We start from the raw sequence: 115343 nt of genomic DNA, 5'->3' as shown, positions 1-115343 counted from the left end.
GGATGAGGGTGGCCCGCTAGCCCTCACCCTCCCACCGCTTTGCGGCGGGCCCCTCCCTCTCCCGTAAACGGGAGAGGGAGGCCGCTGCCGAAGGCCATCTGCAAACCCTGGACGCAGCCTCCACCGTCTGCGACAATGGCCGCATGTCCCTCAACATCCTCGTCCTCTACGGCTCCTACCGCCGTGGCCGCATGGGCATCCGCCTTGCCGACTATCTCATCGACGGATTCCAGCAACTCGGCCACAAAGCGGAACTGATCGACGCCATGCAGGTCGGTTTGCCGCTGCTCGACCAGCGCTACAGCGACTATCCGCCCGGCGAAGCGCCCACTGCCATGGCGGCGCTCGCCGACCGCCTCACTGCCGCCGACGCCTTCGTCTTCGTCGCGGGCGAATATAATCGCGGCGTCCAACCAGGCCTCAAGAACCTCGTCGATCATTATCTCAAGGAGTTCGACAAGCGCCCGGCAGGCATCGCCAGCTATTCGGCTGGCCGCTATGCCGGGGTGAACAGCCACGCTGCATGGACGGTGACGCTCTCCGCCATGGGCATGGCGGTCATTCCCGAACGCCTGAGCGTCGGCCAGATCGGCCAAACGCTTGACGAGCAGGGCCAGCCGCAAGGTGACGGCGGCGCGGCGCTCGCGCGCGGATTCAACGGCTTTGCCGACAGTCTCATTTGGTGGGCAGAGGCGGCGAAGGCGGCTCGCTGACCGCTTCTGCCGGTTCGCCTGCCGAGATGACGGCTGCGGCGACCAGATCGCCGGTGACGTTCAGAGTGGTGCGGCACATATCGAGCAACCGATCGACGCCCAACACCAATGCGATCCCCTCTGGCGGCACGCCCACCATGCCCAGGATCAACGCGATCACGGGCAGTGATCCGGCTGGCACACCCGCCGTTCCTACCCCGCCCAATATGCACACCAGCATGACCATCAACTGCTGGGCCAAGTCCAGTTCGATGCCGAAGAACTGGGCGAGGAACAAGACGGTGATCCCCTCGAACATGGCCGTGCCGTTCTGGTTTGCCGTCGCACCGATCGTAAGAACGAACCGCGCGATCCGGCGGGGCAGGCGCAGTTGTTCCTCGGCCACGCGAATCGCGGTGGGCAGCGTCGCGTTGGACGATGCTGTGGCGAAGGCCATCACCATCGCCTCCTGCGCCCCTGCGAAAAAGGCGATCGGCGATCGTCGTGCGAAAATGGCGAGCAGCAGCGAATAGACGACGACCATTTGAAACAGCAGTGCCAGCACGACGACGCCGACATAGGCGGACAGCCGTTCCAGCAATTCCCATCCGAATTGCGCCGCCAGGTTGAACATGAAGCATGTGATGGCGACGGGCGCCAGCCGAATGACCAATCCCATTAGCCGCATGGTGACTTCGAACAACCCCTCCATCGCCGATAGCAGCAAGCGGCTCTGTTCCGTTCGAACCAGCACCAGGCCTATGCCGAAGAAAAGGGCAAAGACCATCACCGCCAATATGTCGTTGTTCGCCATCGCCTTGACGATGTTGTCCGGCACCATGGCGATCAGGGCGTCCATCCCGTGAGGTGCTTCTCCGCCCCGGGCCAGGATGGCGCGGGCGCCCGCGCCGGCATCGTCCAGCATCGCTCGCGCCTGAACAGGATCGACCCCGTCGCCAGGGCGCAGGATGTTGACGGCGGCCAGGCTGATGACGACGGCGATGCTCGATACCAGCAGCGTGTAGAGCAGGGTCTTGATCCCCACCCGGCGCAGCGTGCGCATCTCGCCCATCTCGGCGATGCCTACGATCAGAGCGGACACCAGCAGCGGGATCACCAGCATGAACAGCAGTCGCAGGAACAGTTGGCCAATCGGCCCAGTGACATAGGTGGTGACTTGATCGACCCAGGCCGCTTCAGGCGCGCTGGCATGGACGATCAGTCCCAGGATCAGTCCGATCAGGAATCCGGCCAGCATCTGCCACTGAAGTGACAGGGCTCGTCTGCCCGCTATCGTCATCTCATGCTTGCCAGGATGCGCATGCACCAAGAACCGTTGACGCAGCGTAATGTTGCAGGCTGCGCAGCCCTGCGGCGATGTGCCGGGCGATAAGTCGTCCTGTTGCCATAGGTCGGGGATGAGGCTCCCCGTGGCTCAATCCGTCAGTTGCGCGGCCTTCCAAGGCTCATCGCCGATGGTCCTCTTCTACCATGTCCGGCGCCAGCTCCAGCCCGGCACGACCGTGCGCCGGTGTATGGGCTGGCGCCTTGGGATGCGGAACATAGTCCGGCTCCTCGACTTCCAGCATGCCTTCCCATTTGGTGATGACCGACGTTGCGATGGCGTTGCCCAGCACGTTGGTCGCGGTGCGGCCCATGTCCATGAAGTGGTCCACCGCCAGGATGAAGGCGATTCCCTCGACCGGAAGGTCGAACTGTCCCAGCGTTGCCGCCACTACGACCAGCGAAGCGCGCGGGACGGCCGCGATGCCCTTGCTGGTCACCATCAGCACCAGCAGGATGGTGATCTGCGTCGCGATCGGCAGATCGATGCCATAGGCCTGTGCGATGAAGATCGTCGCGAAGGTCGAATACATCATCGACCCGTCCAGGTTGAACGAATAGCCGAGCGGCAGGACGAAGCTGTAGATGCGCCGGGGCACGCCGAAACGGTCCAGCTGCTCCAGCATCTTGGGATAGGCTGCTTCGGACGATGCGGTCGAGAAGGCGAGGAGCAGTGGCTCGCGCACATATTTGAGCAGCTTGATCATCCGCCGCCCGAGGAAGATCGCGCCCGCGCAGCACAGCAGCACCCATAGCGCCAGCAACGACAAATAGAATTCGCCGACCAGTTCGCCGAAGGTCTTGAGAACGCCCAGCCCCTCGGTCGTGATCGCGGAAGCCAGCGCGCCGAACACGGCGAGGGGCGCCACCCGCATCACATAGCTGGTCACCTGCAGCATCAATTCGACCATCGCCTCGATGACGGTGATGATCGGCTTGCCCTTCTCTCCGATCGCCGTCAGCGCGACACCGATGAACAGGGAAAAGACGACGATCTGCAGGATCGAATTTTCCGCCATCGCCCCCACCATGGAGGTGGGGAACACGTGCAGCACGAAATCCCTGAAATTGAGCGCTTCGGTGTTGACGCCCGACTCGGCGCCGGATCGAACCAAGTTCAATCCTTCGCCCGGCGCGAAGAAATTGACGAAGATAAGGCCGAGCGTCAGCGAGATCAGGCTCGCGATGATGAACCAGGCAAGAGCACGCCCGCCGATCCGCCCCAGCGCCGCGCTGTCCCCCATATGGGCGATGCCCGCGACCAGCGTGGAAAACACCAGCGGCGCAATAATCATCTTGATCAGGTGCAGGAATATGTCGGCCAACAGGTGGAAATAGCCCGCGACGTCCTTCGCCAATGCCTTGTCGCCGCCGACCCACAGATTGGCGGCGAAGCCTGTCGCCACGCCCAGGATCATGCCGGCAAGGATGAAGGCCGTCAGTCTATTCCGCATGCAGTCCCTCTTTGCCGTGCTGGCCGCACATCTAGCAAGCGCCCGCCCGGACGCCTAACCTTTTGAACGAACGGAGCCCCGCTTTCCTCGCCCAAGGCAAGGCCCTGATCTTCTCGGGGAGGGGGGATGTTCGTTTCAAGGATATAGCAGCCCCTCGCTCCATCCCTCTCCATCGCGGACGAACAAACGCCGCTCATGCAGGCGATGTTCGCGGTCTTGCCAGAACTCGATGCGCTGCGGCACGACGCGAAATCCCGACCAGTGTGGCGGGCGAGGGACCGGCCCGCCCTCGAACCGGGCGACGGCATCGGCATAGCGGCTCATGAAGACATCGCGCGAGGGCAGCGGACGTGACTGGTCCGAAGCCCATGCGCCCAGCTGGCTGTCGCGGCTGCGCGTCGCGAAATAGGCGTCGGCGGCGGCTTCTTCCACCGTTTCCACCGGCCCTTCGATCCGGATCTGCCGCCGCAGGCTTTTCCAATGGAACAGCAGGGCCGCATGCGGATTGGCAAGCAACTCCTCGGCCTTGCGCCCTTCGAAATTGGTGTAGAAGACAAAGCCGTCCGGCCCGTGCCCTTTCAGCAGCACCATCCGCACCGAAGGCCGCCCGCGCGCGTCGGCGGTCGCCACCGCCATCGCGTTGCTGTCGTTGATCTCGGCCTCGCGGGCCTCGCCATACCATTGGTCGAACAGGGTGAAGGGATCGGTCATGCCGCTGGTCTAGGGCTCGATTTGGCCGATGTCGATGGTCGCGCCGCTTGAACGATCGTGACAGTTTCGCCACATATGCTGCAAATCAGCTTTCACGAACAAGGATAGACAATCGGCAATGGCGGATCCCTACTCCACACTTGGCGTCGCGCGCGGCGCGAGCGAGGCAGAGATCAAGTCGGCCTACCGCAAGCTCGCCAAGGAGCTTCACCCCGACCGGAACCAGGATAACCCACAAGCGGCGGAGAAATTCTCGGCCGTCACCAGCGCCTACGATCTTCTGTCGGACAAGGACAAGCGCGCCCGCTTTGACCGGGGCGAAATAGACGGCGACGGCAATCCGACCGCGCCGTTCGGCTTTGGCGGCAATGGTGGCGGCTTTCGTGGCCGCCCCGGCGCGGGCGGCGGCTTCGAGTTCAGCGAGGGCGGGGACTTCGGCGATATCTTCGAAGGACTGTTCGGTGGTGGCGGCGCGCGCCAGCGCGGCGGCGGCTTTGGCGGTTTCGGCCGGGGCGCGCCGCCGCAGAAGGGCGCGAACGTCGCTTACCGGCTCGCCGTCGCCTTCGTCGACGCCGCCACGCTCGCCCCGCAGCGCATCACGCTTCAGGACGGGAAGACCATTGACCTGAAGCTCCCCGCTGGCGTCGAAAGCGGCACGCAGATGCGCCTGTCGGGCAAGGGCCAGGCAGGCCCGGCCGGGGCGGGGGACGCGATCGTCACGATCGAAATCAAACCGCATCCCTTCTTCACCCGCGATGGCGACAATGTCATTCTCGATCTTCCCATCTCGCTCGACGAGGCGGTGAAGGGCGGCAAGGTGAAGGTGCCGACCGTCGATGGCCCCGTGATGCTTGGCATCCCGGCTGGTACGACATCAGGCAAGACACTGCGTCTGCGCGGCAAGGGCTTCACGCACAAGGGCGGCGAGCGGGGTGATCAGCTCGTCCGTCTGCTCATCGACCTGCCCGGCGACGATGCGGCGCTCAAGTCCTTCGTCGAAGGCTGGCAGGACAGCCGGGCCGTTCGCGCCCATCTCGGCGTCTAGGGCGTTAGGGGAGGGATGCCGCAGCCTTCACCCTATTCGCCTGAATCGCGTCGTAAAAAGCTTGCCCATGACGCCCGTGCCCGCTTCGACCGCGGCATGGCGAAGGTCCGTCCCGGCAGCCACGCCTTCGAAATCATGAAGCGCGTGGCCGTCGGCACCTACAGCGACGGCTTCATCCATGCGGGCAACCTTGCCTATCTCTCGCTGATGACGCTGTTCCCCTTCTTCATCGTGGCGGCGGCGGTTGCCAGCATCTTCGGCCGGTCGCAGGACGGGCTCGCGGCAGTGGGCGCATTTCTCGAAACGGTGCCGCCCGGCGTCGCGAGCGTCGTCAAGCAACCGATCATCGACGTTCTCAACGCCCGCACCGGACCGCTGCTCTGGCTCGGCGGCCTCGTGGGCCTCTGGACGGTGGGCAGCCTCATCGAAACGATCCGCGACATCCTCCGCCGCGCCTATGGCACGAAAAGCACGCGCCCCTTCTGGCATTACCGCCTGACCGCCATCGGCATCACCCTGGTCAGCGTGTTTGCCGTGATGTTCGCCTTCTCGCTTCAGATCATCATCACCGGCATAGACCAGTTCCTGCACCAGATCCTGCCCTTTGCCGACCAGGCGATCCAGATCGTCAGCCTCACCCGCGTGCTGCCGATGCTGATCCTCTGCTTTGCCCTCTACTATCTCTATTTTTCCCTGACGCCGAGCGCCTACAAGGACAAACGCTTCCCCAAATGGCCCGGCGCGGTTGCCACGGCCTTATGGTGGTATGGCGTCACCATGCTGCTGCCGCCCACGCTTTCGCTGCTTGGCGGCTATGATCGCACCTATGGCAGCCTGGCCGGTGTGATGATCACGCTGATTTTTTTCTTCCTCGTCGGCCTTGGCGTGGTAATTGGCGCGGAACTCAATGCGGCGCTTGCTGAATTTCCCGAAGAGGAACTGGAGCAGGCCGCCGCAGACAGCAAAGGGAACGGGACATCAGAATGACGGGCTTGATGGCGGGGAAGCGGGGTCTCATCATGGGCCTCGCCAATGACAAGTCGCTTGCATGGGGCATTTCGAAGGCACTGCGCGCACAGGGGGCGGAGCTTGCCTTTTCCTATCAGGGCGAAGCGCTGGCAAAGCGCGTGCGTCCGCTTGCGCAGGAACTGGGATCGGATTTCCTGCTCGATTGCGACGTGTCGGACATGGCAAAGCTCGACACGGCTTTCGACGAGGTGAAGGCGCGCTGGGGCAAGCTCGACTTCGTCGTGCACGCGATCGGCTTTTCCGACAAGAATGAGTTGCGCGGCAAATATGTCGACACCAGCCTCGAAAACTTCCTGATGACGATGAACATCTCGGCCTACAGCTTCGTCGCCGTCGCGAAACGCGCGCGCGAATTGATGGCGGAGGGCGGCAGCTTGCTCACCCTTTCCTATTATGGCGCGGAAAAGGTCATCCCTCACTATAACGTCATGGGCGTTGCCAAGGCGGCGCTGGAAACCAGCGTCAAATATCTGGCGATGGATTTGGGCCCCGAAAATATCCGCGTCAACGCGATCTCGGCCGGGCCCATCAAGACATTGGCCGCCAGCGGCATCGGCGACTTCCGATACATCATGAAATGGAACGAGCTGAACAGCCCGCTCCGCCGCAACGTGACGATCGAAGATGTCGGCGGCGCTGCGCTTTATCTGCTGTCCGACCTCGCGTCGGGCGTGACGGGCGAAGTTCACCATGTCGACGCGGGCTACAACGTCATCGGCATGAAGGCCGAAGACGCCCCCGACATCGCACTCGACAAGGGCTGATCCGCGGACCAAAAGGCAGGGCATGAGCTTCAACACATTCGGCCGCGTCTTCCGCTTTTCCACCTGGGGTGAAAGCCACGGCCCAGCCATCGGCGCGGTCGTGGACGGCTGTCCTCCCGGCCTGCCATTGAGCGAAGCCGACATCCAGCCCTTCCTCGACAAGCGCAAGCCCGGCACTTCCAAATTCACGACCCAGCGCCGTGAGCCTGACGAAGTGCGCATCCTGTCGGGCGTGTTCGAAGGCCGCACCACGGGCACGCCGATCAGCCTGATGATCGAAAATACCGACCAGCGGTCAAAGGATTATTCGGATGTCGCCAAGGCGTATCGCCCCGGCCATGCCGACTATGCCTATGACGCCAAATATGGATTTCGCGACTATCGCGGCGGCGGCCGTTCGTCGGCGCGCGAGACCGCGTCCCGCGTCGCGGCTGGCGCTGTCGCCCGCCTGGTGCTGCCGGAAGTCGACATCTTCGCCTATGTCAGCGAAATCGGCGGCGACGCGATCGACTACGCCCGGTTCGACGCTGCGGAGATCGGCAACAATCCCTTCTTCTGCCCTGACCGGGAATCTGCACAGCGGTGGGAGCAACTGGTGGACGACGCGCGCAAGGACGGCTCATCCTTGGGGGCCGTGGTGGAATGCGTGGCTTCCGGCGTACCTGCGGGCTGGGGCGCGCCGCTTTATGCCAAGCTCGACAGCGAACTGGCCGCCGCCATGATGAGCATCAACGCGGTCAAGGGCGTCGAAATCGGCGATGGCTTCGCGGCAGCCCGGCTGCGCGGTGAGGAAAATGCCGATCCCATGCGGCCCGGCGAAGATGGTCCTGCCTTCCTCGCCAATCACGCGGGCGGGATCGCGGGAGGCATCTCGACCGGCCAGCCCGTCAAGCTGCGCGTCGCCTTCAAGCCGACCAGCTCGATTCTCATCCCAGTGGAAACCGTCACTCGGGAGGGTGAGGCATCGGACATCATCACCAAGGGCCGTCACGATCCCTGCGTCGGCATTCGCGGCGTGCCGGTAGTGGAAGCCATGATGGCGCTGGTGCTGGCCGATCAGAAACTGCTCCACCGCGCGCAATGTGGCAGCGTCTAACCGGCTGAACCGAGCGCATTTCCCGTTGAAAGCCATCTAAAGGCGAGACGACTCAGTAAATCTGCTTTAACATTGCACCATCGATCGCCCGCGGGAGGGCGAGCGGCAGTGCGTAAGCCTGGGGAGCGTCACCATGCAGAGCATGGCCTGACGGTCAAAACGTCCCCTCAAGCCGCGAACACGGGCCAGCCATGCAAGTGGCTGGCCCATTTCGTTTGTACCTCAAGTCAGTAAAGCTGGCTCCATCGCCCAATGCGGCGGCCACGCCAGCGATTTGACATGCCTGACGGGCAATCGTCTCCACCCCTGCTCATCGTCATGCCAGCGAAGGCTGGCATCTCGGGCCTCTACACCGAACGCCACGTCGCTCCCCACCCAATATTCGAACCCAGACCAATATGTCTCCGCTGGCCCTGTCTTCCCGCCCCGCATCCCGCCATCATGGCGTCACCAGCCAGGACAATCTTCATGACCAGCCTTCCTTTCACCCAGGTCGACGCCTTCGCCGACGCGCCTTTCACTGGCAATCCGGCCGCTGTGATGCCGCTCGGCCGCTGGCTCGACGATGCGACGCTTCAGGCGATCGCGGCGGAAAACAACCTGTCGGAAACCGCCTTCACCGTTCCCTTGCCTGATGATCCGGACGCCGATTATGCGCTGCGCTGGTTCACGCCCACGGTCGAGGTAAAGCTGTGTGGCCACGCTACCCTCGCGAGCGGCCATGTGCTGATGGGCGGCCGCACCGCGCTTCGCTTCCGCACCCGGCATGCAGGCGTCCTCACGGTGGCAAGGGATCGCGACGGCTATGCCCTCTCGCTGCCCGCCTGGCACATGGAGCCACGAGCGCTGCCTGACCTTGCCGCCGGGCTAGGCGGCGCCCCCATCGAGTCCCATTGGCGCGACGGCGGCTATAGCCTCTTCCTCTTCCCCGATGCTGCGGCGATCCGCGCGCTCCAGCCCAACTATGCGGCCCTGAAAGCGCTGGGCGACATCATGCTCATCGCGACGGCTCCGGGCGAAGACAGCGACATCATCAGCCGCGTCTTCGTGCCGGGCGGCGGCGTGGACGAGGACCCCGTGACGGGTTCAGCGCACTGCCTGCTCACTCCCTTCTGGGCAGCCCGGCTCGGGAAAACGAAGCTCAGCGCCGTTCAAGCCTCACCACGTGGCGGCAGTATGAGTTGCCAACTGAAAGACGACCGCGTCACCCTGACCGGAGCCTGCCGCACGGTAATAGAGGGGCAATTCTTGCTGTAGAGCCGCGCTGACCTCAGGCTTCGTCGTCGAGCATCGCTATGATGGGAAAGATATGCCGCACCTTGCTGCGGTGAATGGAGGCGGTCACCCGATCCTTATATTGCGTCAGGCCGATCAGGTTGCGGTCCCGGGCGCTCAGCTTGCCGATCGTCCATAAGGACCGTTCGTCGTCGTCGCGCAGTTGCACGATCACATCTGTATCGATGGACGCAGGCTTGATCCTGTCCAATATCACGCGCTCACCAGCCCGGAAGCGTGGCTCCATGGCCTCGCTGGGGATGTAGATGGCGAAATAGCGGTTGGCGTCGCCACGGCCGAACGGAGCAGGCATGTAGGCAGCCGGCTGCGTAAAGTCGCCTTCCCAGATTTCCAGGTCATTTGCGACCGATATGCTGTCGTCGTCGGGGAATAGAAGCGAAGCGGCGTAGACGGGTATCGATCGATCACCAGGCATCGCAAAGGGCAGCGGCCGTTCCTTCACCATATGGCTGTGGCTCGGGATCGAAGCCACGCTGCCCCGCGCCTCGCACATGGCGAACGGCTCGGGAAAGGCTTCCCTGAGTTTGGCGATGCTTCGGGCGGAGAGGGAATAGCCGACCGATGGCGTGGGGTAGATCCGAGTGAGCGTCGATGGTGACAAGCCTGATCGCCGCGCGACTTCGGTCGCGGAAAGGCCGGTTTCCTCGATCAGGCAACTGATCAGCCCGCGCGCTTTCTGCTGATCCCATTCATAGTCAAAAGGCATGTTGTTCCGCGCCTGCTCTGGGCACACCGGTGTGACCAGTTCGATAGAAACGGCAGCCGCGCAAACGCCCGGCCTCCTATCAATGGTTTCTAGAGGGCTTCACATTTCCGCTGCAAACCTGCCAATTGCATATTGAACATCTATACAATTTGCGCACATGAATATCTAGAAAATTCATCCAAATCCCTCCGATGCGGAGACAAAAGCTCACAAATTCGGAGTCGTTTGCGCTTCTGTTTGCGCTACCGCAAAAAGCCGTTGCGAAGAAAAGGGATTGCGCATAGGACGTTTGCGCAAGTTGCGCACACGCACGCGAAGTGCGTCTGGCGTTGTGCAGGGGGTGAAGGGGAATTTTCACCGCGCATTTAGATGCGGAAAGGCCGGGCTGGTGTCGCCCCGGGCCTTCTCCCCTGCGCCGCTTGGCTTCGCGGCTTTGCACGATGACTAGGGGAAAGACGAATGAGAACTAACTCGAAACTGCATCGGATGCTGCTTCTGTCAGCCTCGATGCCGGCGATGGCGCTCCTCGCCAACGCCAGCGGAGCCTCTGCCGCTCCTGCCGCTGTGAATGTGCCCACCGGCGCAGGTACGGCGGCTGCAGTGAACGCCGACATCGATGCAGCGATCACGACGCCTGCCAATCCCGATCTGAACGTCACGATCGCTGCTGGGGCTGACATCACCGGCGGCACCGTCGGCTATGATTTCGTCGCGGGCGGCTATGCGGCTGGCGAAGGCGACGGTGCGGTTTCGCTGACCAATGACGGCCGGGTGACAGGCATTGCCTTTGGCGGCGTCGGAAGCACGGCTGCGGCAAACAGCTTCACCGCCACCAACAATGGCGAAGTAGCAGGCAGCCTCAGCGCAACAGACTTCGGCGGCACAGTCTCGATCACGAACAATGCTGCTGTGGATGGCAACGTCGTCGGTTCGGCCTATGGTGATGTGGCGCTGGTGAATGGCCCTGCGGGCGAAGTGAGCGGCAGCCTCATTGGCTCGGCCCTGGGCACCGCGAACGTCGCGGTCACCAACAACGGTTCTGTCGATGGCGACCTGGTCGGCGCGGCAACGACCGGTTCTGTCACTTTGGCCAACAGCGGCTTGGTCGGCGGCGATGCCTTTGCCTCGACCACGGATGGCACGATCTCGATCACCAACGCCGCCGCAGGGCGCATCAGCGGCGACGTCGATGCTGCTTCGGGCACAGGCGCGATCACCGTCGGGAACAATGGCCAGGTCCTGGGTCAAACCACCGCTTCAAGCGGCAGCACGGTCTCGACCAGCACTGGACCCACGGTGACGGTCTCGGGAACGACCACGACCACGCAGTCGAGCAGCTCGAGCGAGACCATCGGCGGCGATGTCACTGGCACCTATGCAGGCATCAACGGCTCGTTGAACTTCGGCACCGGCAATGACGGCAGCGTCAGCCAGTTCTCCGCCGCCAACAGCACGGCCACCGTCAGCGGCAGTGTCTATGGCGATGTGTCGTCCACGGCGCAGGGCATAGCATCCGCCACTGCCAGCACGGACGTTGCAACCGACTCTCGCGATGGCGCGGGCACCGGCACGGTGGTCGCCACCAGCGTCGACACCACTGATTTCGCCTCCACCGGCGGCACCAGCACCGTCAACGTCAGCGGCACGGTTGCTCCTGGCGATTCCAGCCGCAATGGCGATGTGACGTCCTTCGGCAACGCTGGCAGCGTGGTGAACGTCAATGGCGGCCAGATCTCCGGCAATGTCAGCTCGACCGGCCAGGGTTTCGCCATCAATGTGACGACCAATTCGGAAAACACCGATAGCTACGATGCTGGCGTCCTGCAGGGGACCAGTTCGTCCGCGAGCACGCAGTTCACCCAGAGCCAGACCGGCGGCGCAGCTTCCGTGGCGCTTCAGGGTGCGGCCAATGTGGGCGGCAGCGTGAATGTCTCGGGTGGCGCTGCGGCATCTGCCGACATCGGCGCGGACGCGTCCGTTGGCGGCAACGTCTCTGTCAGCACCGTGCAGACGGGACCTGCCGTTTTCACGCCTGCTGATGTGGCATCCACCGCCTCCACAACGCGCACGGTAGACGCCGCTGGAGATGGCACGGCCACTTTCACCACCACCTCGACGCAAGCAGCTCCCGCTGTTGCTGGCAATGCAACGCTTAACAACGCAGGGCGAATCGATGGCGACGGCACCGTCGTTTCGGCTTTCGGCAATGCGAGCGCCAACATCACCGGATCGGTGGGTGGATCGGTCTTCGCCTCGTCCGGCACCGACCTCTTTAACAGCGAGAGCGTTGACAATTACACCGTCGCTAGCGGGATCGATACGCTGACCACCAGCAGTGACAGCAGCAGCTTCACCTCCGCAGGCGGTCAGGCTTCGGTCGTCGTGGATGCTCCCTCGCAGCAGGGCGTGCCCAGCGTTGCGGGCGATGTCTTCGCTTCGGGCCTGGGCGGCGCGTCGATCATCATCGGCGAAGGCAGCGTCATCGGCGATGGCAGCTTCGGAAACGGCAGCCTCTCCGCCAGCAGCCTTGGCTTCAGCGGTAGCGAAGAAGCCGTCACCACCTATGCGGCGGACGGCTTCACTCCCGTCAGCGTCGCGGCGACGCTCACTGGTCAGCCAGTCGGCGCGGCGGCTTCGGTCACGAACAACGGCACCGTCCTTGGCGATGTCGATGTTGAAGGCCTCACCTCTGCCTCGCTCGTCAACAATGGCTCGCTCGGTACGCTGGGCGCAGGCAATGTCTTCAGCGTTTCCGCGCTAGATCAGGGCGGCACGGCGACGATCACCGACACCAACCCGACCAATGCTGGCACGCGCACCATCGCGGCAAGCATCACGGCGGCTCCGGTCGGCGGCAACGCCAGCTTCACCAACAGCGGTATCGCGTTCGGTGACGTAGAACTGGAAGGCATCACCGGTACTGTCACGAACAACGGGATCCTGACGGGCACCACGACGCTCGGCGGGTCGGCGTTCAGCGGCACGGCCACTGTCGATGCGACCGTCAATACGACGGCCGTCACCGTCACCGCCGCTCCGGCTGCACAGACCTACACCGTCGATCAGAACGGCGTTTCGGGCGGTTTCAACGTCACCGGCGCGGTTTCGACGCAGGACGATGTTGCTTCTGCACTGTCATCGCTGGTCTCGGGCGCAGGAGTTCCGCTTGATCCGTCGCAGGTCGATCCGGCTGCATTCAACCTGACTGTCGGTGGCGAAGCTGCCGTCAAGACGGCTGACATCAACGCCACGATCAACCTCAACAACGGCTCGGTCACGCTCGGCGACATCGACGCCCAGCGCGATGACAGCGGCGCCTACCTGACCAACACCACGGTCAACCTGACCGGCGCTGGCTTCCTTGGGGCCAGCGAACTCAAGCTTGCGGGTTCTACCACCCCGGCCAACTTCACGCCGGTCGCGACCCTGCCGGAAGATGCTGAAGGCCTGTTCGGCCCGACTGCGGTTCGCGTGCTTGGCGTCAACACCGTCAACAAGACCGGTGCTGGCACCTTCGTCGTGACGGGTGCCGAATATGTCCCGGCTGAAGGCTCCACGCCTGCTGCCTGGACGATGGACGTCGGCAACCTCAACGTGCAGGCTGGCGAGCTTCAGCTGGGCACGGCTTCGGACGATGCGGTCTTCGGGATCAAGGGCAACATCAACAATGATGCGACCCTGGTCATCGGCCGTCGCGAGCCCACCGTCATCCGCACGGTCGGCAACAGCATCGTCAGTTCGGGTCCGGAAGCGATCAAGGGCATCGAAGTCTATCAGCAGGGCAACTACACCCAAAGTGCCACCGGCACGACGGTGGTGGGCGTCAATCCTTCGCTGATCCGCAACGGCCTCACCATTGCCAATGGCGGCACGGCTCCGGAAGTTCTGGGCCCGATCACTGGCGGCGTGGGCATTCCCTACTTCACCACTCCGGAAAATGCCGGTGTCTTCTCGACCCCGTCATCCGTCACGGTGGACGGGAACCTGAACCTCGCTGGCAAGGTCGCGGTGACCGTGTCGAAGGACAGCCTCTATTCCACGGGCGACGGCTACACGCTGTTCACCTACACGGGTACGGGTGATGTCACGGCAACGGCTACCTCGTCGCTGAACTCGCAGTTCGTGACCTTCGGCCTGACGCATGACACGGCTGCCAAGACCGTGTCGATCGAAGCGACCCGCAACAGCTATGCTGTTGGCGCGACCAACCGCAACGCGGCTGCTGCGGCTGTGGGTCTGGACAGCGCGCTTGCCGACGTCATCGCCCGTGTGAACACGGACGCTGCTGGCGGCAACGGCTTTGCCACCGCGACCGAGATCGCCAATGCGCAGGACATCGCGAATATCGCGGCTGGCCTCGACTGGCGCCTCAACAGCGCACAGGCGGCGCAGGTCTTCAACGAGCTTTCCTCGGCGGAGATCTACGGTTCGCTTGCTGCGGTGGATCAGAACGCCGTCTTCAACACCACGGTAAGCCGTCTCGCGGCGCGTCGCGGTTATGGAGAGGCTCTGGGCACCCAGATCTGGTTCAACCCCTCGGCCAACTTCGCCAAGACGGGCGGCACCCGCTCGGGCGCGTCGAAGATCAAGACCAACAGCTATGGTGGCGCCTTCGGTATCGACGTCGCTTATCAGGAAGACGGCGCCTTCGGCATCGGCTTCGGCTATGGTCAGCATGACGTGTCGGCCAAGGGTTCGCCGGAAGAAGCGCAGGTCCGCACCTACACCATCGGTGCCTATGCGACACAGGGCTTTGGTCCCTTCTACGGCAGCTTCCAGTTCGCTTACGGCTTCTCGAAGTTCGAAGTCGAACGCGACCTGACCTTGCTTGCCCGCACCATCGAAGGCGACTTCAAGGGCTCGCAATGGGATGCCAGCCTGGAACTGGGTTATGACTTCGCGGCTGGCAACGGTTTGGTCGTGACACCCTATGGTAAGCTGGCTCTGCGCCGCTGGTCGATGAACGGCTTCACCGAAGAAGGTGGCGCAGGCATCGGTCTGCGTGTGGATGATGCGTCGAAGACGGTCTTCTCGCCGATCATCGGTGTGAAGGCGGGTGCCCTGCTGGGCGACGTCGAAGGCGTCGCATACCGCCCCTATGCCAAGGTGCAGTACAGCTTCCAGGGCAACATCGGCAGCGACCGCACCGTCCAATATGTGGGCGGCGGCAACGCCTTCAACCTGAAGGGCGTCGACCCCGATGGTCATGGCTTGATCGAACTGGGTATCGACGCTTCTGTGAACAAGCGCGTCAACCTGTTCCTGTCCGGTGGCTACGGCTTCGGCGGGCACAACAGCCTGGCTCAGATCCGCGGCGGTATCAGCTTCGGTTTCTGATCCAACTCTCCTCATGCACTGGGCGCGTCGATTTCGGCGCGCCCTTTTTTTGGGCTCACCTGTTGAGTGCGGGACGGACCTCCAGCGTTGGAAAGATGGGCACGGATATGAAATGGGAACAATATGTCGCCGACATGCTGATCGATCGGCTCAGGCAGCATCATGTAGAGCTTTTGGCGGGCGAACAGGACAGCATATGCTTCTTCGTCGATCCGACGCCGCCATCCACGCGCCGCACCGCAGTCAGTGACTATGACAAGGGCGTGATCGATGGCGCGATCCGCGAACTTCAACATCTCATCCACGCGTCGCCGCTGCTCAAGCGCGCCATCTTCGATCGCCTGTCAGCCTTAGATGGCACTGCCGAACTGCGCCGCCATCGGCTTCCGGGATGAACCCGGATGCCTAGAGGCCTATGTCATGTGGAAACCGGAATATTGCGCCCGGGCCGATGGGGCTGTGCGTTGGAAACGGATGGCGGTGGCATCTGGCAGCTGGACGCGCCTCGATCTGCCCGGCGCTATCTGGGAATGCGAGTGAAGGTCGAAGGAAGGCGGTCGGGCTTCGACCTGCTGGACGTGCACCGCATATCGCCGATCGACCCGCCTATAAAGCAACCGCTTCGCCGATGGCGGCAACTGCTCGGCCACTTTGGCCTGATTCGACCTTCGACCACTCGCGCATCGACCTAAATTAGCCGACTTTCGGCCACCCCGTTCGGGCTGAGCTTGTCGAGGCCCCTCACTTGCCTTTCAGGCCGCAGTGCCGCTCCGGCCGTCAGAATATAGCGGCACCCGTCCCCGTCTAAACCTCAGGCCGGAAACAGCCGCATCAATCTCGCCAGCCCCTGCTTGAGCGCTGCGCGTTGTTCCTTATCCGGTGATGCTCCAATCCGCACCACCGTCAATGACTGCCCCGGCGACACCAATATATATTGCCCGCCGTGCCCCACACAGCCGAACAGGCTGCGCGGCGCGTCTCCCGGCATCAGTGCGCTCTCGTCGCTCTCCCGGTTCAGCCAGAGATGCGCGCCATAGGCGGGATTGCGGGGAGAGGGGGTCCGCATGAAATCGACCCACTTCTCCGGTACGATCTGATGTCCATTGGGGCCCCGCCCATGGTTGCGCAGCAGTTCGCCAAAACGCGCATAATCGCGCGCGGTCATGTGCAGGAAGCTGCCGCCGATCATCGTGCCCGCCGCGTCATATTCCACCGTCAGGCTCCTGATCCCTGCCGGGATCTTAAGCCGCCCGTCGATAAAGGTCTGCATCGCCTGCCGCCGCGCATCGGGATCGGGATTGCTCGTCAGCATCCGCGCCATCAGGTCGCCGAGGATCAGCGTGTTGCCGGTCGAATAGGAAAAGCGCGACCCCGGCGCATGGGCGAGCGGCTTGGCCTCGGCAAAGCCGCTCATGTCCTGTGCGCCGTCGGTGAACAGCATGCGCACCGTGTCGGCCTGCGCCAGCGGCTCATCGTCCTCTACATGGTCCAGCCCTGACGTCATGGCGAGCAGTTGCCGCAGCGTGATTCGCCCGCGCGGATCGCCCGGCTGGCCCCACGCCGCGACCGGCACAGGCGAATCGAGCGCCAGCCGTCCATCCGCGACCATCAACCCGACCAGCACCGCCGTCACGCTCTTGCCCATCGACCAGCCGAGCAGTTTCGTCTCCGGCCCGAACCCGGGCGCATAGCGTTCCGCGATAATCTCGCCCTGGTGCATGACGATCAGTGCCCGCGTCTCGCCGACATCCTCCTCGCCCTCAAACAGCGGATCGATCGCCGCGCGCAGGTCCGCTTCGCTCACCCCCGAAGGCGCCGTCACCTGATAGCCGGGCGCCGGGTCCGCCGCGCGCACCGCCAGTCCGCCAGCAAGCGCCAGCAGAGACAAAATGGCGATGCCGATGCCAACAGGCTTTACGCTTTTCCGCTCGAGCTTCATAAGCCGCGCCCTTAGCACGGCTCATCGGAAAGGGGAGCATGTCCGCACGCCCGAAATGGATTTATGCGCTCGCCGCCATTGCAGTGCTGCTCGTCCTGCTGCTGGCGTGGAACTGGAGCGGCATGCGCGCCCGCGCCGCCGTGGGCGCGGGTTATGGCGCACGGATCACCTGCTCCTGCCGTTATGTGGAGGGGCGCGGCATGGACAGCTGCAGGCATGACAAGGAACCCGGCATGACCTTCGTCACCATCTCCGACGACCCCGAATCGCGCAGCGTCGAAGCCAGCGTCCCGCTTCTCGCCTCCCGCACGGCACGCTACCGGAAGGGCTGGGGCTGCCTGCTCGACCCGCTGGACTGATCGCGCCGAGGCGCAGAGCGCGCAGAGGCAAAAAGCCCGCGCGCAGCGCATCTTAAAATCTCCGCGCCTCCGCGCCTCCGCGTGAACCCATTATTTGCCTCTCCAGCCACAACCGCTACAGCCCTCGGATGCGCCCCGACATCCCCACTCTCCTCCACGACATCTTCGGCTTCCCGGCCTTCCGGGGCGTGCAGGAACAGGTCGTCGGCCGCATCATGGCGGGCCAGCCGACGCTCGCCATCATGCCGACCGGCGCGGGCAAGTCGCTCTGCTATCAACTGCCCGCCGTCGCGCTCGATGGTTGCTGCGTAGTCATCTCCCCGCTCATCGCGCTGATGCATGACCAGCTCCGCGCGGCCCAGGCGGTCGGCATTCGCGCCGCCAGCCTCACCAGCGTCGATGCCGACTGGCGCGAGACGCAGGACCGCCTGCGCAATGGTGACCTCGACCTCCTCTACGTCGCGCCCGAACGCGCCAGCGGGGAGGGGTTCCGCAATCTCCTTCGCGCCACGAAAGTCGCCCTCTTCGCCATAGACGAAGCGCATTGCGTCTCCGAATGGGGCCATGACTTCCGCCCCGACTACCGCCTGCTGCGCCCGCTGCTCGACGAATTCCCGCAAGTCCCCCGCCTGGCGCTCACCGCGACGGCCGACCATCACACCCGCGACGACATCCTCGTCCAGCTCGGCATCCCGCGCGAAGGCCTGATCATCGCGGGCTTCGACCGGCCCAACATCCGCTATGCCGTGCATCCCCGCGACGGCTTGCCCCGTCAGCTGTCCGCGCTCATCGCCGCCACCGAAGGCCCCGGCATCGTCTATGCCCCCACCCGCGCGGCGACGGAAAAGCTGGCCGAGACGCTGACCCGCACCGGTCGCCCGACCCGCGCTTATCATGCCGGTCTCGACCCCGCCGTCCGCGCCGCCAATCAGGCCGCCTTCATCGCCAGCGAAGACATGGTCATGGTCGCGACCATCGCGTTCGGCATGGGCATCGACAAGCCCGACGTCCGCTTCGTCGCCCACGCCGCGCTGCCAAAATCGATCGAGGGATATTATCAGGAGTCCGGCCGCGCAGGCCGCGACGGCGAGCCCGCGCAAGCGCACCTCTTCTGGGGCGCCGACGACTTCGCCCGCGCCCGCCAGCGCATCGCCGAACTCGATCCCGCTCGCCAGCAGGGCGAGCGTACCCGCATCACCGCACTTGGCGGCCTTGTCGAAACAGGCACCTGCCGCCGCGCCATCCTGCTCCGCCACTTTGGCGAGCATCCGCCTGCCACATGCGGCAACTGCGACAATTGCCTCAATCCCCCCGCCAGCATCGACGCGACCGAAACCGCCCGCAAATTCCTCTCCGCCGTCTATCGCACCGGTCAGAGCTTCGGCGTCGGCCATATCGAACAGGTGCTGACCGGCGCCGTAACCGACCGCATCCGCGAACGCGGCCATGACAAAATCTCGGTCTACGGCATCGTGTCGGGAGAGGAAACCCCGCTTCTCCGCCCCGTTTCCCGCGCGCTTCTGGTAAAAGATGCTTTGCAAACTAATGAACATGGAGGCCTCGAACTCGGCCCGAGCGCTCGCCCCATCCTGCGTGGAGAAGAGGCGGTCAGCCTCGTCCTCCCGCCCCGCCGGGAGCGCCGCCGCAACGCATGCGACGGAAAGGCGGAAAACCCCGTAGGCGATCCGCTGTTCGATGCCCTGCGGGCCTGCCGCCGCGAACTCGCGCAGGAACAGGGGGTGCCTCCCTATGTGATCTTCCACGATTCCACCCTGCGCGAAATGGCCGAACAGCGCCCGTCGAGCCTCGCCGAACTCGGCCACATCAGCGGCATCGGCCAGCGCAAGCTCGACGCCTATGGCGACGCCTTCCTCGCCGCCATCCGCCCGCACCTCTAATCCTCTCTCCTTCAGCGGAAAGGCCAGGGAGTCTTGCTGCTTCAGCAGCAAGGCGTATTTGGAAGCAGAGCTTGGTTCACGCGGAGCCGCGGAGCCGCGGAGAAAAACTGGCCAGAGACCCGTCTGCCGTTCGCGCGCGGAGCTGCAGTAAAACCATCAACCCGCCTCCAGCAAGTCCATCAAGATACGAATACCCTCACCTCAATCCACCTCCGCGCCTCCGCGTCTCCGCGTGAACCCAATATCTCCGTCCCCTCTGCGCCTCCGCCTGCCAAAACCCCTTGAAACCCTCCCCCCACAAGCGCATGGCTCGCGGCAGAAGGAGTCCCCGTCCCATGTTCCGTCAGATCACCCCCAGCCTCTACGTCTCCCCCCAGATCAGCGTGGATCAGGTAGAAGAAGCCAGGGCATTGGGCGTGACCGTCATCATCAACAACCGCCCCGATGACGAGGAAGCGGGCCAGACCAACGGCGCGGAAATCGAAGCAGCGGCAAAAGCGGCTGGCCTCGCCTACGCTGCCGTTCCCGTAGCCCATGGCGGTTTCGCCCCATGGCAACTGGACGCAATGGCCGCCGCTCTCGACCAAGCAGGCGAGGGCAAGGTGCTCGCCTATTGCCGCTCCGGCACCCGCAGCACGCTCCTTTGGGCTCTGACGCGCGCCCGCGCCGGTGATCACCCCACGGTCTTGAGCGAAAAGGCGGAAGCGGCGGGCTATGATCTCGCCCCCATTCGCCAGATCATGGATGCGCTCGCCGCAGGTTGATCTTGTCCGGCCCTGCTGATCCATTCGACGCCATCGTCCTCGGCGCTGGCGGAGCAGGCCTCATGTGCGCGGCAGCGGCCGGGCAGCGCGGCAAGCGCGTCCTCGTCCTCGACCATGCCGACCAGCCGGGAAAGAAGATCCTGATCTCGGGCGGTGGGCGCTGCAACTTCACCAATATCCACACCGCGCCGGACCGCTATCTCTCCGCCAATCCCCATTTCGCCAAGTCCGCGCTGGGCCGCTACACGCCGTCCGATTTCCTAGCGCTGGTCGAACGCCATGGCATCGCCTGGCATGAAAAGACGCTTGGCCAGCTTTTCTGTGATCATTCCGCGCGGCAGATCGTCGCCATGCTGCTCGCTGAATGCGAGGCGGGCGGCGTCACCATCCGCCTCGGCCATGCGCTCGGCCCCATCACCCACGCCGATGGCCGGTTCAGCGTCACCCATGGAGGCAGGACCGTAGAGGCGCCCGCGCTGGTCATCGCCACCGGCGGCCCCTCCATCCCCAAATTGGGCGCGACCGGTTTCGCCTATGACGTTGCCCGCCAGTTCGGCCTGAAGGTGGTGGAGCCGCGCCCCGCACTCGTCCCGCTCACCCTTGGCGGCGAGGACATGCTGTTCCGCGAACTATCCGGCGTCTCGACCCCGGTGATCGCCCGCCACGGCAAGACCGCCTTTCGCGAAGCCGCGCTCCTCACCCATCGCGGCCTGTCCGGCCCGGCGATCCTGCAGATATCCTCCTATTGGCGTCATGGCGGCGAAGTCGCATTGGACTTCCTGCCCGACATGCCTGCCAACTGGCTGACGCAAGCCAAGCGAGCCAAGCCCCGTGTCTCGCTGGTCAGCCTGCTGCGCGCCTCTCTGCCCGCCCGCCTCGCCGACGCCCTTGCCGAACGCCTCGCGCTTCCCGGCGATCTTGGCAATATCGCCGACCGCAAGCTGGAAGAGGCGCAGCGCCGCCTCGCGTCCTGGTCCTTCACCCCCAACGGCACCGAAGGCTTCGCCAAGGCGGAGGTCACGGTTGGCGGCATCTCCACCGCCGAACTCTCCTCCCGCACGATGGAGGCACGCCGCGTCCCCGGCCTCTACGCGATCGGCGAAGCGGTCGATGTCACCGGCTGGTTGGGCGGCTATAATTTCCAATGGGCCTGGGCCAGCGGCTGGGCGGCGGGGCAGGCGATCGGCGAAGGCTGACCGCCCGCAACTCCAGCTCAATAATTCCACTGCACCTGCGTGCGGATCAAATCGCCGGTCGCTCGGCCGGTGCGCCGCTCGTCCGCCTCCGCCCGCTTCATCCGGGCATAGGCCAGCGTGATCTCCAGCGCCTTCCACGGCTGCCACTCCAGCCCCAGTTCGAACTCATCCGTTTCCAGTCGCGGCGCATTGGTCGATGCCTTCCACCCTCCACGATAATGCTGCCACCGGCCATAGGGCATCAGCACGCCGATTGAATCGGTAGGCAGGCGATACATCATCTGGACATAGCCGCCGTTCAGCTTCTTCGTCTCGATCGACCGGCTCACCCGATCGAACTCAGGCCCCTTGCCCCAATTCCATTCCGCCTGAATGCCGAAGGGCTGCGGATAGAGCATCGCATGGATGCCGACCCGATCATCGTCATAGGCCTGCGAGCTGATCACAGTCGTCGATCCGCTGCGCACCTCCGGCTGCACATCGTTCATCATCGCCGATCCGCCGATTTCGAACACCTGATCCTCGAACATGCCGCCCAGACCGTCCAGCTCGAACGGCCATGTTGCGAAAGCGACCTTCATCAGGCCTCGATTCTGCTCGGTCCTGTTGATCCCCTGACCGTTGAAGACGCCGAAGCCAAATGCGCCATAATTGCCGAACAGCTTCTGTCCATCATGCCCCAGCCGGTCCCAGATCTTCTGGACCGACGTCGGCGTGTAGTAGCCGACGATGCCCAGATCGCGTTCGCCCGGCACGGCGCTGTTGATCGCATCGCTGCGGTCCAGTGTCAGGCGATTGGACGACGACTGCATATTCTCCCAGCCATAGGGCACTTTGGACTGGCCCAGGCGCAGGCGGAAAGTCTTGGCCTTGTCCAGGAAGATGTCGGCATAGGCGTCGCGCAGCTGCACAAAGCCTTCCCGCCGTTCACTACCCGCCTGGTTGTTGACTGCGGCAGCGAAATCGGACTGAAGGTAGAGCGAGACCCGATCGGAAACATCGCCCTGGACGACCAGGCGCGCGCGGCGCAGCGAGAAGCTGCTCTTGTCGGAAATGGAGCTGTCATGCACCGACCGCAGGCGCGATTGGCCTGCCGGAGCCGTGTCATCCCCCGACAGGAAGGCGTTGTAACGCATCTGCGTGTAGCCGCGCAGCGACAGCCGCTCATACCAGGGCTTCGACTTCTTCTCGGGAGCCGCAGTCTGCGTCACCACCGGCTGTCCGGGCGCAGCGGCGACAGCCACCGGTGCCGACGCTGGAGCGCTCGCTGATGGGGCAGGGGACGCGGCATTGCTCGCATTCGCGCTCCCGCGCCCGCCATTGTTTGCCAGTGCGCTGGTCAGCGCCTGTATCTGCGCCTTCAGCTCGTTGATCTGGCGCTGCAACTCCTCATTGCTCTGCGCCTGCGCCACCTCCGGCATCAACGCCAGCATGCTCACTGCCAGAGCCATGCGCTTCCTGTTTGAACCTGTCACCACGAATCCCCTGTCTCAATCGAGGTGCGGCCTATGAAATTTCGATGACAAACAAGTGACAGCTATATTTCGATTGGGTGACACAATGTAATCACCCGCCCCAATCAACGTCATCCCAGCGAACGCCCGGACCTCAGGCCCCAGGTGAAGAGTCCGTCAACCGCACTCCACCGTGACGTGCTCCATCCGGGGCAGGCTGCGCACCCGCGCGCGAACCGCCGCCGCATCACCGCCGGGCGCCAGGCTGATGATCGCCGCATGGGCATGCGGCCCGATCCGCCAGACATGCAGGTCGTGAATGGTGCCGCCCTCCGCCTCCACCAGCGTCTTGATCCGCTTCATCAGCGCGGGCTCCGCGCTGTCCAGCAGGATGGCGGCAGTGTCCTTCATCAATCCCCAGGCCCAGCGGGCGATCACCACCGCGCCCAGGATGCCGACCGCCGGATCGAGCCACCACCAGCCCATATAACGCCCGGCAAGCAGTGCCGCGATCGCCAGCACCGACGTCAACGCGTCGGTCAGCACATGCACATAGGCCGCGCGGAGGTTATTATCTTCATGGCCATGCTTATGGGCATGTCCGTCCTGATGATCATGGCCGTGCCCGTGATGGCCGTGACCATGATCATGGCTATGGTCATGACCCAGCAGCAGCGCGCTGATCAGGTTGATGGCCAGGCCGACCACCGCGACCAGCGTTGCTTCCCCGAACTTCACCGGCACCGGCTCGAAGAAGCGCAGGACGGATTCGACCAGGATGAGCAGCGCGGTCACGCCCAGCAGAAGGGCGGACGCAAAGCCCGACAGGTCGCCCACCTTGCCCGTGCCGAAGGTGAAGCGGGGATTGCGGGCATGGCGCTTGGCATAGCTGTAGGCCGCCGCCGCCACCGCCAGCGCGCCGGCATGGGTCGCCATGTGGAACCCATCGGCCAGCAGGGCCATCGACCCGGTGATCCAGCCGAAAGCGATCTCGACCACCATGGTCGCCGCAGTCAGCCATACGACCCACAACGTCCGCCGCGCATTCTTGTCATGCCCTGCGCTGAGGTAGATATGGTCGAAATAATGGCTTTCCTCCTCGTCTCCATTGACGGGAGAAGGGGGGAGGGCGCTCGCTGGCGCATGGTCTCCGTGGTGATGGTTCCCGTGATGATGGTGGCCATGGTCGTGCATCGTCATTTCCCATACCGCCGGATCAGTGCCAGCATCTCCTCCGACGCAGCCTGCCGCTCCGCGTCGGTCAGGCCGGGACGAGCGACATGATCGCGCATATGCTGCTCGATCAACTCCTCCATCAGGCTCCCCACGGCGCCGCGCACCGACGCGACCAGCTGCAATGTCTCGGAACAGTCCGCGTCGCCGCCCAACTGCCGCTCGATCGCGCCCACCTGTCCTGCAATGCGCCGCACCCGCGCCAGCAGCTTGTCCCTGTTCTCGATGATATGCATAGGATACCCCCCTATACTATCTCCTCTTTTTCGTCAAACGCTGCCAATTCACCATTTGCTTCATGAATTCCCCCTTCCTAACAGAACAGCATGGCCAAAAGCTTCGACTGCGACCTCGCGATTCTGGGCGGCGGCCTTTCCGGTACTCTCACCGCTCTAGCCTTCACCCGCCTGCGCCCCGACGTGAATGTCCTCCTAATCGAAAGCGGCCAAACGCTCGGCGGAAACCATCTCTGGTCCTTCTTCGACAGCGATGTTCGGCCCGCCGATCGCTGGCTGATCGATCCCTTCGTCACCCACCGTTGGCCCCAGGGACACCAGGTCCGCTTCCCTGCCTATCAGCGGCACCTCGACACTGCCTATAACAGCATCTCCTCCGCCCAATTGCACGCCCATGCTCGCCCGTTGCTCGGGGAGCGTGTCCTCCTCAACGCCGATGCGACCAGCGTCACATCCACCTGCGTCACCTTGAGCGACGGCAGCCAGATCAAAGCCGACGCCGTCCTCGATACGCGCGGTGGCGGCGATCTGTCGGCGCTTGATTGCGGCTGGCAGAAGTTTGTCGGCCAGGTCCTCCGCCTGGCTCAACCGCACGGCTTGGAACGCCCCGTCATCATGGACGCGACCGTTCCCCAGATCGACGGCTATCGCTTCGTCTATCTGCTTCCCTTCGACCAACAGACGATATTCGTCGAAGATACCTATTACAGCAACGACGCCTCACTCGACGTCCCAGCGCTCGCCAGCCGGATTGCCAGCTATGCCCAGGATCAGAACTGGCAGGTCGAAGAAATCGTCCATCAGGAATGCGGCATCCTGCCAGTGGTGCATGGCGGCGACTTCGATCGCTTCTGGCCAGCGCAGGATGCCGTCGCTCGCGCCGGCGTCCGCGCCGCGATGTTCCACCCGATGACCGGCTATTCACTTCCCGACGCGATCTCCACCGCGCTCTGGCTCAGCGGTCAGCCGCTTGAAACGCTTGGCCCCGCGACCCGCAAACGCGCCAAGGCGCACTGGCAGGCAGGGGGCTATTACCGGCTGCTGGGCAAGATGCTTTTCCGCGCCGCCCAGCCGCATCAGCGCTGGCGCATCTTCGAACGCTTCTACCGGCTCAACCCGCATCTGATCGGCCGCTTCTATGCCGGGCAGTCCAGTTGGGTCGATCGCATCCGCATCTTGTGTGGACGCCCGCCCGTGCCCATAAGGAGCGCCATGCGCGCCTTGTTGACCCCCTCCGCCTAATGAACCGCAAAGCGATAGTCATAGGAGCGGGCTTTGGCGGCCTGGCTCTCGCGATCCGCCTTCAGTCTGCGGGTGTCGACACGACGCTCGTCGAAGCGCGGGACCGCCCCGGCGGCCGTGCCTATATGTGGGAGCGGGACGGCTTCGTCTTCGATGCCGGTCCCACGGTCGTTACTGATCCTGACTGCCTTGCCGAGCTATGGCGCTTGTCCGGCCATGACATGGCCGAGGATGTCACCCTAGTGCCCGTGACGCCCTTCTACCGGCTGAACTGGCGCGACGGCACGAACTTCGACTATTCGAACGACGAAAATGCCCTCCGCGCTCAGATCGCCAAGCTGAACCCGCAGGACGTCGCAGGCTATCAGCGCTTCCTCGACTATTCCGACGGCGTCTATGAGGAGGGCTATCGCAAGCTCGGCTCCGTCGCCTTCCTCGATTTCGCGTCGATGATCCGCGCCGCTCCGGCGCTGGCCAAGCATCAGGCATGGCGGTCGGTCTATTCGATCGTCTCTTCCTATGTGAAGGATGAGCGGCTGCGCCAGGCCTTGTCCTTCCACACGCTGCTGGTCGGCGGCAACCCGATGCAGACCAGCGCGATCTATGCGCTCATCCACAAGCTGGAAAAGGATGGCGGCGTCTGGTTCGCCAAGGGCGGCACCAATCGCCTCGTGCAGGGCATGGCGACGCATTTCGAACGGCTCGGCGGCACGCTGCGGCTGGCTGACCCGGTCGTGCGGATCGAGACCCATGGCGACCGCGCCGTCGCCGTCTCTACTGCTTCAGGCTGGCGCGGAGAGGCCGATGCGGTCGCCACCAATGGCGACCTCATGCACAGCTATCGCGATCTTCTCGGCCACCATCCCCGTGGCCAGAAGCAGGCCGACAAGCTTGGCCGAAAGCGCTGGTCGCCCAGCCTCTTCGTCCTGCATTTCGGGATCAAGGGCAGCTGGCCCGGCATCCCGCACCATATGATCCTGTTCGGTCCCCGCTATGATGGGCTTCTGACCGACATTTACGATCATGGCGTGTTACCGAAGGATTTCTCGCTCTACCTCCATCATCCGACCGTCACCGATCCGTCGATGGCGCCCGATGGTCATTCCACCTTCTACGCTCTGGCGCCCGTGCCCCACATGGGCAAGCTGCCGATCGACTGGAAGCAATTCGGCCCCGTCTATGCCGAGCGCATCCTGGACGAGATCGAGCATCGCCTGATCCCCGACATCCGCTCTCGCATCGTCACGCAATTCCATTATGCGCCGCCCGATTTCCAGAGCGACTTGTCCGCCCATCTCGGCAGCGCCTTCAGCCTTGAGCCGCTGTTGACCCAAAGCGCCTGGTTCCGCGCTCATAACCGGGATGACGTAATCCCCAACCTCTACCTCACCGGCGCGGGCACCCATCCGGGCGCAGGCATCCCCGGCGTCGTCGGGAGCGCAAAGGCGACCGCCGCGCTGATGCTGCAAGACCTGCTGTGAAGCGCCTCGCCGTCTATTGCGGCTCGGCTCTGCCTGCAGACCCGGTTTATGTAGAAGCGGCCCGCCAGGTCGGCCGTACCCTTGCCGGGCGAGGCATCGGCGTCGTTTATGGTGGCGGAAGGCTCGGCCTGATGGGTGCGGTGGCCGACGCTGCCCTCGAAGCAGGCGGGGAGGTGATCGGCGTCATCCCGGAAGCCCTCGTCAGGGCCGAAGTCGCGCATCAGGGCTGCACCGAGCTCCATGTCGTCCAGACAATGCATCAGCGCAAGGCACTCTTCACCGACCTGTCGGATGGCTTCGTCACGCTGCCTGGCGGCGTCGGCACGATGGATGAGCTATGGGAGGCGATCAGCTGGGCGCAGCTTGGCTACCATGCCAAGCCTGTCGGTCTGCTCAACGTTGCGGGCTTCTATGACCAGCTTATCGCCTTCAACCAGCATATGATCGCCACCGGATTCATCCGGCCTCAACATGCCGGCATCCTCTCCCATGCCGACACGATCGATGGACTGCTCGAAAAAATGACAGCCTATGAGGCGCATGAGCCGATCTTCGCCATGAAAGCCGACAGGCTGTAATTTTCGTCGCCCTTGCGGCAATCATCGTCGCGAGGCATGTCGGCGGCGTGACCCATCTCGATCGTCCCGCCCTCGTCGCCCATGCGCGCGACAGCATCGCCCGTGGCTCCAAATCCTTTGCCATGGCCTCCAGGCTGTTCGACCGGCAAATCCGCGAGCGGGCCTGGCTCCTCTACGCTTGGTGCCGCAAATGCGACGACATCGCCGATGGGCAGGATCATGGGGGTGTGATGACGGGAGTCGCCGATGGGCAGGTCCGTTTGGCCGCCATGCGAGCCCAGACCGATGCAGCCCTACGCGGCGAAGCTACCGGAGACCCTGCCTTCGATGGCTTTGGCTTCGTCATGCGCGAATGCGCCATTCCTGCGCGCTACGCCCATGACCTGCTCGAAGGCTTTGCCCTGGATGCGCAGGATTGGCGGCCCGTCACCGAAGCCGACATGCTGCGCTACTGCTATCATGTCGCTGGCGCGGTGGGTTGCATGATGGCTGTGCTCATGGGCGTCAGCCCTGAGGATGAAGCCACGCTGGACCGGGCCTGCGACCTTGGTTTGGCATTCCAGCTGGCCAATATCGCCCGCGACATTGCCGAGGATCAGCAGGCCGGCCGCTGCTACCTGCCCCAGCAATGGCTGGCGGAAATGGCGATCCCGCCGGGAAGCCAGATGGAGCCAGCCTTCCGCCCGCAACTCACCCTTTTGGCGGGCCGCCTCACGAACCTTGCCGCTGACTATGAAGCAAGCGCACGCCATGGCACCGGATCCTTGCCGCCGCGCGCGGCATGGGCCGTTCTGGCTGCGGCAGGCATTTATGGCGACATAGCGCGGGAAGTCGCAAGGCGTGGAGAACGCGCTTGGGACGACCGGGTGATAACGCCCAAGAGCGAGAAGCTGGGATGGGTGTGCCGGGCGGGATTTGAGATTTTCGGCCGTTCGTCCCGCTGGCCCGCATCCGCGCCTCGCCCACCGCATCTCTGGACCCGGCCTAGAGGCTGATCCACAAAAAAAAGGGCCGGCACTTTCGTACCGGACCCAAGGTGTGTTCGCAGGAGGAACATCGTGTGGCGGGCGGGCCATTCTTTGCGGCCCGCCCTTCCGAATAGGATCAGGGGTTGTAGGCGCGCTCGCCATGCTCCCCGAGGTCGAGGCCTTCCAGTTCGACGTCGCGGCTGACCCGCAGGCCGGTGACGGCTTTTGCGACGAAGATGGCGATCGCGGTGCCGATCGATGCCCAGACAATGGTCGTGACGGTGGCCAACAGCTGCGTGACGAGCTGGCTGCTCATCGAGAAGTCAGCGCCGCCCGGACCGCCCAGCGACGGCGAGTAGACGATGCCGGTGCCGATCGCGCCGATCATGCCGCCGATGCCGTGGATGCCGAAGGCGTCCAGCGAGTCGTCATAGCCGAGCTTGGGCTTGATGACCGTAACCATGTAGAAGCAGATGATCGAGGCGACCGCACCCAGCACGATGGCACCGAACGGGCCAGAATTCCCCGCGGCAGGCGTCACGGCAACCAGACCGGCGATGATGCCCGAGCAGAAGCCGAGGGCCGAACCCTTGTGACCGTTGATGCGCTCGGCGATCATCCAGAACAGGCCGCCAGCAGCCGTCGCGACGAAGGTGTTGATCATCGCCAGAGCCGCAGAGCCATTGGCTTCCAGAGCCGAACCTGCGTTGAAGCCGAACCAGCCAACCCACAGCAGGCCGGTGCCGACGCCGGTCAGCGTCAGGGAGTGAGGCGGCATCGGTTCCTTGGGAAAGCCCATGCGCTTGCCGAGGATGAGGCAGGCGACCAGCGCCGATACACCTGCGTTGATGTGCACGACAGTGCCGCCAGCGAAGTCCAGTGCGCCCATTTCGAAGAACAGGCCGCCCGTAGCCCAAACCATATGGGCGATCGGGAAATAGACGATCGTCAGCCAGACCGCTGCGAACACCATGACCGCCGAAAATTTGATGCGCTCGACAACTGAACCCAGCACCAGCGCGACGGTGATCGCGGCGAAGGTCATCTGGAAGCTGACGAACACATATTCGGGGATGACGACGCCATCGGTGAAGGTGGCAGCCGTCGAATCCGGCGTGATGCCCTTCAGGAAGGCTTTGGACAGGTCGGAAATGAAGCCGTTGCTGGGACCAGCGAAGGCGAGGCTATAGCCGTACATCACCCAGATCAGCATCGCGAGGCACGCGACCGCGCCGATCTGCGTCATGACCGACAGCATATTCTTGGTACGAACCAGGCCGCCATAGAAGAGGGCCAGGCCGGGGAGGATCATGGCCAGCACCAGCACGGTGGAGGTCATCATCCAGGCAGTATCGCCCTTGTCTGGCGTCGGCGCAGCGGCGGCCGCCGTTTGTGCCCAGGCGGGCAGCGCGGCGAAGAGGGAAAGGCCAGCCGCTCCCATCACGCCGGAGAATTTCTTGGCAAAGGTCATTATTCCCCCCTTCTTACAGCGCGGTTTCGCCGGTCTCGCCGGTGCGAATGCGCACGGCCTGACCAACATCGAGGACAAAGATCTTGCCGTCGCCGATCGCGCCGGAATTCGCGGCTGTCTGAACCGCCTCGACTACGCGCGGTGCAAGATCGTCGTCGCAAACGACCTCGATCTTGATCTTCGGAACCATGTTCGTGGAATATTCGGCGCCCCGATAGATTTCGGTTTGCCCCTTCTGGCGGCCGAAGCCCTTCACCTCGGACACCGTCATACCCGCGATGCCCAGCGAGGAGAGTGCCTCGCGGACATCGTCAAGCTTGAACGGCTTGATGATAGCCATGACAAGTTTCATGTCGCCCCCTGTTAATGGTGTGCGGCGACATACCAGCAAGAGCCGTGCCAGTTCAGAAAACTGGGCCTGATCGGGGCTTTCTCCTTAGGGAGTTCGAAAGGGCAGCAAAAAAAATGGGCAGGTGATCAACCTTGCCTAAAAAATGGGCACGCTCCGGCTACCATCCGGAACCTGCCGCGATGGCTTCCTCTTCGCCTGTTGCATTGGCGCGGCCCAGCGCCGCATTTCGATGGGGAAAACGCCCGAACCGCGCGATCACTGCATGATGTTGGCGTGCGAATTCCATGGACCGCTCATCGCCGGCCGCCTCGAACAGGTTGAGGGACAACTCCTGATCCTCCAGCGCTTCGCTATGCTGGAACGGCATGTAGAAAAATCTCCGCCCGGCGCCGCCGATTTGAATGTCATAGCCATGGGCAATCGCGCCGCGGGCTATGGTCCGGGCAAGCTCGTCCGTCTGGTAAGCTTTAGCCGTGCCCCGGAACATGTTGCGTGGCAGCTGGTCGAACAGCAGCACGGCTGCCAACGCATCGTCGGCACGCTCCAGGAACGTCTCGGCGGGCAGCGCCTGCTTCTCCCGCCACAGATGCTGGAAACGGCTCGTGCATTGCCGGTCAAGCGCCGGGTCATGCTTCCACCAGCCTTCTTCACCGACTTGATTGAACCAGAAATCGAGCAGAGCCGCCGCCCAGTCGGCGGTCACCGCGTCATGGCTGTCCGTGAGCATGTTCATACAGGAAGAAAAGATCAGGCGAGCGGCCGGTTCCGCAGCCCATGGCGTCCGGCTGTCAGGTCGCCGTGCCGCCGACCGTCAACCCGTCCATCAGTAGGGTGGGCTGCCCGACCCCGGCCGGAACACTCTGGCCCCCTTTGCCGCACATGCCGACGCCTTCATCCAGCGCCCAGTCGTTACCTATGCCGATGACTTTGGTGAGCGCCGTTGGCCCATCGCCAATCAATGTTGCACCCTTGATCGGCTCGCCGATTTTTCCATTCTCGACCTTATAGGCTTCGGTGCACGAAAAAACGAACTTGCCCGACACGATATCGACCTGTCCGCCGCCAAAGCTCTTGGCGAAGATGCCCGACTTCATGCGGGACAGCAGTTCTTCGGGATCGTCTTGGCCGCCCTTGATGAAGGTGTTCGTCATGCGCGGCATCGGCGCATGGGCGTAGCTTTCGCGGCGGCCATTGCCCGTCGGTTCGACACCCATCAGCCGCGCGTTCAGCCGATCCTGCATATAGCCTTTGAGGATGCCGTCCTCGATCAGGATATTTTCATGCGTGGGCGTGCCTTCATCGTCGATCGACAATGATCCGCGGCGATTGAGGATGGACCCGTCATCCACCACCGTGACCCCCGGCGCCGCGACACGCTCGCCGATCCGGCCGGAAAAAGCGCTGGTGCCTTTCCGGTTGAAATCGCCCTCCAGGCCATGGCCGATCGCTTCATGCACCAGTACGCCCGGCCAACCTGGACCCAGCAGCACCGTCATTTCGCCCGCAGGCGCGGCGACTGATCGCATGTTGACCCGCGCCTGTGCGAGCGCCTCGTCAATGGCCCGGTTCCAGATCGCGGGATCCATGACCTGATCATAAAGATAGCGCCCGCCAATCCCGAAGCTGCCTGTTTCGCGGCGGCCATTTTCTTCCAGGATCAGCGAGACGTTCAGCCGCACCAGCGGGCGGATATCCGTCGCGGTAAAGCCATCGGCGCGGACGATCTCCACCACTGACCAGCTTCCCGCCAGGCTGACCGACACCTGCGCAACGCGCGGATCTCGCGCTCGCGCGGCTGCGTCGATGGCCGCGCACAACGTCACCTTTTCAGCGAAGGGCACGATCTCGAGCGGATTGGCGTCGGTATAGAGGTGGCGGTTGGTCCGCTGCGGCGGCGGCGCGGGTTGGCCCCTCGCTGGGTCGAGCAGCGTCAGCGTCTCGGCCGCCCGGCGAATCGCGGCCTCGCTAATGTCATTGGCATGGGCAAAGCCCGTCATCTCGCCTGACACGCCGCGCAGGCCAAAACCCGCATCGGTCAAATAGTCGGCCGTCTTCAGCCGGCCATCGTCAAATCCGAAGCTCTCGCTTGCCCGATATTGAAGGTAAAGCTCGCCATCATCGCAATTGGCGAGCGCCTGGGCGGTCAGCCGCCGCGCGCCATCGGGATCCAGCAGGCCCGGCCGGTAAAGAAGGCCGCGCGCATCGGTGAACTGGGAAGCGATGTCCGTCATGCCGCCCGATATAGGGGCGCAGCTTCCCAAGCCCAATCAAATTCGCGATGGCGAAACCCGTTTCAGATGCTGGCGCCGGATGGGATGTCAGGCAGCCCCGCGACTTCGGGCGTGTCAGCCGGACCGCCGATCAGGACGAAGCGCCGGTCGCAATAGCCGCAATCGACATAGCCATGTTCGTCAATCTCCAGGAACACGCGGGGGTGGCCCAGAGCAGCGGGGATGTCGCCCGAACCATCGCACGCGACGCGGGGCTTGGTGACTCGAAGAATTTCAGGCGGCTGTTTCATGACGCGTTCGATTAGCAGCGGCTCCATCGCACCGCAATATCCGGCAGGGCTTTCTGGCAGCGATGGGAAATGGTGGGCGATGACGGGCTCGAACCGCCGACATTCTCGGTGTAAACGAGACGCTCTACCAACTGAGCTAATCGCCCGATGCCGCATCATGGCGATGCAGCCGGAGCGCGCTATCTAGGCCAATCCGCGCGCCGGTCAAGCCTTGATGATAGCGGCCCGTTTACCCGCACAGGAAACGGCGGCTCGCGGTGAACCATCTTGTCAGCGCTTCGGCGGTATCGTCGGTCAGCGCGATGAACACGCGGCGCCCGTCATGCGGGTCAGCCTGCCGGTGAACGATGCCCTTGTCGGTCAGCGTACGGATCCAGCGCAACGCGGTCGTCGGCGGCACGGCCGAAGCGATGCAGAGGCTAGAGACCGACACGCGCTCCTGCTCCAGACGCGCTGCCAACAGGTCGAGCAGCATGTCCCATGCAGGATCGGCGAAAAGGTCGGCAGGCAGGAAATCCTCCCGCAGCCGCCGCGCGCGCAGCATGTCCCGCACCTGCGCCGCGCCAAGCGTTGCTTCCTTGGCGGGCGCTCGCTGCTCGCCCATCGGTTCGACAGCGGGCATACCGATATAGTCGCTCGCACGATCCGATATGCGGGGGCCCAAGGCAAAGGAAGGCATGGCATGGCGCGGGCGCGCCGTCAGCGCCTCCAACGTCCGGGCGAGGCGGCTGACTTCTTCGCTCAGTTGCTGCAGGCGAACGCCTTCGCTTTCCTGGTTCACCTCATGAAGTGCCCGCTGCGGCGTAGTGCCGCCCGCCGTCAGCAGCGCGGCGGCAAGATCGGCATGATCGGGTGTACAGAGCAGCTGCGTCCGCTCACTTCGCATGCAGGCGAAGGCTAAGTCCACGGTGTCGAGACCTGCGACCAGAATGACGGCCATGTCATTCTGCACCGCCAGCGTCTCCACTTGCACCAGCAGCCGCTCGAGCATGACAGATGGATGGGTGCAGAAGAGCAGGATGACATCGCAGCCCACCTGCATGTCGAGCCGCAGCATGGCCTGGTCCAGCGCTACTATGTCTAACAACCTGAACTGTGCCGCCTGCGCGATCCCGGCGACATCGTCGAGGAAGATATCGTCGGCGAGAATGAGCAGGCCCGCACGCGTGTCTCGCACCCCATATATATCTTCACCAGCGGCAACAAAGTCAGTCCGGGATCGATCCATTTCCACCTGTTAACTCCTGTCCCTGCTTTGTTCCTAACCTACCGCAATATTTCGGCCGTGCCGCTTCTCTCTCCTCCAAATCGGAGCATGCAAGCTTGTTCCTGATGTTGATGGTGGGTTTTGCCGTTGCATTTCACAGAGTTGAGTACGGCTACCGCCAAAATGGTCCGGCTTTTCCCCGAAATGGCGGGATGACAGGCCTAAGGAAACTGCATCCGGAACGGATGATCTTTCCGCTTTTTTTGATTTCAGACTGCCGTCCGCCGGGCAAAGTCGATGTAGAGTTCGCGCAAGCGGGTCGCGATCGGCCCAGTGCTGCCATTGCCGATAATGCGCCCGTCTATACGCACGACGGATTGGCAGAGCGTGGACGCGCTGGTGATGAAAGCTTCGCGTGCTCCCACCGCTTCGGCAACTGTAAAGGGGCGATGAACGACGGTCAGTCCACTTTCCTCCGCCAGCGCGGTGATGGCAGAGCCGGTGCACCCCGCCAGCACGGCTTGCGAATATGCGCGCGTGATGATGCCTTCATCCGTCACCAGGAAGGCCGTGGACGACGCGCCTTCGGTGACGAAGCCATCTTCCACCATCCAGGCCTCTTGCGCGCCCGCTTCGGCCGCAATCTGTTTCGCCATGGCTTGGGCCAGAAGGCCCACGCTCTTGATGTCGCGCCTCGCCCAGCGGAGGTCGGGCGTTGTGACCACTGCGATTCCGCTCTGTACAGCCGGAGAGTCGAGGAAGCGCTTGGCCTGCGTGAACATCACCAGAGTGGGCTCCAGACCGGGCGAGGGCAGGAAGTCCCGGACGGAGTCCGCACCCCGCGTCAATTGTAGATAGATCAGCCCTTCCTGAAGTCCGTTGCGGGCAGCCAGTTCTTTCTGTGCGGCCTCGATCTGTCCGGCCGGAAGAGGCAGCGAAAGGCCGATTGCCGCTGCCGAGCGCTCAAGCCGTGCCAGATGCGACGCGCTGTCGATCAGCCGTCCGTCGATGACGGCCGTCACTTCATAGACTGCCTCGGCGAAAAGAAATCCGCGATCGAGTACCGAAATCCGTGTTTCGGCAAGGGGCAGAAACTGACCATTATGATAGGCGATCGACATGAAGCGGCAAAATCCTTCGGCCAACATCGGCGGGTCGCGATGTTGCCGTGGCAGGGCCGTTGGTCAAGCAATGATCATCGGGCAAGGGCCTTCACTCTCTCGCCGATACCGCGCAAATCCTCGACAAAGCGCGCCCTTTCTTGCGCTTTGCGCGCTTCATCCGGCACCCGCAGCAGGAAACTGGGATGCACCGTTACCCAGGCTTCGATGCCGCTCTCTAGCGGGATGGGTGCGCCCCGGGTTCGGCTGATCGTCACCGCCTTTCCCAAGATGGCCCGTGCCGCCGTCGCGCCCATCGCAAGCAGCACGCGCGGACGGATCAGGTCCAACTCCTGATCCAGCCACCAGCGGCAGGCGTTGATCTCCGGCGTGTCCGGCGTCTGGTGGATGCGCCGTTTGCCGCGCCTCTCATGTTTGAAATGCTTGACGGCATTGGTGACGTAGATGCTTGCCCGGTCGATCCTTGCCTCTTCCAGGGCATGGTCAAGCAACTGTCCCGCCGGGCCGACGAAGGGCCGTCCCGCAAGATCTTCCTGATCGCCCGGCTGCTCCCCAACGATGACGAGCGCAGCGTCTAACGGCCCTTCGCCGAACACAGTCTGGGTGGCATCGCGATATAGATGACAGCGCGTGCAGCCTGCCGCTTCCTCGCGCAGGGCCGCCCAGGCGGCAGCCACGTTGCTGGGGCGGGCGGGTGCTTTGGGCGGGGTGGCGATCATGGCCGCCTCCCTTGCCTGCGCTCCGGCGACCAGGCCGGGGATGAGTGCCGCCTCGGGCAGATTGCGCCAATATTTCTTAGGCATCTCCGACAGCATGGCGCGCTGCTTGAGCCTGGCTGGATTGAATATTGAGGCATAATAGCTTTTCCACATGTCCTCGACCGGGTCGCCCGCAGGGGCATCCGTCTTCGATGCGCCCGGCCCTTCGCTCAGTCTTTCGCCATCCCAGAAAATGCTGACTTCGGGCGTCAGGATGGACCAGCGCATGGATGCAAAGCGGCGCACGAAAAAGCCCGCGTTCGCGCGGACGATATGATGGTCGGGTTCAAACCAGGCGACAAAGCGCGCGCCGTCATCATCCTGCACCTCCCGGAAGCGGACGAAGGCCCGCATCTTGTGAATGTCGCGGCGAACCGCTTTGGCCAGCACCTCAACCCTGCGGACCAGAGGATCGGCCTGGTCATCCATGCGCGTGCGCTGCTCGCGGACATCCAGCAGCAGTGCATAGAGCAGGGCAAAGCGCTCCGGATCGCGGTGCAATATCGCGCTTTCCGCCAACTCCAGAAAAGCGCGCGGAACGGAAAATGCGCCGCCGACTTGATCGGCAGGCGGCGGCTTGTCGAACGCCAGCAGCGATCCTGCATCTCCTTCGACCCGCCAATCTATGTCCTGAGGCGGCACGCCCGCCAGAGCGAAACGACGGGCAGCATCGCGCCACCCGTCGAAATCGTCCGGCCCGCTCAGCAGCGCCTGAAACATGGCGAAATCAGTCGGACGATTCCGCCCGCTCCAGCTCGGCGGGCTTGCGCCGCGCAAAGGTGGCGGCAAGCTTCACTTCTTCCTCGTCCGTCAGTTCAGCCGCTGCGTCGGGGAACATCTCCTCTTCTTCTTCCTCGATATGGTGCAGATAGCGCTTCTTGAGCTTGGCAAAGGTTTCACGCCATTCCGGACTGTTGAAGGCCTGCTCCTCTAATTCTTCCAGATAATCGTCGATTTCCTTATGTTCCGCGACGCTGTGCTGCGCATCTTCGCGCAGGTCGGGGCGGGCGAGCATCGTTGCGTAAAGCGTCTCTTCTTCGGCAGCCGCATGCGCGGTCACCTCGACGCGAAACTGCTCGAACAGTTTTTCCAGCCGGTCATGATCATCCTGCGCATCAGCCATCTTCTCGAACAGCTGACGATGGGCATCATGATCCTGCTTCAATTTGTCGAAAATCGTGGCCTTGGCCATGGGCGTGCTCCTCTTGGTCTAGAGGGCACAACGACAGGCAGGACGCTTTGGGTCCGCGGGTCAGCCGAACAGGAAGCGGAAGATGATGGCGACAGGAAGCCATAGCAGGCTGCAGGCAATGCTGCTCAGCCAAACCTGCGCAACATCCCGGCGGAAGCGCAAGCCCAGACCCGACATCGACAGGCCACTTTGATCCAGCATCTCCCAACGGCGCTCCATGCCACGGGCGATCATGGCATATCCGCCGATTGCGGCGATAAGAGCGAGGTGTAGTACCAGCGAGCCGCCCATCCGGGCGACGATAGCGATCTGAATGAGGCAGAAAACAACGAGTGCAGCGGCCAGATGGCTGCTCATGCGCTTGGCATAACGGCCGCCATGAGGCCGTACTGAATCACCATTGAATGCCGTTGCCACCAGCGCTGTCCCCTCGACCTTTATTGTTCTCAAGAAATCACGAAGAGCGGCACTTATCAACAGGGAAAACGGCTGTTCAACCGAAAAGCTCCAACTGTGCCGCGGGAGGAGTGAGCTGCCGCCGCAGATCGACCTTGTCGATCAGGTGCACCGGCCTCCAATCACTCGCGATCAAAAAGGGCCGCAATTTCACGATCGAGCTGGTCAGCCGCGCAACGTCATCCAGCCGAAGTCGGCGCACCCTGCGGCTGGCCAAGATGCGATCGACCGCCTTGACGCCAAGTCCCGGCACCCGAAGCAGCAATTCGCGGGGAGCGCAGTTCACGTCCACGGGGAACATGTCCCGATGCGCCAAGGCCCAGGCGAGCTTGGGATCGATGTCGAGTGGCAGATGTCCTGTCTGCGGATCGGTTGCCTGCTCCAGATCCTGCACTGAAAAGCCATAGAAGCGCATCATCCAATCCGACTGATACAGCCGATGCTCGCGCAGAAGGGGCGGGCGTTTGAGCGGCAGCACGCTACTGGCGGAAGGGATCGGCGAGAACGCGCTATAATAGACGCGGCGCAACGCGTGCCGATCATAAAGCGAGCGCGCACGCCGGATGATGGCCCGGTCATCCGCTTCGTCGGCTCCTACGATCATCTGCGTCGACTGCCCTGCGGGCGCGAAGCGTGGTGCATGGCGATACCGTTTTTTCGCATCGGCGGTATCTTCGATCGCCGTGCGCAGCCCCTTCATCGCTCCCTCGATGCGCTCGCCATTCTTTTCGGGCGCCAGTCGCCGCAAGCCTTGCTCTGTCGGCAATTCGACATTGATCGAGAGCCGGTCGGCATAGAGCCCCGCCTGATGGGTCAGTTCCGGGTCGGCATCGGGAATGGTCTTGAGGTGAATATAGCCGCGAAAATCATGTTCCTCCCGCAAGGCGCGGGCAACGCCGACCAGCTGCTCCATAGTATAATCAGAGGACCGGATGATCCCGGAGGACAGGAAAAGCCCTTCGATATAATTACGCCGGTAGAAGCTGAGCGTCAGGTCGACCACCTCTCGCACGGTGAAGCGCGCCCGGCGAACATCGCTCGACCGGCGGTTGATGCAATAATGGCAGTCGAAGATGCAGCTATTCGTCAGCAGGATTTTCAGCAGCGATATGCATCGTCCGTCAGGCGCATAAGCATGGCATATACCCATGCCCTCGGTCGACCCGATGCCGCCTTTGGGTCCGGACGTACTATCGCGCTTCTTCGTGCCCGACGATGCACATGACGCATCATATTTTGCTGCGTCGGCGAGGATTTCCAGTTTCTGCCGGATCGAAAGAACAGCCATGCGTTCACATTATGTTCTTTGTTCGCGCATGTCCTTGATCTAGATTGATCTGGCGCACCTGTTTCTTCAGGTCTTCCAACTCGGATCGATCCTGTCGATCAACCGGACCATGGCTTGAAAGTCGGGTACGCCCGGGCCTACTGGCAACTGCACCCCGCCGATATCGCGCTGATGGACCGCAATCACCTCTTCCGGAATATCGACCGGCGTCCCTGCCGCGCCCGTGGCGACCTGGATCTCGCAAGCGCGCTGGAGCATCCAGTGCAGGAGGAAAGCCTTGGGCAGGGTATCGGCCATGACCAGCGAGCCATGGTTGCGCAGCATCATCAGCCGCCGTTCGCCCAAATTGGCGATCAGCCGCTCGCCCTCTTCCGGCCGCAGCGTGATGCCTTCGAAATCATGATAGGCGATCCGGCCCGCGAACGCTGCCGCATAGAAATTGGTCGGCCGCAGCCCTTCCCTGGTGGCGCTGACCGCCATCGCGGCAGTGGTATGCGTATGGATGACGCAATGGGCATCGGGCAGATGCCGGTGAAAGACGCTATGCTGCGTGAACCCGGCCCGATTGACCGGATAGGCACTGCCGTCCAATATGTGGCCGTCGATATCGATCTTGACGAGGTTGGACGCGGTCACTTCCGAATAGAGCAGCCCGAACGGATTGATCAGGAAAGCACCATCCTCATCAGGCACGCTCAAGGTGATGTGGTTGTAGATCAACTCCGACCAGCCCATATGGTCGAATATGCGGTAGCAGGCAGCGAGCTGCCGGCGTGCCTCCCATTCGGCGGCTGACATCCCGGCAACAGGAACGGCGGTAGCCATGGCGATCCTCCTTTATCTTCTGCCCTGACTATCCACCCCACTGGCGCTCCTGTCGAGTGAAACGGCTTCGGGGTTGAATTTGGCCGAATCTGCTGGTAGGGCGCGCCCCACACGGCGCAGGCTGCCCTGCGACGACTCATCGCTATTAGTTTCGGTAGGCCCGTCGGGAAGGGTTTTGTTTCCCGGCGAACCGCCCGTTTTCGACTGGAGTTTGACTGGCTTATGCAAATCATCGTTCGCGACAACAATGTCGACCAGGCCCTGCGCGCGCTCAAGAAGAAGCTGCAGCGTGAGGGCGTGTATCGCGAGATGAAGCTGCGCCGTCACTACGAAAAGCCCTCGGAAAAGCGCGCCCGCGAAAAGGCGGCTGCGGTTCGCCGCGCGCGCAAGCTGGAGCGGAAGCGCGCCGAGCGCGACGGCGTCCGTTAAGGCGTTCGTTTCCATGGGGCGGCGCTTTGCCGCTCCATCCTGCTGATCATCCGCACCTGCGAGGCTTAGGTCCATGTCCACGACCGCTGTTCCCCTTCGTCCCATCGCCAAGGGGTCGCTGACGCGTCTCTGGATCGGCGTTGCCGCAGTGGCGATCGCCGCCGCTGGCCTCGCCTGGGCCGGACAGCGCGGCGTGGAGCCGTCACCTGCCAGCTATCTTGCCAGCAATGCGGGTGAAGACGGCGTGATCACGACGGACTCGGGTCTCCAGTACAAGGTTCTGGAAGAGGGCACCGGTCCCAGCCCGACCGCTGCGGACGTGGCGCTGGTCGGCTACAAGGGCACGCTCCTCGACGGCACTGTCTTCGATGAAAATGCCCAGACCGCGATGCCCGTAGATGGCGTCGTGCCGGGCTTTTCCGAAGGCCTGCAGAAGATGAAGAAGGGCGGCAAGTATCGCCTGTGGATTCCGCCGCAGCTCGGCTATGGCGAGCAGGCGGCCGGTCCGATCCCGGCGAATTCCGTGCTGGTCTTCGATGTGCAGCTGCATGATTTCAAGTCGAAGGCCGACATCATGCGCATGCAGCAGATGATGCAGCAGGGCGCGGTGCCGCCGCCGCTGCCGGGCAACTGATCGATTGGAATGGAAGTCAAAAAGGGCCCGCTAGTCGGGCCCTTTTTTCATTCAGCGACGATGATCGCCTTGGCGTCATCGCTGTCATTGATCGCTTTGGACCGCTCCTCCAGGTAAACCTTGATCATCGCGATGATCGGGTCGGCCAGGAACAGGCCCAAAATGCCAAACAAGGCGCCGAATATGATCTGCGCGGCAAGAACCAGTGCGGGCGCCAGATCGGTGGCGCGCTTGGCCACCATCGGGACGATCAGATAGCCGTCCACGATCTGCACCACCAGATAAACGCCGAATGCATAGAGGCCCGCATCCACGCCCGCCGAAAAGCCGACGAGCACGATCAATACGCCTGAAATGATCGACCCAATATTCGGTAGAAAGGCAAAGAGCCCCGTCAGAATGCCGAGAAGCCCCGCCATCGGCACGCCCCCGGCAAGCAGAAGCAGCCATGTTCCCACGCCCTCGACAGCCATGCCGATCAGCCGCCCGAACATCAGGCGGCGCAACGTCCAGCCCATCTTGTCCGCGACATTGTAGAAGCTGACTCTGCTGTTCATGGGGAGCATCCAGGCGACGCCTCGTTCGTACAATCGCGGATCAACGGCGATGAAGATGGCCAGCACCAGCATCATGACCCCGCTCGTCACCGCACCCATCATCGTGCTGACGGCGGCGGTCACCCGGCCGATCGAACTGAATGCCTGCGTCGCCAGGCTCTTGAAGTCATCAGGCGTGGTGGTGACACCCAATTGCTGCATCCAGCCGCCGATGCGCGTCACCTGTGCTTCCACGATCGTGCGCATGGCTTGCGCCTGTGCCGCCAGGCTCGCTCCGGTCAGGTAGAAGGTATAGCCCATGAACAGCAGTGCGGAGAGGAGCACGATCGCCAGCCGCCAGCCGCGGCCAATCGGCAATACCCGGCCGAGCAGGCGCGTGCCTCCGTCCATCATCGTCGTCAGCACCAGCGCGCCCAGTATCAGCATGATCGGTTGTGCCAGCAAGACAACGAGTGCGACCGCCACGGCCATGGCGATCCACACGCCAGCCCGCTTTATCTCATGCTGGACAAGCGGGCTGCGCAACTCGCTTGGGCCTGGCTCCTCGATGTGGACGTTTTTCCCGCTCAATCACCAGCCCCTTTGCGAATACATTATTTCGGGGGTGCAACGCTCTCCGGGCGCAAGCTGTTCCCTGCGCGACCGCTGCGGAAACCGTGGACCCAGGTCATGGGATCCCAGCTGGAATCACCGTCCAGCGAGAAGGTGATGAACTCCGCGCGTCCGCCGATCGCTTCCCAGGGCACAGGACCGCCGAGCCCATTTTCCTCAAGCGGGGCGCGGCTGTCGGCGCTGTTGTCCCGGTTATCGCCCATCAGGAACACATGATTTCGTGGCACGCGCACCGGACCATACCAATCCAGCGCGCTGGGTCCCATGTCGATCGTCAGATAGCTTTTGCCGTTGGGCAAAGTCTCTTGCCGCACGGGCAACTGGCAATAGTCCCGCCCGTCCGCACCTGTCGTGCGCGCTCCGGGAAACTGGGTGGGGGAGCAAGGGGCATTGCCATCGATCGGGATCAGGATCGGCTTGATCGCCTTCTGCGGCACCGCGACGCCGTTCAATATCACCTGTCCGCCCCGCACCTCGATAATGTCACCCGGCAGGCCGATCACGCGCTTGATGTAATCCTCGCGCCGATTGTGCGGCGACACGATGACGATGTCGCCACGGTCGGGCAATCGGCCGAAAATCCGGCCTTTCAAGAAGGGCAGGGGGTGGAAGCTCGGCGAAACATAGGACCAGCCGTAAGGGAATTTGCTGACCACAAGCCTGTCGCCCTTTAGCAGCACAGGCATCATCGACTCGCTGGGAATGTAGAAAGGCTTGGCGACGAAGCTGTGAAAGGCCAGCACCGCCAGGATCAAAAGCCCGATGCTCTTCACCTCATGCCACCAATCGACGGAACTCCTGTCCGTCCGTACCGGCGATGCCGCCGCTGGTTCTTCTGTGGCAAGCGGGTCGTTATCGCTCATGGGGGCTGCCGTTGTGGTGGGCGTTTCGGATAGTGGCGGGATAGCCGTCACTGGGGTAGGGCCTCAATGATGACGAATGCCTGCGCCCATGGATGATCATCGGTTAGCGTCAGGTGAATGACCGGCTTGTGACCATCGGGCATCATCGCCTGCAATCGTAGAAGCGCGCCCCCGGTAAGCTCCAACGTGGGCGCGCCGCCTGCGCGATTGACGACGCCGATATCCTTCATGAACACGCCACGGTTGAAACCAGTGCCAACGGCTTTGGAGAAGGCCTCTTTCGCAGCGAACCGTTTTGCCAGCGTCCCAGCCTTGGTGAAGGGCCGCCGGTCCGCCTTGGCCCGTTCAACCTCGGTGAAGACCCGCTGTTCGAACCGCGCTCCGAACCGATCCAGCGAATTCTGGATACGCTCTATATTGCAGAGGTCAGAGCCGAGGCCGATGATCAACGCACCAAGTCCATCTGCCGCCGCATTTCTCGGATGCTGCTCTCCAGCCCGCTGAATATCGCCTCGCCGATGAGGAAGTGGCCGATGTTGAGTTCGGCGACTTGCGGAATCGCCGCCACGGGGCCGACATTGTCGAAAGTCAGACCGTGGCCGGCATGGGGTTCGATCCCGTTCTTGGCCGCCAATGCCGCAGCGTCCGCCAGGCGCCGCAACTCGTCGGCGCGCTCTGATCCCGACAGATGGGCATAGCGACCCGTGTGAAACTCAACGACTGGCGCGCCAAGGCGCATCGCCGCTTCGATCTGGGCCGGATCAGGTTCGATGAAAAGGCTGACGCGTATCCCGGCGTCGCCCAGCGCTCCGACGATCGGCCTCAGCATCTCGATCTGGCCCGCCGCGTCCAGACCGCCTTCGGTCGTCCGCTCTTCGCGCTTTTCCGGCACGATACATGCGGCATGCGGGCGATGCTTGAGCGCAATGCCCAGCATCTCCTGCGTCGCCGCCATCTCCAGGTTGAGCGGCACGGTAAGCGCCGCCATCAAAGTGGCGATGTCCTCGTCCCTTATGTGCCGACGGTCCTCGCGAAGATGGGCCGTTATGCCGTCTGCACCCGCCTTCACGGCCAGCAGCGCAGCCTTGACCGGGTCTGGATGCTCTCCCCCCCGCGCGTTCCGGATGGTGGCAACATGGTCGATGTTGACACCCAGGCGCAGGTGGGCGGGGGCTTGCTGCATGATGCCTATTGTTTCCGGCTTCCGGGCTTGATTGCGGGAATGGCCGCCAGTTCGGGCGGCACATCCTCGGCTTCATAGACCGGGAAGTTGATGCTGACGAGCGGGTAGAATGGAACGCCCAGGTCCACTTCACCTGCGGATCGATCGACCAGCGCGACTTCCGCGACCACGATACCGCCTTCGGCTTCCACGGCTTCAATCGCCTGGCGCGACGACAGGCCGGTGGTCACGACGTCCTCTACCATCAGCACCTTCTGGCCCGGCGTGATGCTGAAGCCCCGCCGCAGTTCAAACGTGCCTTCCGGCCTTTCGAGAAAGACGGCATCCTTATCAAGCGCGCGGCCTACTTCATGGCCGATGATAAGGCCGCCCATCGCCGGGGAAACGACAAGGTCGATCTCCTGCCGCATTTCACGCGGCAGCTGCTGCACGACGGCCCGGGCGAGGCGGCCTGCGCGCTCGGCGTTCATCAATACGCGCGCGCATTGCAGGTAATTGGCGCTGCGGCGGCCCGAGGACAGGATGAAATGCCCTTCCAGCAAGGCTCCTGCCGCCCTGAATTCTGCCAGTACTTCCTCGTCGGTCATCCGGTTTATCGATCCATCAGCATTTGCCCCGGCCGCTTCGGGCCGTCCGGCACATATCTTTTAACATGGGTAACCATGATCGCGCCCCTGTGCGCGAGGTGCGAGATAGGCGGACGGCCGGGGCGTTGCAACAGCGAAGAAAATCTGCTCCTGCCCGCTTGAGGCAGGAAAAAAGCATGCCTATAAGCCGCGGCAGACCGACCGGGCGGAGGGGGACGTGTATGCGCGCGCCTTCGTTGCAGCGGCGCCAAGGGGTTACGGGGTAAGAAGACGCTTATGAAAATGGTGAAATCGCTCGTTCTCGCCGGGTTGCTGGCCTTTGCGCCTGCATCGGCGTTGAACAGTCAGGCGCTGGCGCAGGATAATTCTGCCGTCGCTGCCGCTGCGGACAATGCTGCCGCCCCGGCCGAATCGGCTGGCAACGCTGCGGCCCCCGCTGCCGAAGCTGCGAAGGTAGCCGCGCCTGCCCGGATGAAGCCGACCGAAGGCATCGGCATGCCGCGTCCGGGTGAAATCACCTTGCAGGAACAGTTCAGCCCGACTGGCCACACCGCCCGTTGGTTGCATGACGTGCTGCTCCTGCCGCTCATCACGATCATCTCGGTCTTCGTCCTGCTCCTGATGATCTATGTCATGGTGCGATTCCGCCGCAGCGCCAATCCGGTGCCGTCCAAGACGTCGCATAACGCCTTGATCGAGGTGCTCTGGACCGTGGTCCCCGTCATCATCCTCCTGGTGATCGCGGTGCCCTCGATTGGCTTGCTGGCCGATCAGTACAAGCCTGCTCCCAAGGATGCGGTCACGGTGAAGGTAACTGGCTACCAGTGGTACTGGGGCTATGAATATCCCGACAACGGCATCCCCGAATTCGTCTCGAACATGCTGCCCAAGGAAAAGGCCGAGGCGAATGGCGAGCCCTATCTGCTGGCGTCCGATACCCGCTTGGTTCTTCCCGCTGGCCGCCCGATCAAGCTGATCATCACCGGCGCCGACGTGATCCATGCCTTCGCCGTGCCTTCGCTCTGGGTGAAGATGGACGCTGTGCCGGGCCGTCTCAATGAGAAGACCTTCACCATTGAGAAGCCGGGTGTCTATTACGGCCAATGTTCCGAACTGTGCGGCGCGCGTCACGCCTTCATGCCGATCGCGATCGAGGCGCTGCCTCCCGCCCAGTTCGACCAGTGGGTCCTCTCGCAGGGTGGCAAGCTGCAAGGTGCTGCCCCGGCGGCTCCCGCCGCTGCTGTTCCGGCAGCACCTGACGCCGCCCCCGCCGAAAAGCTTTGATGTAAGGGCATAACGCCATGACCACGATTACTGCAGATCATCACGGCGATCATGCTCATGATCATCATGACGCCGATCACAAGCCAGCCTTCTTCCAGCGCTGGTTCATGTCGACGAACCACAAGGACATCGGCACTCTCTACCTGATCTTCGCGATCCTCGCCGGCGTGATCGGCGGCGCGATTTCAGGCCTGATGCGGGCCGAACTGGCTCAACCGGGCATCCAGTATCTTCATACTTGGGCCCAGATGACCGATGGCCCTTCGGCCACGCTCGACCAGGCCTATCACCTCTGGAACGTGCTGATCACCGCGCACGGTCTAATCATGGTTTTCTTCATGGTTATGCCTGCAATCATCGGCGGCTTCGGCAACTGGTTCGTGCCGATCATGATCGGCGCGCCGGACATGGCCTTCCCGCGCATGAACAACATCAGTTTCTGGCTGCTGATCCCCGCCTTTGCGCTGCTGCTTGGTTCGACCTTTGTGCCCGGCGGTACGGGCAACGGTGCGGGTACGGGCTGGACCGTCTATGCTCCGCTTTCGACGAGCGGCTCTGCAGGCCCTGCCGTGGACATGGCCATCTTGTCGCTCCACATCGCGGGCGCCAGCTCCATCCTGGGCGCGGTCAACTTCATCACCACCATCCTAAACATGCGCGCGCCGGGCATGACCCTGCACAAGATGCCGCTGTTCGTATGGTCGGTGCTGGTCACCGCTTTCCTTTTGCTGCTCGCGCTGCCGGTTCTGGCTGCTGCGATCACCATGCTGCTGACCGATCGCAACTTCGGCACGACTTTCTATGATGCTGCCGGCGGTGGCGATCCGGAGCTCTACCAGCATCTGTTCTGGTTCTTCGGCCACCCCGAAGTGTACATCATGATCTTGCCGGGCTTCGGCATCATCAGTCAGATCGTTTCGACCTTCAGCCGCAAGCCGGTGTTCGGTTATCTGGGCATGGCATATGCCATGGTCGCGATCGGCGTCGTCGGGTTCGTCGTGTGGGCGCACCACATGTTCACCACCGGCATGTCGGTGAACGTGAAGATGTACTTCACTGCCGCAACCATGGTGATTGCGGTGCCTACGGGCATCAAGATATTCTCCTGGATCGCGACGATCTGGGGCGGTTCGATCAGCTACAAGACTCCGATGGTTTGGGCTTTGGGCTTCATCTTCCTGTTCACCGTGGGCGGCGTCACGGGCGTGGTCCTCGCGAATGGTGGTGTCGATGACGTGCTGCATGACACCTACTACGTCGTGGCTCATTTCCACTATGTGCTTTCGCTGGGTGCCGTCTTCGGTCTCTTCGCTGGCTTCTACTACTGGTTCCCGAAGATGTCGGGCCGCATGTACAGCGAATTCCTGGGGCACTTGCACTTCTGGGTGTTCTTCGTCGGCGTGAACCTGCTGTTCTTCCCGATGCACTTCCTTGGCCTGTCGGGCATGCCCCGCCGCTATCCTGACTATCCGGAGGCATTTGCCTACTGGAACAGCGTGGCGAGCCATGGATATGAGATCATGGCGGTGGGCGTGCTGATATTCTTCGTGAACGTCTTCTGGTCGCTTGCATTCGGTAAGAAAGCGGAAGGCAATCCATGGGGTGAAGGTGCAACGACGCTGGAATGGACGTTGCCCAGCCCGCCGCCGTTCCACCAGTTCGAAACGCTGCCGGTCATCGACTGACGGCTGGTCAGAAGGAAAGCATCCAGTAGGATGCCGGGTAGCGATAAAGATCGCAGGCCCAAAGTTAGCAGTCCCGGCGCCCCTGATGGCGCCGGGCTGCCGCATGAGGAGCATATGGCAAGTTCGCCGTTCATGACCGGGAGCGCCGCTTCCACGATGCCTGCACATTGGCGGGATTTCATCGCGTTGACCAAGCCGCGTGTAATGACCTTGGTGGTCTTCACGGGCCTGTGCGGACTCCTTGCTGCGCCGGGCCATATTCACCCCGTATTGGCCTTCACGGCTATTCTTTGCATTGCGCTCGGAGCGGGAGCGGCCGCCAGCCTCAACCAATGGTATGAGGCGGACATTGACGCCAAGATGAAGAGGACTGCGAACAGGCCGTTACCTGCCGGACGGATGGATCGCCAATCGGCGCTTCACTTCGGCGTCGGCCTCTCATTCTTTTCGGTTCTGCTGATGGGTGTGGCGACCAACTGGCTCGCGGCTTCCATTCTGGCCGTGTCGATCCTCTACTATGTTTTTATCTATACCATTTGGCTGAAGCCTCGGACCGCCCAGAACATCGTGATCGGCGGCGCTGCTGGCGCCTTTCCTCCGGTGATCGGTTGGGCGGCGGTAACGGGTGATGTGGGCGCGCTGCCGGTCGCGCTCTTCATGCTCACCTTCTTCTGGACGCCGCCGCACTTCTGGGCTCTCGCGCTGTTTGTGAAGACCGATTACTCCGCTGCCAATATTCCGATGCTGCCGGTGGTATCCGGCGAGGTCGCAACGCGTCGGCAAATCTGGTTCTACACAGCTATCATGGCGGCTGCGGCTATGGCGCCAGTTCTGCTGCGCCTTACTGGTTTGATCTACGGGCTCACGGCGCTGCTGGGGACGGGTTTGTTCGTGATATTTGCGTTTGACGTGTTTCGGCGTCGTGAAACAGACCCCAGCCGGATGGGACCCGAACGGCGGCTGTTCAAATATTCGATCCTTTACCTGTTTGCGCTGTTCGGCGCGGTCGTCGTTGATCGTTGGGTGTTCGCATGACGCCTGAAGAGGAAAAGCAGGTCCGCAGCCGACAGAAGTCGCGTGCCCTTGTGACGGGGCTACTGCTGGCCGCGCTTGTGATTCTCTTTTACGCGATCACGATTGTGAAAATCGGCGGAGGGCATTGATGGCCAGTCTGCCGCCCTCGCCATTCGATCGCGACCGGCGTAACCGGCGTACACTGGTCGTGATGGCCGGGGTGGGATTGGCTATGCTGGGACTCGGGTTCGCTTCGGTTCCACTGTACCGGATATTCTGCCAGCAGACAGGCTTTGGTGGCACGACCCAGCGAGCAGCCGCTGATGTCAAGTTGCAGCCGGTTGCCGGTCACACATTCTCAATCCGCTTCGACTCCAATGTTCAACCCGGCATGCCTTGGAAATTCTATCCTGAGCATCGCACCGATACCGTCACCGTGGGCGCGCGCGACATGGCGATCTTCATCGCGAAGAACATGTCGGACAAGCCCGTCACCGGCACGGCCAGCTTCAACGTGACGCCTACGCAGGCTGGCGCTTACTTCACGAAAATCCAGTGCTTCTGCTTTACCCAGCAAACTTTGCAGCCGGGTGAGCAGGTGCGCATGCCGGTTATTTATTATGTCGATCCGAAAATCCTGAATGATCCCGACAATAGAGACACGCAGGAAATTACGCTGAGCTACACCTTCTATCCTGTTGAGCAGGACAAGAAGCCGAGCTAAGGCAATCCACGATAACGCGAACGCGAACAGGGAAGAGTACGTCATGGCAGGCGCCAAGCAGCACGATTATCATATTCTACCGCCCAGCATCTGGCCACTATTCGGTTCTATGTCGGCGCTGGTCATGGCGATGGGCGCGATCATGTGGATGCACCCCGACGCCATGCCTGCTGGTGGCGGATGGGTATTCCTGATCGGCGTCGCGGGCGTGCTGTTCACCATGTACAGCTGGTGGGCCAATGTTATCGCGGAAGCGCATGCCGGTGACCATACGCCGGTCGTGCAGCTGCACCTGCGCTATGGCATGATCCTGTTCATCGCTTCGGAAGTCATGTTTTTCGTCGGCTGGTTCTGGGCCTTCTTCGACTTCTCGCTGTTCCCGAGCCAGCTCGCGCCGATCGAAGGGATGTTCCCGTCCAAGGGCATCGAGGTGATGAACGCGTTCGAGCTGCCCTTGCTCAATACGCTGATCCTGCTCTGCTCGGGCACGACCGTGACCTGGGCGCACCACGCGCTGATCCACGGCGACCGTGAAGGCCTTAAGAAGGGGCTGTGGTTGACCGTTATTCTTGGCCTGCTGTTCTCCTCGATCCAGGCCTATGAATATGCCCATGCCCCGTTCCCGTTCGGCGGCAGCCCCTATAGCTCGGCCTTCTACATGGCGACCGGCTTCCACGGCTTCCACGTTCTGGTCGGGACGATCTTCCTGATCGTCAATCTCGTGCGCGCCTATAAGGGCCACTTCACCCCGCGTCAGCATTTCGGCTTCGAGGCTGCGGCCTGGTACTGGCACTTCGTCGACGTGGTGTGGCTGTTCCTGTTCGTCGCCATCTATGTATGGGGCGGCTGGGGCGCTCCGATGCACGGCGGCTAAGGACTGCACCTTATTCATCAAGCGAACGGCCGGTATCACCCGGCCGTTTTCTTTTGGGCGGAAGATAATTATGCCTACCCTTATGCTTCCCTCCGGCTCCGCTCCGCCCGCTCCATCTTGCCTGCCTCGGCTTTGGGGCCAGATGTCTTCTGTGTGCGGAGTTGCTGTACGAAAAGCTCTCCCATTGGCGCTGGTCGAACAAACCATGCCGCAGGCGAGCTGCTGGCGGGTAGCCGGTCGAACACATTCGTCTCTCGCTTCGCTCTTCCTATGGGGGTTTTGGGCAAGGTCGAGGTTTTGGGAGTGTCCAACATTATGACCTCGCGCCGCATCCCTCTTTTCGCCAGCATCATCGTCGCGGGCGCCGTGCTGGTCATGATCGGTCTTGGCATCTGGCAATTGCAGCGCCGCGGCGAGAAAGAAGCGATGCTGGCCCTTGCATCGTCCAATCCAACCAAGCCGACCGTCAGCTTCCCGCAAATGGCGCCTGTTCCCGTCGAACTGCTCTTTCGGCGGTCATCCCTTCACTGCCTGACTGTCGTGGGCTGGCAGACCGAAGCGGGCCGGGCGGCCGATGGATCGGTCGGCTATCGCTATATCGCGCAATGTTCGACAGGAGCAGAGGGCCCGGGAGCGCTCGTCGCCCTGGGCGTCGCCAAGCAGCCGGACCTGAAGCCCGATTGGAGCGGCGGGCAAGTCAAAGGCTGGATATCGGAGGAGCGGGACCACCGCACATTGCTGTCACGTTTCACCGCCAACGCCTTGCCGCTGCGCCCGATGCTGATTGCCGGGAGTGCGCCGCAAGGCCTGAAGCCGATCGCTCCGCCAAGCGTCAAGGATGTCCCGAACAATCATCTGGCCTACGCGATCCAATGGTTCTTCTTCGCCGCCGTCGCGGTGATTATCTATGTGCTTGCCCTCCGCCGGCGGCCCACTCCGCCGCCCGATCCTTCGTAAAGGCTTGCTCCCGGGCCCCGGGCCCGTTACCGCGCTTCCCCATCATGCAATATGTGAGCACCAGGGGAAGCGCGCCTGCGCTGGGTTTCGAGGATGTGACGCTGGCTGGGCTGGCGTCCGATGGCGGCCTCTATGTTCCGGAAAGCTGGCCGCGCTTTTCGGAAGCGGACATAAGGGCGCTCGCTGGCCTTTCCTATGTCGAGACGGCTGTGCGCGTCATGGCGCCCTATGTCGCCGGCTCGCTCAGCGAAGACGAACTGCGCGAGCTGTGCACCGCCGCCTATGGCCGTTTCAGCCATAAGGCGGTTACGCCGTTGGTGCAGTTGGATCATCAGCATTGGCTGCTGGAACTGTTCCACGGGCCGACCCTGGCTTTCAAGGATGTCGCGCTGCAACTGCTGGGGCAGTTGTTCGAGCGGTTCCTGTCCCGCCGCGACGATCATCTGACGATTGTCGGCGCAACCTCGGGCGACACCGGCTCTGCCGCGATCGACGCCGTTGCCGGGCGTGAGAAGATCGACATCTTCATGCTGCATCCGGAAGGCCGCGTATCTGACGTGCAGCGCCGCCAGATGACCACAGTGCGCGCGCCGAACGTTCATAACATCGCGATCGAAGGCAGCTTCGACGATGCGCAGGCGCTCGTGAAGGCGATGTTCAACGATCCGGCCTTCTCGACGAAGTTCAACCTGTCGGCGGTGAACAGCATCAACTGGGCGCGGTTGATGGCCCAGGTGGTCTATTATTTCTACGCCGCCGTAAGGCTGGGGGCGCCGGAGCGGCAGGTCGCCTTTTCCGTGCCCACCGGCAATTTCGGCGATGTGTTCGCGGGCTATGTCGCGGCGCAGATGGGTCTTCCGGTTGCCAAGCTGATGGTCGCGACCAATGTGAACGACATTCTGCACCGCGCGCTGGCCGACGGTGACTATAGCCAGGGCCAGGTCGTTCAGACGTCCACGCCCAGCATGGATATCCAGATCAGTTCGAACTTCGAGCGCCTGCTGTTCGATGCCGGCGGGCGCGGCGGCTCAGCCCTGGCCGAACAGATGAAAGGGTTCGAAACGAGCCGGGCGATGCGCCTTACCAACGCGCAGAGAGCCGGAGCGGCGAAGCTGTTCTCTTCGGCGCGCGTCGATGGGGACGCGATGAACATGGCCATTCGCTGGGCCTTTGATGGCGCTGGTCAGGTCATCGACCCTCATACCGCCGTCGGCCTGGCCGCCGCGCGGGGGATGGAGGTGGAGGCAGGCGTGCCGATCGTCACGCTTGCGACGGCACATCCCGCCAAGTTCCGGGAGGCCGTGGAGCGTGCCACCGGGCTTCGTCCGCCTCTGCCTACGCGCATGGGTGACCTGTTCGCCCGTGAGGAGGCCTATGCCAAGCTGCCCGCGACCTTTGAGGCGATCACCGCCTATGTCGCGGAGCGCGCTACGCCGCGAGCATGAAGCTCGACACGCTCATAGGCGAGCCGTGGGCGGACTATGGCCTGATCGATTCGGGTCATCGCCGCAAGCTTGAGCGCTATGGTCGCTATCGCTTCATCCGGCCCGAGCCGCAGGCGATGTGGGCCCCCGCGAGTGCCGACTGGCAAGCCGATGGCGAATTCGTGCCGGGATCAGACGAAGAAGGCGGCGGCCGTTGGTTCTATGATCGGCCGGTGCCTGCCGAAGGTTGGCCGCTCAGCTGGAACGACGTGACGTTCCAGGCGAGTTGCACGCCCTTCCGGCACCTTGGCTTCTTTCCCGACATGGCGCCGGTGTGGAACTGGATGCGCGAGCAGACAGCCGGGCTGGATCAGCCGCAGATCATGAACCTGTTCGGCTATACCGGCGTCGGCACCTTGGCGATGTCGGCGACCGGGGCGCAGATGGTGCATGTCGATGCATCGAAGAAATCGGTCGCCCAGGCGCGGTCCAACGCCGCCGCGTCGGGAATGGAAGACCGCCCGGTTCGCTGGATCGTCGACGATGCCGCCAAGTTCGTGGCCCGCGAGGTCCGGCGGGGGCGGCGCTATGACGGCATATTGCTCGACCCGCCCAAATATGGCCGTGGGCCGGATGGCGAAGTCTGGAGGCTGGAAGAGGATCTGCCCCGGTTGATCGCGGATTGCCGCCGCCTGCTGGACGCCGACAGCCGGTTCCTGTTCCTGACCGTCTATGCCGTGCGCATGTCTGCTTTGGCGATCGGGGAGTTACTGAAGCAGGCCTTTGCCGACCTTCCGGGTGCGGTGGAAGCGGGCGAATTGGCGGTGCGCGAAGAGGCGAGAGGGTTGGAGCTGCCCACGGCTATTTGGGCGCGCTGGCGGCGTTAGGGGTGCGCGCTTTGGATTTAATGGCGTTCACCGTGAGAGGCTCGACTCTTTACAAGAAGGGGGCTTCGACAAGCTGAGCCCGAATGGATTAAGTGATTCGGATGGGTCGCGCTCTGCTTCAAATTGAGGCGGATGAAGGGGCCTCAGCCAAGCCCGACCAGCGGCACGATATCGACAGGGCGGCCATTGCGGCGCAGTTCGACGGTGATGCTCGGGCGGCGACTGGCAGCGTTGCCCAGTGGATCACCCTGCCGCACGCTGTCGCCCACTGCGGCGGAGAGGCGCTGCAAGCCAGTGATCAGCGTCGTCCAGCCGCCGCCATGATCAAGGATGATGATCTGGCCATAGCCTCGATAAGGCCCTGCAAAGACCACGCGTCCCGCCGTTGGGGCGACGGCAAGCGCGCCGGATTGGGTGGCGATGGTAAGACCGCGCGACCGCACGCCGCTTTCCGACAATTCCCCCATGCCCGTGACGAGTTGACCCATGACCGGTAGGCGATAGGGCGGCGGCCCTCCGGGATCGCGCTGCCGGGCGGGCGAAGATGCCATGGCGAGGTCCGGCCGTGCTGGCCGCAGCAGCGGGCCGGGGAGCGCCGCCAATTCCTCGCGCAGGTCGCCCGCAGCCTGGAGCCGGTCCATCAGGTCGACGATGTCGCGCGCGCGCTCGCCCAGCGCCAAAGCACGATCGCTCTCCAGATTGGCGTTGGAGCGGTAGTCCTTCTCCGCTAGCCGCTTTTGCGCTTCGAGCGTCCGCAAGGCGGCTTGGCCCGTGCGTAGGTCTGCCTGGCTCTGCGCCAGTGATGCGGTCGCTTGTTCGGCGGTGGCGCGCAGGGCACGGCTGCGCTCCAGCTCGGCGCGCAAGCCAGCGGTTCGTTCCTGGATGACAGGCAGGATCTGGCCGAGAACGGCGCGCATGTGGACGGCGTCATTCAGCGACCCAGGCTGGACAAGCGCAAGGGCGATCGGCCGCCGCGCCATCATCTGCAGGGCGGCCGTCAGGCGGACGACCGGCTCCTGCCGGGCGGCGAGGCGCGCCGCCTGGGCGCGTTGCATGCGGGAGATGATGGCGATGCGCGCCTGCGCTGCCTGAATATCGGCCTCAGCCTGCTGGATGCGCGCGGCCATGGCAGCGGCGCGGCGGCGTGCCTGTTCGGCCTCGTCGCGTGCGGCGGTTGCCTGTTGCTCAAGCCGCCGGGAACGGTCCCGGGCTTGTTCGGATTGGATGCGCGCGGCTTTCAGCGCCGCCTGTTCCTGGCGCAGGCTGGTCTCGCCCGTGCCGCTCAGGATGATGCCCGCTCCGGGCGTAGCAGCCAGGCGCGCTGCGGTGAAGACCACTGCGCTACCGATAACCGCTGCCAAGGCCGCTGACCTTTTCACCCCTTGCCCCCTGCCGGATCGGTTGGCGACCGGCTACATATAATTAGGCGCAAAGGGCCATCCCTGTCGAGCAGTGGCGGCATCAGCCTTCGCGATGATAGGGGTGGCCCGAAAGGATGGAACAGGCGCGCCACAATTGTTCGGCCAGCATGGCGCGGGCCATCATGTGGGGCCAGGTCATGGCGCCAAAGGCGATCAGCAGGTCGGCTCTTGCCCGGGCCTCATCATCAAAGCCATCTGCCGCGCCAATCAGGAATCGGCATTCGCGCGCCCCTTGATCACGCCAGCCCTCCAGCCGTTTGGCGAAGTCCATGGAAGTAAGCTGGCGGCCCTTTTCATCGAGCAGCACGGTGATTGTACCCGCCGGGGCAAAGGGCAGCTTGCCGCCGCGGTCAGGCAGTTCGGTGATCTTATGCGGCATGGTCAGCCGCTTCACATAGCGTTCGACCAATTCCGCTTCGGCCGAACGCCCGATCTTTCCGCGCGCGATGATGTGGAGGAGCATGGATCAGGCTCCTAACGAGTCCGCGCGCGCTTGTCGAAGGTCTGCATGCATCGGCGAAACGAAGCCGATGGCGCGCGCCTTCAGGCCGTGCCAGCCACCGGCGCGTCGACAAAGCCCCACATCCGTTCCAGATTGTAGAAGCTGCGCACTTCCGGCCGGAACAGGTGGACGATCACGTCGCCCGCATCGATCAGCACCCAGTCGGCGACCGGCAGTCCCTCGACCCGCGCCGAGCGGCCAGTGGCCTGCTTGATGCGCTCGGCCAGCTTCTGCGCCATCGACGCGACCTGGCGGGATGAACGCCCGCTGGCGATCACCATATGGTCGGCAATGCTGCTCTTGCCTTCAAGAGGGATGGAGATGGTTTCCTGCGCCTGGTCATCGTCGAGCGATTTGAGGACAAGGTCGTGCAGGGCGGCAACGCTGTCGGCATCATGGGCCGGGTCGTTGGCAGGATTAGGTCTGGTCAAAAATGCTCCATTCTAGACAATCAACCGGCGCGTGAGCGGATCGCGCACGCGTGCATGTTCATATTCGCGATGCCAGAGGGGTTTCGCCTGCCGCAGCAGGGTCGCCGATCTTGGATCAGGGCGAAAGCGCAGAAGCACAAGCGCCGGCGGTCTCCAATCCGTCCAGTCTGCACTCTGGCGCGCGGGCCGGACGAAACGCCGCAGCCAGGCCATGGCCCCAGAGCCACGGGCAACGCTATCATAGCCGGGACGGGCGATCACGGCAATGGGCATCTGTCGCGCGATACCGCGCCAGTCCTTCCACTGGCCGAACTGTGCAAGATTATCCGCGCCCATCAACCAGATGAATTGGTTGCGGGCGAAGCGCTGCCTGACCACTTTAAGCGAATCGATGGTATAGCGGGTGCCAAGCGCTTGCTCGATCGCGGTGGGGCGGATGGGTGCTCTCCGAGCGGCAGCGCGGGCATGGGCGAGCCGCGCGGGGAGAGACGCCATGCCCGCGCGCGGCTTCAGGGGATTGCCCGGTGAGACCAGCCACCAGACCTCATCCAGCCGCAATGCCTTCGCCGCGAACATCGAAATCGCGCGATGGCCGCCATGCGCCGGATTGAAGGAACCGCCCAGAAGGCCGATGCGCGCCATTCAGTTGGCCACGCAAATTATAGGCAAGGCGGAAAAGCGCAGACTACTCACTCTGCTTCCACGAGCGCCCGCGCTTTCCGAACGCCCTTTCGGCCCTCTTGCGCCAACTGCCGTTTCAACTCTTCCGGGCGGGGGGCAATCAGGAAACCGAAGCTGACGCAGCCCTCGCGGGTTTCGACTGCATGGTGCAGCCGGTGCGCCTGAACGATCCGCTTCATATAGGGAGAGCGGGAGACATGGCGATGGGCGATCCGCTGATGGACGAGGATATCGTGAAAGCCGAGATAGATAAGCCCATAGGCGGCGATCCCCGCGCCGCATGCGGTGGCCCAATCGCCCCAGCCCCATTGAACGCCGCCCAGCAGCAGCAGGATCGAAGGCAGCGCAAAGATCACGAAATAAAGGTCGTTCGCTTCCCACATCCCGGTGCGGGGACGATGGTGGCTGGCATGGAGGAACCAGCCCGGACCGTGCATCACCCAGCGATGCATGACATAGGCAAAGCCTTCCATCGCAGCGACAGTGGCGAAGAAGATCAGGAACAGCAGGAGCGCGGACATGGCGCCCTATATAAGCGCGCGGATAAAGCTGCGCGAGCCTGTAAAACTGCAAAGATGGAAAAGGCCACGGCCGCCGGGACCGTGGCCTTCCCACTGATGATCGGAAATCAGAATGAGGCGGTGATCGAACCCACCACGCCAGCCTTGCTGACGTTGCGGCCGCTGGGGCTGTAGAGCGACTTGTCGGTGTCCACATAGCTGACGCCGAAGGTCAGGTGGCTCCAGGTGTAGGTCGCGCCGATGCTCCAGTCGGTATATTCGTCGCCGATGGTCAGGTAGCTTGGGCCAAAGCTGTGGCCGAGATGCGCCGAAACGCCCAGCGGCGTATTGGGAACGCTCGCTGCCAGATCGCCCGCGACATAAAGATTGTCTTCGCGAGTCAGGCCGCCATCGACGGACAATGCGCGGGATTTGGGCGCGTAGGCGGCGCTGAGTTTCGCCGTCGCCGGGCCGAAAGTGCCCTTGATCGAGGCATAGGGCTCAACGAAGTCGGTGTTGGCGCCGCCCGAGCCGGGATAGTAGTAATAGAGTACGCCGACATCGACCGTCGCGGCCCCGAAGGTCCTGGAATAGCCTGCGATCAGGTCGAGTTCCTGGTCGCTGCCAGCGGCAACATAGTCATCGATCGAAGAGCCCCAGGTCGAGACATAAAAGCCCGATTCATGGGTAACGGTGATGCCGCCTTGCAGGGCAAAGCGCTTGTCCGTCTGCGAAATGCCACGGAAGCGATAGTCGCTGACCACGGCGGCATTGCCGGTGACGGTGAGTTCGGGCGTGGGCTCGTCCTGGGCAAGCGCCGGAACGGACAGAGCAGCGAGAGCGACGGCCGAGAGGCCGAGAATGGACTTACGCATGAGATTCCCCTTGATGGTGTTCTGCGATGGTCCCGCCTGCGTCAGGATCCCGGATTCTCTATTCCCGCGATGGGCCGGATCGGATGACCTGAACAGGTGAGGGCATGCCGCCGCATACCGCGCTGCACAAGGGATTATTGCTGTTTCTTATCTTTTAATTCTTAAATGTTGCTACTCTGCAACAAAGATCGGTGCGGGTCATGCAGGACGCGCTGGGGGTAGGGGATGGTGATGCCGTACTCGCGGAACAGCTGCCACACGCGGTTCAACACGTCTGATTTCACATTTCCAACGCCGCTTTCCGGGTCGCTGATCCAGACGAGAATGTCATGTTCGACACGGTTCTCGCCAAAGTTGGTCAGCCATACATTAGGCTTGGGATTGCGCAGGACGCGGGGGCTTTCCTGCGCGGCGCGGAGCATGAGGTCCTGGGCGAGCTTAAGGTCGCTGTCATAGCCCACGCCCACCGGAATGCGCACACGGACGTTGCGGTCGGAATAGGACCAGTTCTCCACCTCCTGCGTCATCAGATTTTCGTTCGGGATCAGATGCTCCTTGCCGTCGCGGGTGAGGACGGAGACGGCGCGGACGCCGATCTTGTTGACCCAGCCGAAACTGTCGCCAACCACGATGACGTCGCCCGGCTTGATCGAGCGGTCCATGAGCAGGATGATTCCCGCAAAGAGATTGCCGAAGGTCTTCTGCAAGCCGAAGCCCACGGCGAGGCCGAGCGCGCCGGAAAATACCGCAAAGGCAGTAAGGTCGATGCCGAGCAGGTCGATGCCGATGAAGAAGGCGGCGACTACGGCGCCGATGGCGGCGAGCTTTTGCGCGAGAAGCTTTTGCGTGGCGTCCAGCCCCTTTGCGCGCCCGATGCTCTGCGCGAACAGCCTGTTGGCGAGCCGTACCAGTGCAAAGAGGAGGACACAGATCGCTGCGGTGCTGAACAGGCCGAGCAGCGTTACACGCCGCTTGCCGAGGTCGATGCCGATGCCGTCAAGCATGTCCGCCACCGGAGCAAAGCCGCCGCTGCTGCCCGAAAGAACCGTGACGAACAACAGCAGGGCAAGCGGCACGACCGCCCAGCGGGGAATGGCAAGGCTGCGCAGAATATGCGTGGCTAGCAGGGTGACGGAAAGGGCGAGCGCGGCCCCCAGGATAAGATGGGCAAGGGCACTGATTGGCCAGAGCGCGGCGGCGAGGGCGAACAAACTGCTCGACAGCGCGTGGCGGAGGATGGGACGCAGATGGCCTGCGAGCGCATCGCCCAATGGCCGGACGCGGCGGCGCAGGCGTGGGGCCGCTATGTGCGCAATGCCGTCCGCGATCAGGAACAGGATGGCGGTGAGCGTCAGCGCGACCACAGGATGGACGATCGCCGGATTGCCCGGCAGCAACGCAAGCAGGCCGGGAAAGCCTTGGGTCATCCCCTTGCCTTGCGGAAGCGAGCGAGGCCGGCATCGAGATCGGCGATGAGGTCGGCGGGGTCTTCAAGGCCGATCTGGAGCCGGACGAGCGGGCCTTCGGCCTGCCATGTGGTGGCGGTGCGATAGCGCGCTGGATCGACCGGCAAGGCAAGGCTTTCGAAACCGCCCCAGCTATAGCCGATGCCGAAATGCGCGAGGCCGTCAATCAGGGCTGCGCGAGCGGCTTCGTCCCCGCCGTTGAGGACGAAGCTGAACAGGCCACTGGAACCGCTAAAGTCGCGGGCCCACTTCTCATGGCCAGGGCAGCTTGGCAGTGCCGGGTGGAGGACGCGGGCGACTTCGGGTTGGCCGGAGAGCCAGCGGGCGATCTGGAGCGCGCTCTCCTGGTGCTGGTTCAGCCGGACGCCCAAGGTGCGGAGGCCGCGGCTGGCGAGCCAGGCGTCGTCGGGGCTGACCATTTGGCCGAGCAGATAGGCGGTCTGGCGGAGCTTCGGGAAATGATCGGGCGTGGCAGTGACGGAGCCGAGCATGACGTCGCTGTGGCCGACTATATATTTGGTGCAGGCGAGGATGGTGATGTCGACGCCGTGGGAAAGGGCGGGGAAGAAGAAGGGTGTCGCCCAAGTGTTGTCGAGGAGGGTAACGATGCCTTTTGCCTTCGCGAGGGCGGTGATGGCGGGTATGTCCTGAACCTCGAAAGTCAGGCTGCCGGGGCTTTCTAGGAAAATGGCGCGGGTGTTTTCGTTAATGAAATGGTCAATTGAAACGGAATCGGCGAGGGGATCATAGTAGATCGTTTCGATACCGTAACTTTTCAGCATCTGTTCGCAGAAGTTGCGGGTGGGATCATAGGCGCTATCGACCATCAGCAGTTGGTCGCCCGGTTTCAGGACCGAAAGCAGAGCGCAGGCGATGGCGGCGACGCCGGAGGGGAAGAGCATCGTTCCTTCCGCGCCGGGCTCCATTTCCGTCAGCGCATCGGCGAGGCTCCAGGCGGTGGGCGTCCCCTTGCGGCCATAGAAGAGCCGCTCATGCGTGCTGCTGCGCGCGGCGCTGCGCAGATGGGCGACATCGTCATAAAGGATGGTCGAGGCGCGCCAGACCGGCGGATTGACGATCGCGCCGGGCTGACCGGGCATGCCGGTCCATTCGGGCTTGCGCCCGGCCTGCGCCAGCTGGGTGAGCGGCTTGCGGTCCTTGCTCATGCGGCTGGACCCGTCGCCTTGGGCGTGGAAGGGTCAAGCCCCCATTCCGACCAGCTGCCGTCATAAAGGGTGACGTCCGTCTTGCCGAGCAGCTCCAGCCCTGCGAGCAGGATGGCCGCCGTCACGCCGCTGCCGCAGGTCGTGATGATCGGGCGCGAAAAGTCGGTGCCCGCGTCGAGAAACAATTGCCGCAGTTGCTCCCCCTTCTTCATGCTGTTGTCGGCGTTGAAGAGCGAAGCGGAAGGGATGTTGCGTGAGCCCGGAATATGGCCCGAGGCCATGCCGGGGCGGGGCTCCTTTTCTTCGCCGGTGAAGCGGGCCGCGCCGCGTGCGTCGATCACCTGCGCGGCATGACTGTCGAGATTGGCCAGCAGATCTTCCTTGGTGCGGACCTGCCTTTCCGCGCGGCGGGCGGTGGCGTCGCCGCGCGGGATGACCGGCCAGCCGCTTTGGGTAGGGCGGCCTTCGGCGACCCACTTGGGTAGGCCGCCGTCCAGGATCGCGGCCGCGCGCCCGACGCCATAGAGGCGCATCATCCACCAGGCGCGGGCGGCGCTGTGCGTCGGGCTGTTGTCGTAGAGGATGACACGGCTGTCCGCATCGATGCCGAGCGCGCGGCAGCGCTCGGTCATGAAGGCGTCGCTCGGGAGCATGCCGGGGCGCGGATCATCGGCATCGGCGAGGCTCGGTAGATCGAGATAGGCCGCGCCGGGGATGTGGGCGGCCTCGAATTCGGCGCGCGGGTCGCGCGGCGTGCCGGGCAGGAACAGGCTGGCGTCGAGTATCTTGAGGTCGTCCTTGCCCAATTCCGCAGCGAGCCAATCGGTGGAGATGAGAATGTCCAATGCGGCCTCTTTCAGTGGTGCGTGACTGCCTTTTTAGGAGGGGGATCGGGGTGTGGGAAGGGTATTGGAGTTTTTAGCCTCGGCTATTGTTCGGGCGTCATTCCAGCGGCAGCTGGGATCTCGGGAGGGGGTGGAGTGATGGGGCCTGAGATCCCAGCCTTCGCTGGGATGACGAGCTATGTGGAGTGCGGAGGGTGTGGCCGGGTCTGAGATTCCAGCCTGCGTTGGGATGACGCTTCGAGGCAGGCTCAGCTTGCCAGTTCGAGCGCGGTGGCGCGGCTGCCGGGGGTGCGGAACTGGCGGGGGCCTTGATCGACGCGGAAGGGGGTGAGGCGGTCGGCGGGCGGGGTTTTTTCCTGGCCGACGATGAAGGCGCGGCCGGTGCGGCCCGCGCCCGTGGGGCTGGTGCCCGGCTCGTCCGACCAGCGATATTGCGCGTCGAACGCGACGAGGGGGATGAGCAGCGCGCGGTCTCCCATCTGCACGGGCGCGATCTGGTCGGGCAGGAGGCGCAACTCGCCGGCCAGGCTGTGGCTGTGCCCTGGCGCAAGCGAGACAGCCGAGTGAGCGGGCAGGCCAAGGGCTCCGGCGAAAAACTGCTGCAGCTGCGCCTGTTGATGGGCATCGGCATTGGCGATGAAGGTGCGGATGAGAATGTCGTCCGCGACGCGCTCGCCGCGATTGTGGAGCGTCAGATGGTAGCTGATGGTGGCGCCCATCAGGGACAGGCGGGCGCTGCGCACCTCAAGGCTAAGGTCTATCCACGGCCGATCGGCTGCCGCAGCGGCGGGCGTTGGGGAGGGGGCGTCAGGCCGGGGCGCGGCGGGCGGCGCAACCGGTTTTGCCTCTGCCGGACGGGGCGCAGGCGGGACCGGGACCGGGACGGGCTTTGCGGCTGCGGGCGTGGGCGGGGGAGGAGCTGGCGCGGCCTCCGGCTCTTCATAGCTTTGCTGCTCTTCTTCGGAACGACGGCGCAGGAACAGCCAGGCGGCCGCGAGCGCTGCGGCGAGGAGCGCGATGACGCCAGCGATCCAACCCCAGGAGGCAGACTCGGCGGGCGCGCCCAGCGGCGGCTCGCTGGCGGGAGCGGCGGGAATTGGGGAGGGCGCGGCTTGCGGCTCGGCGGGTTGTGCCGGAGCGGGCTGCGGCGCTGGGGCCTGCGGCGTCGATGCCTGGGGCGCGGCGCTGCTGCTTTCGGGCTCGCGCGCCGGGGCGGCGGGTTCCGCAGGCGTTGGGCGCGGCGCTGTGGTGGCGGGGCGCTGCGGTTGCGCCGGGGGCACCGGTTGAGGCTGGGGCTGTGCGACGACCGGCGGGGGTGGCGTGATGACAGGCGTGCTGGCTGGTGGCGTCACAGGCGCGCCACGGAACACGTCGAGTTCCGGACCTTGGCGACTAGGATCAGCAGGCGGCGGGGACGTTCGCGGCAGGTTGAAGACAGGATCGCTGCCCCCCTGCTCCTGCGCGAACGAAGGAGTGGCCAGCAGCAGCGGCAAGGCAGTCAAAATGGCAGGACGCATCCCCATGGCAAGCAGCCAAGGCAATGATGACGCTGAACGGGAGGTGAATGGCATGGCGGTATCAGGGTGCGGTGACATTAGGCGTGCAATGGCGTAGATGGCCGGTCATGACCGACATACCCCAAAGCATGACACCGATCCATCTGGGGCAGAGCAGCGCACTGCCTGCGAGCCCAGAGGAAGCGGTCCTCGATTATGTGGCCAATCCTCGGCCCGGCAAGCCCTATCTGGTGCGGTTCACCGCGCCGGAATTCACATCGCTTTGCCCGGTGACGGGGCAGCCGGACTTCGCTCATCTGGTGATCGACTATGCGCCCGGCGCGACGATCGTCGAATCGAAGTCGCTGAAACTGTTCCTGGGAGCGTTCCGCAACCACGCCGCTTTCCATGAGGATTGCACTGTCGGGATCGGCGAGCGGCTGTTTGCCGAAATGCAGCCTTTGTGGTTGCGGATCGGCGGATATTGGTATCCGCGCGGGGGGATTCCGATCGATGTGTTCTGGCAATCGGGCGAGCCGCCCGCCGGGCTGTGGCTGCCTGCGCAGGATGTGCCGGGGTATCGGGGGCGGGGGTAGGCACCCTCATCCAACTTCGCCTAGCCCGCCTTGCGGGCAAGGCTGCGTATCCTTCTCCCGCCAGCGGGAGAAGGAAGTCAGGTGCAAGCCCTCTCCCGCTGGCGGGAGAGGGTTGGGTGAGGGTGGGGTGAGCTATGGCGATAGGGCGTACCAATCCTCACGCGGCAGCATTGCGGCGGAATGCAACGGAGTGTGAGAAGCGACTCTGGGCTGCGTTGCGCAATCGGCAACTGGATGGTTTCAAGTTTCGGCGGCAAGCAACGGTAGGCCCCTACGTCGTTGACCTACTTTGTGCCGAACATCGCCTGATCGTCGAAGTCGATGGTGGCCAGCATAGTGAAGAGGCTGACTTGCCGCGTACGCGCTTTCTGGAGGGGCAGGGTTATTCAATGATCCGCTTCTGGAACCATGAGGTCTTCGAAAATCTGGATGGCGTGCTTGCCAGCATCCGGCAAGCGCTCCCCTATTAAACAACCGCACAACAAAGTTCGATCAACCGCTTGACCCGCGCGCGGAAAGGTTCGATCCCGCAACTATCATGGCAATGGCCGCCCGGGCCGTGCCGTTCTCAACGTGTCGGAGTTGCGAACCTGATGTCCTTTTCGAAGCTATCTTCCCTGTTGCTGGCGGCTGCGCCGCTCGCCCTTGTTCAGCCCGCTTTGGCGCAGATGCCTGCGGGACCGGCGCCGGGTATCACGACGCAGTTGCCGCGTGGCGCTGCGCCCAGCCATTATGCGATCGAGGTGGTGCCCGATGCGGCGAACCTGAAGTTCACGGGCAAGGTGACGATCGACCTCAATGTCGCGCAGGCGATGCCGGTGCTGGTGCTGAATGCCGCTGACCTTTCCATCGGCCGCGTCACGCTGACCCCGGCGAAGGGCAAGGCGATGACCGGTTCGGCCAAGGTCGACGCCAATGCGCAGACGGTGACGCTGGATTTCGGCAAGCCGGTGCAGCCGGGCGCGTACAAGCTCGACATCGCCTATGGCGGCGTCATCAACACGCAGGCGAACGGCATGTTCGCGCTGGACTACAAGGATAATGCCGGGGCGCAGAAGCGGGCGCTGTTCACTCAGTTCGAGGCGCCCGATGCGCGGCGGTTCGTGCCGAGCTTTGACGAGCCGAGCTACAAGGCGACGTTCGATCTGTCCGCGATCGTGCCGACGGGGCAGCTGGCGGTCAGCAACATGCCGGTCAAGGCGTCGCAGGATCTGGGCGGCGGCAGGACGCGGGTGACGTTCGGCACTTCGCCGAAAATGTCGTCCTATCTGCTGTTCTTCGGGCTGGGCGAACTGGAACGCGCCACGAAGATGGCGGGCGCGACGGAAGTGGGCGTCATCACCGGCAAGGGGAATACCGGCAAGGCGCAGCTGGCGCTGGATGCGTCGGCGGCGATCCTGCCCTGGTATAACGACTATTTCGGCGTGCCATTCCCGCTGCCCAAGCTCGACAATGTTGCCGGGCCGGGACAGAGCCAGTTCTTTTCCGCCATGGAGAATTGGGGCGCGATCTTCACGTTCGAGCGCGCGCTGCTGGTCGATCCCAAATTCACGTCAGAGGGCACGCGGCGGACCATCTATTCGATCGTCGCGCATGAGATGGCGCATCAATGGTTCGGCGATCTCGTCACCATGGCTTGGTGGGACGATCTATGGCTGAACGAGGGTTTTGCGAGCTGGATGGCGACCAAGGTCACCGACAAGCTGCAACCGGAATGGGAAATGCTGCTGACCCGCGTCGGCGGGCGCGAGCGGGCGATGGCGCTGGATGCGCTGGCGACGACCCATCCGGTGGTGCAGAAGATCCATACCGTAGAAGAGGTCAACCAGGCGTTCGACGACATCACCTATGAAAAGGGTGAGGCCGTCATCACCATGCTGGAAGGCTTTGCCGGTGAGGATGTGTGGCGCGCGGGCATCCGGGGCTACATGAAGGCGCACGCCTATGGGAATACGGTGACGGACGACCTGTGGAAGGCGGTCGAGGGCGCGGGGGCCAAGGGGCTGGTCGGCATCGCGCATGACTTTACCAGCCAGCCGGGCATTCCGCTGGTGAAGGTGGAGAGCGCGCAGTGCCGGGGCGGATCTACCGTGTTGGCGCTCAGCCAGGGCGAGTTCAGCCGCGACCGGAAGGACAAGGCGCCTCTCCGCTGGAACGTGCCGGTGATGGCGCAGACGATTGGCGGCGCGGCGCAGCGGCTGATCCTGAACGGCACGGCTTCGGTGACGCTGCCGGGGTGCGGGGCCTATGTGATCAATGCCGGGCAGACGGGCTATTATCGCTCGCTCTATCCGGAGGCCAATGTGAAGGCGCTGGCGGCGGGCTTTACCCGGCTGTCGTCGATGGACCAGATCGGGCTGTTGGCCGACAATTTCCAGCTGGGGCTGGGCGGTTATCAGCCGATCGGGCTGGCGCTGGACATGGTGGACGCGGTGCCCGCCAATGCGAGCCCGGCGGTGCTGGCCGAGGTGCCGGATTATCTGAGCAGCGCCTATACGATGCTGGATGGCGATCGGGTGGGCCAGGCGCGGGTCGCCGCCTATGCCTCGCGCAAGCTGGGGCCGGTGCTGAAGAGCGTCGGATTTGATGCGAAGCCCGGCGAAGGGGCGCAGGTGCCGGTGCTGCGGTCGGCGCTTGTTTCGACTTTGGGCAGCATGGGTGACAAGGCGGCGCTGGCCGAAGCGCGGCGGCGCTTTGCCGAGCCAGCGCTGATGGAAGGGCCGCTGCGCAATGTGTGGCTGCGTATCATCGCGCAGAATGCTGATGCTGCGACCTGGGACAAGCTGCGGGCGATGGCCAATGGCGCGACGAGCGCGCTCGATCGGAGCACGCTGTTTGCTTTGCTGGGCGCGGCGAAGGATGAGGGGCTGGGGCGCAAGGCGCTCGACCTCGCCATGACGGACGAACCGGGCAAGACGACGAGCGCCGCGATCATTTCGGCAGTGGGGGCGGAGCATCCGATGCTGGCGGTCGATTATGTGTTGGCGCACCGGCAGCAATATGAGGCGCTGATCGACGTGTCGGCGCGCAGCCAGGCGATCGCTCGGCTGGGCAGCGGGTCGGCTGACCCGGCAATGGCGGCGAAGCTGGACGCCTATGCGACCCAATATCTGACGCCGGAATCGCGTAAGGTGGTGGATCGGTCGATCTCCGCCATCAGGACGCGGATCGAGACGCGCGCGCGGCTGAAGCCTGCGTTGCTTGCCTGGTTTGCGAGGAGGTGAGTGGGGAGAGCTTAGCTGCTCGCTGACGCTCGCGCCCACCCCTAACCCCTCCCGCTTGCGGGAGGGGGACTTCGTGGCTCTATCGGGTGAGGTTTAGCGCCTTGGCGATATCGTTCCAGGCGACGAGCTTGAAATTCTGCGCGGCGGCGGCGTTGTGGCCGTCCTGCGCGACGAAGATGCCGCCGGGATAGGCCGGGCCGAAATCTCCGAGCATCAGGTCGATGCCGTCGGTTTCCTCCGCCCCGCCAATGGCGCCGTCGATGATGCGGAAGCGGCCGACATAGCTGTCGTCGGTCAGACGGTAGACCGCATAGGCATTGTCGCCCTGGCTGGACACGATGACATAGCCGTCCCGATCGCCGATCGGCGCGATGGCGACGCCTTCTGCGTCCATGACGATATTCTTGCCGTCGGCGGCGGCGATCTTGACGGGGGCGGTGGAGCCGGTCGCGCGGGCATCGAAGCGCCAGAGACCGACATCTTCTTCGGCCACGTAGAGGATGCCGGTGCGGTCGTCGACGGCGCAGCCTTCCGACTGGGTGCCAAGCTTCATCGTCCGCACGGTCCGGCCCGTGACACTTGCGCCGGAGGCATCGAGGGCGACCTGATGGATCGTCCCGTCCTTCAGCACGATGAAGGCGTAGACGGCGTCTGACGCGCGGTAGAGACAGACGCCATAGGCCTCGCCCTTGCCGCCATCGACCTTGCCCAGCGCGGTCAGCTTTGCCGTTGCGGGATCGAGGCTGAAGAGCGCGAGCTTGGCGTTCGCCATGTCATTGCGGTCGCTGGCGACGACGAGGATGCCGGGTTTGCCCCCGATCGTCACGCCATCGCGCAGGTCGACATTGTTGACCCGTCCCCCGTCAAGGAAGCTGCGGGTCTTGCCGTCGAGGCCATAGACATAAAGCCCCGCCTTCTTGTCGGTGCCGACGATGAGGCTCTGCGCCGGGTTCGCGGCATTGCGCCAGATCGCGGGATCGTCGGCGGCGTCCGCATTGGCCGTGCCGACAGGAGTGGTTTCCCCTCGCGCCGTCGCGGAGACGGCGGGGGAGGCATTGGCGATACGCACGGCGATGGGGGCTTCCGCCTCGCCGGTCGCGCAGGCGGCAAGGGCGAGGAGAGGCAGGGTGGAGAGAATGGTCTTTTTCATGGATCAGAAGCTCGCCGAGATGCCGAATTTCGCCGTCCAGTTATATTCCTCGAACTGGAGCAGGCGCTTGCCTCCTGCGAAATTCTGATAGGCGAAATAAGGTTCGTTGGTGACGTTGATCCACTCGGCAAAGACGCGGACGCCGGGAACGATGCGATATTTGGCGCTGAGGTCGATCTGGAAATGATCGTCGACATAGCGGTCGGTTTCCGCCGCATCGGTGATTTCATCCAGATATTTGTCACGATAGGTGCCCGCCGCGCGTAGCGAGATCGGACCCTTTTCATAGCCGATGACGACGTTCAGCGTGTTCTTGGACGAGTTCAGCAACGGGATCGAACGCGGATCGCTGATGTCGCCATCGTTGAGGACGGTGCCCTTGGCATCGGTGTAGGTGTAGTTGACGTTCAGCAGCAGGCCGTCGAGCGGGGCGGGCAGGAAGCTGAAGACCTGGGCGTAGGACAGTTCGAACCCCTTGATCTTGCCCTTGTCGCCGTTGATCGGGATCGTCAGTTCTTCATAGTCGATGCCGTTGAAGGTGCCGGGCGTGGTGATCCGCTGCGACACGACGAAATTCTTCACCGATTTCCAGAAGAAGCCGCCTGTCAGCGCGGCGTTGGTGCCGAAATACCATTCCGCCGATGCGTCGACATTCCACGCGCGGTAGGGCTTGAGGTTGGGATTGCCCGTGGTCGCTTCATCGTCTTCGTTGATGTCGAAGCGGGGCGCGAGGTCGGACAGCTTGGGCCGCACCAGGCTCTTGTAGCCGCCAAGGCGCAGGACGAGGTTGCGCACCGGTTCGTAGCGTAGCGTCAGGCTCGGCAGCCAGTCGGTATAGCTGCGCACGAAACGGTTGGGCGTGACGGTCACGGTGTCGCCATCCGACTGGGTGGTGAAGGCGTTGATGTCGTTGCGCGTCTGCTCCATGCGCACGCCGCCGATAACGCGCAGCTTGTCGCTGTCCCAGCGGCCGAGCAGGTAGGTGGCGAGGATATCTTCCTTTACGCCATAGTCGGACGATGCAGACGCCAGCGCCGTATCGACTTCGTTGAGGACGAAATTGTCGCGGTTGGCGTTGAAGAAGTTGGTTGGGCCGGTGTGGCTCGGCAGCGGCAGGATGTCCTGGATGCGGTAGGTCTGGCCGCCCAGCACGTCCGCCAGCGTGTAATCGCCATCATAGTCGTCATAGACGTCCGACTGGAGATTGTAGCTCTTCTTGCGCCAGCGCGCCTTCATCCCGGTCTGAACGGTGAAGGTGCCATTGTCAGAGGTGAAGGCACGGGAGATGTCGCCGCGCAACGCATATTCGCGATCGCGCGCGTCCGATAGGGTCGTGCGCTCCAGCTCGTTGAAGCCGTAGCTTTCCGGATCGAAGAAGGCATCGCTGTTGCCCGTGACGGCGAAGCGCGGCTTTTGCGGCTCCGAATAGTCGAAGCCGACATTGACGCCATCGTCATTGAAACGGGCGCGGAAGCGGGTGGGATCGATCGAGCCATTTTCCCGCTCGCTCGCTTCCGACCAGCTGCCCGAATAGGTGATCTTCCAAGGGCCAGTGTTGGTTTCGCCGCCAAGGGTGAGCGACTTGATCTTTTGCCGCTCGAACCGGTCCTTCATGCGGCGGCGAACTTCGATCCGGCCGTCCTCGTCGGAAAATTCGGCGCTGGTCGCGGTCGAGGAACGGGGCGCTTCGTCCATGATCAGGATCACGTCGCCGCGATATTCCTGATCGTCGAACTGGCTGTAGAGGCCGCGCGCATAGAGCTTCGTCGTGTCGGTCGCGAGCCAGTCGAGGCTGAGCGATCCGCCGATGCGCTTTCGCTGCACGTCATAGTCGCGATACTGGACTTCGGCGGCATAGGCATTGCCTTCGTCCGTCACATCCCAATCAGTGGCTTCGATATTGTCGCTTTCGAACTTGCGCTTGTAGTAGCTGAAGCCGCCCGCGATGCCGAAGCGATCGGACAGGCGCGTCGAAAAATCGAAGCTGCCCTTGGGCGTCAGCGCGTCGGCGAAGTCGTTATAGCTGCCTTCCAGCTTGACCGAATAGAGATCCTTCTTGCGATCGAAGGCGCTGGTGGTGTTGATTTCAATCGATGCGCCGATCGTGTCGGCATCCATGTCAGGTGTCAGCGACTTCTTGATTTCGATGGATTCGATGAGTTCGGAGGGGATGACGTCCAGCGCGACCTGGCGCGTGTCGCTTTCCGGTGCGGGAAGGCGGGTGCCGTTGATCGAGGCGGCGTTGAGCGCGGGGTCAAGGCCACGGACCGACACGAAGCGGCCTTCGCCCTGATCGTTCAGGATGTTGACGCCCGGAAGGCGGCGGATCGATTCGGCGACATTCTGGTCCGGGAACTGGCCGATGGCGTCGCGGGTAAGGACGCTTTCCACGCCATCGGCGGCGCGCTGGCGGGATAGGGCCGACGCCTGGTTGGCGACCTGGCCGACGACGATGATGGAACTGTCGATGTCCGAACCGATGCGGATGTCGGCATCGGCATCGCCGGTCGAGGGCACGGTGACGGTGGTGCGCACTGGGTCCGCGCCGACATAGCGTGCCTCGATCGTGTAGGTGCCGGGTGCGACGTCGGGGAAACGGTAGCTGCCGTCGCGACCGGCTTCGGCGACGCGGCCCAGCTCGACAATGCGCAACTGCGTCGATTGAAGGGCGCGGGTGCCGGTGCCGTCGAGTACGGTGCCGCTGATAGTGCCTGCCAGAGCGGCGGCAGGCGCCGTCAGGGCAAGAGCGATGGCTGCGCGGCTGGCGCCACGGAAAAAGCGGTTCATGGTGGAAATCTCCCTGTTGCCAAGGGAGATCGGCCCCCGCCGTCCCCCTTCTGGTCGAGGGGGTCAGTGAGATATTTTCCTTACACTGGCATGCCGGTTCGGTGACAGTTTGATGATGTTAGTGTGGCAATATGTTACATCGATGCCTGCCGCCGCAGCCGGGCGTAGAGGCCGCCGATGACGGCCGCGAAGAGGATGAGCGCGAGCGGCACGGCGAGTGGGTTTTCCGCCACCAGCGCGAGCGGCGCGTCGCTGTTGGTGGCCGCGACGATCCCGGCGAAGGCGACGCCGAACAGGCTTTCGCCGACGATGAAGCCCGTCGCCATCAGAACGCCCATGCGCTCGGCAAAATCGGGGCTCGGCTGACGGCGCGCCCAGCGATTGTAGAAGTGGCCGATGACCGCGCCGACCGGAATGAGCAGGGTGAGCGCCATCGGCAGGTAGATGCCCATGCCGACCGCGAGCGGCGGCAGGCGCAGCTTGCCAGCCTTGCCCAGCATTTCGTCGATGCCGACGACCACGGCGCCGATCAGCGCGCCGGTGCCGATCAGGCCCCAGTCCAGATCGCCGCCCAGCACCCCCTTTGCCAATGCGGAGATCAGCGCGGCTTGAGGCGCGGGGAGTGCGGTCGCCTTCGCCCCCGGCGCGCCTGCAAAGCCGAAGGCGCTGTTGAGGAGGTCGAGCACCGGGGGAATGACGAGCGCACCGAAGATGACGCCCAGCACCAGCGCCACCTGCTGCTTCCAGGGTGTCGCGCCAACCAGCTGGCCGGTCTTCAGGTCCTGGAGATTGTCGTTCGAAATGGTGGCGATGCCGAAGACGATCGCGGTGACGAACAGGGCGTAGGCAATGAGGGCCTGGCTCTGTTTCGGATCGCCGCCCGAGCCGTAGATGGCGGCGAGGATCAGTGAAGCGCCGAGGACGGCGAGGATCCCGACGCCGGAGATCGGGCTGTTGGACGCGCCGATCAAGCCTGCCATATAGCCGCAGACCGATGCGATGACGACGCCCGCGACCAGGATATAGGCGAGGGTCAGGATGAGGATCGGCACGGGATTGAGCGCGATCGGCCCGCCTTGCGCGAAATACCAGAGCAGCACGGCTATCGGAGCGAGCGAGGCGAGGATGGTGCCGCCGACAATGCCGATGGGCAGGTCCCGCTCGGTCAGTTCAAGCAGGCTGCCGTCTCCCGCCTTGCGCTGGCGGGCTGCCGCCATGGCGGATCGGATGCCGCTGATGATCGGACCCAATATCTTGAGCAGGGTCCAGATCGCTGCGACGCCGATCGTGCCTGCGCCAATGAAGCGCGCCTTCATGCGGAAAGTGGTGCCGACCACTTCGGCGATGTCGGCTCCGGCGGGCAGCGGCGCGGTGAGCCAGGGGACGAGGCCGACCCAGCTGATCAGCAGTCCGACGAACATCGCGACGCCGACCGACAGGCCGACCAGATGGCCGACGCCGATCAGCGCCATGGAGAAGCTGGTCGAGACCGACGTCGCGCCTGCGCCGAATTTGAAGAAGGTGGCGGCCTCTTCGGCGATCAGCTTGGTCTTGGCGGTGATGGAGAAGGCGGCGGCGGCGAGCGCGCTCATGATGATGGCGGAAAGGCCGCGCTTATTTTCTTCGAGACCCTCGCGCGAGCCTGCGCCCACTTTAAGCACTTCGGCGGCGGCGACGCCTTCGGGATAGGGGAGGTCGGACCCGGTGACGAGCGCGCGGCGGAGCGGCACGGAATACATGACGCCCAATATGCCGCCCAAGGCGATGGTGAAGGCGGACAGCCAATAGGGGAAGCCCTGCCACCAGCCGATGATGACGAGGCCCGGCAGCACGAAGATGATCGCGGACAGCGTGCCCGCCGCTGACGCGATCGTCTGGACGATGTTGTTTTCAAGGATCGTGCCGGTCGCGAACAGGCGCAGCACCGCCATGGAGATGACGGCGGCGGGGATGGAGGTCGCGAAGGTGAGGCCGATCTTCAGCCCCAGATAGACGTTCGCCGCGGTGAAAAGGAGCGTGATGAGCGCGCCCAGAATGACGCCGCGAAGGGTGAGCTCCGCCATGGGAGTAGGCGTGGGTGTGGCCTTGGCCGAATCAGTGGTCACCAGCATCATCCCCCTCTGGGTATCTTTTTCCGGTGTACGGTAATAATGTTGCTTAGCCGTGGATCAATTGGAAAGTGACAGCGGGCGCGGTGAAGGTGCTGCCGCCATCTCCATCCGGTCCAGCCAGCCATCGACCAGCCTGTTCCACCGGCTGTAGCCTCGCCCGTTCATGTGCAGGCCATCGGGTCCGAACAGCGATGCGTCGGGCAGGCCGTCATGGGCAAGCAGGCTGCTGCCGACATCGAGATAGTCGAAACCGCCCACCCGGCTGCGCGCCGCAACGGTCATGTTGACCGCGGCCATCTTCGGCCAGAGCGTCCACCGGATCGGCGAGGGTTTGAGCGAGAGATAGGCGATGCGCGCCTTGGGGTAATCAGCGCGCAACTTCTTGAGCAGCGCGAGTATGTTGCGTGCGACGGTGTCAGGCGTGGCTCCGGCCGCAAGGTCGTTCTCGCCGATATAGACGAGGACGGAGCGGGGTTCTGCCTTGGGGAAGAGCCGAGGATAGTGGCGCAGCACATCGGGCGTCGTCGCCCCGCCGAAGCCGCGATTGACGGTGCTTCTGTCGGGAAAGCTTGCCTGCGTATTCCAGAGCCTGATGCTGGAACTGCCGAGGAAGAGGACCGCGCCCGGCGCGCCGCTGTTCGCCTCATTCGCCTTTGCGAAAGCGGCGACTTCATTGGCGAAGGGGAAGGTGGGATCGGCGTTGACCCGGAGTTCGTCAGGGGCGCTCTCGGCCGGTGCCTGCGCAGCCGCGATGCCGGTCAGGCCGGGCAGCAGGGCAATGGCGGCGGCAATCCGCCACCATGCGCCCGTAAAAGGCCACGCCTTAGTGGCGATGGAGCGGGCGCAGCTGATATTTGCCGTTGGCATAGGTCCCGAACATCCCCGCGATCGCCGGATGATCCACCGGCTCCCCGCTGTCGTCCGCGAGCAGGTTCTGCTGGCTCACATAGGCGACATAGCTGGTTTCGCCATTTTCAGCGAGCAGGTGGTAGAAGGGCTGGTGCTTGTCGGGCCGGGACTGTTCCGGGATCGCCTGATACCATTCCTCGCTGTTGGCAAAGACGGGATCGATGTCGAACACGACGCCACGGAAACCGAAGTGGCGATGCTTCACGACATCGCCGATGCTGAAATGCGCATGGACAACGGGGGGCGCGCTGACATCAGCCCCGAAAATTGCAGTGGTGTCGGTCATGAACAGCAATTTAGGACGCCCGCGCGGTCTTACAAGAAAAATACGGACCTCTCCGCTTGGCAAGCCGGTCATCATTCGCTAATGGCCGCCGCTCGACCGGGTCGGCGCAGGCCGCACCTTCTGCGGAGAGGTGGCAGAGTGGTCGAATGCACCGCACTCGAAATGCGGCGTGCCGGCAACGGTACCGAGGGTTCGAATCCCTCCCTCTCCGCCACTTAATCATCCAACGGAATCCAAGATTGTCCAAGAAGTTCCGTATTAACGGGATTTTAGGCGATTCTCGTGTCCAAACGTATCCAGCGATATCCAGCCCAAGCCAACGCCATTTGGGGGCGTTTTGGGGGCATCGAATTGGGGATTTGGGGGCATGCTGACTGACGCGGCAATTCGCAAGGCGAAGCCTAAGGAAAAGGACTACAAGCTGGCCGATTCCGGGGGGTTGTACCTGTTCGTGACGAAAACCGGGCACCGTAGCTGGCGGCTCAAATACCGTTTCGCAGATAAGGAGAAGCGCTTGGTATTGGGAAGCTACCCCGATCTGTCGTTATCCGAGGCAAGGGACCTGAGGGACGACGCCAAGCGACTGTTGCGGGACGGTCGCGATCCGGTGATCGAGGCGAAGAAGCGCAAGCTCGCCAACGTGGTTCAGATGGAGAACACCTTCGAGAAGGTGGGCCGGCAATGGTACGGAGATCAAGTGGCTCGCTGGAAGCCTGTGCATGCGGCGGACGTCATCACGAGCCTAGAGCGAGATGTTTTTCCTGCCATTGGCGGGCTTCCGATAACGGATATCGACGAGCCCCTTCTTCTCGCCACGCTCAAAAAAGTTGAATCACGCGGGGCCATTGAAACAGCACATCGCTTGCTGCAGCGGTGTTCGTCGATATTCAAATACGGCAAAGGAATTGGCGCGTGCCGAGAGAACCCTGCCGTTGACATGAAAGTCAGCCTAAAATCGGTTCCTCCTGCTCGCAGGTGGCCTGCGCTGACGGACCTGGATCAACTTCAGGCACTGATTCGCGCGGTCGATTGCTCAACCTCTCATCCGATCACGCGTCTAGCATCCCGAATGATGGCGCTGACTGCTCAGCGACCAGGGATGATCCGGACTGCGCCTTGGAGCGAATTTGAAGGGATCAACTGGAATAAGCCGGATGACGTTGCCGATGGAGCGCAGTGGCGTATCTCGGCTTCACGCATCAAGCTTGTGCTTGAACTCCGTGAGGATGAGGCGTTTGAACACATTGTCCCGCTCTCCCATCAGGCGGTGGAGGTTCTGCGTGTCGCTCGTCGGCTATCGGGTCGCGGCCCCTTGGTATTCCCAGGGGCGCGAAGTGGCTTGGAGCCACTGAGTGAAAATGCGGTCGGATACTTGTACAACCGGATCGGCTACAAGGGGCGACACGTCCCGCACGGATGGCGTTCCTCCTTCTCAACCATGATGAACGGTTTGGTAGAGCGATCGCATCCAGGTTCAGATCGTCTCCTGATCGACCGGCTCATCATTGACCTGATGCTGGCACATATCCCCGCAGGGATGTCGGGCAGCGAACTAATCTACAATCGCGCAGCCTACATGGAACGGAGGAGAGAGCTAGCGCAGCAATGGGCAAACTTAATTATGGAGGGTCAGCTATCTGCCGCAGCTCTTTTGGATGGACCAAGAAGGTCAAAGTCTAATACGCGATAATGATCCGGGAAGATCAGGACGCCGATTATGTTTGCAGCCTATCTAGTTCATCTAATATGTAAGCTGGGCATCGGACTCAGCCAATTGAGGCCACACGTCACAAATTTGGGGGCATGCAACCCAAATCTATGCCTGAAGGCGGCGGAGCATCCGCTTCGCTATGTGCGGCGCAACCCTCTTATGCAGGCACATCAAATCCTCGCGGTGGCAGTTCCGGACAATCTTGCCGCTGCCACACGGGCAAGCCCAATGGCCTTTGGGCCACGCCTGGGACAACAGCCTCAGATGGTAGGTCAACGCGCTTCGCCGGTTGGCGATTCCCAGTGCGTCAGCAAAAGCTTCTTCCATCCCGGCATCACCATGAGGCCGCTCGCCGAAAGGCCATTTTCCGGTCTTCTCAAACCAGAACTGGCTGAGAAAATACTCATTGAGCGGGCCGTTGATGAAGCTGCCGATGGAGTGGTTAGAGGCGGTGGCCAGCCAATGCTCCCACACCGTGACGCAGCAATCGCCATCAAGATTGATATGGCGATCGGGGGTGCGGGGAATCCGGCTGCCCGTCTCGAAGACCTTGGGCTCAACGGAGGGATAGCGACGGCTTACCTCCATGCGGATGACAAATTCCGTGATCGGCCCACCGGGCACGGCAGCCATGCCGCTTTCGGTCACCAGAAACCCGCCCTCGATCAGGATTTGCTCTTCGACAAGCCGAGCGTGCAGCTTGGGCTGATCGAACGCGATCGCCGCCTGAACCGTTTCGAGCGTCAGCAAGTTGGCGGTGACCCTATGCCTTGGCCCAGGGCTTCGACTGCGAACCGGACTGCTTGATCTGATGGATCGCGTGCTCGGCGCGCCGCATGTCGTCTGCGCTGGCGGCGGTCGCTGCGATCGCAGGCATGCCAAGGGCCGAAGCCGGGACTGCCGCCTTCATCATGCGATCGACGAAGTCTCCACCCAGGTTCTTGCGCAGCTCGGTCGGCATCTCATCGTACTTGCTGGCGCGCAGGTAGAGACCAAAATCGCGGCGTGCCTGGTCGAGCCACGTGTAGAAATTCGCGCGCTTCTTGGGCTCGCCCACCCACTTGTCGGCGAAGTTCTCGCTCGGGTTCACCGGGTTCGCAACCCAGGCCACACCGTCACGATCCTCGATATAGCGGTCCATGCTGGTCAGGATGCTCTGCAAGGCACCAGCAATGGTCGGCTCTTCGTTGTAGGCATGGGCGGCCAGCGTCGTGATGATGATGGAGATCGGCCGAAATTCGCAATCGCCGACAAACATGCAGTCGCGGTGACGTTTGAGCAGCTGGATCGCGCGCTGAAGCGGCGTCTTCACCTTGTGGTCGGGGATCTGGTCGACGCTGGCGGAGATGTGCGCCCGCTTGGCGAAGGCGAGCTTGGCTTCATCGAGCCGCATCTTCATCCGGTTGCGGAACCAGGCCGCATAGCCGGAGGGGTTGCTGAGGGGCCAGTTGGCCGACGCGACTTCATAGTTGGGCAGGGTATTGTCGGTGATCGCGATGGCGTGCCCGGTGAGACCGGTGTCGCCTGCCAAGGCCCGGAATCCCTTTTGGAGCAGGACACCCTGATAGTGCTGGGCGTCCGGCAGGGCGGGCAGGATGTCCATGTGGAACTGCGCCCCTGCGGCATAGTTGAGCGTCCAACAGCGCCGGCCCTCGTCCGGGTCGGCCATGCCATGCGCCTCCGCGTAGAGCGCGACCTCGCGGCCCACCGCCTCCTTCAGGGTCTTCTGGGTGAAGTCGGCCTTGGTGGCCTCAAGCCGACAGACGAGATCGACGTCGTATTCCTCGGCATCCGTAAACGGGCGCGTCACGGTGCCAAGCACGAACGAGCCTTGCGGCGAGATTGCGGGCTTGAACTGCGCGATCTCGGATTCGGGACGATCGAGCCAGTTGCCGATGGCATGGTAGCGGTTGCTGGCCTCCTCAAACTTGGAGGGCGGAATATCGAGCGCTTCGGCCATCCGTTCGAGGATGTCGTCATGCGACTTGGCGAGATTCTTGTCGTAGATGGTCATGGTGTCACCTGTAGTGCGGCACGAATTCCTCGGCCGGCGCGCCGAAGAATTGCGGATGGAGAATGGGCTTCTGAATGCGGGCCTCGGCGAAGGCGCGGTCCTTCAGGCTGCGGATGCGGCTGGTGTCGTCGAGCGAATAGAAGCCGTCGGGCACTGGCTGGGAGACCCGGTAGATCGCCTTGCGATCATGGGGGTCGCCGGTCAGAATCTGTGCAATGCCAAGCGATCCGTGAGATTGGCCGGCCATGAACAGACTGGCCATCTGCGGAGCGAGGCGCGCGGCACCATAGGCCTCGCGAACAAGCTTGATGTCGTCGAGGCAGCCGATGCTCAGGACGCGGATTTCGTCAGCTGACCAACCCAGCGTCGCCACCGCCTCCACCACCGCGATGCCGGTCGGGTTGTTCGCCCACATTCCGCCATCGGCGAGCCCGACGTCATTGGCCGTCACGTGCTGGGCGAAATACGTGGGAGCCGCCGCCGTGGCCAAGGCCGCATCGATGGCCAGTTCCTTGTAGTCGGTCCGCAGGCGCGGATGGTGCGCGGTCTTGAAGATGTAGACGCCCTGGGTCTGGGGATGCCACGCCGGGATGACGAGCCGGGTCTGGGCTTCGCCAAGCTTGCGATCCCCCAGCACGCCATGAAGCGCATCGCGCAAGGGCTGCGTGCTGTATTTTGGTCCCCAGAACAGCCAGCGCCCGGTCCGCACACGGCGATCTATCCAGCCAGCAATGCCGGTGCGAGTTTGCGCGAATATCGCCGGCCCTTGCTCTTCGTAGAGCTTGAGGATGTCGGAAGCGCGCATGCCGAGCGCGAGGCCAATCGCGATGATGCCGCCGGTCGAGGTGCCGGAGATCAGGTCGAAATAGCGGCCCATGGGCTCGCCAAGGTCCTGTTCGAGGTTCGCGAGGAACGCGGCCGGGAACGTGCCACGGATACCGCCACCATCGATGGTCAGTATCCGCTTCACGGGCCTATCCTCGGGCACGGTCATGATCGGCTGGCTGGCCATGCTCAGTGCTTCTTGTCCTTGGACGGGCACGGATCGTTGCCCGGGGCCACGGTGTCCGAGTCGCGCCAGCGGCCATCGCGCCCTTGGATGCGGACCTCGCCGCCGCCGAGGTTGCGCACCGTTTGCTTGGCGGCCTGTTCGGCAGCCTTCTGGGTGGTATGAACGCTGCTTGCGCGTTCGCCGCCTGGTGCCTGAACGGCCCAGCCCCGCGGATGCTTGGTAACGTATCGATCGGCCATGGGAGACCCCTTTCGGCGTTGACTCACTAACACCATGAGTGTAGAAACTATACGTGACGTTTGTCAAGTACGTATAGTTTCTACACTCATAAAGGGCGATTGGGTGCGCTGGGGAATCGAGCAAAGGCTTGAGTTTATTGAGTTCCGCCTGTTCTGGGAGGGGGCGATCAACCGTGCCGACATCGTGGAATATTTCGCCGTGTCGGTTCCGCAGGCGTCGAAAGACCTCGCCCTCTACCAGGAGCGTGCGCCCGGAAACATGGAGTACGACAAGCGCGGCAAGCGGTACGTTGCCGCTGACAAGTTCATGCTGCGGTTTCTGAATCCTGACCCTTACGTCTACCTCTCGCAGCTGCGCTCGGTGGCTGAAGGCGCGGTTCCGTCACACGAATCGTGGATTGCCAATTTGCCGAGCGCGGATGTGGCCCTGACGCCCAAGCGCGACATCGACATGGAGGTCCTGCGCAAGGTGCTCGACGCGGTGCGGGAGGGTGCCTCGATCGAAGTCTTCTACCAGTCCATGAACGCTGCGCGGCCGGAGCCCACGTGGCGGCGCATTACCCCGCATGCGTTCGGCCATGACGGCTTTCGCTGGCACGTTCGAGGGTTTTGCCACCTCGAACACAAGTTCAAGGACTTCCTCTTGCCGCGCATTCTCGAGGTTCGCGGGAAGGACAAGCCGGGTGCCACTGGCGAAGAGGACTGGCTCTGGAACAACTATTTCGATGTCCAGATCGGACCGCACCCTGACCTGACCGACAGCCAGAAAAAGGTCGTGGCGAAGGATTATGGACTGGACCACGGCAACGGCGTCCTAAGCGTTCGCTATGCGATGCTGTTCTACGTGCTCAAGCGGCTGGGGCTGCTCGGGGATGCAGCCAAGCAGAGTGCTCGCACTCAGCATATTGTTACGATAAACCGCAAAGAAACGGAGGCTGCGCTTGAGAAAGCGGAGTTGCGCCTGTGACGGTATGGGGATTTGACAAGTAATGGGGGCGAGGCTTGAGGACATCAAGAACGGCGCATCTGTGCGAGGTATCGCCTCGACGCAGTCGGCGCAGGTTCTGTCCGTGGACTGGATTGGCGATCAGGCGATCAATGTCGTCTACCGCGATCACAACGGCACGGTGGCCGAGGCGGTTCTCTATCGCGACGATGAACATCGCCTCGAAGTAGAGCAGGACGGGCGGCCTTGGTCGTTCGATGCCGACGGCGAACTGTTGCGCCTTGTGACCGAGGCCAACCGCATCAAACTGGCCCACTACTTCGATCCCTATCTCGCCATCCACACCAGCTTGGTCGATCCGTTGCCGCATCAGATTTCGGCGGTTTATGGCGAGATGTTGCCCCGCCAGCCTCTGCGCTTCCTGCTGGCGGACGATCCCGGCGCCGGCAAGACCATCATGGCCGGTCTGCTGATCAAGGAACTGATCGCGCGCAGTGATCTTGAGCGCTGCCTTGTGGTTGCCCCGGGCAGCCTAGTCGAACAGTGGCAGGATGAGCTTGGCCAGAAGTTCAATCTCGAGTTCGACATTCTCAGCCGCGACATGATCGAGAATTCCCGGTCGGGAAATCCGTTCAGCGACCGTGATCGACTGATCGTTCGCCTCGATGTCCTGGCGCGCAACGAAGAGCTTCAAGACAAGCTCATGAGCGCCCGCGAATGGGACCTCATCATCTGCGACGAAGCCCATCGCATGTCGGCCACCTATTTCGGCGGCGAGGTCAAATATACCCGGCGCTACCAGGTCGGGCAGAAGCTCGGGCAGGCCGCCCGTCACCTGCTGCTCATGTCGGCAACGCCGCATAACGGTAAGGAAGAGGACTTTCAGCTGTTCATGGCGCTGCTCGACGGCGACCGGTTCGAGGGCCGGTTCCGCGACGGCGTCCACTATGCCGACACCGCCGACATGATGCGGCGCCTGACCAAGGAAGAGCTGCTCAAGTTCGATGGGCGACCGCTCTTCCCTGAGCGGCGGGCACGGACGGTGAAGTACCAGCTATCGGAGGGCGAGGCCGCCCTCTATACCGCTGTGACCGAATATGTGCGCACCGAGATGAACCGGGTGCAGCGCTTCGCCGAAGGGGATGGCAAGAAGCGGAACAATGTCGGCTTCGCCTTGCAGATCCTCCAACGCCGCCTCGCTTCGTCACCGGCTGCGATCTACCAGTCCCTGAAACGCCGCCGCGAGCGACTGGAAAACGAACTGGCCGAAGTCCGGCTTGCCTCGAAGGGGCGGCGCGTCGGGATCGAGGAGCCGAAGATCAACGCGGACATGCTCCGTGATATCGAGGAATATGGGCAGGAGGAGATCGACGAGCTTGAAGATCTGATCTCAACCGGAGCGACGACTGCGGAGACGGTCGAGCAGTTGGCGCTCGAGGTCGAGACGCTCAAGGGACTCGAGACGATGGCGCTCAGCGTGCTGCGCTCAGGCGTCGACACCAAGTGGTCGCAGCTGAATCAAATTCTCGACGACGATCTGATGATCGATGGGGCCGGCAATCGCCGAAAACTCATCATTTTCACCGAACCGAAGGACACGCTTCACTACCTGCTGGACAAGGTGCGCGCCCGTCTCGGCAATCCCGAGGCCGTGGACGTCATCCACGGCGGCGTGTCCCGCGAGGAACGTCGCAAGGTCGTTGAGCGCTTCATGCAGGACAAGGACATGCTGGTCCTAATCGCCAACGATGCTGCCGGCGAAGGCGTGAACCTTCAGCGCGGCCATCTGATGGTCAACTATGACCTGCCGTGGAACCCAAACAAGATCGAGCAGCGGTTCGGTCGTATCCACCGCATCGGCCAGACTGAAGTTTGTCACCTGTGGAACCTCGTTGCTGCCGACACGCGCGAAGGCGAGGTCTATGCGCGCCTGCTTGAGAAGCTGGAAGCTGCGCGCGAGGCGCTCGGCGGCCGCGTCTATGACGTGCTGGGTGAGCTGTTCGAGGGCACGGCGCTCAAGGACTTGTTGTTCCAGGCGATCCAGTATGGCGAGCAGGAGGAGGTCAAGGCGCGCCTGTTCCAGCAGGTTGATGGTGCGGTCGATCAAGGGCACTTGCTCGAACTGCTTCGCCGCCGGGCGCTCACCAACGACACGATGCCTGAAGCCAAGGTTGAGGAACTGCGCCTCGACATGGAGCGGGCCGAAGCAATGCGCCTTCAGCCGCACCACATCCAGAGCTTCTTCGTTGAGGCCTTCCAGCACCTGGGCGGTCGCATCAAGCGCCGTGAGGAAGGGCGCTGGGAGATCACCCATGTTCCTGTACGCATCCGGGAACGGGATCGTCAGATTGGCACGGCCGCACCGGTTCAGAAGCAGTATGAGCGAATCTGTTTCGAGAAGAGCAAGATCAACCAGCAGCCGGTGGCTGCGTTTGTCTGCCCCGGGCATCCGTTGCTGGAGGCGGTGATCAGCCTGATCCGCGAGCAGTATGACCAGATCATGCGGCAGGGCGCGATCTTGGTCGATGATACCGATGCCGGTGATACGCTGTCCGCTATCTTCCTGCTGGAACACAGCATCCAGGACGGTCGCATGACCAGCCTTGGCAAGCCGCATGTGATTTCGCAGCGACTTCAGTTCGCGGCGATCGACAAGACAGGTCACGCCGTCAACGCGGGCATTGCTCCCCACCTCAATCTCCGCCCGGCCAACCCGGAAGAGATCGACGCCGTGCGCGATCTTCTCGACGAGGACTGGCTGACGACCGAGCTGGAGAAGGTCGCCATTCGGTTCGCCACGGTCGAGTTGGCGCAGGGTCATGTCGCGGAGGTCAAGGCGCGGCGAATCCCCGAGATTGACAAGGTCGAGAGCGAGGTCCGCGCCCGTCTCAAGAAGGAAATCAACTTCTGGGATTCGCGCGCTTTCGAACTCAAGGAAGAGGAGAAAGCGGGCAAGAAGACCCGACTCAGCTGGCAGAATGCCCAGCGCCGGGCAGAGGACCTTGCGGAGCGCCAGAAGCGCCGGATGGATCAGCTTGAAAAAGAGCGGTTCATTTCCTCGCAACCGCCGCGGGTCCGTGGCGGCATGGTGGTGATACCGCGCGGCCTGCTGGACGAGCGGCGGGCTCCAGCGATGCCGAACCGTTTTGCCGAAGATCCCGTGGCGCGCCGGGCCGTCGAGCTTGCGGCGATGGAAGCGGTCATGGCGGCAGAGCGAGCGCTAGGGAACAGCCCGGTCGATGTGTCGACTCAGAAGATCGGCTATGACATCGCCTCGCATGATCAGGACACCGGCCACCTGCGCTTCATTGAAGTGAAGGGCCGGATTGATGGCGCAGATTCGGTGATGATTACGCGGCAGGAGATCATCACCTCGCTGCACGAGCCGGAGAAGTTCATCCTGGCGGTCGTCGCGGTCAACGGCGGCTTTGCGCATGCGCCACGCTACGTGCGCGGCCCTCTGCTCGACCGCGAGCCTTCCTTCCTGGAAACCGCTGTTCAATTTCATCTGCCACGTCTCCTTGAACATTCAAAGGAGCCAAGTTGATGGCACATCCCCTTTCGAGACTTGGCCCTTGGGTTGCGTTGCCGAAGCAAGTTCTCAGAGCGTTTAACGGTCGTAGCAGCCTACCAATTCACGAAATTGAGAAGGCAAAGGTCCAAAAGCATCGCGGCCACATTCGCCCCTTCCCGGCCGCGTCTGGGAATGTCGCGTTCAGTGCTTGGCGTTTGGCTCATGCGATCAAGAAGGCCGACTGTTTGCGTTGGCCTTCGGCACCAATGCTTTGGGCTGGTGCGAGCGGGTTTCTCCTCGAGAATGGCCATTTGTTCGACTGGGGAGTGAACGAATTCTCACTGAACGGTGGCATGGCGAATTTTTATGCCGACTTTACGGGTTCTGGGTTGGCAGGGCGCGTGGCCCAAGGGATGGCACTGCTATTCCTCGAGGAAAAAGGCTACGCATACGTTGGCCGCTTCGAAACGGAATGGAAGCAGCGGGCGGTCTTACAAAATAGGGCTTGGCCAGCGGGTAAGGAAAAAGCTCCAGATTTCATTGCTGAAAATAGCAAGAATGAATGGGTGCTGGCAGAATCAAAAGGCGGTTTTGCTCCGGTTGACACCAAGCCCAACATCAAGGGCGCGCTGAAGGATGGTCTCGACCAGCTAGATGGGTGGGATAAGCGATTGACCCCACAGCCGATCAAGAGTTTCGCGATTGGCACGTTCTTGCACGAGTCGGGGTGTACCTCTGACGAAACGCCCGTCATTGCGTTTGTTGATCCGGAGCCAGAGTCACCTGAAAACCCTGTCGAATTTCCGCGTGATGCAGTGCGGAGGGCGAACGATGCATCTTGGCTCTCAATCATGGGCTTTGAGGATGCATCAATTCGTGTGCGAGCCAACGCTGGAGAAACACAGAGACGTTTGGTCCCGGTAATTACGCTCGGCGGGCGCAAGTTTGCGGTTAGCATTGCCTCCGTTTCGCCCAAGGAAGCTGACCTTTCTACCCGCGAGTTCTGGGATGACCTTCAGGATTGGCCGTTCATTCCCTTTGGATGGTTATGGCGGGGCATCAGAGTCGAACTGATTGGTCTCGATCTGGCGGTACTTCGGACTCTCGGCACCACTCAAATTGCATCAAAAACGTCTGGCTTGATGGAGTTAAAGCCGAACGAAATGAGCGACGCGCCGATCGAAACGGCGGGCGGTGCATTCTATGGCAGCATTTTCTCTGACGGATCGTTGCTCGGTGAGCTGCGGCAAACTCGGGCAAAAAAGCCGATCCCTGACTTTGAATGGATAGAGGTGGAATTGTGACGACCCAAAAAAAGAAACTGATCGAGGTCGCTATTCCGCTGGAAGCGATCAATATTGCATCATCATACGAAAAACTTCCTGGCATCGGGCCGCATCCAAGGGGAATTCACCTTTGGTGGGCACGACGGCCACTTGCGGCTTGTCGAGGTGTTTTGTTCGCACAGCTAGTGGACGATCCCTCTAGCCATCCAGACCTGTTCCCTACACACGAAGATCAAGAGACAGAGCGTGAGCGCCTTTTCTCAATTATTGAAGATCTCGTGAAATGGGAAAATTCAAATAATGAAGAGATCCTGGCGAAAGCTACGTCTGAGATCGCGCGGAGCTGCGGGGGTGACCTACCTCCAATCTATGACCCCTTTGCAGGAGGGGGCTCAATTCCGTTAGAAGCGCAACGTTTAGGACTTCCAGCATTCGGCTCTGATCTCAACCCAGTCGCAGTTATGATTGGGAAGGCCATGATTGAGGTCCTTCCGCAATTTTCAGGGAACGCGCCCGTACATTCTGGACCAAAGGATCGGGCGTTTTACAAAGGGCTGCAAGGGCTATCTGAGGATTTCAGGCACTACGGCGAGGTGTGGTGCGACATAGTCCGCGAAAAAGTCGGGCACTTGTATCCGGAAGTTAGGTTGCCTCAGAAGTTCGGTGGCGGCAGCGGAAAAGCCGTAGCTTGGCTATGGGCACGCACGATCCCTAGTCCGGATCCTGCCCTTGGTGGCTTGCAGGTCCCATTAATTCGTTCATTTCAGCTTTCTAACGTCAAAGGGCGAAAGGCATGGGTTGAACCCATAATAGAAGGTGGCAAATTTCGGTTCGAAATCCGCGCGGAAGCTTTTGGAGACAAAGGCGAACCCCCAGAGGGAACGGTGGGACGCCAGGGCGGCCGTTGCTTGGTCTCTGGCGCAGCGATGCCGCTCTCATACATTCGAGAACAGGCTAAGGCGGGGCGACTAGGTCAAACCCTCGTCGCAGTTGCGGTCGAACGGAGCGGGGGTAAATTGTATCTTTCCCCGACAGACGAGCTATCTGCGGTCCCCAATGCCCCCGCGATGGAAGATTTCCCCTCAGGAACTATCGATCATTGGCCCGGGTGCACGAACTGTGTTGTCTACGGAATGGATGACTTCTCCGACCTATTTAGCGCGCGCCAGGCCCATTCACTTCTGGAATTTTCGGAGTCGATAAGAGATGTTCTCAAGATCGTAGAAGATGATATCGGCAAGGAAAATCGACAAGGTTTGGATGCCAATGAATATACAAGAGCTCTGGCGATACTATTGTCATTTGCATTAGATCGAGCGTTGGATTTCAACAACGTCCTGACTGGATGGCGTCCTGGAAACGAAAAGATTATGTATCTTTTTAGCAGGCACGCCATTCCCATGGTTTGGGATTACGGTGAAGCGAATATTTTAGAAGATGTCGTTGGCGGTATGCCCGGGATCATCAAATATCAGGCTAAATGCGTGGAAACCCTTCCCGCATCAGGTGTCGGCAGCATAATGCAAGCGGATGCACGACTTGTTCAATATCCGAAAAATGTAGTTATTTCCACAGATCCTCCATATTATGATAATGTTCCGTATTCTAACTTGTCAGATTTTTTCTATATATGGATGAAGAGGAATCTGAAAAAGTTTGTTCCTGATCTTTTTGGCACAGTATTGGTTCCAAAAGGAGATGAGATTGTTGCAAATCAATTTCGATTTGGTTCAAAGGAAAATGCTGAGATTCATTTTCTCAATCGAATGAGGGAAACAATCTCTAACTTTGGAGCGCAGGTAAATAATAACTTTCCAATAACTATTTATTATGCATTCAAACAGTCTGAAATAGAGGTGGAAGGCCTATCCTCAACTGGCTGGGCGACGTTCCTGTCGGCCATCATCGAGAGCGGTTTAACTGTTGATAGAACATGGCCGGTCCGCACCGAATCCAGTTCTAGACTGCGGGCTATTGGGTCAAATGCTCTCGCAAGCTCCGTTGTCTTGGTGTGCCGGCGTAGGAATGAAGCGGCAGAGACAATTACCAGAAATGAATTTATTAGATCTCTCAAGAAGGAATTGCCATCAGCCATTGCCGAATTGCAAGCAGCGAACATTGCTCCGGCTGATATGCCGCAATCTGCGATTGGACCAGGCATGGCCATTTTTTCCCGAAATCGTGCAGTTCTCGAGTCTGACGACAGCCCGATGACTGTAAAAACCGGCTTGCAACTTATCAATCGGGAACTCGACGAATACCTTGGTGGAATTCAAGGCGAATTCGACTCTGATACGCGATTCGCTATCACATGGTTCGAGCAGCACGGCATGGGTAAGGGGGAATATGGAGCTGCCAATAGCATTGCCACTGCCCGAGGAATTTCAGTTGATAGTGTAAGGCATGCGGGAATTGTTGAAAGTTCTGCAGGAAAAGTGCGCATCCTGACCCGTGAAGAGCTGAGCGATGATTGGACGCCCGAGAGTGACACTCATTTAACAGTTTGGGAGTGCCTCCAGCATTTGGTGAAAATTCATGAGAGTGACGGCATTTCCCATGAATCAGCGGTATTGCTCAAGAAGATTGGTTCCCAGGCAGAGGCAGTGAAGGATCTTGCGTACTGCCTGTATGACATCAGCGCGAACAAGCGGAAGGATGCGAAGGAGGCGACGGCATACAATGCGTTGATCGCGGACTGGACTGAACTGACGCGGCAGGCTGCGGCAGTCCACGACACGCGCGGGGATCGCCAGATCCGCATGGATATTTGAGGGGTATAGGACGTGGCAAAAAGTACCCGCCAATACGTGTTTGAAGGCATGGAGCTGCTCCCGGCGGCGCTCATCCCCTTTGTTGAAAAGCGGCTGGAAAACTCGCTTAAGGGCCATTGGCAGGTCCAAGTTCTTGAGAAGCTACCAAGCCTGCGGCCCAACAGCAGCGGCGAGGTCGGTTGGGATCAGGCCGCCTTGTTCAACGCGATGGACCGCTTCTGGGGCGAAGCGTTCAAGACGGTCCTCGGCCGTGCCGAGCGGTCACTGGTGAACGAACTTGGTGACGTCCGGAACAAGCTCTCCCACAACGAGAACTTCACATACGACGATGCCGAGCGCGCTCTCGACACGATGCGTCGCCTCATGGAGGCGATCAGCGCGGGCGAGACGGCAGAGCAACTGTCCAAGATGCGTGACACCATCCTTAGGACCAAATTTTCCGAACTTCAGCGCAACGAGGAACGCCGAAAGACTCAGCGTCTGGAAATCTCGGTCGAGACCGTGGCGGGCCTGCTGCCATGGCGCGACGTGGTCGAGCCTCATCAGGACGTTGCTACCGGTGAGTTCCAGCAGGCGGAATTCGCGGCCGACCTCGCCAAGGTTCATTCAGGCAGCGCGCCGCCGGAATATCGCGATCCGCGCCAGTTTTTCAGCCGCACCTACCTGACTGAGGGTCTTAGTGCGCTGCTGGTCGGAGCCGCCAAGCGGCTGTCCGGCAGCGGTGGCGATCCCGTCGTCGAACTCCAGACCAACTTCGGTGGCGGCAAGACCCACTCGATGCTGGCCCTCTACCATATGGCCGGCCCTACGCCGACGCAGGACCTCTCGGGTCTCGACCAATTGTTGGAACAGCATGGCCTGAGCGTCCCAAATAGCATCAACCGTGCCGTTCTCGTCGGCACATCGCGCGGGCCTCAGGACGTTTTGAACGCAGAAGGTGGCCGCAAGATCCGCACGACCTGGGGCGAACTGGCATGGCAACTCGGCGGTGCCGAAGCCTTCGACATGATCGCCGAAAATGACGCCAACGGTATCGCGCCCGGCTCCCACCTGCTTGAAGCGATCTTCAAGAAGTTTGCGCCGTGCCTCATCCTGATTGACGAATGGGTCGCTTACCTCCGCCAGGTCTACAAGGTCGAGGGGCTGCCCTCAGGGTCGTTCGACGCGAACCTTTCGTTCGTTCAGTCCCTGACAGAGGCGGTGAAGGCCAGCCCTGGCACCTTACTGGTTGCGTCGCTGCCTGCATCGCAGATCGAAGTCGGCGGCGAAGGTGGGCAGGAAGCTCTCGCCCGCCTCAAGCAGACGTTCAGCCGCGTGGAATCGTCATGGCGTCCCGCGAGCCAGGAAGAGAGCTACGAGATTGTTCGCCGACGGCTTTTCAAGGAAATCCCGGGCGACAAGTTCCACCATCGCGACAACACGCTGAAGCAGTTTGCCAAGCTGTATCGCGAAAATGCCGATGACTTCCCGCAAGGCTGCGCTGACGAAGACTACCGGCGGAAGCTGGAAAAGGCCTACCCGATCCACCCGGAACTGTTCGACCAGCTCTATACCAGTTGGGGTTCGCTCGAAAAATTCCAGCGGACGCGCGGCGTGCTGCGATTGATGGCGCAAGCCATTCACGAGCTTTGGATGAACGGCGACCCTTCGGTCATGATCATGCCGGGCAGCGTTGCAGTTAGTTCGCCCCGCGTTGAGCCGGAGCTGCTGCATTACCTCGACGTCAGCTGGCAATCGATCATCGCCGGCGATGTCGATGGCACGGCCTCGACGCCCTACAAGGTCGATCAGTCGGCCCCCAATCTCAATCGCTATTCAGCGACGCGCCGTGTGGCCCGCGCTATCTTCATGGGGACGGCGCCGACCCACCAGCAGCAGAATACGGGCCTTGATGACAAACAGATCAACCTTGGCGTCGTGCAGCCCGGCGAGCGCCCCGCGATCTTCAGCGACGCGTTACGCCGTCTGACCAACCAGGCGAAGTTCATGCATGCCGACCTCGGTCGGTATTGGTATTCGATGTCAGCGAGCCTCAATCGGATTGCGGCCGACAAAGCAGGACAGATCGAAGCCGCGCTGGTCGATGTGACCATCGATGCTGAGCTGGGCAAATACGTGAATGGCTTAGCCGATCGTGGCCATTTCGATGCAGTGCAAGTAGCCCCCACTACGTCGGCAGAGGTGCCTGACGAAGCGGGCGGTGTGCGTGCCGTTGTCCTGGGGGTTGCTCACCCCCACCATGGCCGGGACGGCTCCGAGGCGCTCAACGAGGCAAAGGACATCGTTCTGCAACGGGGCAGCACGCCTCGTGTCTACCGCAACATGCTCGTTTTCATCGCGGCTGATGCTCGCCAGCTCGACCATTTGAAAGACGCGGTGCGCTCAGTTCTGGCGTGGGGAGAGATTGTTCGGGACAAGGAACGTCTGGAACTGCGCCCCAGTGACCAAAAGCTTGCTGAGGCGAAGCTGGCCGAAGCGAAAGAAACGATGAAGACGCGCCTGAAGGAAGCGTGGTGCTACCTGCACTATCCTTCTCAGGAAAGCGCGCAGGCTGACGTAGAGTGGGTTTCCGGAAAGATTCCTGCCCAGGATGGATTGCTGGCACGGGTGAGCAAGAAGCTCGTCGCAGATGAAGGATTGCTCACCGAACTCGGGCCGACGCGCTTGGATCGAGATCTCCAGAAATACATTTGGAGTGGCAAACCGCATCTTAGTCTGAAAGACCTGCGGGAATATCTCAACCGCTACATCTACTTGCCACGCCTGAAGAATCAGGAGGTATTGATCAAAGCCGTTCAAGCGGCGGTTACTGGCATGCTGCCTGGCCCGTTTGCCTACGCCGAGCGCTGGGATGAGAAGTCAGACACGTATCTTGGCTTGGCAATCGAGCGAGGAGCCCACGCAGCCGTTGTAATCGACGGCGACAGCGTGATCATCAAGTCAGATGTTGCGGAGGCACACCGACCGGCAGTTACTCAGCCAACATCGGGCGGAGGTGAAACCGGCGCTAGCCCAGGAGAAGCGGTGCCAGGTCCCGGTGAGACTTCGGCAGGAGGTCCGCCTGAACCGCCACCAGCGGAAAAGGTGCCGACGCGTTTCACCGGTGCCGTCATGATCTCCGCCGATCGTCCTGCCAGAGACATCCATCAGATTGTAGAAGCAATCGTGGAGCAACTCACGACCTTGCCCGGCAGCGCGGTGACGCTGCGGTTGGACATCGAGGCAGATGTTCCGGCAGGTCTCGATCGAGCGAAGGTCAGGACACTAATCGAGAACACCAACACACTGGGATTCATTGAAATGTCAATAGAGTAACGTACGAAGAGGGATTTTTTGCGTAAAGAGGGCAGAGACTATATTAAATTTGGTACATCAAATTGGATTAGAACACCATTCACTTACTTCTTCCTCTCTCCAGCCTGCGCAGTTCGATGAGATATGAATTTGTGCCGGGAATGTTCCGGCGGCTATTTTATTGTATAATGTTGACCTTTTTAACCCAGTCCGGCGCATTACTTCAGGAATCCGTAGGAAAGCCGAAGTGGATCTGCTCGTCGGGGCCTCCGGCCCCGACGACCTCCCGTATGACACGCATATGGGAAGGATAGCGGAGATGAGGCATTGCCGCTCTTTGGCGGGAAGATGGCTAAGTGCCTGTGCCAAGCTCAACACCAACTCCGCTACGTCGTCAGAACCGGCTCGGTGCGCGCGGATTGCTGCGCGAGCGGCGGACGATTGAGTATTTATTGCGCGGGCGTTGGTCATGCCTAACCTTAGGCTCGGCCATGGCGCACTTCGCGGTAGATGATGGCAAATTTAATCCCAAGCGGTAGTCAGGCAACAAATCCAGCTCTTGCACTCCCACCATGCCTATCGTGTCGGCGAGCGGCACAGTGCCTCGACTAATCGCACTTTTCATCGGGTAATCTCGCTTTGCATCCTTTAGCAGGGATATGCCGGCCACGTTGCCATCTTTCTCATGCGATTCCATTTGTTTTAACAGAGCGAGAGCATCTCCGTTCGAGCTAAATCCTGTACCGGCTTGCTCATCCTTCAGGATCAGTGTTCTAATAACGAAGAGAATTGCGGTGGCGTCCTTCTGCCTCTTGGCGGGGAGATCCGCTGTTAGCCATGCTTGAAAGGCGATCTCGCGTCGATTTGCATTGATCGATGTCAGATCTCTTTTTCTTCTCGATAAGTTAATTAACCGGTGAGCGGCAAAGGCGAGTTGAATGCCCGCGCTTACACCAAAAAAATAGGTAGATGCAGCTGTACTTTTAAATCTATCGCTTCCATGTTTCGGGGAAGCCTTAAAAGATGGATCGGCTTTCACTTGGACAAGGTATTCTTTCATCTCGACGAAAAAGTCGTATATCTCTTTGCTGATATGACCGAAGCTCTCGTCGTGATCGATCTCGGAAATACCTAGAGAACTTGCAGTTTGTTTCGCAAAGCTTTCATCGAAACTTTGAGCGAGCACGGGAGGTTGCCCCCGAAGCATTGGAAGCTCGTTAATTTTTCGTCTATTTTGCTCAAACCGATAGATATACGCATTGACGATGTTGAACACGAGGTCAAACGCAGCACGTTCCGTCACGTCAGTGTAGCCGAAAGGCATAAATTTGCCAGCGTCCAACGCCACGGCTCGTGCTGCGATAAGTTGCATTTCGAACATCGAATAAAGCACCAACAGGTCCGCAGTGCATGAGGTCGCATGGACCAGATGTTTTCCAGCCAAGGCCGAAATTGCGATTGAATTTAGAGCGTCTTCTAAATTCCCGCTAATTATATCGACAAATAGCAGCGGATCTTTTTTACGAATCTTGATAAGATTTGATGCCAATTCCGGCAGCTGAATCTTCAAAGCTTTAGCAACAAGGTCCCGGCCCTCCGCATGAGGGCAGGCACATAGCATGTGGTTCAAAACATTTATAATGTGGTCTTCGCTTTTGTCCTCAAGGCTGAGGGCGAGATCGCGTGGCATTCGGATGCGATGGTCCATCAGGTGTCCGATGGGTAAACTAGCGAGATCCGTTTCTGTGAACAGGCGAGCTAGATACTCTTGTCGGTCCATCCCATGCGTCTGGACCCGCAGCACGACGTCCCTAGCCAACGCGCGGATCATCTCCATGTCCACCGGTCCGCTTCCAAAGCCGCGCGGGAAAAAATCTGAAAGATCTTCGAACATTTATTTTTGCTCCGGTGGATTGGATCCAACCCCGTGGAGGAAGACCCTAAAGGTCTGATTAAAAATCGAATCGTATACCGCGCGGCGTTCCTCGATTCCTGTCTAACATCGTCCTCATCGAGCCACTGTGGTTCGGTTTAGATGAGGACGTAAAGATGACTAACGATGAAGCGGAACTCGGCGCGGAGGTCGCGCGTGAGTTGCTGGCAGATCGCGAATTGCTTGCCGCGCCCCAGGTAGCGGCCGCCCGGTTCGTGAAAGCGCTACTGGCGGCGAACCCTCGGGTGAAACTGCCCGCGATTGTCGCCAACCAGAGGGCCAAGAATTGGATGGAGGCTGCGCGCGTTACGCAGTCGATCCTCCGTGAGGCGCTGGCTGCTGGTCGCAAGGAGTTGAAATCGGCTAGCGCTGAAACAGCGCTGAAAAGGCCAAAGAAGCGCCAGAAGTATGCGCCCGTCGATGCCGAGCCGGTCTCGACGCGAAATCCGCGGCAGCAAACCGCTTCGGGGACTTCAGCCCCCGCGGACGCGAGCAGCGCTCACAGCGTCATTGCTCCCAAGCGCGCACCTCACGCTGATCTCTACAGTGACGTGATGGTGCCGAACTAACTCTCCTTTCTAAAGCTTTTCATCAAAATGGCGGGCGCCTTGATCGTGTCATCTGCCCGCATTCTTTCGAAATGATGCCCAACAGGACTCAAAATCGTGACCATGATTATCGATCAAAATGCGGCCACTCACCGAGAGCCTCATGCCGTTGAAGGGGCCTCTGTGATCTTCGTCACCGGAGACAAAGGAGGCGCAGGTAAGTCATTAAAGGCCTTAAACTTTATGCGTTTGTCTCCCACTAACCGGCCACAGGCTCCCTCGCAGAAATGGCGTTGAAAGCTCCGGCAGGCGCAGATTAGCTAGCGTATAACCCGCGCCGGCATGGATTGAAGAACTGCCGCCAGGCGCTCTGCGCTTCCGTCAAGAAAGCTCATCAACTCGATCAGCGACCTACATTGATCAAATTTTTCGAGGAGTGCACGTTATGTCTGCAAAGACAGGATCAATTTGCCCTGAATTTCCGCCACTCGCGACTTCACCGCCTGCGCCTATCATTGTCGTCAATGGCGACAAGGGCGGAATCGGCAAATCTCTCATTGCGCGTATTTTGGCCGCATTTCTCCGGTCAGCCGGCTACCTCGTCATCGGCTTCGATTGCGATGCGCGCAATGCGCATTTGGATCGATATTATCGTAGCGTCATGCCCGTAACGAGGGCTTATCTTCGCCATACGGATGGTTGGGGACTGCTTCTTGATGGGTGGGAGAATTCCCCTTCAAACGCCGTCCTCCTTGTCGATATGCCCGGGAATATCGGCGACGCGCTGGAACGCGAGATGCACCGGGTGAATCGGGCCGTAGCAAAGCTCAATCGCGACATTTTGCATGTTTGGGTGATTGATGAGGAGGAAGACGCAATCACCCTGTTGAACCGCGTCAAAGATTTCGCGCCACCAGAGCAAACTCTGATCGTGATGAATGGCAGGTTCGGCGATAGTCCCCGATCGTTCGTCTTATGGCACGAATCGGAACTGCGCGCAGAACTGCTTGCGGGCGGAGCAATGGAAACCTTCATCCCGGCCCTGCAAATTCGGCCTCGGACCAAGATTGCACGTGCCCGCTGTCCGTTCGACGATTTGTCGTCGTTGCAATTACATGTGTCAGAACAAGTCGATTTCGAAATATGGTGGGAAGATATCGTACGAGCATTCCGTCCATTCTACAGCCAGGCGGGGTTGGTCCTATGAGAGATCTCGTTGAGCAGATGTATCGCGATCTATTGGAGCGCGAAGCAAGCCCCGAAGATTACATTAGAATGGAGAAGTTTCTTCGACGCCTTCCGTCGGAAATGAAGAATTCACCTGGCGTTCTTGCGGAGGTCATTTTCAGGGTGGAGCACGTCCGCCAGATGAATGAAGTTGTCCAAAAGGCGACGTTCGAGACACAGCAGAAAATACATCGGGACTTGCCCGGCCGAGTAGAAAAAGCTGCAGAAATGGCTTTCCACGCATTCCGTGATCTGATGCCAGTCGACAGTCGGGACGCTATGGCACGCCTCTATCGCTGGGGTGCATTTTGGATGCTGTTCGTTTTGATCTTCGGCTTCATCACCGGCGGGGCCAGCACCAAATGGTGGCTCTCGCGTCCGGAAATACGCCACCACGCAATTTCCGAGATCAACTTCAATCACTGCATCAATGCCGTTTTCGGAGCAGCAGCGATCAAACGGCGGAATGACGATAATGCTGCAGGACATGATGCTGAACAGTTCCGCAGCGATGCTCGCATTTGTGCGGCAGAGTATGCCGACCGTCTGACAAATCAGTAGTTAAACGCCTGTCAGCTCAACGTTGCTGTACTGGCAGGCGCTTCCCTCCGCCGCTGGCTCCGTCCGCAGATGCCTGCGGATTTAAGTTTAGTGTGCTTTTAAATTAACGTGAGAGGAAATTAGCCAGGGCTGGCCAACGACTACCGCGCATAGAACGCGTAGACGTCAGCTTTGTCGCGTGCCCGCTCTGGCGCTGCCTTAGTCGTGGCCGGACCTGGCCGGGGAGGAGCGCTGCCCTCCCCTGGACCCCTCCCTCCAAGACGCTCGAAACCCTTGTTTCTGGAGAAAATGAAATGACCCGTCGCTCAGGCAGCGAGGTTCGCGTGCGCACAGTCGTGCTTCCCACTCGCTGGTCTCCCGCCGAATATGATCTCCTGCAGGAGATTGCGCAACATTCGGACGTCACCGCTGCTGAGGTACTCCGCCGCCTCGTGCGGCAATCGCACCCGCAACTGGTCGCTTCGCGTCAGTTGGTTCATGATGTTCGACGCATCGGCAAGAACATCAACCAAATCGCGCGTCATGCGAATACAGCTCGCGCCGTTGAACTCCTCGATGAGCTACAATCCGCGTACGCAGATTTGCTCGCCGCCACCCGCAGGATGCTTGCGTCATGATTCCCGCCATCACCTGGGGGCGAGATTTTGCCGGTCTCGAAAAATACCTCACTAACGATCGCGATCACGAGATCCTAGATCTACGAGAGGTCTCATCCCTGCAAAATGCATCGGCGGAAATGGCCCTGGTAGCTGAGCAGGCGCCTCGGGCCAAAGCGGTCGTGATGCACATCTCGCTCTCCGCAGCGCTTGAGGATGGCCGGCTATCCGACGCAACATGGAAGCAGATAATCGATGATGTACTCGAAGAGTTTAACCTTCGCGGCCATCAGCTGGTTGCCGTTCGCCATCGTGATAAAGGCTACGACCACATTCACCTCATGATCTCCACCGTGTCGCCATTCACCCTTAAAACGCCTGCCAAGCAGGCCTTTCTCGCCCCGCATGCGCGGGTGAAGGGTGTCGCGTCTTTCGCGCTCAAAAAGGACGAGGTTGAGCAGCTGCCTGCGACCGATGTCGTCAAGCGCTCCTTCAATCAATTTGCGCTCTTCCGGCTGCAGGACCTTTGCCGCTTCATTGAAAAGCGGTTCGGCCTTCGCCGACTGCGTACCCATCTTGAAATGGATGGTGCTCGGGAGGTCGGTCCATCGCGTCGGACCAGGGCCGCACATGAACATCGAGCGAACAGAACTGGTGAGCAATCGCTCATCGAGAGGGCGGATGCGATTCGTGCAGCGCTGGATCTCCCGAGTTGGGATAAGGCCGGACGAGCTCTTGCTGCTATCGGTGTCGGATTTGAAGCAGCCCTGCGCAAAAGCAAAAAAGCAGGCGCAAAGATCGTTGGGCTGACGCTGTATGACCTGCGAAGCGTCGATAATCGAATGAAGGCCTCCGATTTGGATACCGCGGCCTGCCGGTACGGCTTACTTCAAATCGAGAAGCGGCGGCCACCGGATGCTATTGCGTTTGAGCGGTGGTGGCCGACGAATACCGACTATCTGGGCGCCTGTCCGGAGGTGAAACTCGAAGAGGCTAGGCCAAGTAGGACAGAATTCGAGCTTTACCGGACCCAGCATTTTGAAGCGCGCCGGCTTGTCCGCCTTGAGCGTGAAAAACGCAAACGTCAGCATCTGGCTAAGCGGAAGGCTCTCTCGCAGCAGCTGACGAAACAGCGTAAGGAGGAAGCCGCCCGGCTACTGCCTTCGCAACGACGATCATTCAGCGTAGCCTTCACCAAAAGCGTGCGGTTGCCTCAGCTCAAAGCGTTGGATGCCGAGCACCGGGCGCAGGTGGCCAAGCTAAGACTACCGCGGTTGTTGAGCTTTGCGGTTTTCATGGCGCAAAAAGCGGCTGAAAAATTGGCGGTCCAGGATAAAACCCCGGTCATTCGGGAAAAGTCCGTCAGCAAACCGATCACGAAGAAAGTTATTGTGGAGCCACCAGCGCCGTCCCGTGTACAAACTCAACCTAAACTCGAGCACCAGAAGATAGAGGCTGATTCTGACTTCGACCGTCAGCTGGCTTGGCTGGCGCAACAATCCGGCCATTCGCGTTGAATCTGTGATCGGTTCATGGCGGCTGGTGGCATTATCAAACCTGCCTCTGTATGCCGTCACTAGATCTGCGACCGTTAATGTCGTGGGACACGTTATTGTTTCTTTGTTCACCTGAGAGGGGTGAAATTTAACAAAAAACTCGTAGCTCGACCGAGCCGGCCGCGTTAGCTGAACGCGAAAAATGGGGGACTGATTTGCAAGAAGCGGAGTTTAAGGCTTGGCTTGCCGAGCGGGGAGCAAATACCGAAAGCGGGCGAAGCACTCGAGCGCATGCGGTTCGGACTATCGAGAATAATCTTGCTTCGCTCGGTTCTCCTCACGTGGATCTCGCAGCGGTATGGCAGGCTGACAAATTTCAGCATTTGCGTCAGCGACTGAAAGCAATGCAGGCCGATTTTCGTGATGGGGGCAGTGATTTCAAGATACTCATGCCGCAGTCTGAAAAGCCGCTAAACAGGTTAGCTAGCTGGCGCTCCTGGCTGGGCCAATATGGGCAGTTTTTGCAAGGCGAGGAACTGGGCGATCGATACGCCGACGCCATCCGACGTCACGTCCTCGAAACCTATATTGAGCCGGCACGTGAGCGCGAGGAGGATAGCGTTGAAGTTCTGGTACGCGACGTCAATGCGGCTCTTGGTCTGAAGGAAGCGTGGCCAAATATCTGTCAGGCTCTTGCCGGCCGTAAGTTTCGCGAGATGGCTGATGTGAGGCTTGCTGAGCGTGTCGGTGCGAATATCAGCCCAGCTACGATCTTGCGTTTCGACCTGGTGGCAAGTGAGGGTAACATCGAGGGCGAACTGCGTCAGCGCTACGGCATTCCGATTGTGGATACCGCGAAGATGCTCGCATTTGCTCTGCCCGATGGACGTCAGCTTGCGTGGGAGCGTACAGTCTCAATCACGCAAATTTGGATTGAAGACAGTGCGGATCGAGAGTCTTGCCCGCTTCCGATTCACCGCACTTATCTTGCTACGGAAGCGAGGCATTCCAATCTGCCGCCTCGGTTGAAGCACAAGGCGGCAAATGGGCATAGGCCTCGGCCCGTCTTGATCGTCCGGCCGGCGGATGCAGCCAACCTTGCGGAGCTCTTGGACTGGTATGAGGATGCCGCCCCATATGTCGATCGTGACTGGCTCGATCGTTTGCGTTCCGAGTTTCTAGAGCGTCATCCGGAATTTGTGAGCTTCCAGGAGGGCGCCACTTACGCGTCCGATGAGGGGCGCAAGCGTCGAGATCTGGTAGCGCATGTGCAGGCTTTGGCCGGTCAAAGAAATGATGATCCGTCAATAGGTGCATCGTTGCTCGACCTGCTCGTGGGCAAAGCCGAAGTGCGGTGCGAACTGCTCGACTGGCGGGTGATCAATCTGGTCCAAGCGATGCGGGGCGCCAGCCCTGGAGTGGTGGAGCAAGCGGCTGAAGATCTGGCTCGAGCTGTCGACGACGTTGCCGGGGTGATCTCTTTCGTTTCCACCACCTGGCCTCTGATGCTGCCTCATGCGCAAGCGAACCCTTATGCAGAGAGCCGCACGATCTCGACGATGCTTCGGGCGTTAGTCGCTCCCGAAGGAATGTTTGGCATCCGGTCCACGCCCACCGACAATGCATATTGGATGTTGAGCGGCAGCCCTGCTTTCGGACCAAATCCGCTAACCGAAGGCGAGCTGGTCGGCGTAATGCGCCTTGTCCGGACTGTGGAGCGCATCATGCGCGATGAATGGCAATGGGCGCCTCGCGACCTCTGGGATGTTCAAGGGTTCATCTGGGAAGCCTGCCAAAAGCGACTGCCCGATTCGGGCGTCGAGGTTAGCGCGTTGACCGATGAAACGCCCGTCTGGCTCGTCACATCTCGTAACGGCGACGCAGACGGTTTCGCCACCTTCGTAGAACGAGGGGTGTGGCATCTGCTCTACGATAGCGACAGCAAGTATAACCATATGGTTCGCGAGATGCAGGTGGGCGACCGTATCGTTTTGCGCGACTATCTACCGAACCAGCGAAACGCGCCGTTCGAGACCAACGGCAAGCCGGTGAGTGCCATGCGCATAAGGGCGACTGGTATTGTAACGGGCAACGGGGGTGACGGCCGTCAGGTTCAGGTGGATTGGACCCCACTGCCCGAACCTCTGCTTTGGTGGCTTTACACCAACAATGACACGATTTGGCGCCTTCCACTTGAGCGTGAGACAGCGCGTAAGCTCGCGGCGTTCATTTTCGAAGGCGAAGAGCAAGATATCGCCTGGTTTCTGAATCTACCTTTTTGGCGTGACCGCCTCAACGCATCGCAGGACGAAGAATTCATGCTTAATCCGACCAACCTCATTCTCTATGGCCCCCCCGGCACGGGCAAGACCTACTCTACGGCGCGGGAAGCCGTGCGCTTGTGTGATGGCTCTGTCGACTTTTCGGAAACGCCTGAGGGCCGGGCCGCTCTTATGGCGCGTTATCGCGAGCTTGAGTTGGAGAAGCGCATCGCCTTCGTGACCTTCCATCAGGCCTATGATTATGAGAATTTCGTAGAAGGATTGCGGCCGGCCGACGACGCTGAAGAACAAGGCGCCGGGTTCCGTTTGAAACACTACCCAGGGATCCTGCGTGAGATCTGCGCGCTCGCTGAACATGCTCGCAAAAAGGCGGAAGCAGGCGATTCCGGTCGAACAATTGATCTTTCCACCTGCCACTTCTGGAAAATGGGCTTGGGTGCCATTCGGCAGGAGGAAGACGTTTACGAGGCGGCGCTAAAGGATCATTACATTGCCTTGGGTTGGGGGAGAGCCGAGGATTGGAGCGATGAGCGCTTTTCGACGGTCGACGCAATCAAGTCTCATTGGTTGTCGCTCTATCCTGAAAGCCAGGAGCCCAGCAATTGGACTCAGACGCACCGCTTCCGCAACGATATGTCGATCGGTGATATCGTTATCATTCCATACGGCAACAGCGCGTTTCGGGCCGTGGGACAGATCGTCGGCGATTACGAATTCATCCCAGAAGCCGAAGGCTATTTTGCCCATCGTCGTAAGGTGAAATGGATTATGACATCTGATGAACCGCTTCCCTTGGATGCTATCATCGACGGTAATTTCACGATGCGAACGGTGTATGAGCTGCCTCGTAAGCGCATTAATATTCCTGCATTGAGCCGCCTGCTTACGGTCGACGAGGAATCGAGTGAACCATCGGGTAATGCGACCAAGCCTGACGAATTCGTCTTGGTAATCGATGAGATTAATCGGGCAAACATCTCCAAGGTTTTTGGAGAGCTGATCACGCTCCTGGAGCCGGACAAACGGCTCGGTATGGCCAACGCTTTGACTGTTCGACTGCCTTATTCGAAGGCGGAGTTTGGCGTGCCCGCAAACCTTCACGTCATTGGTACGATGAACACCGCTGACCGTTCCATTGCGTTGCTCGACACTGCGCTTCGCCGCCGCTTCAAATTTCGCGAAATTGCCCCTGATCCACAGCAGTTGAAGGATGCAGCAGCCACGACGGAAATGCCTCTCGTCCAGATATTAGAGGCTATAAACGATCGCATTGAATATCTGGTCGATCGTGAGCACCGTATTGGGCACGCCTTTTTCATGGGCTGTAAAACGGCTGAAGACGTTATCGATGTGATGCGGGACAAGATCATTCCGCTGCTCCAGGAGTATTTCTTCGAAGATTGGAGCCGCGTTCGGATGGTGCTGGGCGATGGCTTCATTGGCCAGGAAGTGATCAAGGCTCCTCCTGGTATGGACGGTATGGATCGCGAGCGCTGGTTTGTTCGGGATTTCTACAGCCCCGAACCAAAGATTTCGTTGGCTGATGCTTTTGCCCGTCTCTTGGGCAAGGGGGCAGCCCTCTCGGCTGTGAACGAAGACGCGCCAAATGCGGAGAACGACGCCGCATGACGCATCTCCATGTGCCTGAGTGGGGACGAGTAGCTATTGGTCCGGATGGCTTTTCCTTGGCTCAGGCTGAGGCGCTGCTCGCTGCTGCTCGGGCACATCCGATGGGAGGCGGGGATGGGGGCGCCATCCTTACCGACCATCGTCACCACTTGCGGGCCAAACAGATGGTGGGCGTCATCGCAGCGCCAGGGTGTAGCTTGGAAATCTTACCCAAGGTCGATCCCGACGGTGACCTAGGCGATCTCCCGACGGTTCGATCCCGCCTGATCTCCTTGCTCGATCTTGCGCTTGGGTTGAACTTGGCGGAGGGCGCTCAGACCGCCATGGCTCATGGCGCGGAAAACCTGCTCGATATCTTGATCCGCCTTTTCGCGCAGCGGCTGCTAGCCTTGGCTCGCCGAGGTTTACCTCGGGCTTACCAGGCCTGCGCTGAAGATCTGCCGACGTTGCGCGGAAGGCTCGATATCGTTCGCCAGTTGACGGCTCATGTGGCGCGCCCAGATCGGCTGGCTTGCCGCTTTGACGTGCTGTCTAGCGATGTACCGCTGATGCAGGTGATGAAAGCAGCCGTGATCTACTTGTCCAAGCTGGCCCGCGCACAGGACACGCGCCGACTGCTTGAGGAACTCCGCTTCGTCCTCGCGGATGTCACCGATGTGCCTGTTTCCGCGCTGCCCTGGGACAAGGTTAGGATTGATCGCACAAGCCAACGGTGGGAAGCCGTCTTCGCTTTGGCGAAGTTGCTGCTCAGGCGCGATTGGCAGGGAGCGACGTACGATCATCGGTCACATAACGGGATTACCCTGCTTTTTCCGATGAACGATCTGTTCGAAGCAGCTGTCGCCTCTCTGCTACGACGTGCTTTGTCAGGCAGCGGCATCAGTGTGGCTGAGCAAGGCGGTCTTCGCAACTGTTTGGGTGAATGGACGGACGAGCAAGATTGCGAGGGCCGCATATTCCAAACACGACCTGATATCATTCTCCGTCGTGGTGGGAAGGATCTGGCGATCATCGACACGAAATGGAAGTGCCTCTCTCCAGATCCATCGGTGGCGAAGAGAGGTGTCGCGCAGGGCGACGTGTATCAGATGATGGCCTATGCCCGGCTTTATCGGTGTGATCGCCTGATGCTGCTCTATCCCGCTGTTGCGGGGAACGGAACGACCCTGAGCCGCCGTTTCGGTATAGCCGGAGGGCGAGAAATGCTTGCATTGGGGCTAGTTGATTTGACGACCCAAACAAACCATGTCCAAGGCGAATTAAGAAAGCTGATTTTCGACTTCCTGCCTGGTGAGATGGGGAGTGACCTGAAGCTGGTAACAGCCTGATCTGCGCTACGCGCCGCCTGCGCTGGGGTTTCAGTCATTGCTGATCCCAGCTTTTCGCATTGCGAGAGAGGCGGACTTGTATCTATCTTCTACTCCAAGCACTATTATTCGTATCTGGGGTGCGACGATCATAACGTCGCGATCATAAATCTCTAATCGATGAAGAGGTATGAGCCGCTATGGGAATCGATCTCGACCGTTACGCAACCGTGTGCAAGCTGGTTCCTGGAGGGGAAGAGGAACTGGCCGAAGGCACTGTCCGTGAAATTTTCGATGATTTTGCAGCAGAAAAAATCGGTCGACCGGGTGCTCTTTTTATGCGTCTTGCAGGGCAAGCGGATCTCATTTTGGGTAAGCAACTTTTGACTCTTGTTGAAGAATATAAATTCACCAGCGCCAAGTAAGCCTGCACCGTCAACTTTACCGCTGGTGGTCTGAGGTGCAGTCCAGCCAATGGGCAGGCCAGTTCCAGCAAACCCTGCCCCTTCGGCACGGCCGCTCATCGATAATCTGTGGCGTCCGTGACATTCCGCAGCGATTTAATGGTCTGGAGTCCGAAATCGTTTTCGCTTGCTTCAAAGAGTTTCCGGAACTCGTCAATCGTGCTTGCAGCCTCATTCCACGGCGCAGCCCAGCGCGATAGAAATGAGCCCAGACCAATCAAACCGTCAGGACGAAATTCCGCATCGTCCTTGAGGGCGATAAGCGGAATAGCCTCAGGTGCGCAAAGCAGGCTTGTCAATTCTCGCGTAGCAAAGACTGGCGCGCCAATTTCCATCGCCTTGGCTATCAAGATTGTGCGCACGACCCAAGCGATCCTGCGGTTAATGAGAACGCTCGGCATACGATGATGAAATTGTAAGACAAACTTTCCAATCTGCGCGGCCAGGTCGATCTCACGACCGTATGACTGCTTTGGCGAGAAGCGCGTCCGCAATGCTTTCAGGAGGGAATGCGGATCCCAGATCTCCTTGGCCTCATGAACCAGATGGCTTGCAAACAAGTCTCCTTGCTCGGCTTTCCGCAGAAGGTACTCGCAAGGATAGACCGCCATCGCGTGCATGCCGAGCCGGATCGTGTGAGGTTGCGCCCCCTCAGACCAAACAAGAATATCGTAATCGGATTCGGCATCCTCATCGCCGCGCGCCCTGCTTCCAAACAGGGCGAACCCTATGACCGGGTCGCGCCAATCTAAGGCATGTAGGTCCGCCAAATTCATTGCGGTTCAACGCCACCTTGAAGTGCCATAACGCTCATACGCCTCGCCGATAACCTCAATTCCTCAAGTTCGTCATTATTAAGCAGCACGAGGTGGCGTTTGCGCTTGTCGATGCCGTCATCTGCGAGGTGATACTCTGAACGAAGATAGAACAGGAGCGCCAGGCGGCACGGCTTTTCTATCTCCTCGCCTTCGAAAGCGAACTCCCGCCGAACCGCTTCCTGCTCTTCGGGCGGGAGTTCGGGGTTTGGTCGCAGGCGCAGCCTCCCGATCGACTTCCATTCGAAGTCGAAGCTCGGATCGATCATACTGTGATCGCTGAGTTCGACGTTCTCCAACCGCCCGAGGTTGAAATCGCGAAAATCACCATTGCCCGCATCGTGAGCGCGGATGTGCCAGCGGCCCGCGACGTAGGCGAGTGAATGTGGCGCGAGTACCCTGTCCGTCGCGGGCTTGCCGCTCATCGTCCAATACTTGACCTTTATCTGACGACGCTCGTTGATCGCAGTGGTCAACAGCATGATCAGTTTGTCGCTCACGGGCCGTCGGCGAAGCTCTACGACCTCAATGTCAGGAACGGCTCCAAACCATGTGTGGTTCTTATCGAGCCATCCCAGCTTCAGTGCCTGCAATTGAAGGAGATACCGATGCGCCTGTCCGGCGACGAAGACTGGTTCATAGGTTTGGGCACGCACAAAGGACTTGGCGTGCTGATCGTAGGCCATGCTGCGGGGAGCGAACTCAGCAAACTTTTCTAGATCGTTGGACGCCTGCTGCGCCGAGATTTTGAAGTGCTCCCGAAGGTCTGATCGATTGATCCGGCCATCCCAAAAGAGCCGGAAATCAATGAATTCGAGGCGGCGGCGCAACCCCGGCTTCAGATCGTCGATAGTTTCGGCGCCATCCTGGCTCATGCATAACCCCACCACTTTATGTGCCTATCACCACCAAAAAGTTGACTGGTGTGTCGGATACAGTCACAGATAGTCTGTATCGCACGACTCGTCAAAGCGATCGAGCCCAAGTGACACGGCACTGCGCTGTGCCGGGCCAAGCGTCGAAGGCGAGCGATGCTTTGTAGAATTGGAGGAAGGAGACATGGAGCCATCGTCCCGGGAAATGCTTATCGCGATCGGCAGGCAACTGGACGCCAATGTCTTTCCTCACGTGTTCGACAACGGCGTGGTTATGCCCAGCGCGTCCGATGTCGCATCATCAGCACTGGGCAAGGAAACTGACGATGAACAGCAAAGACCGAGAGGACCCGCAGCCGGGTCACGGAAGGGGACCGCCCGACGGAAAGGGACGCCCCGTCGATCACGGCAGGCCGGTGCCTCCGCACGGATCAGCGGCGGCTTGCTTCGGACCGCCTACGAAGCGCAGATAGAGAGCCTTGAAAAGGCATATCCTGCGTCCCGCGTATTCCCTGATGATGACGGAATGTGGCTCCAGACCGAAAGCTCAATTTTACCGGGCTTAGACTACGGAGCCACATTTCTGGTCGCCCTGCCGTTTGCGCCCGGAGCCGGGCCACGTGCTTGGGGTTTCTGGAATGATCCCGGCCGTCCGCTTTGGATAGGGCCTCGGCACACCAATTTTTTCGATGGATCGATATGTGCGTTTTCGCCCGGCGATAATGCTTGGGCCGAGGGCGGCGATCTGACGTCGCTAATCGACCTTTATACGGTGTGGGCGCTTCGCCATCTGCACCTGAAAGCCTTGGGTCGATGGCCGGGGAGACAATATTCGCTGCCCCCACCCAATGAGGCGCTGAACCCCTATTATCGTCTGGCTCAATGCCACGACGCTGAACTCTGCGGCTGCGGATCACTGACGGCGCGATATGCGGAATGCTGCAAGCCGAAGGATCTGCGATCTGATTTTGGGCGGCTAGCGCAAGAATTTGTGCGGCGGATGGGCGGCAGGCTTGGGGACCGTAAGTCCCCGCTCGCGATTGCAGACTTCGCCACAGGCCAGGGTGCCGCGCCAAGTATCAGAGATGTGCACAACCTGATGGCCCCGACGGCCGAACTTCCAAACAAGCCTAGCAAGGAGAAGAAAAGACATGGCTAGATGCACAGCACCAGTACGAGGCCACATACGGGGCGGCGGAGCGGACTGCCCTGTGTGCGGCCCCCGCTATCGTGGCTCCAGGTCTTACCCGTCCTATTCCTCGCCCTCCTACACTCCGTCCTACACCCCTTCTTACGCCTCGTCGGGAAGCAGTGGCGGCGGCCGGAGTAGTGGTGGCGGGTCTCGCCGCACCGCGAAGCCCCGCTGGTCGGGAGCAGGTTCGGCAGTGTGGTACACGCCTGAACAAGTGCAGGCGCTCACACCGGTTCGCGAAAACGTCGAAAATCTGGCGGCGTCGCAGCCTGACCTTCGAGACGTATTTCTCTGTCACGCGTGGGATGACAGGCAGGGCTCCGCCAAGCAACTACATGATCTACTCGAAGCGCGCGGTGTTCGCGTATGGTTCAGCGAAAAGGACCTTGGACTCGGGGTGCCGATGATGCGAGCGATTGACAAGGGCTTGGTGAATTCGCGCGTAGGTATCGTTTTGGTGACCCCGGCTATGTTGCGTCGCCTCCCGGCAGAAGGCATCGCAGACAAAGAGCTTTCAGCACTCCTCCGGCGTGAGCGGCTTGTCCCGGTGGTTCATGGAACGACTTATGAAGAACTTGAACAGGTCAGCCTCCTGCTGGCCTCCCGGGCTGGGCTGAGTACTGCCGAAGAGTCCATGGCGGAAGTTGCCAACAAAATCGCCGAACTGGTCGCTACCTAATCAAGGCTGTCCTGCATATGCATATTTTCGGCACACCGCTACAGGACGGGCGCCAGGCAGAAACGCGACGCGCTTTGAGACCGGCCCGGAGCAGATGAATTAAGGGTAGCTATCAGGAAGTAGTTTCGGCCGCTGAAGGTCGGGTCCGTTGGCGGCTACAGTCATCACCGCTGCTGGTTGGAATGTCCACATTTCTCATATCATTACCTAGAACCCGAAAGTTGCGAATGCCCTAACGCTGGTCATTTGCGGATTGTTGAATCCAGAACATAAAGAGAGCGGATCAGGATGCGAAGTCGGAGAGTTATCTATCCGCTGACCACCGTTAATTCGCTGCGGCCTCGGGCGACGGGCGTCACCTCGATCTTCACAGGTATCCGTTCTTTGATTTCCTCGACATGGCTGATTACGCCGACCCGACGGCCCGTAGCATGAAGATGCTCCAGGACTGACAGGGCTTGGCCGAGGCTGGCGCCATCCAGAGCGCCAAATCCCTCATCAATAAACAGGCTCTCGATCTTGAGGCCACGGCCGGTGGACATCTCGGCAAGGCCGAGTGCCAAGGCAAGGCTGATCAGGAAGCGTTCCCCGCCTGAAAGATTGTGCACCCCGCGGATCTCGCACGCCATGTCATGGTCGATGACCTGGATAAGCATGTCGCCGCTAGGAGCGCGTTGGAGTTCATAACGGGGCTTGAGATCCGTAAGCCTCGAATTTGCGTGCGCAAGCAGGCGATCGAGGGTTAGCCCTTGGGCAAAGCGACGGAACCGGGCACCCGTCGCGTCGCCGATAAGTTCATCCAGGGCGAGCCACACCCGCGCCGCTGCGCGCTCGCGTTCTAGTTCGGCACGAAGCTTCGTGGTCTGTGTCCGCACCTCATCGTCCCGGCGCAGGACGAACTGTGCCTCCTGGAGCGCCTTCTGGGCGGCCTCGTCAGCTTGCTTGGCTTCGCTGACCGCCTGAGCAAGGGCGTCGCCAGAGAGGGCAGGTTGATCGGTCTGATCGTGGCGGATCAGATCCTCCTGTCGCTGCGCCAATAGGGCAGCAGCATTTTCGAAGGCTCGGTCGATTGCGGCAAGCGCTTCAACCTCCTTGTCGATTGCCGTCTGTCCTTCCCGCGCTGCGCCGGCGATAGCCTCTTCTTCAATGTCCAGCTCAACGAGACGCCCATGAAATCGACCTTGGCGATCGAGATGATCTTGGACCACGCGTTTGGCTTCCTGATCGGCAGCCTCTTTGCGGGCCGCTGAAGCCGCCTGATTTTCGCGACCGAGAGCCGCCGCAGTTTGGGCAGTCTCCAATGCCTGGCGAAACTGCGACAGCGCGACTTCATTTCGGGCAACGACGGCCTCCACAGCGTCGCCGTCAAGTAGGCCGCTCCTAGCGTTCGTTAGGCTATTCTGCTCTTGTTCCCAGCTTTTCGCTTGGGACTCGATTTCGTCGAAACGGACCATGGCGGCTGCGGTATCTGCACGAGCGTCAGCGACCGTTTTCTCCAAGCCAGGCACGGCCTCGACGATCCGAGAATGGTCCGCAAAATGCGTACGCCAGGCGTCGGCTTGTTCATCAAGCCAGTCTATGGGGTCAGCCAGCTGCCGCCAATCTGCGGTGCCGCTAAATCTCACATCAATTGATTTCGCGAGCCGATCCCGCGTTTCGGTAACGTGCGATTTGCGTTCCAGTAGGCTGCTCAATTTCTGTTCGATATCGCGCAAGGCCTGAGCGGCGACACCGGAGGCTGTGCGACTTTTCTCCCAATCGCTCCGGGCTTTTTCATCGGCGACCTGCGCGATTGTAACCGCCGTCCGAGCCTCAGTCATGGCCGTGCGCTGACGATCGAGCGCGGCGAGTGCGCTTTCTAGAGAGGCTTCGAAGTCTAGCGCGGCTGGATCAAGGCCTGCCAGGCTGCATTTCTCAGACAGGACGCCAAAAGCAGCTTGGGCGTTTCCATTGGCCGCCGCTAATGCGGTTGTCTGGCTTTCTATGTCGCGCTCTAGGCGGCTAATCAATTCATCGGTGGATTGGATGCGAGCGGCCAGAGCGGCCTCTTCAGCGGTCTTGGAAGTCAATGATGCGTCAAGATCGGCGATGCGGTCCCGTTGCTCTCGGAGCTGCATCCCCAAGAGTGAATCGATCGCGCTCAACGCATGTTCAGTGGCCCCGCAAACTGGGCAGGCCTGCCCTTCCTCCAGTGTTGCGCGAAGTTGCATTGCTGCTTCGCCCGAAGCCGCTTCGGCTAGCTCGCCGGCACGGCGTGCCTCGTGCAGTTGCGCCCGGAGAATGGGAAGGCTGGAGTTTACCTCTGAGTGTCGGGTGACAAAATCTTCGCGCTCGGTCTTGGCGCCATCAAAATTGCTGCGCAGTCGCCCCATAAGATCATGGCACGCTCCTGCCTGAGTTTCATGATGCTTCCAGTCCACCAGAAGAGGGGAAAGGCCTCCCAGGCGATCCCGCTTTTCAAGAATCGTGGAGAAGTCAGCCTCGGATGGTGCTGAAGCCTTCGCCTCGTCCAATATGTTGCGAGCCGAGGTAGCAGCAGCGGCTGTTCCCTCTTCAGCTGCCTTGGCGGCCTCCCACGCGTCGGAGGCCACGATTTTGGAGGCTTCGGCTTCGTCTGCGCTTGCCGAAATTTGCGACAGCTTGAGATCGACAGCTGCGATCTCGACGAGCTCTGCTGCAAGTTCTGTCTGCTGCGTTGCCAAACTGGCAAATCCAGCGTTCTTCGCAAGCCAAGATGCGTGACCGTCACGGGTTACGATGGCGTCAGACAAGGAACTGCCGGCAACCTGCTCAGCCTCTTGGCATTCAGATAGAGCTTGTGCGCGCGTAACGCGGGTGTCTGAAATACCGTCGAGCGATGCGCGCGTTTCGGAAAGCTTACGGTCGAGCGTCCGAGCTTCCTCTATCTCGGGAGATTGCGCTGCCACCCGCGCTGTTTCGACTTGGACGTCCGCCATCGCCTGGCTCTCGTCCGCTGCCGTCTGGGTTGCGCGTTCGCGTGCCTGATCAAGATCACTTTGCCGTTGGATGACATTTTGCTCAGCGTCGTGCGCCAGCATCTCTGCCTCACGGACGGCGGTCCAGTCTCCTGCAAGGGCGAATGCCGCTTTACGAAGGCGTAATGCTTCGTGCCGAGGGGCGGCTTCCTCACGAGCAGAGTTTGTGGTTGACGCAGCTAACTCACATTCTGTGACCTTGCTGACCAATGCGTGACGATCAGTCTCCCAGCGAACAGCTTTGGAAAGGTCTCCAAGCGCAGACGCGGTTCGATCCGCAGCATCTTTCGCGGTGCATTGCTCCTCTTCGGCGACCCGACGACCTTCGTCGTCGAGGCCATTTTGAGCTTCGATCCGGTCCAGAATCGTCTGCTGCTGCGCCCGGAGAATTGCTGCTTTTTCATGAGCGGCGCGGCCAAGGCTCGCATAAATATGCGAACCGGTCAGCCGTTCGAGCAGCTGCGCGCGTTCGTTATCATCTGCCTTGATGAAGGCCTCGAAATCACCCTGCGCTAGGAGGACGGCGCGTCGGAACTGCTCCGCTGACAAGCCGACTAGGCGGTGTATCTCCGCCAATGTTTCGGTCTTCGTCCCACCAAGGATCTCGCCATCGGCAATGCGAGTAAGGCTGTGCCGGGTTGCCTGCATCCGGCCGTCGGTCTTCTGACGGGCTCGCTGGACAGTCCACCGCGCGCGGTAACGTTCGCCGTCGCGACCGACGAAGTCCAGTTCAGCAAAGCCTTCACCCGAGCCATGCCGAAGGACCGCCCTGGGGTCGCCAGCCGACAACTCGTCACCTTGGACCGTCTCAATCCTGGCGCGTGCCGGTGCTGCACCGAGGCGCGGCACGGCATCGAACAACGCGAGGCACATGGCGTCGAGCAGGGTGGATTTTCCGGCACCCGTCGGGCCGGTGATGGCGAAAATGCCGGCGTCGCTCAGGGGTTCGGCTTCGAAATCGACTTCGAAATCGCCGTTCAGGCTGGCGAGATTACGGCCGCGGATCGCCAACACGCGCATCAGGCGTCCTCCCTCGACGTTCGTGTTTCAATGAGCAGGGTTTGGAACGCTTGGCTCAAATCCTCCGGCGGCTGGCTACCATGGGCGCGTTCGAATAGCTCTGCGAAAACAGCCTCGGGGAGGAGTTCGGCAAGATCGACTTCGCGTTCGGCTATGGACTGGTTGGTAGCCTCGCGCGCCGAGACGCGCGAGATCCGCGTTAACCGCAAAGGCTTGCCGTCGAGAGCCGCCATGACTCGTGCTTGCAGGCTCGGTTCAGGGCCATCAACGAGCACTGAAACTTCCACGAAGGGATGCAGCCCGCGAGGAAGCTCTGGATCGAAGTCCAATTCTTGGATCGCGAGCTCAACCTCGCCGATCGGCTTCGGACCCTCAGCGGGAACCGTGAGAAATGGAACAACGCGGGGGATTTCCTCCTCACGGGCGACTGCGCCACCCGCGGCAAGGTCGACTATGCAGATCGAATGGCGGTACAGACGCTCAGTCGCGGACAAGGGAAACGGCGATCCCGCATAGCGTATCAGAGTGTCGCCCTTGATCGTCTGCGGACGATGAAGATGGCCGAGCGCGACATAGGCGGCACGGTCGTCAAAGAGTGAAGTTGCCTGGGCCTCCTCACCGCCCACGGTGATCCGACGCTCTGAATGTTCGGAGACATCCCCCTCCGCTACATGGAGGTGGCCGGTCACGATCAGCGGCAGCCCGTTCGCACGTTCGGCACCGGCAGTCAGAACATTCTCATATAATTCTGGAAGCCCGCCCGACCCCATGTCCCCCGGCCGGCAGTAGGGCACCGCTGCTAACCACGCCACGATCGTGCCCGCCCGGTCCTTGAGTGGGACCAGCATCCTCTCGAAATCGGGTATGCCGTTCACACGGGGGAGAGAGCCGATAAGGTGGTTTCGTCCAGGACCGAGGAGTGCGGCGGGCAGATTGATTCTTGCTGCACTGTCGTGGTTCCCGCCGATAATGACGATCTGCAGATTGGGGCAGCGTGTCGTCGCATCCCGAAGGAACGCATAAAGGCGTGCCATCGCTGACACTGGAGGGTTCGCGACGTCGTATATGTCGCCCGTGACGAGCAGAAGATCCGCCTCTTCGGCGACGAGGCGGTCGAGGAGCCAGGATAGAAACGCTTCATGCTCCGCCTCTCGTTCATGGCTGAACAGCTCATGCCCGATGTGCCAGTCAGAACTATGGATCAGTCGGAAGGCGGGTCTTGATTCGGTCATGGCTTAAGCTTTGCGGAATTGGCGACAGAAATGGACGTAATTTCGACCATGGGTCTGGCCAGCGCTGCCTTGAAGCAGCAATATCAGTTTTGAGTGAGGTGCCTGGCTAGGACGATCATCGCTTCTGTGTCTCGCCCACAATAAGCTCGCAGCGCCGCATCTAAGGCAGCCCGACGATCGTCCGTCGTGGTAGGAGAGATGGCCTCCAGATAGGCAGCCTGGGCGTTACCACCGTCTTTCACCTCAAGCTCTGAATAATCGAGATCGGGGGCAACGGTCGGCAGCACGGCCTTGATTGACCAACTGCCTCGTTGGTCGCGGTGATACCAGTTGGCGCGAGTGACCGGCAGCAGATCAGCCACCCGGTCGATGATCGAATTGAGATCGTCTGCTAGATCGGGAAAAAATTCAGAGAGCTCGCGAAGGCGCGATTTCTCGAAGCCTGCATTGTAGGCGACTACCGCGCCTGAACTGGGAATCATCGTTACCAGCGCTTCGGCGCAAGCCCTTCGCGGGTCCGCACCATCCAGGCTCAGAAATTCATGGTGTTGGAGGCTTCCGTCTTCCGCTTCGACATGAGCGGAAAATTGGAAGGGCACCTGTTGATATGGACGGGTGCCAACCCAGCGCGGAATGGCGAATGCGATTGTCTCAAAGTCCAACCACGTCCGGGGGAAGCACCAATCCGCCATGGCGGTGCGGGCGCCCTCAACGTTATGATCGGGTTCGCCTGTCACGGTAGCCTGGTAAACCCGTTGATGGGTGGGGTTCGTCAGCATCGTGGGGTCAATCTCGAAAAGATCTTCAACCCCGCGTCTCAGCCAGTTATTCCCGCCGCCATATGGAAGAACGGTGACCGGCCATTGCGGGCCTGGCGGAAGTGCTCCCTCGCAATATGCCGCGAAATTACATGGTAGGCCGTCGCAATGTGATCCAGGGAGGATGCTGGGTTCCTCACCCGCGAGCGTTTCGCGCGCTGCGGCTACAACCTCGGCCCGTGTTTCGACCCGATCCTTGATGTTCGAAGTCAGATCGCTGTCGAAAAACAGCCCCTCAAGCGAACCATCTCCTTCGAGAACGAAGTCTGTGTCTAGATGGCGGATCGCTGCGCTCTCGATAGGCACCCCGGCTTCACGGGCGACCCAGACCTGAGTGGCCAGGTCATTCACGTGATAATCCTTGGGCTTAGTCGAACTTTTGACCTCAGCCATGTGCCAGCCGCCGATACCGTTCGGCTCGAGAATATCGACTCTTACCAGAACGCCATCATGCTGAAACGTGGCTTCGAAGATCGGATCCTCGTGACCGCTTTCGAGCAAAGCCTTCGTTGTGGCGAGCGCAGCGGAAAGATCGGGTTCAGCCTCGACCATGACCCCGCCCGGCAAGAGTGCGCATGCGGCGGCGCCAACCTCATGCCCGGCAGCGAAGCGCGCTTCTGCACCTTCATCGGTTTCAGCCAGTTCAGGACGATGCACCGATAACCACAGTCGCTTCGGGCACAGCTCGAAATAAGTGATCCTGGACTTGGACAGTCCAAAAGAGCGGGGCGTTATATTCATGCCGGCACCTTCACCGAAAGGCGGGCAGGGGTGGTGCAGAAGATGGAAGAGTTGATCGTCATGTCTTCAACCATGCATCGTTGGTGCGACAAAAGTGGTCGTGTTAGGCGAGGCGGCTTCCGGCGGCAGCATCGTCAGCGCAGCTAGGATGCGCTGGCGCATCATCTCAATGAGCGCGGTAGGATGCTCTATGATGAGCTCATTGCCCCAAGTGAATAGATGCTCTGCCAGCTCTCGCATGCCGCCGCTGGTGAAGCGAATCAGAAGATCACCATTCTCCAGCTGTTCTATTTGCTGATTGCGGTGGAAACGCCATTCGCGAGCTCGTGAGGCGGCCGATGCATGAATGCGAAGCACGACGTCTTGCTTTTCATCTCGCCAGACCCCGAAACTATCGGCCAGCCAGGCATCAATGTCCCAGTCATCCGGGGCGCACCCGAGCTTTTCGCTAAGGCGGGGTTCGATCATACGATCCAGCCGATAATAGACCGGGTCATTTTCTCGATCAGGCATCTTTCCTACCAGATAGGAAAGAGGGCCGTGAACAATGCCAAAGGGTATAACCCGTCGCCAGCGCGGTTCCTGTTGCTGTACCGCGGCGTAGCTGAATTCAAGGCAGCAACCGGACAATATCGCCGCTTGGACGACTGCAATCGTCTCAGGCGGCACGGTAGCGACGGGGCCGGCGGTGACCATCGTCCGCTGGAGCCGGGTGAGCGCTTCCAGATCAGGGTCAATACGGCGTTTCTCGCGGTCGTCAAATGCGCCCTTAACCTTGGCGAGGAGGCTCGCCAGTTGGTCGGCACGAACTGTTTGGCCAGCTCCTCGTCGCCCATCTGCCTCGGCCGTAAGTGCTGCAACTTCAGCCGCAGTGGGACGGGTATAGACGCGCCTAAGGCTGTCTCTGATGAGAAAGCGCTTACGGCGATCCTCGGTTACTTCCTCAAGGTCGAAGTGCCGCGCGATGACGTCGCGCATCCGCTCGGCGGTTCTTCGATTGACCCCCAGTGTTTCAGCCATTTCGTCGAGTGTCAGGCCCTCGGTCGATTCCGATAGCGCGTGTACGAGCGCCAATAATCGGTCCAATTTGGCCATACGATCGGTCATGCTGCACTACCCCCTATTCGTGCCCAACTACGACCGCATTCGCCGCCTTTTCAAGAGCGTAAAGAAGGAAATCGGGCTTCGCGATGTCGAGGGATCGGCTGCCCAGAGTGAAGGGGGCGCTTGTACAGCTTACCGAGATAAGAGTTGGTCGGCCATATCGCCAATTCGCTCATAACCGGCGATCCGATGCCGCCATGCTTCTGGGATTCCGCGCTCACCATAGAGGGCACCCGCGAGTTGGCCAGTAATGGCAGCCGTGGTGTCGGCATCCTCTCCGAGATTGGCGGCAGTCAGGACGGCTTCTGCGAAACTGCCGGTTCGACCAATGCACCAGAGTGCGGCTTCCAGCGAATGCGCGACATAGCCCGATGCGCGAATATCTCGCCTTGGCTTACCTCGCCAAGAACCACCAACGATCTCGGCGATCTTCCTGGTTAGGCCCTCGCCCCTGGTGTTGAGAACCTCGTCCAGGGTGCTGCCGGAAATCGCGCTCGCGATCGTTCGCGCATAGATGACGCAAGCCTCCACTGCCTCAGGCGCCGCGTGCGTGGTCCGGCTTTGACGTGCTGCCGCGTCATCAAGTGCTGGGATGTCGTCATGATATCGTAGAGCTACTGGCGCGAGGCGCATCAAACTGCCGTTGCCAGCGGTGGCGGGATCTGTCGATCCAGCGATGGGATCTCCCGATTGCTCCCAGCGAGCCAATGCCGCGCTGACGGTCATGCCTATGTCGAAGCAATGTCCGTTTGACGAATAAGATCCCTGATCCCGCCAAGCGGCGAAACGCTTCATGAGGTCAGCTTCATCGATACCGTTGCAGGATAGAAGGCTATTCGCCAAGGCGAGGGCCATTGACGTGTCGTCT

100 protein-coding genes and 2 tRNA genes (1 of these 102 running past the window's edge) are annotated in these 115343 nt (G+C 61.4%); 48 read left to right on the top strand and 54 right to left on the bottom strand.

All coding sequences use genetic code 11. The features are described from left to right. Positions 1–143: 143 nt before the first annotated feature. Complete coding sequence (locus tag SPHS8_RS12595) at positions 144–713, top strand: NADPH-dependent FMN reductase (RefSeq protein ID WP_201515807.1); 570 nt, start codon at positions 144–146, stop codon at positions 711–713. Here SPHS8_RS12595 and SPHS8_RS12590 read toward each other — a convergent pair. The 3 genes from SPHS8_RS12590 to pdxH form a co-directional block, all read right to left on the bottom strand. After that, positions 676–1992: a dicarboxylate/amino acid:cation symporter gene (locus tag SPHS8_RS12590; RefSeq protein ID WP_236575145.1), complete on the bottom strand. Its 1317-nt coding sequence runs from the start codon at positions 1990–1992 to the stop codon at positions 676–678. The genes SPHS8_RS12595 and SPHS8_RS12590 overlap by 38 nt on opposite strands. Before the next feature lie 166 nt (positions 1993–2158). Beyond that, on the bottom strand, positions 2159–3490 hold the full coding sequence (locus SPHS8_RS12585; protein ID WP_201515806.1) for a dicarboxylate/amino acid:cation symporter: 1332 nt from the start codon (positions 3488–3490) through the stop codon (positions 2159–2161). Between the two features lie 135 nt (positions 3491–3625). Beyond that, positions 3626–4201, bottom strand: coding sequence for a pyridoxamine 5'-phosphate oxidase (gene pdxH, locus SPHS8_RS12580; RefSeq protein ID WP_201515805.1), 576 nt, complete (start codon positions 4199–4201; stop codon positions 3626–3628). Positions 4202–4319: 118 nt separating this feature from the next. Between pdxH and SPHS8_RS12575 the strand changes: the two genes are divergently transcribed. The 5 genes from SPHS8_RS12575 (at position 4320) to SPHS8_RS12555 (ending at position 9392) form a co-directional block, all read left to right on the top strand. Beyond that, positions 4320–5246 (top strand): DnaJ C-terminal domain-containing protein, encoded by a 927-nt coding sequence (locus tag SPHS8_RS12575; protein WP_201515804.1) that lies wholly within the window; start codon positions 4320–4322, stop codon positions 5244–5246. Positions 5247–5261: 15 nt separating this feature from the next. Then, on the top strand, positions 5262–6233 hold the full coding sequence (locus SPHS8_RS12570) for a YihY/virulence factor BrkB family protein (RefSeq protein WP_097092483.1): 972 nt from the start codon (positions 5262–5264) through the stop codon (positions 6231–6233). Then, on the top strand, positions 6230–7039 hold the full coding sequence (gene fabI / locus SPHS8_RS12565; protein WP_097092482.1) for an enoyl-ACP reductase FabI: 810 nt from the start codon (positions 6230–6232) through the stop codon (positions 7037–7039). The genes SPHS8_RS12570 and fabI overlap by 4 nt, the downstream gene beginning before the upstream one ends. Before the next feature lie 22 nt (positions 7040–7061). After that, positions 7062–8135, top strand: a complete 1074-nt coding sequence (gene aroC / locus SPHS8_RS12560; RefSeq protein ID WP_201515803.1) for a chorismate synthase — start codon at positions 7062–7064, stop codon at positions 8133–8135. Positions 8136–8603: 468 nt separating this feature from the next. Next, entirely contained in the window at positions 8604–9392 is a 789-nt protein-coding gene (locus SPHS8_RS12555) for a PhzF family phenazine biosynthesis protein (RefSeq protein WP_201515802.1), read from the top strand. 13 nt (positions 9393–9405) lie between these two features. Here SPHS8_RS12555 and SPHS8_RS12550 read toward each other — a convergent pair whose 3' ends face one another. After that, entirely contained in the window at positions 9406–10137 is a 732-nt protein-coding gene (locus SPHS8_RS12550; protein ID WP_141397854.1) for a hypothetical protein, read from the bottom strand. Between the two features lie 507 nt (positions 10138–10644). Here SPHS8_RS12550 and SPHS8_RS12545 point away from each other — a divergent pair. From SPHS8_RS12545 to SPHS8_RS12535, 3 genes are all read left to right on the top strand, one after another. Beyond that, positions 10645–15474 carry an autotransporter domain-containing protein gene (locus SPHS8_RS12545; protein WP_236575130.1) on the top strand — a complete coding sequence of 1610 codons (4830 nt, stop codon included), beginning with the start codon at positions 10645–10647 and terminating at the stop codon, positions 15472–15474. A 95-nt stretch (positions 15475–15569) separates the two neighbouring features. Beyond that, positions 15570–15869 carry a hypothetical protein gene (locus SPHS8_RS12540; RefSeq protein WP_236575129.1) on the top strand — a complete coding sequence of 100 codons (300 nt, stop codon included), beginning with the start codon at positions 15570–15572 and terminating at the stop codon, positions 15867–15869. A 6-nt stretch (positions 15870–15875) separates the two neighbouring features. Next, on the top strand, positions 15876–16166 hold the full coding sequence (locus tag SPHS8_RS12535; protein WP_268933197.1) for a DUF5818 domain-containing protein: 291 nt from the start codon (positions 15876–15878) through the stop codon (positions 16164–16166). A 119-nt stretch (positions 16167–16285) separates the two neighbouring features. Here the strand turns inward: SPHS8_RS12535 and SPHS8_RS12530 are convergent, their stop codons facing one another. Beyond that, on the bottom strand, positions 16286–17413 hold the full coding sequence (locus tag SPHS8_RS12530; RefSeq protein WP_201515798.1) for a serine hydrolase domain-containing protein: 1128 nt from the start codon (positions 17411–17413) through the stop codon (positions 16286–16288). A gap of 38 nt (positions 17414–17451) precedes the next feature. Here SPHS8_RS12530 and SPHS8_RS12525 point away from each other — a divergent pair, with 38 nt between their 5' ends. The 4 genes from SPHS8_RS12525 (at position 17452) to SPHS8_RS12510 (ending at position 21630) form a co-directional block, all read left to right on the top strand. Continuing rightward, the gene (locus SPHS8_RS12525; protein WP_201515797.1) at positions 17452–17772 is read left to right on the top strand and encodes a hypothetical protein; all 321 of its coding nucleotides are present in this window, start codon (positions 17452–17454) and stop codon (positions 17770–17772) included. A 128-nt stretch (positions 17773–17900) separates the two neighbouring features. Further along, the gene (gene recQ, locus SPHS8_RS12520) at positions 17901–19670 is read left to right on the top strand and encodes a DNA helicase RecQ (RefSeq protein ID WP_201515796.1); all 1770 of its coding nucleotides are present in this window, start codon (positions 17901–17903) and stop codon (positions 19668–19670) included. Positions 19671–20005: 335 nt separating this feature from the next. Further along, on the top strand, positions 20006–20434 hold the full coding sequence (locus SPHS8_RS12515) for a TIGR01244 family sulfur transferase (RefSeq protein WP_201515795.1): 429 nt from the start codon (positions 20006–20008) through the stop codon (positions 20432–20434). A 2-nt stretch (positions 20435–20436) separates the two neighbouring features. Next, the gene (locus tag SPHS8_RS12510) at positions 20437–21630 is read left to right on the top strand and encodes an NAD(P)/FAD-dependent oxidoreductase (RefSeq protein ID WP_201515794.1); all 1194 of its coding nucleotides are present in this window, start codon (positions 20437–20439) and stop codon (positions 21628–21630) included. A 17-nt stretch (positions 21631–21647) separates the two neighbouring features. Here SPHS8_RS12510 and SPHS8_RS12505 read toward each other — a convergent pair whose 3' ends face one another. From SPHS8_RS12505 to SPHS8_RS12495, 3 genes are all read right to left on the bottom strand, one after another. Beyond that, positions 21648–23081 carry a porin gene (locus SPHS8_RS12505; RefSeq protein WP_201515793.1) on the bottom strand — a complete coding sequence of 478 codons (1434 nt, stop codon included), beginning with the start codon at positions 23079–23081 and terminating at the stop codon, positions 21648–21650. A gap of 180 nt (positions 23082–23261) precedes the next feature. Next, positions 23262–24284 carry a CDF family Co(II)/Ni(II) efflux transporter DmeF gene (gene dmeF, locus SPHS8_RS12500; protein WP_201515792.1) on the bottom strand — a complete coding sequence of 341 codons (1023 nt, stop codon included), beginning with the start codon at positions 24282–24284 and terminating at the stop codon, positions 23262–23264. Then, entirely contained in the window at positions 24281–24553 is a 273-nt protein-coding gene (locus SPHS8_RS12495; protein ID WP_201515791.1) for a metal/formaldehyde-sensitive transcriptional repressor, read from the bottom strand. Before SPHS8_RS12495 ends, dmeF begins: the two co-directional genes overlap by 4 nt. Positions 24554–24643: 90 nt before the next feature. Between SPHS8_RS12495 and crtY the strand changes: the two genes are divergently transcribed. The 4 genes from crtY to SPHS8_RS12475 all read left to right on the top strand — a co-directional run bounded on the left by crtY (position 24644) and on the right by SPHS8_RS12475 (position 28849). Next, positions 24644–25795, top strand: coding sequence for a lycopene beta-cyclase CrtY (gene crtY, locus SPHS8_RS12490; protein ID WP_201515790.1), 1152 nt, complete (start codon positions 24644–24646; stop codon positions 25793–25795). After that, positions 25795–27276, top strand: coding sequence for a phytoene desaturase (locus SPHS8_RS12485; RefSeq protein ID WP_201515789.1), 1482 nt, complete (start codon positions 25795–25797; stop codon positions 27274–27276). Before crtY ends, SPHS8_RS12485 begins: the two co-directional genes overlap by 1 nt. Beyond that, complete coding sequence (locus SPHS8_RS12480; protein WP_201515788.1) at positions 27273–27854, top strand: TIGR00730 family Rossman fold protein; 582 nt, start codon at positions 27273–27275, stop codon at positions 27852–27854. The genes SPHS8_RS12485 and SPHS8_RS12480 overlap by 4 nt, the downstream gene beginning before the upstream one ends. Before the next feature lie 95 nt (positions 27855–27949). Continuing rightward, on the top strand, positions 27950–28849 hold the full coding sequence (locus tag SPHS8_RS12475) for a phytoene/squalene synthase family protein (protein WP_268933198.1): 900 nt from the start codon (positions 27950–27952) through the stop codon (positions 28847–28849). 109 nt (positions 28850–28958) lie between these two features. Here the strand turns inward: SPHS8_RS12475 and SPHS8_RS12470 are convergent, their stop codons facing one another. The 13 genes from SPHS8_RS12470 to SPHS8_RS12410 all read right to left on the bottom strand — a co-directional run bounded on the left by SPHS8_RS12470 (position 28959) and on the right by SPHS8_RS12410 (position 40013). Next, a complete protein-coding gene (locus SPHS8_RS12470) occupies positions 28959–30293 on the bottom strand; it encodes an ammonium transporter (protein WP_201515787.1) in 1335 nt (444 codons plus the stop codon). Positions 30294–30306: 13 nt separating this feature from the next. After that, complete coding sequence (locus SPHS8_RS12465) at positions 30307–30645, bottom strand: P-II family nitrogen regulator (RefSeq protein WP_097092464.1); 339 nt, start codon at positions 30643–30645, stop codon at positions 30307–30309. Between the two features lie 157 nt (positions 30646–30802). After that, complete coding sequence (locus SPHS8_RS12460) at positions 30803–31378, bottom strand: DUF924 family protein (RefSeq protein ID WP_201515786.1); 576 nt, start codon at positions 31376–31378, stop codon at positions 30803–30805. A 55-nt stretch (positions 31379–31433) separates the two neighbouring features. After that, positions 31434–32876, bottom strand: a complete 1443-nt coding sequence (tldD, locus tag SPHS8_RS12455; RefSeq protein WP_201515785.1) for a metalloprotease TldD — start codon at positions 32874–32876, stop codon at positions 31434–31436. Positions 32877–32938: 62 nt separating this feature from the next. After that, entirely contained in the window at positions 32939–33166 is a 228-nt protein-coding gene (locus tag SPHS8_RS12450; protein ID WP_201515784.1) for a zinc-finger domain-containing protein, read from the bottom strand. A gap of 70 nt (positions 33167–33236) precedes the next feature. Beyond that, a tRNA-Val gene (locus SPHS8_RS12445) sits at positions 33237–33312 on the bottom strand. Between the two features lie 83 nt (positions 33313–33395). After that, a complete protein-coding gene (locus SPHS8_RS12440) occupies positions 33396–34394 on the bottom strand; it encodes a winged helix DNA-binding protein (protein WP_201515930.1) in 999 nt (332 codons plus the stop codon). A 248-nt stretch (positions 34395–34642) separates the two neighbouring features. Further along, positions 34643–35494 carry a D-amino-acid transaminase gene (locus tag SPHS8_RS12435; protein WP_201515783.1) on the bottom strand — a complete coding sequence of 284 codons (852 nt, stop codon included), beginning with the start codon at positions 35492–35494 and terminating at the stop codon, positions 34643–34645. Between the two features lie 74 nt (positions 35495–35568). After that, a complete protein-coding gene (locus SPHS8_RS12430; RefSeq protein WP_201515782.1) occupies positions 35569–36972 on the bottom strand; it encodes a UdgX family uracil-DNA binding protein in 1404 nt (467 codons plus the stop codon). Between the two features lie 7 nt (positions 36973–36979). Continuing rightward, positions 36980–37444, bottom strand: a complete 465-nt coding sequence (locus SPHS8_RS12425; protein WP_201515781.1) for a hemerythrin domain-containing protein — start codon at positions 37442–37444, stop codon at positions 36980–36982. A gap of 60 nt (positions 37445–37504) precedes the next feature. Further along, a complete protein-coding gene (locus SPHS8_RS12420; protein ID WP_443018571.1) occupies positions 37505–37861 on the bottom strand; it encodes a hypothetical protein in 357 nt (118 codons plus the stop codon). A 76-nt stretch (positions 37862–37937) separates the two neighbouring features. Then, positions 37938–39188, bottom strand: a complete 1251-nt coding sequence (locus SPHS8_RS12415) for a putative DNA modification/repair radical SAM protein (RefSeq protein WP_201515780.1) — start codon at positions 39186–39188, stop codon at positions 37938–37940. A gap of 66 nt (positions 39189–39254) precedes the next feature. Next, positions 39255–40013: a class II aldolase/adducin family protein gene (locus SPHS8_RS12410; protein ID WP_201515779.1), complete on the bottom strand. Its 759-nt coding sequence runs from the start codon at positions 40011–40013 to the stop codon at positions 39255–39257. Between the two features lie 222 nt (positions 40014–40235). On the opposite strand from SPHS8_RS12410, the gene rpsU reads away from it, so the two are divergent. Together rpsU and SPHS8_RS12400 are read left to right on the top strand one after the other, a co-directional pair. After that, entirely contained in the window at positions 40236–40442 is a 207-nt protein-coding gene (gene rpsU, locus SPHS8_RS12405; protein ID WP_004208618.1) for a 30S ribosomal protein S21, read from the top strand. Positions 40443–40515: 73 nt separating this feature from the next. Then, positions 40516–41076, top strand: coding sequence for an FKBP-type peptidyl-prolyl cis-trans isomerase (locus tag SPHS8_RS12400; protein WP_097092455.1), 561 nt, complete (start codon positions 40516–40518; stop codon positions 41074–41076). Between the two features lie 47 nt (positions 41077–41123). On the opposite strand, the gene SPHS8_RS12395 is transcribed toward SPHS8_RS12400, so the two are convergent. The 5 genes from SPHS8_RS12395 to pyrE all read right to left on the bottom strand — a co-directional run bounded on the left by SPHS8_RS12395 (position 41124) and on the right by pyrE (position 44878). Then, on the bottom strand, positions 41124–42158 hold the full coding sequence (locus SPHS8_RS12395) for an AI-2E family transporter (RefSeq protein WP_443018576.1): 1035 nt from the start codon (positions 42156–42158) through the stop codon (positions 41124–41126). Between the two features lie 68 nt (positions 42159–42226). After that, positions 42227–43108 carry a signal peptidase I gene (gene lepB, locus SPHS8_RS12390; protein WP_201515777.1) on the bottom strand — a complete coding sequence of 294 codons (882 nt, stop codon included), beginning with the start codon at positions 43106–43108 and terminating at the stop codon, positions 42227–42229. Between the two features lie 47 nt (positions 43109–43155). Continuing rightward, positions 43156–43557 carry a holo-ACP synthase gene (gene acpS / locus SPHS8_RS12385; RefSeq protein ID WP_097092452.1) on the bottom strand — a complete coding sequence of 134 codons (402 nt, stop codon included), beginning with the start codon at positions 43555–43557 and terminating at the stop codon, positions 43156–43158. Continuing rightward, positions 43554–44291 (bottom strand): pyridoxine 5'-phosphate synthase, encoded by a 738-nt coding sequence (locus tag SPHS8_RS12380; protein ID WP_201515776.1) that lies wholly within the window; start codon positions 44289–44291, stop codon positions 43554–43556. Before SPHS8_RS12380 ends, acpS begins: the two co-directional genes overlap by 4 nt. A 5-nt stretch (positions 44292–44296) precedes the next feature. Then, positions 44297–44878, bottom strand: a complete 582-nt coding sequence (gene pyrE, locus SPHS8_RS12375) for an orotate phosphoribosyltransferase (RefSeq protein WP_097092450.1) — start codon at positions 44876–44878, stop codon at positions 44297–44299. Between the two features lie 276 nt (positions 44879–45154). On the opposite strand from pyrE, the gene coxB reads away from it, so the two are divergent. From coxB to SPHS8_RS12335, 9 genes are all read left to right on the top strand, one after another. Continuing rightward, positions 45155–46162, top strand: coding sequence for a cytochrome c oxidase subunit II (gene coxB / locus SPHS8_RS12370; RefSeq protein WP_201515775.1), 1008 nt, complete (start codon positions 45155–45157; stop codon positions 46160–46162). Between the two features lie 17 nt (positions 46163–46179). Beyond that, positions 46180–47847: a cytochrome c oxidase subunit I gene (gene ctaD, locus SPHS8_RS12365; RefSeq protein WP_097092448.1), complete on the top strand. Its 1668-nt coding sequence runs from the start codon at positions 46180–46182 to the stop codon at positions 47845–47847. 114 nt (positions 47848–47961) lie between these two features. Then, the gene (locus SPHS8_RS12360; RefSeq protein ID WP_201515928.1) at positions 47962–48882 is read left to right on the top strand and encodes a heme o synthase; all 921 of its coding nucleotides are present in this window, start codon (positions 47962–47964) and stop codon (positions 48880–48882) included. Then, entirely contained in the window at positions 48879–49010 is a 132-nt protein-coding gene (locus tag SPHS8_RS20605; RefSeq protein WP_255254778.1) for a hypothetical protein, read from the top strand. The genes SPHS8_RS12360 and SPHS8_RS20605 overlap by 4 nt, the downstream gene beginning before the upstream one ends. Further along, positions 49010–49585 (top strand): cytochrome c oxidase assembly protein, encoded by a 576-nt coding sequence (locus tag SPHS8_RS12355; protein WP_097092446.1) that lies wholly within the window; start codon positions 49010–49012, stop codon positions 49583–49585. The genes SPHS8_RS20605 and SPHS8_RS12355 overlap by 1 nt, the downstream gene beginning before the upstream one ends. Before the next feature lie 43 nt (positions 49586–49628). After that, positions 49629–50459 (top strand): cytochrome c oxidase subunit 3, encoded by an 831-nt coding sequence (locus SPHS8_RS12350; protein WP_097092445.1) that lies wholly within the window; start codon positions 49629–49631, stop codon positions 50457–50459. Positions 50460–50774: 315 nt separating this feature from the next. Further along, a complete protein-coding gene (locus SPHS8_RS12345; RefSeq protein ID WP_201515774.1) occupies positions 50775–51416 on the top strand; it encodes an SURF1 family protein in 642 nt (213 codons plus the stop codon). Positions 51417–51460: 44 nt separating this feature from the next. Continuing rightward, positions 51461–52861 carry a threonine synthase gene (gene thrC, locus SPHS8_RS12340; RefSeq protein WP_201515773.1) on the top strand — a complete coding sequence of 467 codons (1401 nt, stop codon included), beginning with the start codon at positions 51461–51463 and terminating at the stop codon, positions 52859–52861. Beyond that, positions 52858–53727, top strand: coding sequence for a class I SAM-dependent methyltransferase (locus tag SPHS8_RS12335; RefSeq protein ID WP_201515772.1), 870 nt, complete (start codon positions 52858–52860; stop codon positions 53725–53727). The genes thrC and SPHS8_RS12335 overlap by 4 nt, the downstream gene beginning before the upstream one ends. A gap of 143 nt (positions 53728–53870) precedes the next feature. On the opposite strand, the gene SPHS8_RS12330 is transcribed toward SPHS8_RS12335, so the two are convergent. The 10 genes from SPHS8_RS12330 to SPHS8_RS12285 form a co-directional block, all read right to left on the bottom strand. Further along, positions 53871–55106 (bottom strand): murein hydrolase activator EnvC family protein, encoded by a 1236-nt coding sequence (locus SPHS8_RS12330; protein ID WP_201515771.1) that lies wholly within the window; start codon positions 55104–55106, stop codon positions 53871–53873. Positions 55107–55188: 82 nt separating this feature from the next. Continuing rightward, entirely contained in the window at positions 55189–55611 is a 423-nt protein-coding gene (locus SPHS8_RS12325) for a 23S rRNA (pseudouridine(1915)-N(3))-methyltransferase RlmH (RefSeq protein ID WP_201515770.1), read from the bottom strand. A gap of 80 nt (positions 55612–55691) precedes the next feature. Further along, entirely contained in the window at positions 55692–56081 is a 390-nt protein-coding gene (gene rsfS / locus SPHS8_RS12320; protein WP_097092439.1) for a ribosome silencing factor, read from the bottom strand. Positions 56082–56093: 12 nt separating this feature from the next. Beyond that, the gene (locus SPHS8_RS12315) at positions 56094–56723 is read right to left on the bottom strand and encodes a nicotinate-nucleotide adenylyltransferase (protein ID WP_201515769.1); all 630 of its coding nucleotides are present in this window, start codon (positions 56721–56723) and stop codon (positions 56094–56096) included. A 47-nt stretch (positions 56724–56770) separates the two neighbouring features. Further along, entirely contained in the window at positions 56771–57283 is a 513-nt protein-coding gene (locus SPHS8_RS12310; protein WP_201515768.1) for a sterol desaturase family protein, read from the bottom strand. Positions 57284–57390: 107 nt separating this feature from the next. Then, positions 57391–58137 carry a TorF family putative porin gene (locus SPHS8_RS12305; protein ID WP_201515767.1) on the bottom strand — a complete coding sequence of 249 codons (747 nt, stop codon included), beginning with the start codon at positions 58135–58137 and terminating at the stop codon, positions 57391–57393. Positions 58138–58298: 161 nt separating this feature from the next. Continuing rightward, positions 58299–59564, bottom strand: coding sequence for a mechanosensitive ion channel family protein (locus SPHS8_RS12300; RefSeq protein ID WP_201515766.1), 1266 nt, complete (start codon positions 59562–59564; stop codon positions 58299–58301). Beyond that, a complete protein-coding gene (metC, locus tag SPHS8_RS12295) occupies positions 59561–60769 on the bottom strand; it encodes a cystathionine beta-lyase (protein ID WP_201515765.1) in 1209 nt (402 codons plus the stop codon). Before metC ends, SPHS8_RS12300 begins: the two co-directional genes overlap by 4 nt. Continuing rightward, on the bottom strand, positions 60766–61614 hold the full coding sequence (gene sseA, locus SPHS8_RS12290) for a 3-mercaptopyruvate sulfurtransferase (protein ID WP_201515764.1): 849 nt from the start codon (positions 61612–61614) through the stop codon (positions 60766–60768). Before sseA ends, metC begins: the two co-directional genes overlap by 4 nt. Before the next feature lie 248 nt (positions 61615–61862). Continuing rightward, positions 61863–63137: a hypothetical protein gene (locus SPHS8_RS12285; protein ID WP_201515763.1), complete on the bottom strand. Its 1275-nt coding sequence runs from the start codon at positions 63135–63137 to the stop codon at positions 61863–61865. Positions 63138–63238: 101 nt separating this feature from the next. On the opposite strand from SPHS8_RS12285, the gene queF reads away from it, so the two are divergent. The 3 genes from queF (at position 63239) to SPHS8_RS12270 (ending at position 66930) form a co-directional block, all read left to right on the top strand. Further along, positions 63239–63706, top strand: coding sequence for a preQ(1) synthase (gene queF / locus SPHS8_RS12280; protein ID WP_201515762.1), 468 nt, complete (start codon positions 63239–63241; stop codon positions 63704–63706). Between the two features lie 134 nt (positions 63707–63840). Beyond that, complete coding sequence (locus SPHS8_RS12275; RefSeq protein ID WP_201515761.1) at positions 63841–64176, top strand: endonuclease domain-containing protein; 336 nt, start codon at positions 63841–63843, stop codon at positions 64174–64176. Between the two features lie 123 nt (positions 64177–64299). After that, entirely contained in the window at positions 64300–66930 is a 2631-nt protein-coding gene (locus SPHS8_RS12270) for a M1 family metallopeptidase (protein ID WP_201515760.1), read from the top strand. 79 nt (positions 66931–67009) lie between these two features. Here SPHS8_RS12270 and SPHS8_RS12265 read toward each other — a convergent pair whose 3' ends face one another. The 5 genes from SPHS8_RS12265 to hspQ form a co-directional block, all read right to left on the bottom strand. Further along, positions 67010–68080: a phytase gene (locus SPHS8_RS12265; RefSeq protein ID WP_201515759.1), complete on the bottom strand. Its 1071-nt coding sequence runs from the start codon at positions 68078–68080 to the stop codon at positions 67010–67012. A gap of 3 nt (positions 68081–68083) precedes the next feature. Further along, positions 68084–70867, bottom strand: coding sequence for a TonB-dependent receptor (locus tag SPHS8_RS12260; protein WP_201515758.1), 2784 nt, complete (start codon positions 70865–70867; stop codon positions 68084–68086). A 134-nt stretch (positions 70868–71001) separates the two neighbouring features. After that, positions 71002–72930, bottom strand: a complete 1929-nt coding sequence (locus SPHS8_RS12255; RefSeq protein ID WP_201515927.1) for an OPT family oligopeptide transporter — start codon at positions 72928–72930, stop codon at positions 71002–71004. Between the two features lie 105 nt (positions 72931–73035). Further along, a complete protein-coding gene (locus SPHS8_RS12250) occupies positions 73036–73845 on the bottom strand; it encodes a GDSL-type esterase/lipase family protein (protein WP_201515757.1) in 810 nt (269 codons plus the stop codon). Continuing rightward, complete coding sequence (gene hspQ, locus SPHS8_RS12245) at positions 73802–74173, bottom strand: heat shock protein HspQ (protein WP_097092914.1); 372 nt, start codon at positions 74171–74173, stop codon at positions 73802–73804. The genes SPHS8_RS12250 and hspQ overlap by 44 nt, the downstream gene beginning before the upstream one ends. 124 nt (positions 74174–74297) lie before the next feature. Between hspQ and SPHS8_RS12240 the strand changes: the two genes are divergently transcribed. Next, positions 74298–74387, top strand: a tRNA-Ser gene (locus SPHS8_RS12240). Positions 74388–74540: 153 nt separating this feature from the next. Further along, on the top strand, positions 74541–75863 hold the full coding sequence (locus tag SPHS8_RS12235; RefSeq protein WP_201515756.1) for a tyrosine-type recombinase/integrase: 1323 nt from the start codon (positions 74541–74543) through the stop codon (positions 75861–75863). Positions 75864–75989: 126 nt separating this feature from the next. On the opposite strand, the gene SPHS8_RS12230 is transcribed toward SPHS8_RS12235, so the two are convergent. The 4 genes from SPHS8_RS12230 to SPHS8_RS12215 are packed head-to-tail and all read right to left on the bottom strand — an operon-like array spanning position 75990 to position 79149. Then, the gene (locus tag SPHS8_RS12230; protein WP_201515755.1) at positions 75990–76634 is read right to left on the bottom strand and encodes a hypothetical protein; all 645 of its coding nucleotides are present in this window, start codon (positions 76632–76634) and stop codon (positions 75990–75992) included. Positions 76635–76647: 13 nt separating this feature from the next. Beyond that, positions 76648–77898 (bottom strand): nucleotidyltransferase domain-containing protein, encoded by a 1251-nt coding sequence (locus SPHS8_RS12225; protein ID WP_201515754.1) that lies wholly within the window; start codon positions 77896–77898, stop codon positions 76648–76650. A 4-nt stretch (positions 77899–77902) separates the two neighbouring features. Continuing rightward, complete coding sequence (locus tag SPHS8_RS12220; protein WP_236575127.1) at positions 77903–78910, bottom strand: CBASS cGAMP-activated phospholipase; 1008 nt, start codon at positions 78908–78910, stop codon at positions 77903–77905. 2 nt (positions 78911–78912) lie between these two features. Then, the gene (locus tag SPHS8_RS12215) at positions 78913–79149 is read right to left on the bottom strand and encodes a DUF2188 domain-containing protein (RefSeq protein ID WP_201515753.1); all 237 of its coding nucleotides are present in this window, start codon (positions 79147–79149) and stop codon (positions 78913–78915) included. 103 nt (positions 79150–79252) lie between these two features. On the opposite strand from SPHS8_RS12215, the gene SPHS8_RS12210 reads away from it, so the two are divergent. From SPHS8_RS12210 to SPHS8_RS12190, 5 genes are read left to right on the top strand one after another with little or no spacing between them, the layout of a single operon-like run. Further along, positions 79253–80116 carry a WYL domain-containing protein gene (locus tag SPHS8_RS12210; protein WP_236575126.1) on the top strand — a complete coding sequence of 288 codons (864 nt, stop codon included), beginning with the start codon at positions 79253–79255 and terminating at the stop codon, positions 80114–80116. 22 nt (positions 80117–80138) lie between these two features. Then, on the top strand, positions 80139–83642 hold the full coding sequence (locus SPHS8_RS12205; protein WP_201515751.1) for a helicase-related protein: 3504 nt from the start codon (positions 80139–80141) through the stop codon (positions 83640–83642). Next, positions 83642–84913: a hypothetical protein gene (locus SPHS8_RS12200; protein ID WP_201515750.1), complete on the top strand. Its 1272-nt coding sequence runs from the start codon at positions 83642–83644 to the stop codon at positions 84911–84913. The genes SPHS8_RS12205 and SPHS8_RS12200 overlap by 1 nt, the downstream gene beginning before the upstream one ends. Further along, complete coding sequence (locus tag SPHS8_RS12195) at positions 84910–87666, top strand: DUF1156 domain-containing protein (protein ID WP_236575125.1); 2757 nt, start codon at positions 84910–84912, stop codon at positions 87664–87666. Before SPHS8_RS12200 ends, SPHS8_RS12195 begins: the two co-directional genes overlap by 4 nt. Positions 87667–87678: 12 nt before the next feature. Beyond that, positions 87679–90981 carry a DUF499 domain-containing protein gene (locus SPHS8_RS12190; protein ID WP_201515748.1) on the top strand — a complete coding sequence of 1101 codons (3303 nt, stop codon included), beginning with the start codon at positions 87679–87681 and terminating at the stop codon, positions 90979–90981. A gap of 57 nt (positions 90982–91038) precedes the next feature. Here the strand turns inward: SPHS8_RS12190 and SPHS8_RS20635 are convergent, their stop codons facing one another. Together SPHS8_RS20635 and SPHS8_RS12180 are read right to left on the bottom strand one after the other, a co-directional pair. Then, positions 91039–91431, bottom strand: coding sequence for a helix-turn-helix transcriptional regulator (locus tag SPHS8_RS20635; protein ID WP_201515747.1), 393 nt, complete (start codon positions 91429–91431; stop codon positions 91039–91041). After that, complete coding sequence (locus SPHS8_RS12180) at positions 91355–92854, bottom strand: hypothetical protein (protein WP_201515746.1); 1500 nt, start codon at positions 92852–92854, stop codon at positions 91355–91357. The genes SPHS8_RS20635 and SPHS8_RS12180 overlap by 77 nt, the downstream gene beginning before the upstream one ends. 155 nt (positions 92855–93009) lie before the next feature. Here SPHS8_RS12180 and SPHS8_RS12175 point away from each other — a divergent pair, with 155 nt between their 5' ends. From SPHS8_RS12175 to SPHS8_RS12140, 8 genes are all read left to right on the top strand, one after another. Next, positions 93010–93462: a hypothetical protein gene (locus SPHS8_RS12175; protein ID WP_201515745.1), complete on the top strand. Its 453-nt coding sequence runs from the start codon at positions 93010–93012 to the stop codon at positions 93460–93462. Positions 93463–93886: 424 nt separating this feature from the next. After that, positions 93887–94648: a nucleotide-binding protein gene (locus SPHS8_RS12170; protein WP_201515744.1), complete on the top strand. Its 762-nt coding sequence runs from the start codon at positions 93887–93889 to the stop codon at positions 94646–94648. Next, positions 94645–95229 (top strand): hypothetical protein, encoded by a 585-nt coding sequence (locus SPHS8_RS12165; RefSeq protein ID WP_201515743.1) that lies wholly within the window; start codon positions 94645–94647, stop codon positions 95227–95229. Before SPHS8_RS12170 ends, SPHS8_RS12165 begins: the two co-directional genes overlap by 4 nt. A 293-nt stretch (positions 95230–95522) precedes the next feature. Continuing rightward, positions 95523–95846, top strand: a complete 324-nt coding sequence (locus SPHS8_RS12160) for a plasmid mobilization protein (RefSeq protein WP_201515742.1) — start codon at positions 95523–95525, stop codon at positions 95844–95846. Then, a complete protein-coding gene (locus SPHS8_RS12155; RefSeq protein ID WP_201515741.1) occupies positions 95843–97342 on the top strand; it encodes a relaxase/mobilization nuclease domain-containing protein in 1500 nt (499 codons plus the stop codon). The genes SPHS8_RS12160 and SPHS8_RS12155 overlap by 4 nt, the downstream gene beginning before the upstream one ends. A 320-nt stretch (positions 97343–97662) precedes the next feature. Then, entirely contained in the window at positions 97663–101232 is a 3570-nt protein-coding gene (locus SPHS8_RS12150; RefSeq protein WP_236575123.1) for an AAA family ATPase, read from the top strand. Then, positions 101229–102560, top strand: coding sequence for an McrC family protein (locus tag SPHS8_RS12145; protein WP_201515739.1), 1332 nt, complete (start codon positions 101229–101231; stop codon positions 102558–102560). Before SPHS8_RS12150 ends, SPHS8_RS12145 begins: the two co-directional genes overlap by 4 nt. Before the next feature lie 179 nt (positions 102561–102739). After that, positions 102740–102964: a hypothetical protein gene (locus tag SPHS8_RS12140; RefSeq protein WP_201515738.1), complete on the top strand. Its 225-nt coding sequence runs from the start codon at positions 102740–102742 to the stop codon at positions 102962–102964. Between the two features lie 95 nt (positions 102965–103059). On the opposite strand, the gene SPHS8_RS12135 is transcribed toward SPHS8_RS12140, so the two are convergent. Beyond that, positions 103060–103779 (bottom strand): nucleotidyltransferase domain-containing protein, encoded by a 720-nt coding sequence (locus SPHS8_RS12135; RefSeq protein WP_201515737.1) that lies wholly within the window; start codon positions 103777–103779, stop codon positions 103060–103062. Further along, positions 103776–104693, bottom strand: coding sequence for a WYL domain-containing protein (locus SPHS8_RS12130; RefSeq protein WP_201515736.1), 918 nt, complete (start codon positions 104691–104693; stop codon positions 103776–103778). Before SPHS8_RS12130 ends, SPHS8_RS12135 begins: the two co-directional genes overlap by 4 nt. A 205-nt stretch (positions 104694–104898) precedes the next feature. Between SPHS8_RS12130 and SPHS8_RS12125 the strand changes: the two genes are divergently transcribed. After that, on the top strand, positions 104899–105852 hold the full coding sequence (locus SPHS8_RS12125; RefSeq protein WP_236575122.1) for a hypothetical protein: 954 nt from the start codon (positions 104899–104901) through the stop codon (positions 105850–105852). A 226-nt stretch (positions 105853–106078) separates the two neighbouring features. Then, the gene (locus SPHS8_RS12120) at positions 106079–106564 is read left to right on the top strand and encodes a toll/interleukin-1 receptor domain-containing protein (protein WP_236575121.1); all 486 of its coding nucleotides are present in this window, start codon (positions 106079–106081) and stop codon (positions 106562–106564) included. 308 nt (positions 106565–106872) lie between these two features. On the opposite strand, the gene SPHS8_RS12115 is transcribed toward SPHS8_RS12120, so the two are convergent. The 5 genes from SPHS8_RS12115 to SPHS8_RS12095 all read right to left on the bottom strand — a co-directional run. Next, on the bottom strand, positions 106873–110580 hold the full coding sequence (locus tag SPHS8_RS12115; RefSeq protein ID WP_201515733.1) for an AAA family ATPase: 3708 nt from the start codon (positions 110578–110580) through the stop codon (positions 106873–106875). Continuing rightward, the gene (locus SPHS8_RS12110) at positions 110580–111812 is read right to left on the bottom strand and encodes an exonuclease SbcCD subunit D C-terminal domain-containing protein (RefSeq protein ID WP_201515732.1); all 1233 of its coding nucleotides are present in this window, start codon (positions 111810–111812) and stop codon (positions 110580–110582) included. Before SPHS8_RS12110 ends, SPHS8_RS12115 begins: the two co-directional genes overlap by 1 nt. Before the next feature lie 83 nt (positions 111813–111895). Continuing rightward, the gene (locus SPHS8_RS12105; RefSeq protein ID WP_201515731.1) at positions 111896–113371 is read right to left on the bottom strand and encodes a DUF2779 domain-containing protein; all 1476 of its coding nucleotides are present in this window, start codon (positions 113369–113371) and stop codon (positions 111896–111898) included. 66 nt (positions 113372–113437) lie between these two features. Next, entirely contained in the window at positions 113438–114478 is a 1041-nt protein-coding gene (locus SPHS8_RS12100) for a helix-turn-helix transcriptional regulator (RefSeq protein ID WP_201515730.1), read from the bottom strand. Between the two features lie 129 nt (positions 114479–114607). Next, positions 114608–115343, bottom strand: partial view of an ADP-ribosylglycohydrolase family protein gene (locus SPHS8_RS12095; protein ID WP_236575120.1) — the 3' portion only. It continues 602 nt past the right edge of the window; only the last 736 of its 1338 coding nucleotides appear in the window; the start codon falls outside the window, past its right edge — the gene reads right to left on this strand; it ends in the stop codon at positions 114608–114610.

The sequence above is a fragment of the Sphingobium sp. S6 genome (genome assembly GCF_905120495.1).
Lineage (GTDB): Bacteria > Pseudomonadota > Alphaproteobacteria > Sphingomonadales > Sphingomonadaceae > Sphingobium > Sphingobium agri.
Note: the sequence above shows the minus strand (reverse complement) of the source record. Positions and strands in the feature narration are given on the sequence as shown.

Excerpts from the sequence above, each read along its gene's own strand:
- SPHS8_RS12595 (WP_201515807.1), top strand. The coding sequence starts at position 144 with ATGTCCCTCAACATCCTCGTCCTCTACGGCTCCTACCGCCGTGGCCGC.
- SPHS8_RS12590 (WP_236575145.1), bottom strand. The coding sequence starts at position 1,992 with ATGACGATAGCGGGCAGACGAGCCCTGTCACTTCAGTGGCAGATGCTG.
- SPHS8_RS12585 (WP_201515806.1), bottom strand. The coding sequence starts at position 3,490 with ATGCGGAATAGACTGACGGCCTTCATCCTTGCCGGCATGATCCTGGGC.
- pdxH (WP_201515805.1), bottom strand. The coding sequence starts at position 4,201 with ATGACCGATCCCTTCACCCTGTTCGACCAATGGTATGGCGAGGCCCGC.
- SPHS8_RS12575 (WP_201515804.1), top strand. The coding sequence starts at position 4,320 with ATGGCGGATCCCTACTCCACACTTGGCGTCGCGCGCGGCGCGAGCGAG.
- SPHS8_RS12570 (WP_097092483.1), top strand. The coding sequence starts at position 5,262 with ATGCCGCAGCCTTCACCCTATTCGCCTGAATCGCGTCGTAAAAAGCTT.
- fabI (WP_097092482.1), top strand. The coding sequence starts at position 6,230 with ATGACGGGCTTGATGGCGGGGAAGCGGGGTCTCATCATGGGCCTCGCC.
- aroC (WP_201515803.1), top strand. The coding sequence starts at position 7,062 with ATGAGCTTCAACACATTCGGCCGCGTCTTCCGCTTTTCCACCTGGGGT.
- SPHS8_RS12555 (WP_201515802.1), top strand. The coding sequence starts at position 8,604 with ATGACCAGCCTTCCTTTCACCCAGGTCGACGCCTTCGCCGACGCGCCT.
- SPHS8_RS12550 (WP_141397854.1), bottom strand. The coding sequence starts at position 10,137 with ATGCCTTTTGACTATGAATGGGATCAGCAGAAAGCGCGCGGGCTGATC.
- SPHS8_RS12545 (WP_236575130.1), top strand. The coding sequence starts at position 10,645 with ATGCCGGCGATGGCGCTCCTCGCCAACGCCAGCGGAGCCTCTGCCGCT.
- SPHS8_RS12540 (WP_236575129.1), top strand. The coding sequence starts at position 15,570 with ATGGGCACGGATATGAAATGGGAACAATATGTCGCCGACATGCTGATC.
- SPHS8_RS12535 (WP_268933197.1), top strand. The coding sequence starts at position 15,876 with ATGCCTAGAGGCCTATGTCATGTGGAAACCGGAATATTGCGCCCGGGC.
- SPHS8_RS12530 (WP_201515798.1), bottom strand. The coding sequence starts at position 17,413 with ATGAAGCTCGAGCGGAAAAGCGTAAAGCCTGTTGGCATCGGCATCGCC.
- SPHS8_RS12525 (WP_201515797.1), top strand. The coding sequence starts at position 17,452 with ATGTCCGCACGCCCGAAATGGATTTATGCGCTCGCCGCCATTGCAGTG.
- recQ (WP_201515796.1), top strand. The coding sequence starts at position 17,901 with ATGCGCCCCGACATCCCCACTCTCCTCCACGACATCTTCGGCTTCCCG.
- SPHS8_RS12515 (WP_201515795.1), top strand. The coding sequence starts at position 20,006 with ATGTTCCGTCAGATCACCCCCAGCCTCTACGTCTCCCCCCAGATCAGC.
- SPHS8_RS12505 (WP_201515793.1), bottom strand. The coding sequence starts at position 23,081 with ATGGCTCTGGCAGTGAGCATGCTGGCGTTGATGCCGGAGGTGGCGCAG.
- dmeF (WP_201515792.1), bottom strand. The coding sequence starts at position 24,284 with ATGACGATGCACGACCATGGCCACCATCATCACGGGAACCATCACCAC.
- SPHS8_RS12495 (WP_201515791.1), bottom strand. The coding sequence starts at position 24,553 with ATGCATATCATCGAGAACAGGGACAAGCTGCTGGCGCGGGTGCGGCGC.
- crtY (WP_201515790.1), top strand. The coding sequence starts at position 24,644 with ATGGCCAAAAGCTTCGACTGCGACCTCGCGATTCTGGGCGGCGGCCTT.
- SPHS8_RS12485 (WP_201515789.1), top strand. The coding sequence starts at position 25,795 with ATGAACCGCAAAGCGATAGTCATAGGAGCGGGCTTTGGCGGCCTGGCT.
- SPHS8_RS12470 (WP_201515787.1), bottom strand. The coding sequence starts at position 30,293 with ATGACCTTTGCCAAGAAATTCTCCGGCGTGATGGGAGCGGCTGGCCTT.
- SPHS8_RS12465 (WP_097092464.1), bottom strand. The coding sequence starts at position 30,645 with ATGAAACTTGTCATGGCTATCATCAAGCCGTTCAAGCTTGACGATGTC.
- SPHS8_RS12460 (WP_201515786.1), bottom strand. The coding sequence starts at position 31,378 with ATGAACATGCTCACGGACAGCCATGACGCGGTGACCGCCGACTGGGCG.
- tldD (WP_201515785.1), bottom strand. The coding sequence starts at position 32,876 with ATGACGGACATCGCTTCCCAGTTCACCGATGCGCGCGGCCTTCTTTAC.
- SPHS8_RS12450 (WP_201515784.1), bottom strand. The coding sequence starts at position 33,166 with ATGAAACAGCCGCCTGAAATTCTTCGAGTCACCAAGCCCCGCGTCGCG.
- SPHS8_RS12440 (WP_201515930.1), bottom strand. The coding sequence starts at position 34,394 with ATGGATCGATCCCGGACTGACTTTGTTGCCGCTGGTGAAGATATATAT.
- SPHS8_RS12435 (WP_201515783.1), bottom strand. The coding sequence starts at position 35,494 with ATGTCGATCGCCTATCATAATGGTCAGTTTCTGCCCCTTGCCGAAACA.
- SPHS8_RS12430 (WP_201515782.1), bottom strand. The coding sequence starts at position 36,972 with ATGTTTCAGGCGCTGCTGAGCGGGCCGGACGATTTCGACGGGTGGCGC.
- SPHS8_RS12425 (WP_201515781.1), bottom strand. The coding sequence starts at position 37,444 with ATGGCCAAGGCCACGATTTTCGACAAATTGAAGCAGGATCATGATGCC.
- SPHS8_RS12415 (WP_201515780.1), bottom strand. The coding sequence starts at position 39,188 with ATGGCTGTTCTTTCGATCCGGCAGAAACTGGAAATCCTCGCCGACGCA.
- SPHS8_RS12410 (WP_201515779.1), bottom strand. The coding sequence starts at position 40,013 with ATGGCTACCGCCGTTCCTGTTGCCGGGATGTCAGCCGCCGAATGGGAG.
- rpsU (WP_004208618.1), top strand. The coding sequence starts at position 40,236 with ATGCAAATCATCGTTCGCGACAACAATGTCGACCAGGCCCTGCGCGCG.
- SPHS8_RS12400 (WP_097092455.1), top strand. The coding sequence starts at position 40,516 with ATGTCCACGACCGCTGTTCCCCTTCGTCCCATCGCCAAGGGGTCGCTG.
- lepB (WP_201515777.1), bottom strand. The coding sequence starts at position 43,108 with ATGAGCGATAACGACCCGCTTGCCACAGAAGAACCAGCGGCGGCATCG.
- SPHS8_RS12380 (WP_201515776.1), bottom strand. The coding sequence starts at position 44,291 with ATGCAGCAAGCCCCCGCCCACCTGCGCCTGGGTGTCAACATCGACCAT.
- pyrE (WP_097092450.1), bottom strand. The coding sequence starts at position 44,878 with ATGACCGACGAGGAAGTACTGGCAGAATTCAGGGCGGCAGGAGCCTTG.
- coxB (WP_201515775.1), top strand. The coding sequence starts at position 45,155 with ATGAAAATGGTGAAATCGCTCGTTCTCGCCGGGTTGCTGGCCTTTGCG.
- ctaD (WP_097092448.1), top strand. The coding sequence starts at position 46,180 with ATGACCACGATTACTGCAGATCATCACGGCGATCATGCTCATGATCAT.
- SPHS8_RS12360 (WP_201515928.1), top strand. The coding sequence starts at position 47,962 with ATGGCAAGTTCGCCGTTCATGACCGGGAGCGCCGCTTCCACGATGCCT.
- SPHS8_RS20605 (WP_255254778.1), top strand. The coding sequence starts at position 48,879 with ATGACGCCTGAAGAGGAAAAGCAGGTCCGCAGCCGACAGAAGTCGCGT.
- SPHS8_RS12355 (WP_097092446.1), top strand. The coding sequence starts at position 49,010 with ATGGCCAGTCTGCCGCCCTCGCCATTCGATCGCGACCGGCGTAACCGG.
- SPHS8_RS12350 (WP_097092445.1), top strand. The coding sequence starts at position 49,629 with ATGGCAGGCGCCAAGCAGCACGATTATCATATTCTACCGCCCAGCATC.
- SPHS8_RS12345 (WP_201515774.1), top strand. The coding sequence starts at position 50,775 with ATGACCTCGCGCCGCATCCCTCTTTTCGCCAGCATCATCGTCGCGGGC.
- thrC (WP_201515773.1), top strand. The coding sequence starts at position 51,461 with ATGCAATATGTGAGCACCAGGGGAAGCGCGCCTGCGCTGGGTTTCGAG.
- SPHS8_RS12335 (WP_201515772.1), top strand. The coding sequence starts at position 52,858 with ATGAAGCTCGACACGCTCATAGGCGAGCCGTGGGCGGACTATGGCCTG.
- SPHS8_RS12325 (WP_201515770.1), bottom strand. The coding sequence starts at position 55,611 with ATGCTCCTCCACATCATCGCGCGCGGAAAGATCGGGCGTTCGGCCGAA.
- SPHS8_RS12315 (WP_201515769.1), bottom strand. The coding sequence starts at position 56,723 with ATGGCGCGCATCGGCCTTCTGGGCGGTTCCTTCAATCCGGCGCATGGC.
- SPHS8_RS12310 (WP_201515768.1), bottom strand. The coding sequence starts at position 57,283 with ATGTCCGCGCTCCTGCTGTTCCTGATCTTCTTCGCCACTGTCGCTGCG.
- SPHS8_RS12305 (WP_201515767.1), bottom strand. The coding sequence starts at position 58,137 with ATGCGTAAGTCCATTCTCGGCCTCTCGGCCGTCGCTCTCGCTGCTCTG.
- SPHS8_RS12300 (WP_201515766.1), bottom strand. The coding sequence starts at position 59,564 with ATGACCCAAGGCTTTCCCGGCCTGCTTGCGTTGCTGCCGGGCAATCCG.
- metC (WP_201515765.1), bottom strand. The coding sequence starts at position 60,769 with ATGAGCAAGGACCGCAAGCCGCTCACCCAGCTGGCGCAGGCCGGGCGC.
- SPHS8_RS12285 (WP_201515763.1), bottom strand. The coding sequence starts at position 63,137 with ATGGGGATGCGTCCTGCCATTTTGACTGCCTTGCCGCTGCTGCTGGCC.
- queF (WP_201515762.1), top strand. The coding sequence starts at position 63,239 with ATGACCGACATACCCCAAAGCATGACACCGATCCATCTGGGGCAGAGC.
- SPHS8_RS12275 (WP_201515761.1), top strand. The coding sequence starts at position 63,841 with ATGGCGATAGGGCGTACCAATCCTCACGCGGCAGCATTGCGGCGGAAT.
- SPHS8_RS12270 (WP_201515760.1), top strand. The coding sequence starts at position 64,300 with ATGTCCTTTTCGAAGCTATCTTCCCTGTTGCTGGCGGCTGCGCCGCTC.
- SPHS8_RS12265 (WP_201515759.1), bottom strand. The coding sequence starts at position 68,080 with ATGAAAAAGACCATTCTCTCCACCCTGCCTCTCCTCGCCCTTGCCGCC.
- SPHS8_RS12260 (WP_201515758.1), bottom strand. The coding sequence starts at position 70,867 with ATGAACCGCTTTTTCCGTGGCGCCAGCCGCGCAGCCATCGCTCTTGCC.
- SPHS8_RS12255 (WP_201515927.1), bottom strand. The coding sequence starts at position 72,930 with ATGGCGGAGCTCACCCTTCGCGGCGTCATTCTGGGCGCGCTCATCACG.
- SPHS8_RS12250 (WP_201515757.1), bottom strand. The coding sequence starts at position 73,845 with ATGCCAACGGCAAATATCAGCTGCGCCCGCTCCATCGCCACTAAGGCG.
- hspQ (WP_097092914.1), bottom strand. The coding sequence starts at position 74,173 with ATGACCGACACCACTGCAATTTTCGGGGCTGATGTCAGCGCGCCCCCC.
- SPHS8_RS12235 (WP_201515756.1), top strand. The coding sequence starts at position 74,541 with ATGCTGACTGACGCGGCAATTCGCAAGGCGAAGCCTAAGGAAAAGGAC.
- SPHS8_RS12225 (WP_201515754.1), bottom strand. The coding sequence starts at position 77,898 with ATGACCATCTACGACAAGAATCTCGCCAAGTCGCATGACGACATCCTC.
- SPHS8_RS12220 (WP_236575127.1), bottom strand. The coding sequence starts at position 78,910 with ATGGCCAGCCAGCCGATCATGACCGTGCCCGAGGATAGGCCCGTGAAG.
- SPHS8_RS12215 (WP_201515753.1), bottom strand. The coding sequence starts at position 79,149 with ATGGCCGATCGATACGTTACCAAGCATCCGCGGGGCTGGGCCGTTCAG.
- SPHS8_RS12205 (WP_201515751.1), top strand. The coding sequence starts at position 80,139 with ATGGGGGCGAGGCTTGAGGACATCAAGAACGGCGCATCTGTGCGAGGT.
- SPHS8_RS12200 (WP_201515750.1), top strand. The coding sequence starts at position 83,642 with ATGGCACATCCCCTTTCGAGACTTGGCCCTTGGGTTGCGTTGCCGAAG.
- SPHS8_RS20635 (WP_201515747.1), bottom strand. The coding sequence starts at position 91,431 with ATGACCAACGCCCGCGCAATAAATACTCAATCGTCCGCCGCTCGCGCA.
- SPHS8_RS12180 (WP_201515746.1), bottom strand. The coding sequence starts at position 92,854 with ATGTTCGAAGATCTTTCAGATTTTTTCCCGCGCGGCTTTGGAAGCGGA.
- SPHS8_RS12175 (WP_201515745.1), top strand. The coding sequence starts at position 93,010 with ATGACTAACGATGAAGCGGAACTCGGCGCGGAGGTCGCGCGTGAGTTG.
- SPHS8_RS12170 (WP_201515744.1), top strand. The coding sequence starts at position 93,887 with ATGTCTGCAAAGACAGGATCAATTTGCCCTGAATTTCCGCCACTCGCG.
- SPHS8_RS12165 (WP_201515743.1), top strand. The coding sequence starts at position 94,645 with ATGAGAGATCTCGTTGAGCAGATGTATCGCGATCTATTGGAGCGCGAA.
- SPHS8_RS12160 (WP_201515742.1), top strand. The coding sequence starts at position 95,523 with ATGACCCGTCGCTCAGGCAGCGAGGTTCGCGTGCGCACAGTCGTGCTT.
- SPHS8_RS12155 (WP_201515741.1), top strand. The coding sequence starts at position 95,843 with ATGATTCCCGCCATCACCTGGGGGCGAGATTTTGCCGGTCTCGAAAAA.
- SPHS8_RS12145 (WP_201515739.1), top strand. The coding sequence starts at position 101,229 with ATGACGCATCTCCATGTGCCTGAGTGGGGACGAGTAGCTATTGGTCCG.
- SPHS8_RS12140 (WP_201515738.1), top strand. The coding sequence starts at position 102,740 with ATGGGAATCGATCTCGACCGTTACGCAACCGTGTGCAAGCTGGTTCCT.
- SPHS8_RS12135 (WP_201515737.1), bottom strand. The coding sequence starts at position 103,779 with ATGAATTTGGCGGACCTACATGCCTTAGATTGGCGCGACCCGGTCATA.
- SPHS8_RS12130 (WP_201515736.1), bottom strand. The coding sequence starts at position 104,693 with ATGAGCCAGGATGGCGCCGAAACTATCGACGATCTGAAGCCGGGGTTG.
- SPHS8_RS12125 (WP_236575122.1), top strand. The coding sequence starts at position 104,899 with ATGCTTATCGCGATCGGCAGGCAACTGGACGCCAATGTCTTTCCTCAC.
- SPHS8_RS12115 (WP_201515733.1), bottom strand. The coding sequence starts at position 110,580 with ATGCGCGTGTTGGCGATCCGCGGCCGTAATCTCGCCAGCCTGAACGGC.
- SPHS8_RS12110 (WP_201515732.1), bottom strand. The coding sequence starts at position 111,812 with ATGACCGAATCAAGACCCGCCTTCCGACTGATCCATAGTTCTGACTGG.
- SPHS8_RS12105 (WP_201515731.1), bottom strand. The coding sequence starts at position 113,371 with ATGAATATAACGCCCCGCTCTTTTGGACTGTCCAAGTCCAGGATCACT.
- SPHS8_RS12100 (WP_201515730.1), bottom strand. The coding sequence starts at position 114,478 with ATGACCGATCGTATGGCCAAATTGGACCGATTATTGGCGCTCGTACAC.